Origin of the sequence: Flavimobilis marinus (genome assembly GCF_900113055.1) — a bacterium.
Classification (GTDB): Bacteria; Actinomycetota; Actinomycetes; order Actinomycetales; family Cellulomonadaceae; genus Flavimobilis; species Flavimobilis marinus.
Genome location: NZ_FONZ01000001.1, coordinates 1 through 114,597 on the forward strand (window position 1 = coordinate 1; position 114,597 = coordinate 114,597).

At 72.0% G+C, this 114,597-nt stretch carries 98 protein-coding genes, 3 tRNA genes and 1 riboswitch; of the genes, 71 read left to right on the forward strand and 30 right to left on the reverse strand.

Annotated elements, in window-relative coordinates:
- On the forward strand, positions 1–966 hold a 966-nt coding region (locus tag BMZ30_RS00005), incomplete at its 5' end, for an HNH endonuclease signature motif containing protein (protein WP_177191224.1).
- Positions 967–1,059: 93 nt separating this feature from the next.
- Here BMZ30_RS00005 and BMZ30_RS13445 read toward each other — a convergent pair.
- Together BMZ30_RS13445 and BMZ30_RS00010 are read right to left on the reverse strand one after the other, a co-directional pair.
- Positions 1,060–1,239: a hypothetical protein gene (locus BMZ30_RS13445; protein ID WP_143073081.1), complete on the reverse strand. Its 180-nt coding sequence runs from the start codon at positions 1,237–1,239 to the stop codon at positions 1,060–1,062.
- A 46-nt stretch (positions 1,240–1,285) separates the two neighbouring features.
- On the reverse strand, positions 1,286–5,932 hold the full coding sequence (locus BMZ30_RS00010) for a DUF3418 domain-containing protein (RefSeq protein ID WP_093374085.1): 4,647 nt from the start codon (positions 5,930–5,932) through the stop codon (positions 1,286–1,288).
- 82 nt (positions 5,933–6,014) lie between these two features.
- Here BMZ30_RS00010 and BMZ30_RS00015 point away from each other — a divergent pair, with 82 nt between their 5' ends.
- From BMZ30_RS00015 to BMZ30_RS00025, 3 genes are all read left to right on the forward strand, one after another.
- The gene (locus BMZ30_RS00015; protein ID WP_093374086.1) at positions 6,015–6,647 is read left to right on the forward strand and encodes a 2'-5' RNA ligase family protein; all 633 of its coding nucleotides are present in this window, start codon (positions 6,015–6,017) and stop codon (positions 6,645–6,647) included.
- Positions 6,648–6,755: 108 nt separating this feature from the next.
- On the forward strand, positions 6,756–8,225 hold the full coding sequence (locus BMZ30_RS00020) for an MFS transporter (protein ID WP_229828385.1): 1,470 nt from the start codon (positions 6,756–6,758) through the stop codon (positions 8,223–8,225).
- The gene (locus BMZ30_RS00025; protein ID WP_229828384.1) at positions 8,222–9,238 is read left to right on the forward strand and encodes an alpha/beta hydrolase; all 1,017 of its coding nucleotides are present in this window, start codon (positions 8,222–8,224) and stop codon (positions 9,236–9,238) included. The genes BMZ30_RS00020 and BMZ30_RS00025 overlap by 4 nt, the downstream gene beginning before the upstream one ends.
- Positions 9,239–9,248: 10 nt before the next feature.
- Here BMZ30_RS00025 and BMZ30_RS00030 read toward each other — a convergent pair whose 3' ends face one another.
- Together BMZ30_RS00030 and BMZ30_RS00035 are read right to left on the reverse strand one after the other, a co-directional pair.
- The gene (locus tag BMZ30_RS00030) at positions 9,249–9,923 is read right to left on the reverse strand and encodes a GOLPH3/VPS74 family protein (RefSeq protein ID WP_093374087.1); all 675 of its coding nucleotides are present in this window, start codon (positions 9,921–9,923) and stop codon (positions 9,249–9,251) included.
- Positions 9,914–10,855, reverse strand: a complete 942-nt coding sequence (locus BMZ30_RS00035; protein WP_093374088.1) for a DUF429 domain-containing protein — start codon at positions 10,853–10,855, stop codon at positions 9,914–9,916. Before BMZ30_RS00035 ends, BMZ30_RS00030 begins: the two co-directional genes overlap by 10 nt.
- Before the next feature lie 80 nt (positions 10,856–10,935).
- Here BMZ30_RS00035 and BMZ30_RS00040 point away from each other — a divergent pair, with 80 nt between their 5' ends.
- Both BMZ30_RS00040 and BMZ30_RS00045 read left to right on the forward strand, forming a co-directional pair.
- On the forward strand, positions 10,936–11,121 hold the full coding sequence (locus BMZ30_RS00040; RefSeq protein ID WP_093374089.1) for a hypothetical protein: 186 nt from the start codon (positions 10,936–10,938) through the stop codon (positions 11,119–11,121).
- An 81-nt stretch (positions 11,122–11,202) separates the two neighbouring features.
- Positions 11,203–12,087 (forward strand): HNH endonuclease, encoded by an 885-nt coding sequence (locus BMZ30_RS00045; RefSeq protein WP_093374090.1) that lies wholly within the window; start codon positions 11,203–11,205, stop codon positions 12,085–12,087.
- 13 nt (positions 12,088–12,100) lie between these two features.
- On the opposite strand, the gene BMZ30_RS00050 is transcribed toward BMZ30_RS00045, so the two are convergent.
- A complete protein-coding gene (locus BMZ30_RS00050; protein WP_093374091.1) occupies positions 12,101–12,973 on the reverse strand; it encodes a glycerophosphodiester phosphodiesterase family protein in 873 nt (290 codons plus the stop codon).
- Positions 12,970–13,449, reverse strand: coding sequence for a hypothetical protein (locus BMZ30_RS00055; RefSeq protein WP_093374092.1), 480 nt, complete (start codon positions 13,447–13,449; stop codon positions 12,970–12,972). Before BMZ30_RS00055 ends, BMZ30_RS00050 begins: the two co-directional genes overlap by 4 nt.
- Before the next feature lie 71 nt (positions 13,450–13,520).
- On the opposite strand from BMZ30_RS00055, the gene BMZ30_RS00060 reads away from it, so the two are divergent.
- Positions 13,521–14,258 carry a SanA/YdcF family protein gene (locus BMZ30_RS00060; RefSeq protein WP_093374093.1) on the forward strand — a complete coding sequence of 246 codons (738 nt, stop codon included), beginning with the start codon at positions 13,521–13,523 and terminating at the stop codon, positions 14,256–14,258.
- A gap of 9 nt (positions 14,259–14,267) precedes the next feature.
- On the opposite strand, the gene BMZ30_RS00065 is transcribed toward BMZ30_RS00060, so the two are convergent.
- Together BMZ30_RS00065 and BMZ30_RS00070 are read right to left on the reverse strand one after the other, a co-directional pair.
- On the reverse strand, positions 14,268–14,849 hold the full coding sequence (locus tag BMZ30_RS00065; RefSeq protein WP_093374094.1) for a methylated-DNA--[protein]-cysteine S-methyltransferase: 582 nt from the start codon (positions 14,847–14,849) through the stop codon (positions 14,268–14,270).
- The gene (locus tag BMZ30_RS00070; RefSeq protein ID WP_093374095.1) at positions 14,846–16,453 is read right to left on the reverse strand and encodes an AlkA N-terminal domain-containing protein; all 1,608 of its coding nucleotides are present in this window, start codon (positions 16,451–16,453) and stop codon (positions 14,846–14,848) included. Before BMZ30_RS00070 ends, BMZ30_RS00065 begins: the two co-directional genes overlap by 4 nt.
- Before the next feature lie 116 nt (positions 16,454–16,569).
- Here BMZ30_RS00070 and BMZ30_RS00075 point away from each other — a divergent pair, with 116 nt between their 5' ends.
- Positions 16,570–17,412, forward strand: coding sequence for an SDR family NAD(P)-dependent oxidoreductase (locus BMZ30_RS00075; protein WP_093374096.1), 843 nt, complete (start codon positions 16,570–16,572; stop codon positions 17,410–17,412).
- A gap of 19 nt (positions 17,413–17,431) precedes the next feature.
- Here the strand turns inward: BMZ30_RS00075 and BMZ30_RS00080 are convergent, their stop codons facing one another.
- Entirely contained in the window at positions 17,432–18,532 is a 1,101-nt protein-coding gene (locus tag BMZ30_RS00080; protein ID WP_093374097.1) for a serine hydrolase domain-containing protein, read from the reverse strand.
- Positions 18,533–18,726: 194 nt separating this feature from the next.
- On the opposite strand from BMZ30_RS00080, the gene BMZ30_RS00085 reads away from it, so the two are divergent.
- Positions 18,727–20,310, forward strand: coding sequence for a methyl-accepting chemotaxis protein (locus tag BMZ30_RS00085; RefSeq protein WP_093374098.1), 1,584 nt, complete (start codon positions 18,727–18,729; stop codon positions 20,308–20,310).
- Between the two features lie 617 nt (positions 20,311–20,927).
- Here the strand turns inward: BMZ30_RS00085 and BMZ30_RS00090 are convergent.
- Both BMZ30_RS00090 and BMZ30_RS00095 read right to left on the reverse strand, forming a co-directional pair.
- Entirely contained in the window at positions 20,928–22,994 is a 2,067-nt protein-coding gene (locus BMZ30_RS00090; protein ID WP_093374099.1) for a heavy metal translocating P-type ATPase, read from the reverse strand.
- 80 nt (positions 22,995–23,074) lie between these two features.
- Complete coding sequence (locus BMZ30_RS00095; protein WP_093374100.1) at positions 23,075–23,326, reverse strand: heavy-metal-associated domain-containing protein; 252 nt, start codon at positions 23,324–23,326, stop codon at positions 23,075–23,077.
- A gap of 157 nt (positions 23,327–23,483) precedes the next feature.
- Between BMZ30_RS00095 and BMZ30_RS00100 the strand changes: the two genes are divergently transcribed.
- Positions 23,484–24,254, forward strand: a complete 771-nt coding sequence (locus BMZ30_RS00100) for a Crp/Fnr family transcriptional regulator (protein ID WP_229828382.1) — start codon at positions 23,484–23,486, stop codon at positions 24,252–24,254.
- Positions 24,255–24,368: 114 nt separating this feature from the next.
- The gene (locus BMZ30_RS00105) at positions 24,369–24,935 is read left to right on the forward strand and encodes a type 1 glutamine amidotransferase domain-containing protein (protein WP_093374101.1); all 567 of its coding nucleotides are present in this window, start codon (positions 24,369–24,371) and stop codon (positions 24,933–24,935) included.
- A 139-nt stretch (positions 24,936–25,074) separates the two neighbouring features.
- Here BMZ30_RS00105 and BMZ30_RS00110 read toward each other — a convergent pair whose 3' ends face one another.
- The 3 genes from BMZ30_RS00110 to BMZ30_RS00120 all read right to left on the reverse strand — a co-directional run bounded on the left by BMZ30_RS00110 (position 25,075) and on the right by BMZ30_RS00120 (position 27,591).
- On the reverse strand, positions 25,075–25,527 hold the full coding sequence (locus BMZ30_RS00110) for a pyrimidine dimer DNA glycosylase/endonuclease V (protein ID WP_093374102.1): 453 nt from the start codon (positions 25,525–25,527) through the stop codon (positions 25,075–25,077).
- A complete protein-coding gene (locus tag BMZ30_RS00115) occupies positions 25,527–25,934 on the reverse strand; it encodes a cupin domain-containing protein (protein WP_229828380.1) in 408 nt (135 codons plus the stop codon). The genes BMZ30_RS00110 and BMZ30_RS00115 overlap by 1 nt, the downstream gene beginning before the upstream one ends.
- 61 nt (positions 25,935–25,995) lie before the next feature.
- Positions 25,996–27,591, reverse strand: coding sequence for a DHA2 family efflux MFS transporter permease subunit (locus BMZ30_RS00120; protein WP_308430756.1), 1,596 nt, complete (start codon positions 27,589–27,591; stop codon positions 25,996–25,998).
- 160 nt (positions 27,592–27,751) lie between these two features.
- On the opposite strand from BMZ30_RS00120, the gene BMZ30_RS00125 reads away from it, so the two are divergent.
- From BMZ30_RS00125 to BMZ30_RS00135, 3 genes are all read left to right on the forward strand, one after another.
- Positions 27,752–29,554, forward strand: a complete 1,803-nt coding sequence (locus tag BMZ30_RS00125; protein ID WP_093374103.1) for an ABC-F family ATP-binding cassette domain-containing protein — start codon at positions 27,752–27,754, stop codon at positions 29,552–29,554.
- A 51-nt stretch (positions 29,555–29,605) separates the two neighbouring features.
- The gene (locus tag BMZ30_RS00130; protein WP_093374104.1) at positions 29,606–30,025 is read left to right on the forward strand and encodes an aminoacyl-tRNA deacylase; all 420 of its coding nucleotides are present in this window, start codon (positions 29,606–29,608) and stop codon (positions 30,023–30,025) included.
- An 87-nt stretch (positions 30,026–30,112) separates the two neighbouring features.
- Entirely contained in the window at positions 30,113–31,597 is a 1,485-nt protein-coding gene (locus tag BMZ30_RS00135; RefSeq protein ID WP_093374105.1) for an amino acid permease, read from the forward strand.
- 64 nt (positions 31,598–31,661) lie between these two features.
- Here BMZ30_RS00135 and BMZ30_RS00140 read toward each other — a convergent pair whose 3' ends face one another.
- A complete protein-coding gene (locus tag BMZ30_RS00140) occupies positions 31,662–32,570 on the reverse strand; it encodes an NYN domain-containing protein (RefSeq protein WP_093374106.1) in 909 nt (302 codons plus the stop codon).
- A gap of 162 nt (positions 32,571–32,732) precedes the next feature.
- Here BMZ30_RS00140 and BMZ30_RS00145 point away from each other — a divergent pair, with 162 nt between their 5' ends.
- Positions 32,733–33,941 carry an exonuclease SbcCD subunit D gene (locus tag BMZ30_RS00145; protein ID WP_093374107.1) on the forward strand — a complete coding sequence of 403 codons (1,209 nt, stop codon included), beginning with the start codon at positions 32,733–32,735 and terminating at the stop codon, positions 33,939–33,941.
- Entirely contained in the window at positions 33,941–37,210 is a 3,270-nt protein-coding gene (locus BMZ30_RS00150) for an AAA family ATPase (protein WP_093374108.1), read from the forward strand. Before BMZ30_RS00145 ends, BMZ30_RS00150 begins: the two co-directional genes overlap by 1 nt.
- Positions 37,211–37,219: 9 nt before the next feature.
- Here BMZ30_RS00150 and BMZ30_RS00155 read toward each other — a convergent pair whose 3' ends face one another.
- The gene (locus BMZ30_RS00155; protein ID WP_229828378.1) at positions 37,220–37,900 is read right to left on the reverse strand and encodes an HNH endonuclease family protein; all 681 of its coding nucleotides are present in this window, start codon (positions 37,898–37,900) and stop codon (positions 37,220–37,222) included.
- A gap of 412 nt (positions 37,901–38,312) precedes the next feature.
- Here BMZ30_RS00155 and BMZ30_RS00165 point away from each other — a divergent pair, with 412 nt between their 5' ends.
- From BMZ30_RS00165 to BMZ30_RS00185, 5 genes are all read left to right on the forward strand, one after another.
- Entirely contained in the window at positions 38,313–39,410 is a 1,098-nt protein-coding gene (locus BMZ30_RS00165) for a VIT1/CCC1 transporter family protein (protein WP_093374110.1), read from the forward strand.
- 102 nt (positions 39,411–39,512) lie between these two features.
- Positions 39,513–39,890, forward strand: a complete 378-nt coding sequence (locus BMZ30_RS00170) for a hypothetical protein (protein WP_093374111.1) — start codon at positions 39,513–39,515, stop codon at positions 39,888–39,890.
- 136 nt (positions 39,891–40,026) lie between these two features.
- Positions 40,027–40,650, forward strand: coding sequence for a TetR/AcrR family transcriptional regulator (locus tag BMZ30_RS00175; RefSeq protein WP_093374112.1), 624 nt, complete (start codon positions 40,027–40,029; stop codon positions 40,648–40,650).
- A 103-nt stretch (positions 40,651–40,753) separates the two neighbouring features.
- A complete protein-coding gene (locus BMZ30_RS00180; RefSeq protein WP_425307148.1) occupies positions 40,754–41,728 on the forward strand; it encodes a DUF5692 family protein in 975 nt (324 codons plus the stop codon).
- A gap of 94 nt (positions 41,729–41,822) precedes the next feature.
- On the forward strand, positions 41,823–43,121 hold the full coding sequence (locus BMZ30_RS00185) for an MFS transporter (protein WP_093374113.1): 1,299 nt from the start codon (positions 41,823–41,825) through the stop codon (positions 43,119–43,121).
- A gap of 7 nt (positions 43,122–43,128) precedes the next feature.
- On the opposite strand, the gene BMZ30_RS00190 is transcribed toward BMZ30_RS00185, so the two are convergent.
- Entirely contained in the window at positions 43,129–43,674 is a 546-nt protein-coding gene (locus BMZ30_RS00190) for a MarR family winged helix-turn-helix transcriptional regulator (protein WP_093374114.1), read from the reverse strand.
- Here BMZ30_RS00190 and BMZ30_RS00195 point away from each other — a divergent pair.
- A complete protein-coding gene (locus BMZ30_RS00195) occupies positions 43,673–44,638 on the forward strand; it encodes an EamA family transporter (RefSeq protein ID WP_093374115.1) in 966 nt (321 codons plus the stop codon). The genes BMZ30_RS00190 and BMZ30_RS00195 overlap by 2 nt on opposite strands.
- Positions 44,639–44,699: 61 nt before the next feature.
- Here BMZ30_RS00195 and BMZ30_RS00200 read toward each other — a convergent pair whose 3' ends face one another.
- Together BMZ30_RS00200 and BMZ30_RS00205 are read right to left on the reverse strand one after the other, a co-directional pair.
- Positions 44,700–45,551, reverse strand: a complete 852-nt coding sequence (locus BMZ30_RS00200; protein WP_177191225.1) for a DivIVA domain-containing protein — start codon at positions 45,549–45,551, stop codon at positions 44,700–44,702.
- Positions 45,552–45,681: 130 nt separating this feature from the next.
- The gene (locus BMZ30_RS00205; RefSeq protein WP_093374117.1) at positions 45,682–46,230 is read right to left on the reverse strand and encodes a DivIVA domain-containing protein; all 549 of its coding nucleotides are present in this window, start codon (positions 46,228–46,230) and stop codon (positions 45,682–45,684) included.
- Between the two features lie 172 nt (positions 46,231–46,402).
- On the opposite strand from BMZ30_RS00205, the gene BMZ30_RS00210 reads away from it, so the two are divergent.
- Positions 46,403–46,882 carry a CBS domain-containing protein gene (locus tag BMZ30_RS00210; protein WP_093374118.1) on the forward strand — a complete coding sequence of 160 codons (480 nt, stop codon included), beginning with the start codon at positions 46,403–46,405 and terminating at the stop codon, positions 46,880–46,882.
- Between the two features lie 30 nt (positions 46,883–46,912).
- Here BMZ30_RS00210 and BMZ30_RS00215 read toward each other — a convergent pair whose 3' ends face one another.
- Positions 46,913–48,181 (reverse strand): MFS transporter, encoded by a 1,269-nt coding sequence (locus tag BMZ30_RS00215; RefSeq protein ID WP_093374119.1) that lies wholly within the window; start codon positions 48,179–48,181, stop codon positions 46,913–46,915.
- Between the two features lie 55 nt (positions 48,182–48,236).
- On the opposite strand from BMZ30_RS00215, the gene BMZ30_RS00220 reads away from it, so the two are divergent.
- From BMZ30_RS00220 to BMZ30_RS00230, 3 genes are all read left to right on the forward strand, one after another.
- Positions 48,237–48,782, forward strand: coding sequence for a DUF2231 domain-containing protein (locus tag BMZ30_RS00220; RefSeq protein WP_143073082.1), 546 nt, complete (start codon positions 48,237–48,239; stop codon positions 48,780–48,782).
- A gap of 62 nt (positions 48,783–48,844) precedes the next feature.
- Positions 48,845–50,263 carry an APC family permease gene (locus BMZ30_RS00225; protein ID WP_093374121.1) on the forward strand — a complete coding sequence of 473 codons (1,419 nt, stop codon included), beginning with the start codon at positions 48,845–48,847 and terminating at the stop codon, positions 50,261–50,263.
- Positions 50,264–50,271: 8 nt separating this feature from the next.
- Positions 50,272–50,562 carry a GNAT family N-acetyltransferase gene (locus BMZ30_RS00230; RefSeq protein ID WP_229828376.1) on the forward strand — a complete coding sequence of 97 codons (291 nt, stop codon included), beginning with the start codon at positions 50,272–50,274 and terminating at the stop codon, positions 50,560–50,562.
- Between the two features lie 126 nt (positions 50,563–50,688).
- Here BMZ30_RS00230 and pgm read toward each other — a convergent pair whose 3' ends face one another.
- Positions 50,689–52,368 (reverse strand): phosphoglucomutase (alpha-D-glucose-1,6-bisphosphate-dependent), encoded by a 1,680-nt coding sequence (gene pgm / locus BMZ30_RS00235; protein WP_093374123.1) that lies wholly within the window; start codon positions 52,366–52,368, stop codon positions 50,689–50,691.
- A gap of 91 nt (positions 52,369–52,459) precedes the next feature.
- On the opposite strand from pgm, the gene BMZ30_RS00240 reads away from it, so the two are divergent.
- Both BMZ30_RS00240 and BMZ30_RS00245 read left to right on the forward strand, forming a co-directional pair.
- Complete coding sequence (locus BMZ30_RS00240; RefSeq protein WP_093374124.1) at positions 52,460–53,287, forward strand: DUF5926 family protein; 828 nt, start codon at positions 52,460–52,462, stop codon at positions 53,285–53,287.
- 155 nt (positions 53,288–53,442) lie between these two features.
- Positions 53,443–54,237, forward strand: a complete 795-nt coding sequence (locus BMZ30_RS00245) for a glycosyltransferase (RefSeq protein ID WP_093374125.1) — start codon at positions 53,443–53,445, stop codon at positions 54,235–54,237.
- Between the two features lie 17 nt (positions 54,238–54,254).
- On the opposite strand, the gene BMZ30_RS00250 is transcribed toward BMZ30_RS00245, so the two are convergent.
- Together BMZ30_RS00250 and BMZ30_RS00255 are read right to left on the reverse strand one after the other, a co-directional pair.
- The gene (locus BMZ30_RS00250; RefSeq protein ID WP_093374126.1) at positions 54,255–56,438 is read right to left on the reverse strand and encodes a hypothetical protein; all 2,184 of its coding nucleotides are present in this window, start codon (positions 56,436–56,438) and stop codon (positions 54,255–54,257) included.
- Positions 56,435–57,601, reverse strand: coding sequence for a diacylglycerol/lipid kinase family protein (locus BMZ30_RS00255; protein ID WP_093374127.1), 1,167 nt, complete (start codon positions 57,599–57,601; stop codon positions 56,435–56,437). The genes BMZ30_RS00250 and BMZ30_RS00255 overlap by 4 nt, the downstream gene beginning before the upstream one ends.
- Before the next feature lie 43 nt (positions 57,602–57,644).
- On the opposite strand from BMZ30_RS00255, the gene serS reads away from it, so the two are divergent.
- From serS to BMZ30_RS00290, 7 genes are all read left to right on the forward strand, one after another.
- A complete protein-coding gene (serS, locus tag BMZ30_RS00260) occupies positions 57,645–58,946 on the forward strand; it encodes a serine--tRNA ligase (RefSeq protein WP_093374128.1) in 1,302 nt (433 codons plus the stop codon).
- The gene (locus BMZ30_RS00265; protein ID WP_229828372.1) at positions 58,943–59,806 is read left to right on the forward strand and encodes an HAD family hydrolase; all 864 of its coding nucleotides are present in this window, start codon (positions 58,943–58,945) and stop codon (positions 59,804–59,806) included. Before serS ends, BMZ30_RS00265 begins: the two co-directional genes overlap by 4 nt.
- 63 nt (positions 59,807–59,869) lie before the next feature.
- Positions 59,870–60,880 carry a LacI family DNA-binding transcriptional regulator gene (locus BMZ30_RS00270; RefSeq protein ID WP_093374130.1) on the forward strand — a complete coding sequence of 337 codons (1,011 nt, stop codon included), beginning with the start codon at positions 59,870–59,872 and terminating at the stop codon, positions 60,878–60,880.
- Between the two features lie 145 nt (positions 60,881–61,025).
- Positions 61,026–62,414 carry an ABC transporter substrate-binding protein gene (locus BMZ30_RS00275; RefSeq protein ID WP_093374131.1) on the forward strand — a complete coding sequence of 463 codons (1,389 nt, stop codon included), beginning with the start codon at positions 61,026–61,028 and terminating at the stop codon, positions 62,412–62,414.
- A gap of 277 nt (positions 62,415–62,691) precedes the next feature.
- On the forward strand, positions 62,692–63,627 hold the full coding sequence (locus BMZ30_RS00280; protein WP_093375576.1) for a carbohydrate ABC transporter permease: 936 nt from the start codon (positions 62,692–62,694) through the stop codon (positions 63,625–63,627).
- Positions 63,624–64,580 carry a carbohydrate ABC transporter permease gene (locus BMZ30_RS00285; RefSeq protein ID WP_093374132.1) on the forward strand — a complete coding sequence of 319 codons (957 nt, stop codon included), beginning with the start codon at positions 63,624–63,626 and terminating at the stop codon, positions 64,578–64,580. The genes BMZ30_RS00280 and BMZ30_RS00285 overlap by 4 nt, the downstream gene beginning before the upstream one ends.
- A 23-nt stretch (positions 64,581–64,603) precedes the next feature.
- Positions 64,604–65,494 carry an EamA family transporter gene (locus BMZ30_RS00290; protein WP_229828370.1) on the forward strand — a complete coding sequence of 297 codons (891 nt, stop codon included), beginning with the start codon at positions 64,604–64,606 and terminating at the stop codon, positions 65,492–65,494.
- Between the two features lie 13 nt (positions 65,495–65,507).
- Here the strand turns inward: BMZ30_RS00290 and BMZ30_RS00295 are convergent, their stop codons facing one another.
- Complete coding sequence (locus BMZ30_RS00295) at positions 65,508–66,545, reverse strand: zinc-binding dehydrogenase (RefSeq protein WP_093374133.1); 1,038 nt, start codon at positions 66,543–66,545, stop codon at positions 65,508–65,510.
- A gap of 191 nt (positions 66,546–66,736) precedes the next feature.
- Here BMZ30_RS00295 and BMZ30_RS00300 point away from each other — a divergent pair, with 191 nt between their 5' ends.
- The 10 genes from BMZ30_RS00300 to BMZ30_RS00345 all read left to right on the forward strand — a co-directional run bounded on the left by BMZ30_RS00300 (position 66,737) and on the right by BMZ30_RS00345 (position 75,902).
- The gene (locus BMZ30_RS00300) at positions 66,737–71,119 is read left to right on the forward strand and encodes an ATP-binding protein (RefSeq protein WP_177191226.1); all 4,383 of its coding nucleotides are present in this window, start codon (positions 66,737–66,739) and stop codon (positions 71,117–71,119) included.
- Positions 71,120–71,136: 17 nt separating this feature from the next.
- Positions 71,137–71,586 (forward strand): roadblock/LC7 domain-containing protein, encoded by a 450-nt coding sequence (locus BMZ30_RS00305; protein WP_093375580.1) that lies wholly within the window; start codon positions 71,137–71,139, stop codon positions 71,584–71,586.
- Between the two features lie 11 nt (positions 71,587–71,597).
- Positions 71,598–72,002 (forward strand): DUF742 domain-containing protein, encoded by a 405-nt coding sequence (locus BMZ30_RS00310; protein WP_093374135.1) that lies wholly within the window; start codon positions 71,598–71,600, stop codon positions 72,000–72,002.
- The gene (locus tag BMZ30_RS00315; RefSeq protein WP_093374136.1) at positions 71,983–72,582 is read left to right on the forward strand and encodes a GTP-binding protein; all 600 of its coding nucleotides are present in this window, start codon (positions 71,983–71,985) and stop codon (positions 72,580–72,582) included. The genes BMZ30_RS00310 and BMZ30_RS00315 overlap by 20 nt, the downstream gene beginning before the upstream one ends.
- Positions 72,583–72,744: 162 nt before the next feature.
- Positions 72,745–73,143 carry a hypothetical protein gene (locus tag BMZ30_RS00320; RefSeq protein ID WP_143073083.1) on the forward strand — a complete coding sequence of 133 codons (399 nt, stop codon included), beginning with the start codon at positions 72,745–72,747 and terminating at the stop codon, positions 73,141–73,143.
- A gap of 57 nt (positions 73,144–73,200) precedes the next feature.
- A tRNA-Ser gene (locus tag BMZ30_RS00325) sits at positions 73,201–73,288 on the forward strand.
- 94 nt (positions 73,289–73,382) lie between these two features.
- Positions 73,383–74,651: a threonine/serine exporter family protein gene (locus tag BMZ30_RS00330; RefSeq protein WP_093374138.1), complete on the forward strand. Its 1,269-nt coding sequence runs from the start codon at positions 73,383–73,385 to the stop codon at positions 74,649–74,651.
- A 55-nt stretch (positions 74,652–74,706) separates the two neighbouring features.
- Positions 74,707–74,795: transfer RNA gene (locus BMZ30_RS00335), tRNA-Ser, on the forward strand.
- 136 nt (positions 74,796–74,931) lie between these two features.
- Positions 74,932–75,004: transfer RNA gene (locus BMZ30_RS00340), tRNA-Arg, on the forward strand.
- A 271-nt stretch (positions 75,005–75,275) separates the two neighbouring features.
- A complete protein-coding gene (locus BMZ30_RS00345) occupies positions 75,276–75,902 on the forward strand; it encodes a CDP-alcohol phosphatidyltransferase family protein (protein ID WP_093374139.1) in 627 nt (208 codons plus the stop codon).
- On the opposite strand, the gene BMZ30_RS00350 is transcribed toward BMZ30_RS00345, so the two are convergent.
- Positions 75,881–76,639 carry a glutamine amidotransferase gene (locus BMZ30_RS00350; RefSeq protein WP_229828367.1) on the reverse strand — a complete coding sequence of 253 codons (759 nt, stop codon included), beginning with the start codon at positions 76,637–76,639 and terminating at the stop codon, positions 75,881–75,883. The two genes, BMZ30_RS00345 and BMZ30_RS00350, sit on opposite strands and share 22 nt — an antisense overlap.
- 89 nt (positions 76,640–76,728) lie before the next feature.
- On the opposite strand from BMZ30_RS00350, the gene BMZ30_RS00355 reads away from it, so the two are divergent.
- On the forward strand, positions 76,729–77,964 hold the full coding sequence (locus BMZ30_RS00355; RefSeq protein ID WP_219810158.1) for a YihY/virulence factor BrkB family protein: 1,236 nt from the start codon (positions 76,729–76,731) through the stop codon (positions 77,962–77,964).
- Between the two features lie 57 nt (positions 77,965–78,021).
- Here BMZ30_RS00355 and BMZ30_RS00360 read toward each other — a convergent pair whose 3' ends face one another.
- Both BMZ30_RS00360 and BMZ30_RS00365 read right to left on the reverse strand, forming a co-directional pair.
- On the reverse strand, positions 78,022–83,574 hold the full coding sequence (locus tag BMZ30_RS00360) for a carboxypeptidase regulatory-like domain-containing protein (protein WP_093374140.1): 5,553 nt from the start codon (positions 83,572–83,574) through the stop codon (positions 78,022–78,024).
- Between the two features lie 163 nt (positions 83,575–83,737).
- A complete protein-coding gene (locus tag BMZ30_RS00365) occupies positions 83,738–85,648 on the reverse strand; it encodes an Ig-like domain-containing protein (protein WP_177191227.1) in 1,911 nt (636 codons plus the stop codon).
- Positions 85,649–86,057: 409 nt separating this feature from the next.
- Here BMZ30_RS00365 and BMZ30_RS00370 point away from each other — a divergent pair, with 409 nt between their 5' ends.
- From BMZ30_RS00370 to BMZ30_RS00385, 5 genes are all read left to right on the forward strand, one after another.
- Positions 86,058–86,261 (forward strand): cold-shock protein, encoded by a 204-nt coding sequence (locus BMZ30_RS00370; RefSeq protein ID WP_093374142.1) that lies wholly within the window; start codon positions 86,058–86,060, stop codon positions 86,259–86,261.
- A gap of 116 nt (positions 86,262–86,377) precedes the next feature.
- The gene (locus BMZ30_RS13625; protein WP_177191228.1) at positions 86,378–86,530 is read left to right on the forward strand and encodes a hypothetical protein; all 153 of its coding nucleotides are present in this window, start codon (positions 86,378–86,380) and stop codon (positions 86,528–86,530) included.
- A 3-nt stretch (positions 86,531–86,533) separates the two neighbouring features.
- Positions 86,534–87,766, forward strand: coding sequence for a zinc-dependent alcohol dehydrogenase (locus BMZ30_RS00375; RefSeq protein WP_093374143.1), 1,233 nt, complete (start codon positions 86,534–86,536; stop codon positions 87,764–87,766).
- Positions 87,763–88,803, forward strand: coding sequence for an NAD-dependent epimerase/dehydratase family protein (locus tag BMZ30_RS00380; RefSeq protein ID WP_093374144.1), 1,041 nt, complete (start codon positions 87,763–87,765; stop codon positions 88,801–88,803). Before BMZ30_RS00375 ends, BMZ30_RS00380 begins: the two co-directional genes overlap by 4 nt.
- A 147-nt stretch (positions 88,804–88,950) precedes the next feature.
- Positions 88,951–89,391: an Hsp20/alpha crystallin family protein gene (locus BMZ30_RS00385; RefSeq protein ID WP_093374145.1), complete on the forward strand. Its 441-nt coding sequence runs from the start codon at positions 88,951–88,953 to the stop codon at positions 89,389–89,391.
- 71 nt (positions 89,392–89,462) lie between these two features.
- Here the strand turns inward: BMZ30_RS00385 and BMZ30_RS00390 are convergent, their stop codons facing one another.
- Positions 89,463–90,452: a hypothetical protein gene (locus BMZ30_RS00390; RefSeq protein ID WP_093374146.1), complete on the reverse strand. Its 990-nt coding sequence runs from the start codon at positions 90,450–90,452 to the stop codon at positions 89,463–89,465.
- Between the two features lie 180 nt (positions 90,453–90,632).
- Between BMZ30_RS00390 and BMZ30_RS00395 the strand changes: the two genes are divergently transcribed.
- Positions 90,633–91,553 carry a VOC family protein gene (locus BMZ30_RS00395; RefSeq protein ID WP_229828365.1) on the forward strand — a complete coding sequence of 307 codons (921 nt, stop codon included), beginning with the start codon at positions 90,633–90,635 and terminating at the stop codon, positions 91,551–91,553.
- Positions 91,554–91,603: 50 nt separating this feature from the next.
- On the opposite strand, the gene BMZ30_RS00400 is transcribed toward BMZ30_RS00395, so the two are convergent.
- Positions 91,604–91,885 (reverse strand): DUF4235 domain-containing protein, encoded by a 282-nt coding sequence (locus tag BMZ30_RS00400; RefSeq protein WP_093374147.1) that lies wholly within the window; start codon positions 91,883–91,885, stop codon positions 91,604–91,606.
- 80 nt (positions 91,886–91,965) lie between these two features.
- A riboswitch (TPP riboswitch) is annotated at positions 91,966–92,076 on the forward strand.
- Between the two features lie 49 nt (positions 92,077–92,125).
- Between BMZ30_RS00400 and BMZ30_RS00405 the strand changes: the two genes are divergently transcribed.
- From BMZ30_RS00405 to BMZ30_RS13630, 5 genes are all read left to right on the forward strand, one after another.
- Entirely contained in the window at positions 92,126–93,190 is a 1,065-nt protein-coding gene (locus BMZ30_RS00405; RefSeq protein WP_093374148.1) for a thiamine ABC transporter substrate-binding protein, read from the forward strand.
- Between the two features lie 4 nt (positions 93,191–93,194).
- On the forward strand, positions 93,195–94,889 hold the full coding sequence (locus tag BMZ30_RS00410; protein WP_229828364.1) for an ABC transporter permease: 1,695 nt from the start codon (positions 93,195–93,197) through the stop codon (positions 94,887–94,889).
- Positions 94,876–95,919: an ABC transporter ATP-binding protein gene (locus BMZ30_RS00415; protein WP_093374150.1), complete on the forward strand. Its 1,044-nt coding sequence runs from the start codon at positions 94,876–94,878 to the stop codon at positions 95,917–95,919. Before BMZ30_RS00410 ends, BMZ30_RS00415 begins: the two co-directional genes overlap by 14 nt.
- Positions 95,920–96,071: 152 nt before the next feature.
- On the forward strand, positions 96,072–97,373 hold the full coding sequence (locus BMZ30_RS00420; RefSeq protein ID WP_093374151.1) for a right-handed parallel beta-helix repeat-containing protein: 1,302 nt from the start codon (positions 96,072–96,074) through the stop codon (positions 97,371–97,373).
- A 143-nt stretch (positions 97,374–97,516) separates the two neighbouring features.
- The gene (locus BMZ30_RS13630) at positions 97,517–99,046 is read left to right on the forward strand and encodes a right-handed parallel beta-helix repeat-containing protein (RefSeq protein ID WP_177191229.1); all 1,530 of its coding nucleotides are present in this window, start codon (positions 97,517–97,519) and stop codon (positions 99,044–99,046) included.
- Between the two features lie 3 nt (positions 99,047–99,049).
- On the opposite strand, the gene BMZ30_RS00430 is transcribed toward BMZ30_RS13630, so the two are convergent.
- Complete coding sequence (locus BMZ30_RS00430) at positions 99,050–100,192, reverse strand: hypothetical protein (protein WP_093374152.1); 1,143 nt, start codon at positions 100,190–100,192, stop codon at positions 99,050–99,052.
- 262 nt (positions 100,193–100,454) lie between these two features.
- Between BMZ30_RS00430 and BMZ30_RS00435 the strand changes: the two genes are divergently transcribed.
- The 14 genes from BMZ30_RS00435 to BMZ30_RS13455 all read left to right on the forward strand — a co-directional run bounded on the left by BMZ30_RS00435 (position 100,455) and on the right by BMZ30_RS13455 (position 114,414).
- Positions 100,455–101,252 (forward strand): FHA domain-containing protein, encoded by a 798-nt coding sequence (locus BMZ30_RS00435; RefSeq protein ID WP_177191230.1) that lies wholly within the window; start codon positions 100,455–100,457, stop codon positions 101,250–101,252.
- Positions 101,249–102,319 (forward strand): DUF6177 family protein, encoded by a 1,071-nt coding sequence (locus BMZ30_RS00440; RefSeq protein ID WP_093374154.1) that lies wholly within the window; start codon positions 101,249–101,251, stop codon positions 102,317–102,319. Before BMZ30_RS00435 ends, BMZ30_RS00440 begins: the two co-directional genes overlap by 4 nt.
- Complete coding sequence (locus BMZ30_RS13635) at positions 102,303–102,602, forward strand: hypothetical protein (RefSeq protein WP_093374155.1); 300 nt, start codon at positions 102,303–102,305, stop codon at positions 102,600–102,602. Before BMZ30_RS00440 ends, BMZ30_RS13635 begins: the two co-directional genes overlap by 17 nt.
- Complete coding sequence (locus BMZ30_RS00450; protein WP_093374156.1) at positions 102,599–103,930, forward strand: EsaB/YukD family protein; 1,332 nt, start codon at positions 102,599–102,601, stop codon at positions 103,928–103,930. Before BMZ30_RS13635 ends, BMZ30_RS00450 begins: the two co-directional genes overlap by 4 nt.
- A complete protein-coding gene (locus BMZ30_RS00455; protein ID WP_093374157.1) occupies positions 103,927–104,754 on the forward strand; it encodes a hypothetical protein in 828 nt (275 codons plus the stop codon). Before BMZ30_RS00450 ends, BMZ30_RS00455 begins: the two co-directional genes overlap by 4 nt.
- A complete protein-coding gene (gene eccCa, locus BMZ30_RS00460) occupies positions 104,751–108,746 on the forward strand; it encodes a type VII secretion protein EccCa (protein WP_093374158.1) in 3,996 nt (1,331 codons plus the stop codon). The genes BMZ30_RS00455 and eccCa overlap by 4 nt, the downstream gene beginning before the upstream one ends.
- Complete coding sequence (locus tag BMZ30_RS00465; RefSeq protein ID WP_093374159.1) at positions 108,736–109,095, forward strand: hypothetical protein; 360 nt, start codon at positions 108,736–108,738, stop codon at positions 109,093–109,095. The genes eccCa and BMZ30_RS00465 overlap by 11 nt, the downstream gene beginning before the upstream one ends.
- Positions 109,096–109,102: 7 nt before the next feature.
- Positions 109,103–109,705 (forward strand): hypothetical protein, encoded by a 603-nt coding sequence (locus tag BMZ30_RS00470; protein WP_093374160.1) that lies wholly within the window; start codon positions 109,103–109,105, stop codon positions 109,703–109,705.
- An 87-nt stretch (positions 109,706–109,792) separates the two neighbouring features.
- Positions 109,793–110,131 carry a hypothetical protein gene (locus BMZ30_RS00475; protein ID WP_093374161.1) on the forward strand — a complete coding sequence of 113 codons (339 nt, stop codon included), beginning with the start codon at positions 109,793–109,795 and terminating at the stop codon, positions 110,129–110,131.
- 13 nt (positions 110,132–110,144) lie between these two features.
- Positions 110,145–110,459 (forward strand): pore-forming ESAT-6 family protein, encoded by a 315-nt coding sequence (locus BMZ30_RS00480; protein WP_093374162.1) that lies wholly within the window; start codon positions 110,145–110,147, stop codon positions 110,457–110,459.
- Between the two features lie 4 nt (positions 110,460–110,463).
- A complete protein-coding gene (locus BMZ30_RS00485) occupies positions 110,464–110,820 on the forward strand; it encodes a DUF6507 family protein (RefSeq protein WP_143073087.1) in 357 nt (118 codons plus the stop codon).
- Entirely contained in the window at positions 110,821–113,493 is a 2,673-nt protein-coding gene (locus BMZ30_RS00490) for a hypothetical protein (RefSeq protein WP_093374164.1), read from the forward strand.
- Positions 113,494–113,558: 65 nt separating this feature from the next.
- Positions 113,559–113,876, forward strand: coding sequence for a hypothetical protein (locus BMZ30_RS13450; RefSeq protein WP_143073088.1), 318 nt, complete (start codon positions 113,559–113,561; stop codon positions 113,874–113,876).
- 223 nt (positions 113,877–114,099) lie between these two features.
- Complete coding sequence (locus BMZ30_RS13455; protein ID WP_177191231.1) at positions 114,100–114,414, forward strand: hypothetical protein; 315 nt, start codon at positions 114,100–114,102, stop codon at positions 114,412–114,414.
- Positions 114,415–114,597: the final 183 nt, after the last annotated feature.

Genomic DNA, 114,597 nt, shown 5'->3' on the forward strand with positions numbered 1-114,597 from the left:
TTGCGTGACTTCACGCGGATCGCGCGCCGGTTCGCGGTGGTGGCTGACCCTGAGTCGGACGAGCGGGGCTACCGGCTCGCGTCCGAGCGTGAGCATCTGGACCTGTCGCCGACGATCGGCGGGTACCACGTGCAGGGTTTCTTGGCCGAGGAGCACGGTCAGCTGGTGCGCACCGCGCTCGGGGCCGTGATGGGCACGGCCGAGCCGGGCTGCACGCAGAGCCCGGCCAAGCGGCGCGCGGTCGCCCTGGCAGGGCTGGCCCGCCAAGCGCTGGACGAGGGGCGGTTCAGGTCCACCAATGAGCAGGGCCCGGCGGGCGATCGCCTCGCCGAAGGTGCCCGTGCCGTGGGCGAGGACTCGTGGGGTGCGCGGGATGGTTCTGCTCGCGATGGTTCCCCGGCCGTCAGGCCGCATCTGACCGTGACGGTGTCCTGGACCGAGCTCACGCACCTCCTGGGCGCGAATACCGCCGCGAGGGCTGACGCCATCCCCGCCACCAGCGCCACCGAAGACCTTCACGCCATGAACGCACAAGAATGGCAGCACCTGCTCGAATCTCCACCAGCGACCTGGAGCGACGGCCGCGGACCAGTACCACCCGAAGTCCTCAAAAGAATAGCCGCCGATTGCGCCCTGACCCGCGTGATATTCGGACCCGAGTCACAAATACTCGACGTCGGCCGCGCCCAACGCACATTCACCGGACCGCGGCGGAAAGCGATCATCGCCCGGGACCAGCATTGCGTGTGGCCCGGCTGCCACGAACCACCCGAGCATGCCCAGATCCACCACGCCCGCGTGCACTGGGCCGACGGCGGGCGCACCTCCACCGACAACGCAGCCCTGCTGTGCTGGTACCACCACGACCACGTCGACACCCGACGCATCGCCATGACCTTCACCAACGGACGCTGGCACTTCGACACCCCTGGCAGCTACGGCGAGCGTGCGCGCCAAGCCTCCTAGGACATGGGGACTTCGGAGGAGATGGTCCCTACGCACCAGTGCTCCCCGTGCCACCATGCGTGGATCTGGGAGCCGTTCACATGTCGCCGCTGTTCAGCGCAGCCACACGTAGGCGGCAAGCAAGGTCATGATGACGAGCGCTCCGCCCATGACGGTGTAGGCGATGGTCGCTCGTGGACGACGAGTCGACGGCGTCGTCCGTGCGGGCTTCTGAGTTCGCCAGTCCTTGGCGTACTCGGAGGTCGGTTTCTGCCAATCGCGGGGTGCTCCCATGGTGCCGCTATCGACGCCCGACATCGATCGCTTGAGGGCTCGCGGGCTACCAGCCCCCGAGCACCTTCCGGATCCGCTTCTCGCTCACGGGACCGTTCGTCCCCAGCTGCTGCGCGAACAGCGACACCCGGAACTCCTCGAGCATCCACCGCACCTCCGCCAGCTCGGCCAGGCGATCCGGGTTCGGCTTGCCCGCCGCATAGGCCGCACGCGCCCGCTCGTACCCGGCCTCGACGTCATGCACGCGCCACGCCAGCTCGGCGTCGCGGTTCGGGTTCGACTGCGCCTTGTCCAACCGGTACGACGCCGCACGCAGGTACCTCGTCAGGTGCGGCAGCCGCTCCGGACCCATCACGCTGATGAACCCGTCGAACACCAGCGCCGCCGCGTGGTCACGCAGGTCCGTCAACGTGTTCAGGAGCGCGAGGCTCGTGGTCGCCCGGATCTCGCCCTCGAGCGTGCGGTACGCCGTCAGGGCCGCGACGACATGACCGATGATCCGGTACACCTCCTCCTCGAGCCGCTCCCGCACCACCGACCGCGCCGCAGCGTAGGTCGCGGCGTCGCGGATCGCCGCGGCCGCCGGGATCCCGCGCTCAGCACCGCTCGTCAGCGCCGTCACCGCGGCGGCCTGCGCATCGGTCACGAGGTCGTCGGTCGTCCGGTACGGGCTGGCCGCCAGCGTCAGCGCCTGCTGCCCTGTCCACCGCGTCGTCACCCGCGCCACGGGAAGCGCGACCTCGGAGAGCAGCAACCGCCCCACCCCCCGGGCGTGCTCCGCGTCCTGCCGGTCGGCGTCCGCGAGCACACGCAATGCGACCGTCTCAGCGCCCCGCGCCTTGCCGCGCGGCGGCCCCGGCTCGACGACGAGCGCCGGGTACCCCCGCACCGTCACCGATCCCGCGCCCGTCCCGACGACCGTGGACACCGCCCGCGGAATCTCCCCGCCGGCGACGGAGGCCCCGGTGAGGTCGACGACGTCGGGCCACGTGGTCAGCCCGGACTGCTCCGCGATCGCGCCATGGTCCGTGCTGGACGCTGCTGCTGCTTCGCCCGAACGGGGAGTGTCGGTCGCTGAGGAAGTCGCTGAGGAACCTGGCGACTCGGGCAGCGCATGCTCCGGGGCCACAACCTGCGGACCCGACGCTCGTCCGCGACCAGACCCGGCCTCTCGCTCCTGCGCCTCGCGCATGGCGGTCCCCACCGCGCTCCGCACAGCCGAGCTCACCGCCGTCTGCGCCCGCCCCGCGTGCTTCCGCTGCAGCGCCACGAGATCCGCGCCCTCGTCGATCACGACCCCGCGCTCGTCGGACACCCGGAACGTCATCCGCAGGTGCGACGGCAGCTTCGACGCGTCGAACGCCTCGGCCGGGATCACCACGTCCCGCAGCGCCCGCGCCGCCCGCGCGAACACCTCCGGGAACGACGGCGCCATGTCACCGGCCAGCGTCACGTCAGCCCACGCGGGCTCGTGCGCGACGATCCACCCGGCGATCTCCCGTGCGACGTCGGGCGCCGGCACGAGCTGCACGCGCACGGGCTTGGGCAGCGCGCGGATCCACGCCGTCGTCAGCTCGGCGAGCATCCCCGGGACCATCCAGTCGAACCCGTCGGGCTGCAGACGCGACAGCACCGTGATCGGTACGTGCACCGTCACGCCGTCGGCGTCCGAGCCGGGCGTCAGCTGATACGTGAGCGGCAGGGCGAGGTCCCCCTGGTGCCACGTGTCCGGATAGCCGGCCTCGTCGACGTCGGCGCCGGTCGGCATGAGGACGTCGTCGGTCAGGGTGAGCAGCTCGGGTGTGGTGCGCCGCGCCGTCTTCCACCAGGTGTCGAAGTGCCGCGCGGACACGACCTCGGCCGGAACCCGCGCGTCGTAGAACGCGAAGATCGCCTCGTCGTCGGCGAGCAGACCGCGCTGGCGGGTGCGCGCCTCCAAGGCCTCGACGTCGGCGATCTTCTGCTGGTTCGCCCGGAAGAACTCGTGGTGCGTGGTCCACTCGCCCTGAACGAGGGCGTGCCGGATGAACAGCTCGCGCGCGCCCTCGGGGTCGACCTTGCCGAACAGCACCTTGCGCTGCGCGACGATTGGCAGCCCGTACAGCAGCACCTTCTCGTACGCCTGCGCGGCGCCCTGCTTGGTCGACCAGTGCGGCTCCGAGTACACGTGCCGCGTCAGGTGCGCGCCCAGCTCCTCAGCCCACTCCGGCTGCACGCGCGCGACGTCCCGTGCCCACAGCCGCGACGTCTCGACGAGCTCGGCGGCCATGATCCACGCCGGCGGCTTCTTCACGACGCCGGAGCCCGGGAAGATCGCGAACCTCGCCCCTCGGGCGCCCAGGTAGTCGTTGCGCGCCATCTTCGCGGCGCGTCGGTCGTTGGCGGTGGGCTTGCCGGGCGCGATGCGGATCTCGGTGACCTGCTGCATCCCCAGGTGCGAGAGCATCCCGGCGAGCAGCGCGCGGTGGATCGAGTCTCCGTCCCAGGCCAGGCGACGGTGGGTCGTCTCCGGGTCCACGCCGCCGGCGCGTGCGTCGCGAGTGTCCGACGCCGCCGACGGGTCACGCATCTCCCCGACGAGGGCCTTGTTGGTCGCGGGCTTGATCTCGAGGCCGAGCGACGTCGCCATGTCCTTGAGCTGGCCGACCAGGTCCTGCCACTCGCGCACCCGCAGGAAGTTGATGTGCTCCGCCTTGCACAGGCGCCGGAACGCGCTCGACGACAACTCGCGCCGCGCGGCCTTCAGGTACTCCCACAGGTTCAGGTAGGTGAGGAAGTCCGACGACGGGTCCGCGAACCGCGCGTGCAGCTGGTCGGCGCGCGCGCGCTGCTCGAGGGGCCGCTCGCGCACGTCCTGGATGGTCAGCGCCGCGGTCACGATGACGACCTCGCGCCCGACGCCGGAGCGCGCGCCCTCGACGATCATCCGGGCCAGGCGCGGGTCCATGGGCAGCTGGGCGAGCATGCGCCCGACGTCGGTCAGCGGCCCGGCGGGCGCGGCGTCGTCGGCCCGCTCCGTACCGTCGGCGGGCGCGGTGGGGGTGGGCGCGGTGCGCAGCGCCCCAAGCTCCGTCAGGAGCTGCACGCCGTCGCGGATCGAGCGCACGTCGGGGGCCTCGACGAAGGGGAACTTGGCGACGTCGTCGGGGCCGGTGGCGACGCCCGCGGAGACCATCTGCAGGATGACGCTCGCGAGCGAGGTGCGCAGGATCTCCGGCTCGGTGAACTCGGGCCGCGACTCGAAGTCGGCCTCGGAGTACAGCCGGATCGCGACGCCGTCGGCCACACGCCCGCAGCGGCCCGAGCGCTGGTTCGCGCTCGCCTGCGAGATCGCCTCGATGGGCAGCCGCTGCACCTTGGTCGCCTTGGAGAACCGCGAGATGCGGGCCGTTCCGGGGTCGACGACGTAGCGGATGCCCGGCACGGTCAGCGACGTCTCCGCGACGTTGGTCGCGAGCACCACGCGCCGGCCTCCGTGGGACTGGAACACGCGGTGCTGCTCGGCCGCGCTCAGGCGGGAGTACAGGGGCACGACCTCGACCGACGTCGGCGTGCCGCGCCCGTCCACGCGCTCACCCAGGTGGCCGCGCAGGGCGTCCTCGGCGTCGCGAATCTCGCGCTCACCCGACAGGAACACGAGCACGTCCCCGGGCCCGACCGCGAACAGCTCGTCCACGGCCTCGCAGATCGCGGACATCAGGTCGCGCTCGGGCTCGGCCTTGGGCGGCTTGGGCCCCTTGGCGCCCTTGCCCTTCGGCTTGCCGGCACTGCCCGACGACGGACCGCCCGACGACGGGCCCGCTCCAGCACCGTCGTCGTCGTCCCCGATCCCCATCGCGTCCGGCACGAGGGGGCGGTAACGGATCTCGACCGGGAAGGTCCGGCCCGTCACCTCGATGACCGGCGCCGGCGTGCGCTCGCCGGTCCGGGCGTCCACGCTCGCGAAGTGGTCGGCGAACCGCGCGGAGTCGATCGTCGCCGACGTGATGACGACCTTCAGGTCCGGGCGCTGCGGCAGGAGCTGCGTGAGGTAGCCGAGCAGGAAGTCGATGTTGAGCGAGCGCTCGTGGGCCTCGTCGATGATGAGCGTGTCGTAGCCACGCAGCAGCGGATCGCGCTGGATCTGCGCGAGCAGGATGCCGTCCGTCATAACCTTCACCAGCGTCGACGCGGACGACTCGTCCGTGAACCGCACCTGGTAGCCGACGATCCCGCCGAGCTTGCCGCGCTGCACGGTCCCGTCGGGCAGGGTGTGCTCGGCGTCGAGCTCCTCCGCGATGCGCTCCGCGACCGTGCGAGCCGCGATCCGGCGGGGCTGCGTGTGACCGATCTGGCCCTCGCGCCCGCGCCCGAGCTCGAGCGCGATCTTCGGGATCTGGGTGGTCTTCCCCGAGCCGGTCGCGCCCGCGACGATCACGACCTGGTGGTCGCGGATCGCCGCGGCGATCTCCTCGCGGCTCCCGGACACGGGCAGCGCGGGGGGGTAGTGGATCGGGGGGACGACGACGGCGCGGCGGGCCTCGGCGCTGCGGCGCGCCCGGGCGAGGGCTCGGGCGTCGAGCGCCGCGCGGTCCGGGGCGCCGCGGTCCGTCCGGCTGCGTCCGGGGGCGCCCGCCTGCGGGCGCGGCTTGCGGGGACCCCGACGGCGACGGCCGCGGCCAGCCTGCGCACGGGACTCCTCGGAAGCGCTCACAACGAGCCATTCTCGCAAACGCTGCCCGATCGCTCGACCGTATATCTGCGCAGCCGTACCCGGGCCGACCTACGCTCGACGCATGCGGCTGTTCGCAGCGATCTACCCGCCCGCCGACGTCCTCGACCACCTCGAGTCCGCGCTCGAGATGCTGGGCCCACCGCCGGCCCCGGTCCCCCGCACCGACCGGCGGCAGGGTGGGCGAGCGCGACGCGCAGCCCTGCGCCCTGCCTGGACCCCGCGCTCGGCGTGGCACCTCACGGTCGCGTTCTTCGGGCAGGTCCCCGCAGGCGCGCTCCCCGACCTCGAGGCGGCTCTCGAGGACGCCGCCTCGGAGCTCGAGCCGCTCACCCTGCACCTGACCGGCGCAGGCAGCTTCCGCGGCACGGTGCCGTGGGTCGGCGTCGGCGGGGACACCGACGGGCTCTCCCGGACCATGCGCCGCATCGCCGAGGTGCGCGACGACGTCCTGCCCACTGCGCGGCCCGATGAGAGGGTCCGCAACCGCGCGCACCTGACGATCTCCCGGGGCGGCGTCGACCCGGCGCGCGTGGCGCACGCGCTCGCGGTCTACCGGGGCCCGGAGTGGACCGCCGACGCGATCGACCTCGTCGAGTCCGAGCTCGGCCAGGGAGAGGCGGGGCGTCCCCGGCACGCGACGCTGCGGCGCCTGCCGTTCCACAGGACCGACGGCCCATGTGCGAACGAACTGTGACGGATCGGGCACCCCGCGTGCCGCCCATGACGTGCGCCACAGAAGTTTCGCCCGCATGCCATGGGTGGTTCGACCTAGACGGGACGTTGCCTCACCTAGGATCGCGACATGATGGCCATGCACGCCGCTGACCCGGCGAACACGCGCAGCCGCCGCCGCGCCGAGCTGCTCCGCACCGATGCACGACGCACCGGACCCGGGGCGGTTGCCGCCTGGGCCCTGTGGGACTGGGGGTCGGCGGCGTTCAACGCCGTGATCACGACCTTCGTCTTCACCCGGTGGCTGACGTCGGAGTCGTTCGTCGACCCGCTGCTCGTCGCGACCGCCGAGGCCGAGATCCCCGAGGGCGCCGCTACGGCACTGCTCGACGGCGTCATCGCCGACCACTCCGCGTGGCTCGGCTGGGGCCTGGCCGCCGCCGGGTTGCTGATCGCCGTGCTGGCACCGGTCACCGGGGCCCGGTCCGACGACCACGGCCGCCGTCGTCGTTGGCTCGCCATCCACACGTTCATCACCGTCGCGATCTGCGCGGCCATGTTCTTCGTGACGCCGGACCCCGACAACCTGACGCAGAACCTGCTGCTCGGCATCTTCCTGCTGGCGGTCGGCAACGTCTTCTTCGAGCTCGCGAGCGTCAACTACAACGCGACGCTCGCCCAGGTGTCGACGCCCGCGACCGTCGGGCGCATCAGCGGCATCGGCTGGGGTGCCGGCTACATCGGCGGGATCGTCCTCCTGCTGATCCTCTCCGTCGGGTTCATCAACCCCGACGTCGGCTGGTTCGGGGTGACGGGCGAGAACGGCATGGACATCCGCATCGCGGTCCTCCTGTCGGCGGTCTGGATGGGCGTCTTCTCCATCCCCGTCCTCATCGCCGTCCCCGAGGTGCCCTCGAGCTCGACCCGCGCCCGCCTCGGCTTCCTCGCCTCCTACCGCCAGCTCTTCCGCGACGTGGCGCTGCTGTGGCGCGAGCGCCGCCAGGTGGTGCTTTTCCTGCTCGCGAGCGCCGTGTTCCGCGACGGTCTCGCGGGGGTGTTCACCTTCGGTGCCATCATCGCCTCGGGCACGTTCGGCTTCTCCGCGAGCGAGGTCGTCATGTTCGCGATCGCTGCGAACGTGATCGCAGGGATTGCGACGTTCCTCGGCGGCTGGCTCGACGACGTCGTCGGTCCGCGAGCGATCATCGTGACGTCCCTCGTGGGGCTCCTCGTGTCCGGGCTCATCGTGTTCTTCCAGCACGACAAGGGACAGCTCACTTTCTGGATCTTCGGCCTCGCGCTGTGCGTGTTCGTCGGCCCGGCGCAGTCGGCCAGCCGGTCGCTCCTCGCGCGGCTCATCCCGCCGGGACGTGAGAGCGAGATCTTCGGGCTGTACGCGACGACCGGTCGGGCGGCGAGCTTCCTCGCGCCTGCAGCGTTCTCGACGTTCGTCGCGATCTCCGGCTCGCAGCACTGGGGTGTCCTGGGCATCATGCTCGTCGTGCTCGCGGGGCTGCTGCTGCTCCTGCCCATCAAGGGCATGGGCAGGGACCAGCTGCACGCGACTGCGGCCGCCGCCGAGGTGGCACCCGCGCAGTGATCCGCTGGGAGCCCGACATCCTCGAAGGGTTCGAGCAGACGACGATCGAGCTCGGGCCCGACGACGCCGCGCCCGCAGGAGCCGGCCCGGACGCTGCCGACGCCGCCCCGCTCGTCGCGACGCTCGTGCGGTACGTGCCCGACGACGTCGTGCAGGCGAGCGACGGCGTCGGGAAGCGCGAGCGGCGCCCGGCCGTGCTGTACGTGCACGGCTACAACGACTACTTCTTCCACCGGCACGTCGCCCGCGAGTGGCACGCCCGCGGCTACGACTTCTTCGCGCTCGACCTGCGGCGGTGCGGGCGGTCCTGGCGCCACGGGCAGACGCCGCACTTCGTCGGCGACCTGCGCGACTACCGGGCGGAGCTCACGATCGCGACGCGGATCATCCGCGCCGACCACGACGGCCTCGTCGTCACGGGGCACTCCACCGGTGGCCTGACGGTGAGCCTGTGGTTGCACAGCGTCGAGCGCGGCGTCGTCGACGCCCTGGTGCTGAACAGCCCGTGGTTCGACTTCCACTCGAGCTGGTTCGAGCGCACGCTCGGCACGCGGATCGTCGACGTGCTCGGCTCGCTCAACCCGCTGCGCGTGCTGCGCGACGGGCCGTCGCGGTACGCCGAGGCGCTGCACGTCGAGGCCGGCGGCGAGTGGGACTACGACCGCGAGCTCAAGACCGGCCGGGGCGTGCCGGTGCGTGCGGGCTGGTTCCGGGCGGTGCGGCGCGGTCAGGCGAGGCTGACCCGTGGGCTCACGCTGCCGATGCCCGTGCTCGTGTGCACCTCAGCGGTGAGCGGACCCGACGGCGACGACGTGCTCGACGTCGAGCAGATCGTCGCGCGGGCGCCCGGCCTCGGTCGCGACGTGACGATCGCGCGGATCGAGGGCGGGCTGCACGACCTCGCCCTGTCCCCCGAGCCGGCGCGCGCAGAGTATTTCCGGGTCGTGTTCGACTGGCTGGAGCGCCAGGTGGCCAGCGGGCCCGGCGGGCGCGGCGGGCGCGACGCGGGCTAGCTGCCACCCGCTAGCTAGCACCCGCCGCCGCGGCCGCGGCGATCGACGCGACCATCGCTGCGTTCACGGCCTCCACGGCCTTGTGCACCGCGGTGTTGCCGAGGTGACCGGTGGCGATGGTCTTCGCCCGACGGCGCAGCTCGCGCGCCGGCACCCCGACCTCGCCGAGCGTCTTGGGCACCCGGTCGATGCCCTGCAGCAGCGACACCAGGCTCGCCTCCGTGAGCGTCGGCGCCCTGCCGTCCACGAGCACCTCGCGCAGGGCAGCGCGGACCATCGCCTCGTGCTGCGAGTCGACCGCCGGCCACGACCGCGTCGGGAACAGCCCGAGGATCTTGCCCTCCTCCTCGCGCACGATCCCCCGGGAGGCGAGCTGCCCGTAGACCGCACGGCGCAGGTCCTTGCGCAGCACCGGCAGCAGCGCCTCCGGCTTGCGCGGCTTGCCGGTGGCGATCCGACGCAGGCCCTCGTCGAGGATCCCGTCACCGGTGGGTGACCCATCGACGACGACGACACGCCCCGCCTTCACCGGTCCGCCGGGCTGCGCGATCGCGACGCGCTCGCGCGTGACCAGCTCGACGAGCACCGCGCCCGCCAGCGCAAGATCGACGCGCGTGACGTCGAGCGACGCCTTGCCGGACTGGTCGTCGGTGAGGAGCAGCAGGAGGTCCTCGGCTAGGAGCATGAGGTCACGGTAGCGGGGGGCGGTGGGGCCAGGTGGGCGCGGGCAGCGTCGAGGACGGCGTGCCGCAGGTGGGTGGGGACCGTTGCCATGACGTGCGCGGCAAGCGCCTCTGCGTGCTCGGCGACGCTTGCGTCCGGAGCGACCCTTGGGCCGGGTGCGGACGTCAGGCGTGGGGCCGGATGCCGGCGGGCAGGCGTCGTCGTCGGTGGTCCCGGGACGACGATGTAGCCCCGCTCGATGTCCCCGAGCGTCTCCATGCGCGGATCCTGCTGGCCCCACAGCCACGCGAGGTAGGCGCAGAAGATGGCGTCGACCTCGTCCTCGATCGCGCCGAGCTGCGACTTCCTCGTCGCGGCGTGGGCGACGGCACGGATCTCGTGCCAACGCTCCAGCTCGGTGAGGCGGAGGGTCGCGCCTGCGACGCGCTCGAGATGGTCGAGGAGGGTGACGAAGGCCCCGCGCAGCTGGACGACGTCGCGGCCGGGCTTCGCCTTGTACGGGATCACTGTCCCGAGCTCGAAGAGCGTGATCATCGCGGGGTGCGGGTAGACCTCGATGGCGACGGACCGCCCCCGGCCGGGGAGGATCGAAGGGTCGATGTCCCACCCGAGAGCCCTCGAGAGCTCGGCACCTCTCGGCGGGTTGAAGTACGGCTTGGACCGGTTGGTGGGATGGGCCCCCGCGTGGAAGGCGCCGAAGACCCGACCGAGCTCCGCCTCGCAGTCCCGCCGTCCCGTCTCGTTCGGCACCACCAGCGGCGCGTCGATCGCGACGACCACCTCACCAGGGACGTGCTCTGTGACGAAGGCGGTGATCTCGTCGTCCGTCACGACCGTCGAGGACGCGATGATCCGTCCGGACGCGTCCAGCACGGCCAGTCCGGTGCGGGCGCGCTGCGCCCACGCGAGGTCGATACCCAGGTAGGACGTCATCCGCCGATCCTGGCAGGGATCGGTTCCGCGAGGTACCGCGGCACGTTGCGGGACGCGGCGGAGCGGGTCAGGGTGGCTCCATGGCCTCGGACCGACGCACCACCATCGCCATCGTCGTCAGCACACTCGTCGCTCTGGCGACGAATATCGCGCTCGATCTGACGACGTCGCTCCCGATGCTCGGCCGGTGGGCGATCGCCGTGGCCGCCGGGGTCGCGGTGACGGCGGTTCTCGTGCGCCCGCGCACGCCTGATCGGTCGGAGTAGGCGAGTCCGGCTCACCGGGCGGAGCGACAGACAACGCCGGCGGTCCTTGCCAGCCGGCCGGCGACCTGGTGAGCTCAGCGCATGGACTCAGCCGTCGAGCGCACCCTCCGCGAGTCCGTCATGGCGTGGGTGCGCCAGCGCGCCGACGAGAACGGCGGCTTCCTGCACCGCCAAGAGCTGCTCGAGTATCGGCACCTGGGGCAGAGCCTGCCGCTCATCGACTACTCGCGGGGCATCCGCAACCCTGCCGCGCTGACGTCGACGCTCTCGATCGTGGCCTCGGCGGACGGCCCGTACGACGACGTCGAGTCCGACGACGGCATGCTGCACTACGCCTACCGCAAGGGCGACCCGTTCAGCGGCGACAACCGCAAGCTCCGTGCCGCCTACGAGACGGGCATCCCGCTGATCCTGTTCCGCAAGGAGACACCGAACTACTACACGCCCGTCATGCCCGTGTACGTCGTCGACGACGCCCCTGACGAGAACGCCTTCATCATCGCGCTCGACGAGGCCTTCCGGTACATGGGCGACGTCCGCCACCTCGCCCCGCCGCAGCGCGAGTACGCGCGCCGCCTCGCCAAGCAGCGGCTGCACCAACCCGCCTTCCGCACTCGCGTGCTCATCGCCTACGAGACGCGCTGCGCCGTCTGCTCGCTGCGGCATGGTTCCCTGCTCGACGCGGCGCACATCGTGCCGGACTCCGAGGAGCACGGGCTGCCGGTCACGACCAACGGCCTGGCCCTGTGCAAGATCCATCACGGTGCGTACGACCATCACATGATCGGCATCCGGCCCGACTACAAGATCGCCGTCAACGCCGACGTCCTCCAGGAGATCGACGGCCCGATGCTCAAGCACGGCATTCAGGAGATGCACGGTCGCTCGATCGAGCTGCCCGCTCACCGCAAGGACCACCCGGACCGCGATGCCCTCGCGTGGCGATGGGAGCGGTTCGCCAGCTAGGCCGCCGCCCGCGTCAGGCCCCCAGCGCCGCCCGCAGCTCCCCCGGCACGTTCGTCGTCAGCTCGTGCGCGCCTGCGGCGAGGCACACCCGGGCGTCGTCGGGCTCGTCCACGGTCCACACCCGGACCAGGCGGCCCGCGTCGGCCCACGCGCGCACCTGCTCGGGGTGCTCCTTGACGTACTGGAGCGACGGCCCGACGCCGCCCATGACGCCGTCGGCCACCATCTGCAGACCCTGGGCGACCAGCGCCCGGAGCATGTCGGTGAAGTCGAAGCCGCCGTCCGCGACCGGCTCGGTGCCCTCGGACAGCTTCGCCTCGTCGAGAACGTCGACCAGGAACATCAGGCGCTCCGCCGGGACGGTCTTCGCCAGGTGCTGCTGCGAGGCGGGGAAGAAGCTCATGAACCACACGGGAGCCCCGGCGACCGTGCCGTCCTCGGGCGTCCAGCCGCGCGCGGTGAGCACCTCGAGGACGCGGTCCTCGAGCTCCATGCCGAACGGGCTCGGGTGCTTGATCTCGATCACCAGGTCGAGCGGTCGGCCGGCGTCGGCGACGAGGTCGATCAGCTCGTCGAGCGTCAGCACCTGGTCGGCCGCCGTGCCGTGGGTGGCCGGCAGGTCCGCGTTGCGCCAGGAGAACACGTCGAGCCCGCGCAGCTGCGCGAGGGTCACGTCGTGCAGGTCGCCGGTGCCGTCGCTCGTGCGCTCGAGGGTTGCGTCGTGCCAGAGCACCACCTGCCCGTCTGCGGTCAGCTGCACGTCGCACTCGAGGCCGTCGGCGCCCTCCGCGATCGCCTGCACGTACGCGGCGCGCGTGTGCTCGGCGTACTGGCGGCTCGCGCCCCGGTGCGCCATGAACCGGACGCCGCCCGTGGGACCGCTCATCCCTTCGTGGTGAGGTCGTTGCCGAGCTCGCCCAGCAGGTCGCGCAGCTTCTCGAGCTCGGCGCGCGCCTTCTCTGCGTCGACGCCGGTCGCACCCTCGACCTCCTTGAGGCCCTGCTCGACCTGAGCCTTGGCCTCGGCGACCTTCGCGCCGGCGTCGTCCAGGGCGCCCGCGGCGCCGTCCTGGGCCGCCGCGGCCTCCTCGAGGGCGCCGCGCGCCTGGCCGGTCGCCTCCTTCGTCTGGGCGATCGCGTCCTCGATCTTGGTGCGCGCGTCGGCCGGGAGCCCACCGAGGGTGCTGGCGAGGTCGCCGATCTCAGCGCCGATCTCGTCAGCCCGGCTACGAGCGTCGTCGACGTACCCCTGCAGCTCCTCACCGGTGGGCAGGGAGAAGCCGTCCTCGGAGCATGCCGCGAGCGGCAGGACGAGGGCGGCGGCGAGGGCGAGCGCGGACGCGCGGCGGGTCAGAGCGTGCAAGTCTCCTCCAGGAGAGTCGTCGATGTCCTCAGGCTAACCGGCGTCGGCCCGGGTGCCGCTAGGGTTCCGCCATGAGCGAGCACGACGTCGTCCCCGCGCCCGAGCCCACCGCGGCGCCGGCGCCCGACGGCACGCCCGCCGGTCGGCGCCGTTGGGGCTGGCGGCGCCGCGTGCTCGCGACCACGAGCCTCGTGGCCCTCGTCGTCGTCGGCGGTGTCGGCTGGGTGCAAGCCTCCGGGCAGGCGCGCACCAGGAGCGCCGACGACGTCGAGCCCACTCCCGTCGTCCTCGTCCTGGGCGCCGGGCTGCGCCCGGACGGGACACCCTCGACGTTCCTCGCGCGGCGCCTCGACATGGCGCGTGAGCTGTTCGAGGCGGGCAAGGTCGAGGTGGTCCTCGTCAGCGGTGACGCGTCGCGCAAGGACTACGACGAGCCGACGGCGATGCGCGACTGGCTCATCGAGCACGGCGTCCCCGCCCGGCGCGTGGTGCGTGACTTCGCGGGTCTCGACACCCACGACTCGTGCTTCCGGGCGCGGAACGTCTTCGGCGTCGACCAGGCAATCGTCGTCACGCAGGACTACCACCTGCGCCGCGCCCTGTTCTCGTGCGCCGCGGCGGGCCTGGACGCCGTCGGCGTCGGTGTGTCCGCCGCGAGCGTCGAGCCCGCCAAGGCCGCCTGGTACCGCGTGCGGGAGATGCCGGCCTCCGCGAAGGCCGCGTGGGACGGTCTGACCCGCCGCGACCCGAAGTTCCTGGGCGACCAGGAGACCGGAGTCCAGGACGCGCTCGCGAGCCCGCGACAGTAGGGCGGCGCCTCAGAACAGCGTCGTCCCCGGCGCCGGTGGCGTCTCGCGGTCGAGCAGGGACCGCTTGATCGCCGTGCCGTAGCGGAACCCGCGCAGCCCGCCGTCGGCACCCAGCACCCGGTGGCACGGGACGAACAGGGCGGCGGCGTTCATCGCGCACGCCGCGGCGGCGGCGCGCACCGCAGCCGGGCGGCCGGCGCGGGCCGCGTACTCGGTGTAGGTCACGCGCTCGCCGGGGCCGACCTCGCGCAGCACGTCCCAGGCGTGCACCCGGAACTCGCCCGACGTCTGGCGCACCGGCACCCGCGCGGGCGCGGCGAGGTCGCCCGCGTAGTAGGCGGTGACGGCTTCGACGGCCGAGCCCAGGACGCCGGCCTCGCCGACTCGCGCCGCAGCAACCTCCGCGGGACGCAGCAGCGGGTGCACCAGCGCGAGCAGCCCGGCGACGTCGCCGGTCCAGCCCGAGGCGAGGACAGCGTCGGCGCCCGCGAGCACCGTGAACGGGCCGTCGGGCGTGGGCAGGGTGGCGAACCGGGCCGTGGTCGGGCCGGCGGCCGTGCTCGGGGTGGTCGTCGTGGGTCCAGCGCTCATCGCGCACCTCCTGAGGTCGAGTCTGCGGCCTGCCACAGGTGCATGGCGGCATAGGAACGCCACGGCGCCCAGGCCTCGGCGCGCGAGGTGAGCCGGGCGTGGGCGGCGGGCTTGGGATCGTCGACGGGCACGGCGCCGACGGCGCGCGCCCCCGCGAGCAGCGCGACGTCGCCCGGCAGCCACGCGTCCGGGTCGCCCAGCACGCGCATCGCGACATAGGCCGCCGTCCACGGCCCGATCCGCGGCCGTGCCTCGAGGGCGGCGCGCAGCCCGTCCGGGTCCGCCCCGACGTCGACGACGAGCTCCCCAGAGGCCAGTGCCCGGGCGGCGTCGAGCACCGCGGCTGTCGCGCGGCGGGGGAGCCGCAGCACGCGGTCGGGGTCCAGCGGCTCGTCCGCCGACTCCTCCGGCACGGCCGCGATCTGCGCGGCTGTCGGGAAGACCCGGCGCAGCCCGTCGATCCCGGAGCCGTACGGCGAACCCAGCCGATCGGCCAGGCGTGTCAGGTGCGCCCGGGCGGCGGCCACGGAGATCTGCTGACCGACGATCGCCCGGACGACGAGCTCGTGCCCGTCCGCCGTGCCCGGCACGCGGATGCCCGGCGTGCGCGCCACGAGCGGCGCGAGGGCGGGGTCTGCCGCGAGCGCTGCATCCACGGCGCCGGGGTCCGCGTCGAGATCGAACAGCCGGCGCACGCGCGCGACGGCGGGCGCGACGTCGGCCAGGCCCGTGAGCTCGAGGCGGGCGTGCAGCCGCCAGCCGCCGGTCCGCGGGCGGGTTGCCGTCACCTCGACGGCGCCGGGGCCCGAGGGGAGCGTGAGCGTGCGGGCGTAGCGCAGCCGGTCGGGCGCGAGGTCGGCGGCCTCGACGCCCGGTACCGCGCGCGCCGCCAGGAAGGCGAAGGCGCCCGGGGCGTCGAACGGCTCCCGGACGGGGAGGTCCACGTCGAGCCCGACCTGGTCGAGGTGCACGCCGTCGCCCACCGGCGCAGCACCTGAGTGTGGCCGGACCCGGGCGCGCAGCTCCTGGGGCGCCGTCGCGAAGACCTGGGACACCGTGTCGTTGAACTGGCGCACCGAGCCGAATCCCGCCGCGAACGCCACCTGCGCCATCGGCAGGTCGGTCCCGACGAGCAACGTGCGGGCCGACTGGGCGCGGCGCGCACGGGCCAGCGCCAACGGTCCCGCGCCGAGCTCGGCCACCAGGACGCGGTGCACGTGCCGCACGCTGTAGCCGAGCCGCGCGGCCAGCCCGGCGATCCCCTCCCGGTCCACCACGCCGTCGGCGATCAGCCGCATCGCCCGGCCGGCGACGTCGCGGCGCAGGTCCCACGCGGGCGTGCCCGGCGTGGCCTCCGGCAGGCAGCGCTTGCACGCCCGGAAGCCTGCCTCGTGGGCCGCGGCGGACGTGAGGTAGAAGGTCACGTGCTCCGGCTTGGGCGTCCGGGCGGGGCACGACGGCCGGCAGTAGATGCCGGTCGAGGACACGGCGGTGAAGAACTGACCGTCGAACCGCGTGTCCCGGGCGTCGATCGCGCGGTATCGCTGCGGGAAGCCGGGGTCGCCGAGGGCGTACCGGGCGGCGTCGGCTGCGGTCGTGGTCATGTCCCTAGTAGACCCCCTCCACGCGGGCGCGTCTGGCGGGAATCGGACACCACCGTGCGCATACTGCTCGCAGCACGGGTCGCCGCCCGCGCACCGAGCCCAGCAGGAGTGCGCCCATGTCCCCCAAGACCATCGTCCTGACCGGCGCGAGCGACGGGATCGGCGCAGCCGCCGCCCGCCGACTGGTGGCGGACGGCCACACCGTCGCTGTCGTCGGACGCTCGCCCCAGAAGACGGCGGCGCTCGCGCGCGAGCTCGGGGCCGAGTGCTTCGTCGCCGACTTCGCCAGGCTCACGGACGTGCGAAGCCTCGCGGACGCTCTCCAGAGCGCCTACCCCCGGATCGACGTGCTCGTGAACAACGCGGGTGGCATCTTCGGGGACCAGACCCGCACGGTCGACGGGTTCGAGAAGACGCTGCAGGTGAACCACCTGGCGCCGTTCCTGCTCACCCACCTGCTGCTCGACGTCCTGATCGCCAGCCGCGCGTCGATCGTCAACACCGCCAGCGTCGCGGCGCGCCTCTTCGGGAACATCGACCTCGCGGACCTCAACAACGAGACGAAGTACTCCGCCAACAAGGCCTACGGCGACGCCAAGCTGGCGAACATCCTGTTCGCGAAGGAGCTCGACCGGCGCTTCGGCGACCGTGGGATCACTGCGGTGGCGTTCCACCCCGGTGTCGTGCGCACGAGCTTCGCCTCCGACACCACCAGCCTCATGCGGTTCCTCTACCGCACGCCCCTGGCCCGCCTGGCGGGCTTCCTCACCCCGGAGCAGGGCGCCGAGCCGCTCGTCTGGCTCGCCGAGGGCACGCCGGGGCGCGACTGGGTGTCGGGCGAGTACTACGAGAAGAAGAAGGTCGCCGCGACGAATCCTCAGGCCGCAGACGCCCAGCTCGCCGCCGACCTGTGGGTCAGGAGCGCGGAGATGGTCGGCCTCCCGGGTGCCGGCCGGTAGTGCCGCGGCCGTCGCGTGCTCACGCCAGCAGCGCCTCGGCGTACGCGTCGACGGCCTCGATCGGCGCCCAAGCGCCGTCCTCGGAGTTGGCCACCACCGCGATCGTGAGGTCCGCGGCAGGGTAGTGCCGCACGATCGCGCTGCACCCGGCGTTGATGCCGTCCTTGGAGATCGATCGCACGACGGTCTCGCCCTCGGCGAAGGCGCTCTCGATCTCGAGGCCGAACGCGTAGTCGAGCCGTCCGTCCTCGCCGGCGTGGTGCAGCACCTGGGGGGAGAAGAACGCCTCCGTGAGTGCCGGGGAGAGCAGCGTTCTTGAGCGCACCGCCGTGAGGAACCGCACCAGGTCGCGCGAGGTCGCGTGCGCGCCGCCGTCGGGCGAGCCGATCGGCGGGTAGCTGAAGATGTTCAGCCGCCAGCGCGCGTCGTCTCCCTCGCCCACGAGGTCCCAGCCCTCAGCGACGTCGGACTCGGCGTGCCGCATGTCGAAGAAGCCAGCGGTCAGGCCCAGGGGCGCGAACACGTGCTCGACGACGTAGTCGCGGAAGGTCTGGCCGGTGACCTTCTCCAGGACCAGCCCGGCGAGGATGTAGCCGACGTTGCAGTAGCGGCAGTCCTCACCCGGCGCGACGCGCGGCGGCTTGTGCGCGAACTGCGGCAGGAAGTCCGTCGTCGTCGTCACCGAGTAGCTCGGGCGGTCCTCCCACAGGGCCTCGTAGGACTCGCCGGCCTCCTCGTCGGCGTCGTCGGCGATCCCCGAGGTGTGGGTCAGCAGGTGGCGCACGGTGATGTCCGGGGACAGCGTGGTGCCCGCGAGGTCCAGCAGGTCGCCGATCCGGGAGTCCAACGTCAGCAGCCCCGCGTCCACCTGCTGCAGCACGGCGACCGACGTGAAGAGCTTCGTCACCGACGCGACGTCGACGCGGGTGGTCGTCGTCATGGGCGTCATCCACCGGCGGGACGCGAACCCGTAGGCCTCGTCGAGCACGACGTCATCGCCGCGCTGGAGGAAGACGTTGCCGGAGAACGCGTCGGGTGCGTCGTCGGTGCCCGTGGCGGCGAGGTCGGCGAGGGTCGCGCGCAAGGCGGCGACGGGGTCGGGCGTGGGAGCGTCAGGCATGCCCGGGACGCTACCCAGCAGGCGCCGTCGGCCGCCTCCGCTTTTTGCCGGACTCAGCCCAGGAGCGGGTGAGATCGCGACCGACGTGGCACGACTCACTCATGCTCGACCGCACCCGGTCGATGAGTAGGACCTAGGTCCCTCCGGCGCTGCGGGTTCCCGTGGCGTCGACACCAACCCCGAGCGAGCCACCCATGACTTCCCGCCTGAACTCCACCTCGATCATGCAGCGCCTCGTCGCAATCGTCGTCCTGTCCGCGCTCGGCATGGGTGTCCTCGCTCTCGTCGCCTCCGTGCTCGTGCGCGACCGCATCATGACCGAGCGCCAGGACGCGACCCGCAACGTTGTCGAGTCGGCGAGCGGGATCGTCGCGTACTTCGGCGCGCAGGAGACGGCGGGGGCCCTGAGCCAGGAAGAGGCGCAGGCCGCCGCGATCGCCGCCGTCCGCGACCTGCGGTACTCCGGCGAGGAGTACTTCTGGATCAACGACATGGCCCCGACCATGGTCATGCACCCCATCAAGCCGGAGATGGACGGCACCGACCTGTCCGCCAACGCTGACCCCGACGGCAAGCTGCTCTTCGTCGAGATGGTCGACGTCGTGCGGGCCGACGGCGCGGGCTTCGTCGAGTACCAGTGGCCCAAGCCGGGCTTCGACGCCCCGCAGCCCAAGGTCTCCTACGTCACGGGCTACGAGCCCTGGGGCTGGGTCATCGGCTCGGGCGTGTACGTCGACGACGTCCAGGGCACCGCGCTCGCGGACGCCGGCAAGCTGCTCCTGACCGCCGCCGGGCTGCTCGTCGTCACGAGCGCCGTGTGCGTGCTGATCGCCCGCTCGATCGTCCGGCCCATCCGCCGCGCCGCCGACGTGCTCGCGACCGGCGACCTGTCCGTCCGCCTCGAGGAGGGCGCCGGGCGCACCGAGCTCGAGCACCTCGCCGTCGCGCTCAACGCGATGCTCGACCGGTCCTCGTCGGTTGCCCAGGAGGTGAGCCGCGTGGCCGCGCAGCTGGACGGTGCGGCGCAGCGCCTCATCGCGACAGGCGACGACATCGCCGAGACGAGTGCGCTCGCGACAGGCCGCACGGTCGACGTTGCGGGATCGGCCGCCGAGGTCAGCTCCGGGATCGACACCGTCGCGGCGGGCGCGCACCAGATGGGGGCGTCCATCGCGGAGATCGCGCAGAACGCCAACGCCGCCGCGCGCATCGCCTCGCAGGCTGTCGCCGCCGCTGACGCGACCAACCGGACCGTCATGGCGCTCGGGGAGTCCTCTGCGGAGATCAGCAGCGTCGTCAAGGTCATCACGTCGATCGCCGAGCAGACCAACCTGCTCGCCCTCAATGCCACGATCGAGGCCGCGCGCGCCGGGGACGCCGGCAAGGGCTTCGCCGTCGTCGCGTCCGAGGTCAAGGACCTCGCGCAGGAGACCGCGACCGCGACGGGCGGTATCTCCGACCGCGTCGCGGCGATCCAGGCGGCCGTCGAGCAGGCCGCGGCGGAGATCGCGCAGATCTCCTCGGTCATCGGGCAGATCAACGACTTCCAGCTGACGATCGCCGGGGCCGTTGAGGAGCAGACAGCGACGACCAACGCGATGGCGCAGACGATGGTGCAGGTCGCCGATGGCGGACGCACGATCGCGACCACCCTGCGCGACGTCGAGGACGCGTCTCGCGCGACGGGCACGGAGATCGACACGGTCCGCGCGGCGGCACGAGAGCTGGCGGAGACGTCCCGCTCCCTCCAGACGGTGGTCGCAGCCTTCACCAGCTGACCAAACCGACCCCACCCCCACCCCCACCCCCACACACGGCGCTGAGTGCATACTTTTGGCGGTGCTTTTCGCCAAGAACACCGCTAAAAGTACGCACTCACCCGATGGGTGGCAGGGTGGGAAGCATGAGTGGACTGGGTGTGCTCGGACGGTATGTCGCCCTGCCCGCGGGGGTGGCGCTCGGCGGCGTGACCGCCGCGATGGCCCTCGCGCGCCGGTCCCGGCCGCTGCACCCGCGTGGCGTCGTCGTCCCCGTACGCGTCGTGGTGCCCGACGACGTCCCTGAGCTCGGCAGCGTCGGCCGCGCGGGGACGCGGGAGGCGGTGGCCCGGGTCTCGCGCGCCGTCGGGCTCCCGGACCGGCTCCCCGACATCCAGGGCCTCGCCGTGCGCTGGTACGACGACGACGGCGTCCCCGCCGACCTGCTGCTGTCCTCCACGGGGACGAGCCTGCCCACGCGGTTCTGCTTGACGTGGCGGCGCCGCCCGCTCGCCGGACCGATGACCACCCTGCTGCCGTACACCGGCCGGACGGGACCGGTGCTGCTCGGCGCGTGGCCGTCGTCGGCGCCGCGGCCCGGGGGGACCGCGACGCTCGACCTCGCGTGGGCCCGTCCGCTAGGACCGTGGCAGGTCTTCGGAAGGCTCGACGTGCTGCGCCCGCTCGAGGCCTCCGGCGAGTCGCCCATCCGCTTCGAGCCCGCCGGGAACGCCCCGAGGGGACTGCCCCTCGAACCGTGGGTCGCGTCCCTGCGGCACTACGCCTACCGCTGGGCGCGGGCGGCGTACCGCACCTGACCGGTCTGGCCGTCCGCGCGGCCGCGACGGGCGAGCGCCGCGCAGCAGGCGCATCGCGTTGGCGATGACGACCAGCACGGACGCCTCGTGCACCAGCATGCCGAGGCTCATGGTCACGCCCCCGAGCAGCACACCCGCCAGCAGCGCACCCACCGTGACCAGGGCGATCGCGATGTTCTGGCGCATGACGCGGACCGTGCGGCGGGCGAGGTCCAGGGCCGCGGGCAGGGCGAGGAGGTCGTCGCGCATCAGGGCGATGTCGGCGGTCTCGACGGCGACCGCGGTGCCGGCCGCGCCCATCGCCACGCCGATGTCCGCGACCGCCAACGCGGGGGCGTCGTTCACGCCGTCGCCGACCATCGCGACGACGTGCCCCTGTGCCTGCAGGCGCTGCACCGCGGCGAGCTTGTCCTCGGGCAGCAGGTGCGCCTCGACCTGGTCGACGCCCGTCGCGTCCGCGACCGTCCGGGCGACACGCTCCGCGTCACCGGTGAGCATCACGACCGTGCGGATCCCCGACGCGTGCAGCCGGGTGACCATCTCCGCGGCGTCCGGGCGGATCGTGTCCGCCAGCCCGAGCACCCCGAGCACGACGCCGTCGAGCGCGACCACCACGGTGGTCCGGCCCGCGGCGGAGACCTCGGCCTCGTCCGCGAGCGCCGCGCCACCGTCGATGCCTTCGGCCACGAGCAGCGCCGCGTTCCCGACGACGACCCGCCGTCCCTGCACCGTGGCGACGATCCCGTGCCCGGGGACGGGAGCGACGTCGTCGGCCACCCCGTGCGGGGCGACCCCGGCGTCCGTGGCCGCAGCGATGACCGCCGCCGCGAGGGGGTGCTCCGAGCCGGACTCGGCGGCCGAAGCCCAGCGCAGCAGCTCGGCGTCGGTCACCCCGGCGGCCGGGCGCACGTCCGTGACGGCCGGCGTCCCGTGCGTGAGCGTGCCGGTCTTGTCGAGCGCGACCGCGGTGACGCGCGCCGTCGTCTCGAGGAACTCGCCGCCCTTGATGAGCATGCCCTCGCGCGCGCCACGTCCGATCCCGGCGACGATCGCCACGGGGATCGAGATCACCAGGGCGCCGGGGCAGCCGATCACGAGCAGCGTGAGCGCCAGCTCGACGTCGCCGCTGGCGATTCCCGCGACGACCGCGCCGACCATGATGGCCGGGGTGTAGCGCGCCGAGAACCGCTCCATGAACGTCTGCGTGCGACCGCGGGCGTCCTGCGCGTCCTCGACGCGGCGGATGATCCGCGCGAGCGTCGTGTCGCGTCCGACGGCGTCGGCCCGGACCTGCAGGAAGCCGCCCCGTGACACCGTGCCGGCGAACACGCGGTCGCCCGGAACCTTCTCGACGGGCATGGATTCCCCGGTGATCGACGCCTCGTCGAGCGCGCCCGAGCCGACGAGGACCTCGCCGTCGACCGGTACCTGGGCGCCGTTCTTCACCAGCACCGTCTCGCCGGGCGCGACCTCGCGGACGGGCACGGTCACCTGCGCGCCGTCCCGCAGCACGACGGCGGTCTGCGGCGCGACGGCGACGAGCTCGGCGAGCGCCGACCGTGTGCGGTTCATCGTCGCGGCCTCGAGGGCGTGCCCGACGGCGAAGAGGAACGTCACCGCCGCGGCCTCCCACAGGTCGCCGATCAGCACCGCTCCGACCGCCGCGACCGAGACGAGCAGGTCGATGCCGATCACCCGGTACCGGAGGCCGACGACGGCCTTGCGAAGGACCGGGGCGCCCGCGACGACCGCAGCCGCGAGCATGGCGGCGTCGGCGACGTTGGTGGCATCGGTGATGCGGGCGGTCGCGAGCGAGACGACGATCAGGGTCCCGGCCGCAGCGGGGACAGCCCACGGGCGCAGGCGCCGGGGCAGGGAGCTGGACATGGTGGGGTTCTCCTCAAAAGACGGGTGCCCGACGACGTTGCTGGGCGCGCGCCGTCGGGCTCGGGTGGGTGGGGGTCGCGTCAGGCGACGACGGCGGGGTAGCCGGCCGCGGTCACGGCGTCGGCGAGAGCGTCGGCGGTCACGACGGACGGGTCGTGGGTGACCTCGACGCGAGCGGACGCGAAGTGCACGGTCGCCGCCTCGACGCCCGGGAGGGCGTGCAGCCGCTTCTCGATCTTCGCGACGCACGACGGGCAGCTGAAGCCCTCGGCGCGCAGCGTGGTCTGGACGGTGGTGGCGGTGATGCTGGAGGCGGTGTCGGTGGTGCGCATGGGAGTGGTCCTTCCGGTTCGGCGGGGCGGTGGTGCCCCGGTGCTCATGACGTTACGAACGCGGCGGGAGCCCGACCATGACGGGCGTCAATCAACGGCAGGCCCGGTTCGTCGGGCGAGCGTGCGAGGATCGAGGGAAACGACCAGGAGGTGGGCGGTGACCGCGGAACAGGCGCCTGCGCCGGGCGCGCGACGTCGGGTCCCGCTCCGCGCGACCTGCGCGCAGCCGCACGAGTGCTCGCCCGAGGTGCGCTTCCGCGTGCTGCGGCAGGTGCCGTTCTTCGCCGACCTCGACGACGCCGAGCTCGCGCGCGTCGACCAGCGCACCTCGTCCCTGTCGTGGGGCGAGGGTGACCCCGTCTACGCGGCCGGTGAGCCGGCGTCGGCGCTCTACGTGCTCGCGGCCGGACGGGTTGCGCTCGTGCACGGCGCGCCTGACGGCGGGGAGGTCATCACGGACGTGCTGGTGCCGGGCGACCTGTTCGGGTCGGTGGGGGCGCTGGGCGACGTCGAGCACACCGAGACCGCGCGGGCGATGCAGACGGTGTGCGCGCTGCGCATCGACGCCGGCGTATTTCGGGGGATCCTCGTCGAGTTTCCAGCAGTCACGCTGCGGGTGCTCGACGTCGTCGCCGAGCGGCTCGCGCGCACGCGCGGGCAGGCGGCAGCGCGGTCGGGGTCGGTCGAGTCACGGGTGGCGGCAGCGCTGCTGCGCCTCGACGCGCAGCTGGGTCAGGAGCGTGCCCGCGGCGGCTCGCTGCTGCAGCTGCCGCTGAGCCGCGCGGACCTCGCGCGCCTGGCAGGGTCGACACCGGAGTCGGTGTCACGGGTGATGAGCAGGCTGAAGCGGGAGGGCGTCGTCGACACCGGTCGCCGGTGGACGGCGATCCTCGACCACGACCGCCTCCAGGCACTCACGAACGCCTGACGCCGCGACCGATCCGCGGGTTCCGGATGCGCTCGGCGCCGAGGGGGCGTGTCATGGAGTCAGGCGGCTGCGCACACCCTCGCGCGGTCGCGTCCCTGCGACAAGGAGGCACCCATGACTGAGAACATCTCCGGCAAGACGATCGCGTTCCTCGCCACGGACGGCGTCGAGCAGGCCGAGCTGACCCAGCCCTGGCAGGCCGTGAAGGACGCGGGCGGCACCCCGGTGCTGGTCTCGCCGAAGGACGACAAGATCACCGCGATGCAGAGCGACTGGGACCACGGGGACTCGTTCCCGGTGGACGTCCCGCTGTCGTCGGCCAAGGCGGAGGACTACGACGGGCTCGTCCTCCCGGGCGGCACGGTTAACGCCGACACCATGCGCATCAACACGGAGGCGCAGGCGTTCGCGCGCGCGTTCTTCGAGGCGCACAAGCCCGTCGCGGCGATCTGCCACGCGCCGTGGCTCCTGATCGAGGCCGGCGTGGTCGAGGGGCGCGAGATGACGTCCTACACGTCCCTCAGAACGGACCTCGTCAACGCCGGCGCGCGCTGGCAGGACGCCGAGGTCATCGTCGACAACGGTCTCACCACGAGCCGGAACCCGGGCGACCTCGACGCGTTCTGCGCCAAGATGATCGAGGAGATCGCCGAGGGCAAGCACGAGAACCAGACGGCCTGAGCGCCGTCTCCCTCGCCCCGCTCACCCTCCCCCCTCCGCTGAGTGCGTGATTTTGGCGGTCAAAACTGTCCGGAACACCGCCAAAATCATGCACTCACGGGGCTGGGGTGGGTTGGAGGTGGGGTGGGGGAAGGGTGGGTCAGGGGCGTTCCCAGGACTCGATCTCGCCCGGGACCTCGGTGAAGAGCGGGTGCAGGGCGACGTCGTCGGGCGTGGGATAGGCGCGCAGGAGCATCGCGTGCTGGTCGGGGGACCTGAGCGCGAGCTTCGTCATGAGGTGCGTCCACTCGTAGCGGACCTGGCCCTGCGTCACGGGGATCCGCGGCACCACGACGCCCGGCTCGGGACGCTGGATCACCTTGGTCGCGTCGAACTTGTAGCCGCGCTCGGTCGCCTGCTCCGCGACGGCGTCGAGGTAGACGCCGACGGCGAGCAACGGGTCCGGGTGCGCGCGGAACCGCACGAGCTGGCTGTGGTTGAGATACCCCTTGGTGCGGCCGGCCAGCACGGCCTGCGCGAGGAGCGTCTCGCGCCAGCACGCCGTGAGGCCCTGGCGGTCGAGATAGCGGGGGTGGAGGGACCAGACGCGCACTAGGCGGTGGCTTCCCGGCCAGCCTCGGGCTCGGCGCTGCCCTGCGGCGCCACCCCGGCGTCCTCGCGCCCGCCCGCGACCAGGGAGTCGGGCAGGCTCGTCACCGTCGTCAGCAGGAACACGGAGTCCTGGTCCGCAGCGACCGCGTGCCGGTGATGGGTCAGGACGGCGAGCTCGCCGGCGCCCACCTCGCTCTGCTCGTTGCCCGTGATGCGGACGTGGCCGACGAGCACCTGGATGCTCGCGGCGTCGGGGGAGTTGTGCTCCCCGAGGCTCGATCCCGCGGTGATCGCGATGATCGACTGCCTCAGGACCCCGTCGTGCAGGAGGAGCTCGGCGCTGCGCCCGTGGGGGGACGCGTGGGCGGCGTCGAGGTGATAGCGGGCGAGGTCGGTCAGGTGCGACATGTCTGCTCCTTTGCTCCGGTCGTGCGGCGCGACGCTGCGTGCGCGGCGGGTGGTCTTGACGCTACCGCGCCGCGTCAGGCTCGGGGACGCCGTGCTCGGGTGCCCCGTGCTCCACGTGGGTCGCCCGCATGGAGATGGCCGCGACGAGGCCGAGGAGCAGCACGCCGACGGCGACGAGCAGCGTCTCGGTGACGGCGCTCGCGAACCCGCCAGCCATCGCGGCCAGCTGGTCCGCGGGGATCTCCCCGCCCGCCCCGACGCCGGCCGCGGCCTCGCCGCCCAGGTGATGGCCGAGCCTCGAGGTGAGCACCGCGACGATCACAGCGGAGCCGATCACGCCGCCCATCTGCCGGGTCGTGTTGAACGCGCCCGCCCCGGCGCCCGCGGTGCGCTGGTCGAGGCCCGACGTCGCGAGGTTGGCCAGCGGGGAGAACACGAACCCGGTCCCGACGCCGAACAGCAGCACGGCCGGCAGGAACGTCCAGCGCGTGGCCTCGGGGTCGATCGCGAACGCCATCCAGGCGATCGAGGTCGACAGCGTCGCGAACCCGATGGTCGCGACCCACTTGCCGGGGATGCGGTCCGACAAGCGTCCGGCGAACGGCGCGAGGATGCCCGAGAGCAGCGACCCGGGCAGGTTCACCAGGGCGGCCTCGAGCGCGCTCATGCCGAGCACGGTCTGCAGGAAGATTGTGAACGGGAAGAAGATGCCGATCATCGCGAAGGACACGCTCGCGCCGGCGATGTTCGCGAGCGAGAAGTTGCGGAACGTGAACAGCGACAGCGGCAGCAGCGCGTTCGGCCCGAGCCTGCGCTGCCACACGAGGAACGCCGCGAGCAGCGCGATGCCGAGGCCGATCATGAGTGGGACGCTGATCGGTCCGGCGATCGTGCCCCAGTCGAACGTCGGCCCCTCCTGCACCCCGAAGACGAACGCGCCCAGGCCGAGGATCGACAGGACGACGCCGACGATGTCCAGGCGCCGCGACGTCGTCGGTAGCGACGGCAGGTGCCGGAGCGCCAGGTAGAGGGCGACGATGCCGACGGGGATGTTGACCCAGAAGATCCACTTCCAACCGGCCGAGGAGACGAGCACGCCACCCAGCACCGGCCCGGTGATCGTGGCGATGCCGGCGACCGAGCCCCACACCCCGAGTGCGGTCCCGCGCTGCCGGGCGGGGAAGACGCGCGTGATGATCGCCATCGTCTGCGGCGTCATGAGCGCCGCACCCACACCCTGGGCGGCGCGCGCGGCGACGAGCGACGGGATCGAGTCGGCCAGCCCGCACCACAGGGACGTCAGCGTGAAGACGACCAGACCGACGATGAACACGGCTCGGGCGCCGTAGCGGTCACCGAGTCGCCCGGTCAGCAGCAGCAACGACGCGTACGTCAGCAGGTAGGCGCTGTTCACCCAGCCCACGGCGACGTAGTCGGCCTGCAGCTCCTCGGCGAGCGTCGGCACCGCGATGTTCACGATCGTGGTGTCGACCATGATCATGAAGAAGCCGAGCGCGAGGGCAGGCATGACCACCCAGGGGCTCTTGCCGCCCAGGTCGACCAGGCCCCGTCCGGGAGGGCCGGCAGGGGTGCCAGCGGCAGGACCCGGGGCAGAACCGGCGGCGGGGGGACCGGCAGGCGGTCGTCGGGTGCTCACGAGGCATTCGACCACGCGCCGCCGACGCCCGCGCGGCGTCCGGCACGTGCCGTCCGTCACGTAAATGACGCGTCGTCACCACCCGCGGCCGCGTACCGTGGAGCCCATGTGGACCTGACGCGCCCCAGCCCCCTCCCCCTCGCGAACCGGCAGGTGACCCATGTCCGCACTCCTCAGCGCCACCGACGTCTCGAAGTCCTACGGCGACCGCACCGTCCTGACCGGACTCTCGCTCGCCGTCTCGCCCGGGCACCGGATCGGCGTCGTCGGCGAGAACGGCGTCGGCAAGTCCACATTCCTGCGTCTCCTCGCGGGGATCGAGGACGCCGACGCCGGCACGCTCGTGCGCCCGGACGACCTTGGCTACCTGCACCAGGAGCCGCCGTTCGCGCCCGAGGCGACCGTGGGCGACGCCCTCGAGGACGCGCTCGCGGGCGTCCGGGCGCTCGCGGCCGAGCTCGAGGCGGCCGCGGCGGGCCTCGGGGGTCCCGGCGACGCTCAGGATCCGGGGACAGCGCCCGACGACGCCGCGAGCCGCTATGCCCGGGCCCTCGCCCGGGCGGAGCTCGCCGAGGTGTGGCAGGCCGACGCCCGCGCCGCTCAGACGCTCGCAGGGCTCGGCCTGGCCGACGTCGCGCGGTCCCGCCTCGTCGCCGAGCTCTCGGGAGGCGAGCGGACACGCCTGGGCCTCGCGGCCCTGCTGATCCGCCAGCCGGGCGCGCTTGTCCTCGACGAGCCGACCAACCACCTCGACGACGACGCCGCCGACTTCCTCGCCGCCGCCCTGCAGCGGATCCCCGGGGCGGTCGTCCTCGCGAGCCACGACCGCGTGTTCCTCGAGCAGGTGGCCACGGCGATCTTCGACCTCGACCCGACGCCCGTGCACCTCGCCGCCGAGGTGGCCAGCGGCCCCGACGGCGCAGCGGCCGACGTAGCAGCACCGGGTTCGCGTGCCGCCCTCGCCCAGGAGGCCGAGGGCACGGGCCCGACGACGACCAGCGCCGCCGGCGGGACCCTCTACGGCGGGCGCTACTCCGACTATCTGAAGGCCAAGGCCAAGGAGCGTGCGCGCTGGCAGACCCAGTACGAGGCTGAGCAGGACGAGCTCGAGCAGCTGCGCGACGCCGTCGGCGGCACCGCCCGGAACATCAATCACGCCCGGGACCGCCGCGACAACAACAAGATGGGCTACGACAAGCGGGGCGACCGCGTCGAGCAGCAGGTCTCGCGCCGGGTGCGGAACGCGCGGCTGCGGCTCGAGCAGCTCGCGGCTCGCCAGGTCCCGGCCCCGCCCACGCCGCTCAGGTTTGCGCCGCCCGCGTCGGCCCGGGCTGCGGACGGTCGCGAGGGGCGCCTGGGTGAGCGCAAGCCCGACCGCAAGCGGGTGGTGCTGGCCGCCCGCGACGTCGTCGTCCCCGGGCGGCTCGACCTCGCGGCCGCGGGCGTGCGGGAGCTGCGGGTCACGGCTCGTGCGCGGCTCCTGATCACGGGGGCGAACGGCGCGGGCAAGTCGACGCTGCTGGGCGTGCTCGCGGGGGACCTCGAGCCGGCGTCGGGCACGGTGACGCGAGCGCCCGGGACCGACCTGGCGCTCCTCGAGCAGGACGTCTACCTGCCCGGGGAGCGGCGCACGCCGCGCCAGCTGCTCGCACTGATGGCGGGTCTGGACGCCGACTCCGACGCGGTCGACCCCGCGGGGCTCGTGCACGCGCGCGACCTCGACCGGCCCGTGGGGGAGCTGAGCGTCGGGCAGCGCCGGCGCGTCATCCTCGCGATGCTCGTGACGCACACCCCGGACGTGCTGCTGCTCGACGAGCCGACCAACCACATCTCGCTCACGCTCGCCGAGGAGCTCATGGCTGCGCTGCGGGACTGGCCGGGCGCCGTCGTCGTCGCGTCCCACGACCGGTGGCTGCGCAAGACCTGGACCGGGCAGACGGTGCACCTGGGGGAGCGGTCGTAGGCTGACCGGCAGACTGCTGAGCGCGCGCGAGCGGCCCTCGAGGCCTCCGGGATCGCCTTCACGATCACCGCCCACGGGCCGGTGCGCTCGCTCGAGGAGGCCGCCGCTGCCCGGGGCGTGACGCCGTCGGCGATCGTCAAGACCCTCGTGGTGCGCCGCGGTGACGACGACTACCTGCTCGTCCTGGTCCCCGGCGACCGGCAGATCTCCTGGCCCAAGCTGCGGGCGCTGCTCGGCGTCGCGCGCCTGTCGATGCCCGACGCCGCCGGGGCGCAGGCCGCGACCGGGTACGAGCGCGGCACGATCACGCCGTTCGGGTCGACGACGGCCTGGCCGGTGATCGCCGACGAGCGCGTCGCGGGCGTCGTCTCGATCGGCGCGGGCGCGCACGGCGTCGCCGCCACTCTGGACGCGGCTGACCTCGTCCGCGTGCTCGATGCGCGGGTCGCGGACGTCACCGAGGACCGCTGAGCCGACCCGCGTCTCACCCCAGCGCGCTGCGGTCGCACGGTCGCCGACGCGCGTGCATAGTCGTCGCATCCGGAGCGAGGAGCGGTGATGTCGAAGAACCCCCGCAGCATCATGCGGCGCAAGAGCGTCGAGCAGGCGCTGGCGACGAGCGAGGAGCAGGGCCGCAACCTGCGTCGCGAGCTGACGGCGTGGGACCTCGCGGTCCTCGGCGTCGCGGTGGCGATCGGCGCGGGCATCTTCTCCGTGGGGGCGACGGCCGCCGCGAACCACGCGGGACCCGGCGTGATCGTCTCGTTCCTCATCGCCTCGCTCGTGTGCGGCCTCGCCATCATGTGCTACGCCGAGTTCGCCTCGACGCTGCCGATCGCGGGCTCCGCCTACACCTTCTCTTACGCGACGATGGGCGAGTTCGTCGCGTGGATCATCGGCTGGGACCTCATCCTCGAGATGCTCCTCGCGGCCGCGGTGATCGCCAAGTTCTGGGGCGTGTACCTGTCCGACGCGTTCGGGCTGTTCGGCGTGGAGCTGCCGACGACGATCGCGCTCGGGCCGGTCGACCTCGACTGGGGTCCCGTGCTGATCGTCGCGGTCTTCACGGTCCTGCTGGTGCTGGGCACCAAGCTGAGCACCCGCGTGAACTCGGTTTTCACGCTCATCAAGGTCGGCATCACGCTGTTCGTGATCGTCGCCGGGTTCTTCTACGTCAAGGCCGAGAACTACAGCCCGTTCATCCCGCCCGCCGAGCCCGCGGAGAGCGCGTCCGGCCTGCACCAGCCGCTGTTCGCGTTCCTCACCGGCATGGAGCCGACCATGTACGGCGTCGTCGGGGTGCTCTCCGGCGCCGCCCTGGTGTTCTTTGCGTTCATCGGCTTCGACGTCGTGGCGACGACGGCCGAGGAGACGCGCGACCCGCAGCGCGCCATCCCCCGCGGGGTGCTGGGCGGCCTCGCGCTCGTGACCGTCCTGTACGTCCTGGTGACCGTGGTGGTGACGGGCATGGTGTCCTACACCGCGCTCGCCGCGTCCGACAGCCCGTCGCTGACCACCGCGTTCGTGCTGGTCGGGGCGGACTGGGCGGGGAAGGTCATCTCGCTCGGCATCCTGCTCGGCCTGACCAGCGTCATCATGGTCCTGCTGCTGGGGCTCACCCGGATCGTGTTCGCGATGGCCCGCGACGGCCTGCTGCCGCGCGCGCTGTCGAAGACCTCCCCGAAGTACGGCACGCCCGTGCGCCTGCAGATCGGTGCCGGCGTCGTCGTGGCGCTCATCGCCGGGTTCTCCAAGGTGGAGCTGCTCGAGGAGATGATCAACATCGGGACGCTGTCGGCGTTCGTGCTGGTCAGCTTCGGAATCCCGCTGCTGCGGCGCTCGCGCCCGGACCTCAAGCGCGGGTTCCGCGTGCCGTGGTCGCCGGCGCTGCCGATCATCTCGGGCGTCGCCTGCCTGTGGCTGATGACGAACCTCACCACGCTCACGTGGCTGCGGTTCGCCGCGTGGCTGGCGGCGGGCACCGTGATCTACGCCGTGTACTCCTACCGGCACAGCCGGTTGTCGCCGGGGGCGCGCTCCTAGCCCGATCGGGACGCGGCCGGAGGTCGGCGGTCCGAGGTCCGCTCAGCGTCGGCTCAGCGTCGGCTCAGCGGAAGACGCGCTTCTGGGTCTTCTCTGGTGCCGGCGGCGCGACGGGCTCGACGTTGCGGACGTCGATGTGCCTGCCACCCGCCCCTCCCTCGTTCACGAACTCGTCGACCTCGAAGTGCTTGGGGTGGGCCTTGATGAGGTCGCTGAGCTTCTTGAACCCGTAGAGCCGCGCGTCGAAGTCGGGGCGGAGCTTGGTGATGTTCTGGCCCACGGCACCCAGGCCGGTCCAGCCGTCGTCGTCGCCGATGTCGTCGATGATCTTCGCGATGAACTCGAGCGGGACCTCGGGACGCTGCGGGGGAGCAGGTGGCGCGGCCGCCTTGGCGGGCTTCTTGGCGGCGGCCGGGGCGCTCGTGCCGGGCGCGACGTCGTCGGAGGTCTCGATCGGTGCGGCCTCGACGACCGCGGCGGCTTTGGGCTCGCGGTGGGCGTCGTTGCGCAGGATCTCGGTGTAGATGAACTTGTCGCACGCGGAGACGAACGGCTTGGGCGTCTTGTGCTCGCCGAACCCGTAGACCGTCAGGCCCTCCTCGCGCAGGCGGACGGCGAGGCGCGTGAAGTCGCTGTCGCTCGACACGAGGCAGAACCCGTCGAAGCGACCCGTGTACAGCAGGTCCATCGCGTCGATGATCAGCGAGCTGTCCGTGGCGTTCTTGCCCTTGGTGTACGCGAACTGCTGCATCGGCTGGATCGAGTGGTCCAGCAGGACCTTCTTCCAGCCGCCGAGGTTGGACTGCGTCCAGTCGCCGTAGATGCGCTTGACGCTCGCGACGCCGTAGCGCGCGATCTCCTCGAACAGGCCCTCGACGATCGCCGCGGGCGCGTTGTCGGCGTCGATCAGCACCGCGAGCGTGGTCTGCTGCGTGCTGGACTGCGTGGACGGGCTGGGGCGCTTCGCTGCCATGGGTGGTGCCTCCGGTCGGGTCATGGCGACCCTATCGCTCACGTCCGACGACGACGCGCCGGTGTGCACAGATCGTCGCCCTGGCCAGGGAGGACGGCCGACGGCGTCGCCCTCCGGGCGGGGGTGCGCCGGAGTGTCAGTGCCGCGGGATAGCGTCGCGCCATGCGCATCCTGCACACCTCGGACTGGCACCTGGGCCGCACTCTGCACCAGGTGGACCTGATCGAGCACCAGGCTGCCTTCCTGGACCACCTGGTGGAGGTCGTGCGCGAGGAGCAGGTCGGCGCCGTTGTGGTCGCGGGCGACGTGTATGACCGCGCGATCCCGCCCGTCGAGGCCGTCCGGCTGCTCGGGGACGCGCTCGCGCGGCTGAGCGAGCTGACGCAGGTGGTGCTGACGCCCGGCAACCACGACTCCGCGACGCGCCTCGGCTTCGGCGCCGAGCTCATGCGGGACACGCTGCATGTGCGGGCGCGGGTGGCCGACGTCGGGCGGCCGGTCGAGCTGCACGGCGAGGACGGCGCGCTGCTCGTGTACGCGCTGCCCTACCTGGACCCCGATGACGCACGGCACCACCTCGCGGAGGACCCGGCGGAGCCGCTCGCCCGGTCGCACGAGGCCGTGCTGTCGGCGGCGATGCGGAGGATCTCGGCGGACCTCGCCCAGCGGCGTGCGGGCGGAGGGCCGCGGGTGCCCGCGGTCGTCGCCGCCCACGCGTTCGTCACGGGCGGGGAGGTCAGCGAGTCCGAGCGAGACATCCGCGTCGGCGGCGTCGACTCCGTGCCCTCCGGGGTGTTCCGTGGCGTCGACTACGTCGCGCTCGGGCACCTGCACGGGGCGCAGTCGGTGCCGATCGCCACGCTCGACGGAGCCGAGGGCTCGGGCGTGGGCCGAACCGTCGCCCGCTACTCGGGCTCCCCGCTCGCCTACTCGTTCTCGGAGATGAACCACACCAAGTCGACGGTGCTGCTCGACGTCGGGCCCGACGGCGTGCGCGGGGAGCCGCAGCTGATCCCGGCCCCGGTGCCGCGGCGCATGGGCGACGTCACGGGCACGCTCGAGGAGATCCTCGGTGCCGCAGGCGAGAAGCACGTGGACCGGTGGGTGCGGGTCACTGTCACGGATCCCGTGCGGCCCGCCGATCTGCACGCCCGGGTGCGCGCGCGGCTGCCGCACGCCCTGTCCATCACCTACGCTCCGCCGGCCCGCGAGGGCAGCGAGCGAGCAGGAGTCGTGACCGCGGCAGCGGACCCGCTCGAGGTGTGCGCGAGCTTCGTGGACCACGTGCGTGGCTCGGCGCCCTCGGCGGCGGAGCAGCGGGTGCTGCGCGACGTGCTCGAGCACGTCAACGCGGCGGAGCGGAGCGCCTGATGCAGCTGCACCACCTGACCCTCCACGGCATCGGGCCGTTCGCCGAGCAGTTCGACGTCGACTTCGGCGCGCTCGCCTCCGGCGGGCTGTTCCTGCTCGAGGGACCGACGGGCGCGGGCAAGTCCACCATCATCGACGCGATCGTGTTCGCCCTGTACGGCAAGGTCGCCTCCGCGGAGACCAGCGAGGACCGGCTCCGCTCCACGCACGTGGGTCCGGAGGTCGACTCGTTCGTCGACCTGGTGCTCGAGACCACGCACGGGGTGTTCCGGGTGCGGCGCTCGCCGGCGTACGACCGGCCCAAGCAGCGCGGCGCGGGCACCACGCGCCAGCAGACCAAGGTGCAGCTGTGGCGGCTCGCGTCGCCCCACGCCGTGAGCACCGGAGAGCTCATGTCGACCCGTGCGGACGAGGTCGGCGCCGAGATCACGCGCCTCGTCGGCCTGTCCCGCGAGCAGTTCGTGCAGACGATCGTGCTGCCCCAGGGCGAGTTCGCGAGCTTCCTGCGCGCTAAGCCCGAGGACCGCCGCGGGCTGCTGCAGAAGGTGTTCGGCACCGAGATCTACCAGCAGATCGAGACCGAGCTCGCGGCCCGGCGCGCCGAGGCGCGGCGCGCGGTCGAGGCCGCCCAGACCGCGATCGCGAGCGCGGTCGCAGGGTTCATCGGGGCCGCTGGGGTCGGGGAGGACGAGGACGGGCCGGACGATGCAGCGCCGGGCGAGGTCGAACCGGACGAGGCGGAGTCTGACGAGTCCGCCGTCGACGACGCCGACGAGGCGCCCGACGCGCCTGCGGACGCAGAGCCGCGCGTGGACGAGGCCGAGCGCCTCCGTGCCCTCGTCTCAGGCGACAGCTCCGAGCTGCTTGCGGCGGTCGACGCTCGGGTCGCCCAGCTCGAGCGGACCGTCGAGCTCGCACGCGCCGACGCCGACGCCGCGGCGGCCGCCCGCGCCGCGGCTCGCACCGCCTGCGAGGCTGCGCAGACCCTGCGGCAGTGCCTTGAGCGCCGTGATGCGCTGCGGGAGCGCGAGGCCAGCCTCGCCTCGGCATCCGAGGTGCACGCCGAGGCCGTGCGACGCCTCGATGCGGCACGCCGAGCCGCCGCGGTCACTCCCCGGCTCGTCGCGCTCGACCGCGCCGTGGAGAGCGCCGCGGATGCGGAGGAAGAGCTCCTCGATGCCGTCGGTGCACTGCGCGAGCGGGACGCCGAGCTGTCGGAGCTCGTGCTCGGCGGCGGCGCCGCACCCGACGATGCCGCTGCGACCGGCACGGAGGCGGCCAGCGACGAGGCACTCGCCGTGGCTCCGACTGCCGTCGCTACCGCCTCCCTCGCCGTCGACGTCCGCGTGCTCGCCCAGCACACGGCCACCCGCCGTGACTCGGCAGCCGATCTCCGTGCCCTCGCGGCCGTCGAGGCGACGCTCGGTCCACGCCATCAAGCGATCACCACGGCAGAGCAGACGATCACCGCGCGTGACACCGAGCGCGCTTCCCGCGCGGCCGCCCTCGCCGAGCGCCCCGCCGCACGCGCGGCGCTCGAGGCCCAGCACCGCGCGGCAGCCGACCTCGGGGCGACCGTCGAGAGCTGCGCCGAGAAGGTCACCACCGCCACCGCGGTCCTGACCGCCGCGCGCGAGGTCGCCGGAGCGCAGGAAGCACTCGTGGGTGCCGCGCGCAGCCGGGACCAGGCGCGCGCCGCCGCCAAGGCCGCCGTCGACCGCGAGCAGCGGCTGCGGCAGGCGCGCATCGACGGCATCGCCGGCGAGCTCGCCGCTCAGCTCACCGACGGCGCACCCTGCCCGGTGTGCGGAGGTACCGAGCACCCCGCCCCCGCAGCGGTCGACGAGGACCACACCAGCCCGGAGGCCGTGCAGCAGGCCGAGGCCGCGCGCGAGGCCGCCGAGCGGGCGCTCGAGGTCGCCGTCGGCGCTCATCACCGCGCGGAGACCGCCCTCGAGAAGGCGCGTCAGGCCTCCGGCGGCCTCTCGGTCGACGAAGCCCAGGACGTGCTCGCCGCAGCCGAGGCCGGCCACGCGGCGGCGACCGCCGCCCGCGCCGAGGCTCAGCAGCTCCTCGCCGCCCTTGCCGACCACGACCGCGCCACCGCAGCCCTCAGCGAGCAGGTCGCCGCCGACGACGCCTGGCTCGCCGCCGAGCGCGCGCGCCTCGCCGAGCAGCGCGAGACCCTCGATGCCGACGCAGCCCGCGTCCACGCCGGCCGCGGCGACCACCCGTCCGTGGCCGACATGCTCCGCGAGCTCGAAGGTGACCTGACCGCGCTCGAGGCCCTCGACGCCGCATGGCACGAGCACCGCCGCGCGGCCGTGGCGGTCGCGACCGCCACGGCCGACGTCCAGGAAGCCCTCACCGCCGAGGGCTTCCACACCGCCGACGACGCCAGCGCCGCCGCGCTGCCCAAGCAGACGCTCACCCAGCTCGACCGCCTGATCCTCGACCACGAGAGCGAGCGCGCCGCCGTGCGCGCCGGGCTCGCCGACCCCCGCGTCGCGCAGCTCGACGAGACGCTCACCCTCGCCGCCGCCAGCGACGGCTGCGACGAGGCGCGTCGCGCCCAGAGCGACGCCGACGCCCGCGCCGACGTCGCCCACGGCCGCTCCGCCGGAGCAGCAGACCGACTCGCAGCCGCGCAGCGTGCCGCCGCCCAGGTGCACACAGCGGTCCAGGCGTCCGCGCGCCGCCGTGACGAGCTGCTCCCCGTCATCCGGATGGCCGACCTCGCGACCGCCACCCAGGACAACTCGCTCGCGCTCACGCTCGGCACCTACGTCCTCACTCGGCGCTTCGAAGAGGTCGTCGCGGCCGCGAACGACCGGCTGCAGACCATGTCGATGGGCCGCTACGAGCTCGTCCGCAGCACCGAGAAGGAAGGCAAGGGCGGCCGCAAGCTCGGGCTCGCCCTGCGCGTCCTCGACCACCGCGTCGGCACCGAGCGCGACCCCAAGACCCTGTCCGGCGGCGAGACCTTCTACGCGTCGCTGTGCCTCGCGCTGGGCCTCGCCGACGTCGTCACCGCCGAGGCCGGCGGCGTCGACCTGGGGACCCTCTTCGTCGACGAGGGCTTCGGCTCGCTCGACCCGGAGACGCTCGAGCTCGTCCTCGCCGAGCTCAGCAAGCTCCGCGCCGGCGGTCGCACCGTCGGCGTCGTCTCCCACGTCGAGAGCATGAAGTCGGCCATCAGCGACCGCATCTCCGTGCGCCGCAAGGCCGACGGCACCAGCACGCTCACCGTTCTCGCCGGCGTTGGCTGAGTCGGGACCTCACCCGACCCGGCACCCGTCGAGCTCCCGCTCGAGCGCCCGGCGCTCCTCGCCAGTGACGGACAGCCCGTACTCCGCCTTCACCGTCACCTGGATCACGGCGTACTGGCAGCGGAACTCCCGCGCCGGCGGCAGCCACTCGGCCGCGGTGGCCGCGCCCTTGTCCTGGTTCGCCGCCCCGTCCACCGCTAGCAGGTTGCGCGCGTCGTTCGCGAACTCCTGCCGGCGCGTCAGGTCCCACGCATGCGCGCCCGAGCGCCACGCGTCCGCCAGCGCGACCACGTGATCCACCTGCACGCGGCCGCTGGTGTCCGCACCCCGCACGAACTCGATCGTCTCCCCCGTGTACCGGTCCACGAGCACCCCCGACAGCACGACGCAGTCCCGCGTCCCCGGCTTGAACGCGACCGCCGTCAGGTCCAGGGCGAGCACGTCGTTCCGGGTGTCGCACCCGTTCCGGTCCACGTCGGCCCAGGCCTGCCCGAACTCGTCGCGGTCGTAGTCCGGCACCGCCGGCTCGTCCACGACGGCTAGGGAAGCGACAGCGTCCCGTGCCTCCGCGAGGACCTCGGCCGTCACCGGATACGTGCGCCCGGACCCGCGCCAGGGCTCGCTCGCCCACCAGGCGAACACCAGGAGCATGACGGCGCCCACCAGCACCGCCACCCGTCGCCACCGCACCGCACCACCATGCCCCCTCCAGCGGACGCCGCCTGCACCATCCACAACCCGCCCCCTCCACACCCCGCCCCCTCCCGTGAGTGCACGCTCTTGGCGGTGTTCCGGACTCAAAACACCGCCAAAACTCCGCACTCAGCGAGGGGGGTGGGGGAGGGGGTGAGGGGCTACGCCGAGTCGCGCCAGACCAGGGGGGTGTCGAGGAGGATGCCGTCCCGGGCGCACCCCGGGCACCGGCAGGGCCCGGCGCAGCGCCGTGCGGTGCAGCGGTCGACGTGACCACCCCACCGCCGCCGGGTTCAGCGTGCCGTCCGGACGGCACAGGTCCACGGGCTCGGTGAGCTCTCGCTCGGTGGGGCGGGACGCCGTCGTCATGGGTGCTCCTGCGTCACTGCGCCGAGGTCGGGCGGGGATAATGGCCAGCATGCCCGACGCTCTGCCCTCGTCCTTGCCCACGCGCCGTCAGCGCCGACGCTGGCGGCGCTACCTCGCCGACGAGCACGCCGAGGCTGCCGTCTACCGCGACCTGGCCACGCGCCGCACGGGGGAGGAGCGGGAGATCCTGCTCGCCCTCGCCGACGCCGAGGGCCGTCACGCCGCCCACTGGGAGACCCTGCTGGGTCCGGACGCGCGCCCTGCCCGCCGCGACCCGCGCACGAGCGTCCTGGGCTGGTTCGCCCGCAGGTTCGGCTCGGTGTTCACGCTCGCGCTGATCCAGCGCGCCGAGTCCCGCAGCGACTACGAGGCCGACGCCGACGCCACGCGGGCCATGGCCGCCGACGAGCGCATCCACGAGGAGGTCGTCCGCTCCTTGGCCTCCCGCGGGCGGCAGCAGATCTCGGGGAACTTCCGGGCCGCCGTCTTCGGGGCCAACGACGGGCTCGTGTCCAACCTCGCGCTCATCCTCGGCGTCGGCGCGACCGGGGTGTCGTCTGCGGTCGTGCTCGTCACCGGGATCGCCGGCCTGCTGGCTGGGGCGCTGTCGATGGGCGCGGGCGAGTACGTCTCGGTGCGGTCCCAGCGCGAGCTCGCCGACGCCTCGACGCCGTCGCCGCACGCCCGCGCCGCCCTGCCGCACCTCGACGTCGACGCCAACGAGCTGTCGCTGGTCTACCGGGCCCGCGGCATGGACCCGGAGGCCGCGCAGGCCAAGGCGCGGGCCGCGCTCGCGGACGTCGCCGACGGCGAGCACGCGCACCTCACGGAGGCACCGGCCGGGGACGGCCACGACCTCCTGGGCACCGCGTGGGGCGCGGCGGGCGCCAGCTTCTGCTTCTTCGCCACGGGCGCGTTCATCCCGATCCTGCCGTACCTGCTCGGCCTGTCGAGCGGCGTGGCGTTCGTGCTCGCCGTGGCGCTCGTGGGGATCGCGCTGCTCGCGACCGGCGCGACCGTGGGCATCCTGTCCGGGGCCTCGCCGCTGCGCCGGGCGCTGCGCCAGGTCGCGATCGGGTACGGCGCCGCGGGCGTCACCTACCTCGTGGGGCTGCTGTTCGGCACGAGCGTCGCGTGACCTGACCCGACCGCCCCCGGACGGTCTCGCGGCACCTCGTCCTGCGCCGTCGTCGTCCCCGCCCTACGCTGGGGCAAAACCCCCATCTTCGAGGAGACGGCCATGAAGACCAAGGCAGCATTCCTGATCGGCGCGGGTGTCGGCTACGTGTTCGGGACGGCCGCAGGCCGCCAGAAGTTCGAGCAGATCAAGGGCCAGGCGAACACGCTGTGGCACAACGAGTCGGTGCAGCACACGGTGAGCGACCTCCAGGAGAAGGCGACGGACCTCGCCAAGAACCAGGGCGGCGCGCTCGCGGAGAAGGTGACGAGCACCGTCAAGAGCAAGCTCAAGCACGACGACGACGCGAGCGGCGGCGACTCCGCGACCGCCAACGCGTTCGGGACCGGCTCTTCGACGAGCGCCGGCGTCGCGGACGGCCCCACCACGGGCTCGACCGCGCCCAGCCCTGACGTGTCGGACTGGAAGAACCCGAGCTGACGCAGCGTCTGCAGCGCCCCGCACGCACGGCCCTGTCTCCTCCGGGAGGCGGGGCCGTCTGCTGTCCCTGGGACCTATGTCCTGACTTCCGGCCAAGTCATTGACGGTGTGTCAATAGCGCCTCTACGGTGAGCCCATGGGCACCACGACGAAGCCGACCGCCCGCCGCACGGTCAAGGACCCGACCGAGCGGCGCGACGAGATCGTCACCGCCGCGCGCACGCTGTTCCGCGAGCGCGGCATCAGCGCGACGTCGTTCACGGACGTCGCCCGCCACGTCGGCGTCGCCCGCGGCCTGATCTACCACTACTTCCCGGACAAGGACGCCCTGGTCGACGTCGTGCTCGAGCAGTACGTCGCGGAGTTCGTGGCTTCCGTCAGCGCGTGGGACGCGGCGCGCGAGCCCGGCAACATCGACCGGGCCCTGATCGACTGCATCGCCGTCTTCCGCCACCACCTGCGCACCACGAGCGACCCGCTGCGCGAGGACCTGCAGCGCATCGAGAACGCGGGGATCTACAACCGCTTCCTCGACCGGGCCGTGCGCGCCGTCGTCGACTGCTTCCAGGCCACCACCGTCCAGGCCTACGCCCGCCTGCACGAGATCGAGCTCGTGCACGTCTACGAGACGTTCTACGTGCTGGTCTACGGGCTCGTCGGGCTCGTGCGGAACAACCCGCAGACCTCCGACGACGTCCTGGTGACGATCGTCCGGCAGGCCCTGTACCTGCCGCCCAGGAGCACACCTCCGGGCGCCTGAGCAAGCGACGGGTTCCTCCGGTGCCGGGACCCGCACGTCGCGAGGGGAGGCACGCTCTCACCGGTCCTGCGCACGACGCGCCGGACCACGGACATCCAAGGAGATGGACGTCGTGTTCCTGTTCGATTCGATTCCCTGGTACGCGGCCCTCATGTGGGTCGTCGTGCTCGCCGCGCTGATCGGCTTCAACGAGCTCACCCGCCGCTACCGCTGGGCGGGCATCGCGATCTTCATCGCGCTGCCCATCATCCTGACCATCTTCGTGTGGCCGACGACGGCCGGCGAGGGATCGAGCACCGGGTCCTGGTTCCACTGGGTCAAGGTCTACTCGGCGCTGGCCGGTGCCCTCGGGTTCATGGCGCTGCGCTACTACCCCAAGCTGGCGCGCAACAAGTTCGCCCTGTGGTTCCCGCCCGCGATCCTCGGCCTGAACATCCTCGAAGCCGTCATCCGCGACTTCGAGGTCTACGGCCTCGAGGGCATGGTCGACGGCGTGTTCATGAACGGCGGCCCGTGGAACATCATGAACGGCGTCGCGGGCATCTTGAACCTCGTCACGATCTGCGGCTGGGCCGGCATCTACATCAGCCGGGACAAGACCAAGGACATGATCTGGCCGGACATGCTGTGGTTCTGGATCATCGCGTACGACCTGTGGAACTTTGCCTACGTGTACAACGCCGTCGGTGACCACGCCTTCTACGCCGGCGCTGCGCTGCTGATCTCGTGCACCATCCCGGCGTTCTTCATCAAGCGCGGGGCCTGGCTGCAGCACCGTGCCAGCACCCTCGCCCTGTGGATGATGTTCACGATGGCGTTCCCCGCGTTCGCCTCGACGTCGATGTTCGCGGTCGAGACGAGCCGCTCCGAGACCGCGCTGTTCACGGTCTCCCTGGTGTCGCTGCTCGCCAACATCGCCGTGGTCGTCTACCAGGTGCACGTGATCGTCACGCGGCGGCGCAACCCGCTCAAGGACGAGCTGTTCACGCACCTCGAGGCGTACAAGAAGGTCGCCGCCGGGCGCGACCTGCCGATGCCCGACGCCGGCACGTCCCGCCGGGAGCCGGCGCTCGTCTGACCCACGGCGCGCTCCACGCTCCGGCCCCCGTCCTCGCCGTCCGCGGTGAGGGCGGGGGCCGTCGCCGTCCGCACGCCCGGCGTAGCATCCCTGGGTGCGTCGCTTCCTCGCTGACACGACCCCGCTGCGGGAGTCGCCCGCCTTCGCCCGCCTGTGGTGGGGCCTGGGTGTGTCCAACCTCGGCGCGCAGCTGACCGTCGTCGCCGTCGGCCTCGAGGTGTACGCGATGACGTCCTCGACCTTCGCCGTCGGGATCCTGGGCCTGTGCGCGCTCGTGCCCCTGGTGATCCTGGGCCTCTACGGCGGCGCGCTCGTGGACGCCTACGACCGGCGCAAGGTCGCGATCGTCGCCTCGAGCGCGCTGTGGCTCGTCACCGTCGCGCTCGTCGTCCAGGCGAGGGCGGGGGTCGACGAGGTGTGGGTGCTCTACCTCCTGGTCGCCCTCCAGTCCGCCGCCTTCGCGATCAACAACCCCGCGCGGTCGGCGATCATCCCGCGCCTCGTGCCGATCGCCCAGCTGCCCGCCGCCAACGCGCTGATGGGCCTGCTCGGCAACACGGCGATGACGCTCGGGCCGCTGCTGGGCGCGTTGCTCGTCGCGCGCTGGGGCTATGCGACCGCCTACGCGGTCGACGCCGTGCTCTTCACGGCCGCCCTGTGGGCGCTCGTGCGCCTGCCGGACCTTCCGCCCACCGAGGGCTCCGAGCGCGTCGACGCCGCCCGACGTCGTCGCGTCGGACTCGGGTCGGTGCTCGAGGGTCTGCGGTACCTGGCGACGCAGCCGAACGTGCGCATGACGTTCCTCGTCGACCTCGCCGCGATGATCTTCGCGATGCCGCGCGTGCTGTTCCCCGCGATCGGCGTGGTGATCATCGGCGGCGGCGAGGGCACCACCGGCATCCTCACGGCGGGGCTCGCGATCGGCGGCGTGCTGGCCGGGCTGTTCTCCGGCGGGCTCACCCGGATCCACCGGCAGGGCCTGGTCATCGTGTGGTCGATCGTCGGCTGGGGCCTGTCGGTCACGGCGTTCGGCCTCGTGCTGGTCGCAGCCGGCCGCACGGAGCCGACGACGGTGCTCACCTGGGCCCTCGTCCTCGGCTTCGCGGCGCTCGTGCTGTGCGGCATCACCGACGGGGTCAGCGCGGTGTTCCGCACGACCATCCTGCAGGCCGCCGCGCCGGACGAGATGCGGGGCCGGCTGCAGGGGGTGTTCATCGTGGTCGTCGCTGGTGGCCCGCGGCTCGCGGACGTCCTCGTGGGGGCGGAGGCGACCTGGTGGGGCGAGGGCATGGCGGCCGTCGTCGGGGGGCTGACGTGCATCGTGGTACTCGGGCTGCTGGTGTGGCGCCAGCCGCGGTTCCTCGCGTACGACGCGCGCCACCCCGAGCCGTGAGGCGCTGCTAGGCGGGGTCCTCGAACGCTCGGAGCCAGGTGCCGAGCAGCGTCTCGAGCGCCGCGGCCTCGCGCGGGGCGAGGGACGCGATCAGCCGGTGCTCGTTCTCGATGTGCTCGGTGAAGGCCGCGTCGATCACCTCGCGTCCGCGGGCCGTGAGGGCGACGACCCTGCCGCGGCCGTCCGCGTCGTCAGGGCGGCGCTGCACGAGGCCGGCCTCCTCGAGCCGGTCGAGGCGCTTGGTGATCGCGCCGGTCGTCACCATGGTGTGACGGGCGAGGTCCTTGGGTGCGCGCTCGAACGGCGCCCCCGCCCGGCGCAGGGCGGCGAGGACGTCGAAGTCGCCCTCGCCGAGGCCGTGGCGGCGGTACACGACGAGGAGCTCCTCGGTCAGGAAGGCGGCGAGGCGGTGCAGGCGGCCGATCACGTTGGCGGGGGAGACGTCGAGGTCCGGCCGCTCCCGGGCCCACTCGCGCTGGATCTGGGCGACGCGGTCGAGACTGTCGTTCACGGGGTTGACAATATCTTCCGCGGAAGCGAAAGTTGCTTCCATGGAAGCAAACGCGCGCTGGGCGTTGATCGCTGCGGTCGCGCCTGTGACGTGGGGCAGCACCTACCTGGTCACCGCCGAGTACCTGCCCGCCGACTCGCCACTCTACGGCGCCGCGCTGCGCGCGCTGCCTGCGGGGCTGCTCCTGCTCGCGCTGCGGCGTCGGCTCCCGCAGGGCGCCTGGTGGTGGCGGTCGCTCGTGCTCGGCACCCTCAACATGGGTGCCTTCTTCGCCCTCGTGTACGTCGCGGCGCAGCTGCTGCCGGCCAGCATCGCCTCGACCATCATGGCGACCTCGCCCGTGGCCATGATGCTCATCGCCTGGTCGGTGATCGCGGAGCGGCCCAGGGCGCTCGGGATGCTCGGGGCCGTGCTCGGCGTCGGCGGGGTGGCCGTGATGCTGCTCGGCGGGTCCGTCGAGGTTCGATGGGCGGGCGTCGCCGCGTCGGTCACCGCGATGGCGATGTCGTCGTTCGGGTACATCCTCGCCAAGAAGTGGGGGGACCTCGGCGGCGCCGACGTCCTGTCGCAGACGGCGTGGCAGCTGGTGGCGGGCGGCGCGATGCTGGTTCCCGTCGCGGTGCTCGTCGAGGGCGCGCCACCCGCCCTGGACGCGCCCGCGCTCGTCGGGTTCGCATACCTGTCGTTCGTGGGCACCGCGCTCGCGTACGTCTGCTGGTTCGGAGCGCTGCGCCGCCTGGGTGCGGGGACGGTCGGCCTGGTCGGCCTGCTGAACCCCGTCACCGGCGTGCTGCTCGGCACGCTCGTCGCGGGCGAGACCCTCACGCTGCGTCAGGGCGGCGGGCTGGTGCTCGTGCTCGCGGGGATCCTGCTGGGGCAGCCGATGGTCGCCGCCCGACTGCAGGCGATCGGACAGCGCGCCCGCACGGGCCGCGACACCGTTGGTGTGGATGCCGCCGAGCCACCCCCCGCAGGCGCGCCCCCCTCGCTCGGCACCGGCGTCTAGAAGCGGGGAGCACTCGTGCACGGATCTCCCGTGCAGAAGTGCTCCCAAGAGGAGGGGCTGGTCAGGCGAAGGTGAGGATGACTCCCGCGTCCGTGCGGGTCACCGAGGTCGCGACCCACCGCGTGCCGTCGGGGCCCTCGACCATGAGGACGTCGTCGTTCTCACCGAAGGACGTGGCCGGGGGGAGGCTCAGCTCACGAGCCACCGCCGAGCGGGCCATCGCCGTCGGCGCCTCGACGGGGACCGGCGCCTCGGGCGCCTCGGACGAGGCGAACGCCTCGGGTGCGTACGGCGCCTCTGCCTCCGGCGTCTCTTGCCCCGGCGCCTCTGCGTTCGGCGCCTCTGCGAACGGGGCGTCGAGCGCGCCCGCGGTCTCCTCGACCTGCGCTTCAGGGGCGGAGGTGGGCTCCGTGAGTGCGACCTGGCGTGCGTACGCCAGCTCGGTGAACGACTCCTCGGGTGCGTACGGCGCTTCAACGTAAGGCGCTTCGCCGTACCCCGTCTCCGCGTACGGCGCCTCGTACGAGGCGGTGACCGCGGAGAGCAGCGCGCCGTCGTCGAGAGGCGCCGCGCTGGCGCTCGCCGTGGCCGCAGCCGTGGCCGCCGCCCACGCTGCCGCCTCGACCGACGCGGCCGTCGTCGCGACCTCCTCGTGCTGGCGCAGCGCCTCCAGACCAAGGTCGAGCAGGTCGTCGACCTCGACGACGTCGTATCCCCCGCCCTGGCGAGTCGTGAACTGGGCCGCCTCGAGCTCGGTGACCGTGACGGTCGCGCGCTCGGGCTCGCGCTGCTCGTGGGCCGTGAGCGTGGACGCGAGGCGCTCGAGGAGCTCGTCGACCTCGCCGATGTCGTATCCCTCGTGGAATCGCGTCACGTGGAATCTCGTGGCGCGCAGGGCGGTGGCCGTGATCATGGCGTCTCCTCGGCGTCGGGTCCACGGGCGGGACCGGCTCGCGAGCCGAGCGTAGCGATCCGGGAGGCGTCCGTGGGCCGTCTCGCTGGTTTTCGAGCGGGCGAAATCTGCCGGCGTGCTGCCGGACCGGTCAGCCCACCGTGAGGACGATCCCCGCATCGGTGCGACTCACGGAGGACGCGGTCCATCGGGTGCCGTCAGGGCCCACGACCATGAGGACGTCGCGGTTCTCGCCGTAGGAGGTGGCCTGGGCCAGGCTGAGCTCGCGCGCGACCGCGGAGCACGCCATCGCGGCCGGGGCCCCAGGCGCGGACGGTGCCGCCGGAGCGGCGCCGGCGCTCGAGGTGACAGCCGCAGGCGCTGGCGCCCACACAACTGCCTCCACAGACTCCGCCTCGGTCGCGACGCCCGCGTGCTGGCGCAACGCCTCCAGGCCCATGTCGAGGAGGTCGTCCACCTCGACGACGTCGTACCCCGCGCTCATGCGCGCCGAGGCGAACCGGACATGAAGAAGCTCGTCCGTGGTGACCGGTGCCCGCTCAGATCTGCCGGTCTCGAGCGCATCGAGGGTGGCCGCCAGGCGTCCGAGGAACGCGTCGACCTCGCTGATGTCGTAACCCTCGCGGAACCGGGTCACGTGGAACCTCGTGGCGCGCAGGGCGGCGGACGTGATGATCATGAGTCTCCTCGGCCTCGGGCGCTTCCGTACGGGCTCGCGAGCCGAGCGTAGCGATCGGCGGAGCGTACGGGGACTGTCCGACCGGTTTCCTGTGGACAAAGACTCGGCGAACACCTGGCTACGTGCCCTGAACGCCCGATTCGTCGACGTGCGGGGTCGGCAGACTCACGCTGTGCTGAACTCCCTGAACCCCGAGCTCGGACGGCGCCGCCGCGAGCACCCCGCCCCTCCCGTGTCCGACGTCCGCGTCCCGGTGGGCCAGATGGCTGAACCGATCGAGGTCGTCGGCGCCGAGATGGCGTGCAGCGCCCTCGACGCGCTGTTCCGCCCCGAGGCCGTGAGCAGCGTGGCCGTGTGCGACCTCAGCGACCCCCGCCGGATGGGCCTCATCACCCGTGACCGCCACCTCGCGGTCAGCGCCGGGTCCCTCGGGTACGGCCGGGCGCTGCTCACCCGACGGGAGGTCGGCGAGGTTGCTGACTGGTCCCCGCTGGTCGTCGACCCCCGCGACGCGCTCCTCGACGTGGTCGCGCGGGCGATGCGTCGCCCGGCGCGGCAGCGGTTCGACGACGTCCTGGTCAACGACGTCGTGTGGAGCGTGGTCAGCACCTCGCAGATGGTCCGGGGGCTTGTGGACGTCCTCACCCGCTGACCCGCCCCCTGACCGGTGGCGGCGGCCGACCTACGCGCTGAGGCCCGGGAACGGTGCCGCGTCAGGTCCCGACGGCTCGGCCGGTGCTCCCGTGCCGAGCGGGGTGGCGCTCGAGCGGCGCAGGGTGCGGATGCTCGCGAGCCCGAGCAGCGCCGACACCCCGGCGGCCGCGACGACGACGACGAACCCTGCGTGCGCGCCCGAGCGGTCGATCAGCACCCCGGCCACCGACGCCCCGAACGACACCCCGACGCCCATCGCCGCGCCGACGTACGTGAGCCCTTCGGTCAGCTGCTGCGGCGTGACGACGCGCTGCACGAGGCCGTTGCCGCCGATGATCGTCGGCGCGATCATGAACCCGGTCAGGAACATGACGACCGCCAGGGCGTGCAGCGACGTCACGACGATGAAGAGACTGACGCCGACGGTCAGCCCGAGGAGCGTGACGACGAACCGCAGCCAGAGCGCGGAGACCCAGGTACGCGCCCCGTAGCCGAGGCCCGCGATGAGCGAACCCATGGCGAAAGCGGCCAGCACGAGCCCGGCCGCCCCCTTGTTGCCCTGCTCCTCCGCGAACGCGATGGTGGCGACGTCGCTCGCACCGAAGACGACTCCTACGGCGACGAAGATCAGGACGAGCGCCACCATGGAGCCCGATCGCAGCACGCTCGGCAGGCGCTCGCCCTTGACCCGGGGGGTCGGCACAGGCTCGGTGGAACGCTGCGAGAGGAACCAGTAGCCGCCGACCAGCATCGCGACGACGGGGAACACGAGCCCGGCGGCGGGCGCGACGCTCGTCGCGAGGAACGTCGCGAGGACGGGGCCGATCACGAACACGACCTCGTCCAGTGCGCCCTCGAGCGAGTACGCCGTGTGCAGGTCGTGCGGGGAGTCGAGCACGGTGGCCCAGCGGGCGCGCACGAGCGTGCCCATCGAGCCGATCGTCGAACCGGCGAGGCCGGCGACGACGTAGAGCACCCAGGCGTCGGCGTGCAGCACCGCGGCGGTCATGAGACCCGTGAGGTTCACGGCAGAGATCGCCAGGAGCGGGCGCATGACGCGCGCCTGCCCGAGCCGGTCGATGAGGCGCGCGATCTGCGGTCCGAAGATCGCCTGCGCGATCACGTAGACGGCGGACACCTGCCCCGCCAGGGCGTACTCGCCGTACAGCTCCTGGATCATCAGGACGATGCCGATGCCCACCATGGCCATCGGGAACCGCGAGAGCAGCCCGGCGATGGAGAACGCCTTCGCGCCGGGGCGCGCGAGGACCGCCCCGTAGGGCCCGAGAAGTGCCATGTCTCGATTCTCGCACCGGTGGCGGGGTCGTTGGAGCGCTGCCACAGTGGCGAGCATGACCACCTCACACTCAGTCCCCGCTCCGCTCCGCGCGACGCGTGCGCTCGAGCAGGAGGCCTCGCTCGACGTCGGCGTGGACGCGCTGCAGCCCGTCGCCGACGCGATCGCCGCAAGCCCGTTCGCGCCCTGGCTGCGTGGCGAGCGGATGGGCCACGCCGTGCACCCGGTGATGACGGACCTGCCGATCGGCTTCTTCGTGTCCAGCACCGCGCTCGACCTCCTCGGCGGGAAGGCGACGCGCACCGGAGCGGACCGCCTCCTCGGCCTCGGGCTGCTCTCGACCATCCCCACCGTCGTCACCGGGCTCGCGGACTGGGCGACGGCGTCGCGCGAGACCAAGCGCGTCGGCGTCGTGCACGCGCTGGCCAACGAGGTCGCCGCGACCGCGTACGGCATCTCGTGGGTCGCGCGCCGCAGCGGCAGGCGCGGCCTCGGCGTCGCACTGAGCCTCGTGGGCGGCGCTGCGCTCGGCGTCGGCGGATACCTCGGGGGGGCACCTGGCCCTCGAGCGCAAGCACGCCCCGAGCCCGGACGGGGCTGAGGAGCCGACGACGGCGCCCGGGTCGCCCGACCGCGCACGTCACCTGGCGGAGGGCGACAGCGATGAGTGAGGCCCCTGCAGGCGCCGCTCGCGGCGCGAGGTCGGCCGGCGCGGGGACGACCGGCGCGCCGAAGCCCCTCAGGCGCGCCGTCAGCGGGCGCCTGCTCTACGTCTTCATCCTCGGCGACGTCTTGGGCGCGGGCGTGTACGCGCTCGTCGGTGAGATGGCGGGGGAGGTGGGCGGCGCCGTCTGGCTGCCGCTGCTGGTCGCCCTCGGTCTGGCGCTCCTGACGGCCGGCTCCTACGCGGAGCTCGTCACCAAGTACCCGCGGGCCGGAGGTGCGGCCGTGTTCGCGGAGCGCGCGTTCCAGCGTCCTGTGGTGTCGTTCCTCGTGGGATTCAGCATGCTGGCGGCGGGCGTGACGAGCGCGGCCGGGCTCTCGCTCGCCTTTGCGGGCGACTACTTCACGACGTTCATCGACCTGCCGACGACGCTCGTCGCGATCGTCTTCCTCGCGCTCGTCGCGGCGCTCAACGCGCGCGGCATCCGCGAGTCGCTGCGCGCCAACGTGATCATGACGGTGGTCGAGGTGTCCGGGCTGGTGCTGATCGTGGTGCTGGCCGGCATCATCCTCGGCCGCGGCGACGGTGACCTGGGGCGCACGGTGGAGTTCGCCGGAGACAACCCCGCGATCGCCGTCCTGGCAGCGTCGCTGCTCGCCTTCTACTCGTTCGTGGGTTTCGAGACCTCGGCCAACCTGGCCGAGCACGTCAAGGACGTGCGCCGCACCTACCCGCGGGCGCTGTTCGCGTCGCTCGTCACCGCGGGTGTCGTCTACGTCGCCGTCGGGCTCGCGTCGACCGCCGCGGTGGACCCGGGCCGGCTCGCCGACTCGACCGGGCCGCTGCTCGAGGTCGTCAACGAGGCCGACGTCGTACCCGAGCGCGTGTTCGCCGTCATCGCCCTGATCGCGGTCGCCAACGGTGCGCTCCTGACGATGATCATGGCGTCGCGCCTCACCTACGGGATGGCCAAGCAGCGGCTGCTGCCCCCGGTGCTCGCGCGGGTCCTGCCCGGGCGCCAGACGCCGTGGGTGGCGATCATCGTCACGACCCTGGTCGCGATGGGTCTGATCTTCACCGGGGACCTGGGCGACCTCGCCGAGACCGTGGTGCTCCTGCTCCTCGTCGTGTTCATCTCGACCAACCTCGCGGTGCTCGTGCTGCGGCGCGACGACGTCGAGGCGCCGCACTTCCGGGTCGCGACCGTGGTCCCCGTCCTCGGCGTGCTCAGCTGCGTCCTCCTGCTCACCCAGCAGGAGGCCAGCACGTGGCTCCGCGCGGGCATCCTGCTCGGCGCAGGCGCCGTGCTGCACCTGGTCACCCGTCGCTCCAGCCAGGCCGGCCCGGAGCTGGCCGACGTGGTCGAGGACGGCGAGGGCGGCGACTCCCCGCGCGTGCCGGGGATGATCGACCGATGATGGACGGCATGGACATCAGCGTGCAGGACAACAAGGACCGGTTCGAGGCCCGACGGGGCGACGGGGATGGTGACGGCGAGCTGGTCGGCTACGTCGAGTACCGCCGCGACGGCGACGTGTGGGACCTCCACCACACGCAGGTGCTCCCGGAGTTTGAGGGGCAGGGCGTCGCGGGGACCCTCGTCGCCGAGGCCCTCGACCAGATCCGTGCCGCCGGCGGCACGGTGATCGCGTCGTGCTCCTACGTCGACGCCTTCCTCGAGCGCAGGCAGGAGTACGCCGACCTCCGCGCGCGCTGAGACAGCGACCGAGCGACCTGAACGAGCGCCGCCCGCCGATTCTGCGGACATCGACACGTGAGCTGTCGATATCCGCAGAACCGGCGGGCGTTTGCGCGGCAGCGTCCGTGCGCCTCCGCGGCCCGGTCAGCCGAGCGCGCTCGCCACGACCTGCTTCGCCTCTTCCTGGACGCGCGCGAGGTGCTCGGCGGAGACGAACGACTCGGCGTAGATCTTGTAGACGTCCTCGGTGCCGGACGGGCGCGCGGCGAACCACGCGTTCTCGGTCGTGACCTTGAGGCCGCCGATCGCCGCCCCGTTCCCGGGTGCGGTCGTGAGCTTGTCGGTGATCGCCTCGCCCGCGAGCTCGGTCGACTGCACCTGCGCGGGGTCGAGCGCGCCGAGCGTGGCCTTCTCCTCGCGGGTCGCCGCAGCGTCCACCCGGGCGTACCAGGACTGGCCGTGCTCCTCGACGAGCTTCGCGTGCCGCTGCGACGGGGACTCGCCGGTCGTCGCCTGGATCTCCGACGCGAGCAGTGCCAGGAGCAGCCCGTCCTTGTCGGTGGTCCACACGCCGCCGGTGCGCCGCAGGAACGAGGCGCCAGCGGACTCCTCGCCCCCGAAGCCCACGGAGCCGTCGAGCAGCCCCGGCACGAACCACTTGAAGCCCACCGGGACCTCGACGAGGCGCCGGCCCAGGCCGCCCGCGACCCGGTCGATCAGCGCGGAGGACACGAGGGTCTTGCCGATCGCGGCGTCTGCCGGCCACTCGGGACGGGCGCCCGAGAACAGGTAGTCGATCGCGACCGCGAGGAAGTGGTTCGGGTTCATCAGCCCGGCGTCGGGCGTGACGATCCCGTGGCGGTCCGCGTCCGCATCGTTGCCCGTCGCGATGTCGTACGGCGCCGCGCCGGACTCCGAGCGCATCGCCTGGACGAGCGAGGCCATCGCGTGCGGCGACGAGCAGTCCATGCGGATCTTGCCGTCCCAGTCCAGCGTCATGAAGGACCAGCGTGGGTCGACGTCGGGGTTCACCACGGTCAGGTCGAGGCTGTAGCGCTCACCGATGGCGCCCCAGTACTCGACGGCCGCGCCGCCGAGAGGGTCGGCGCCGATCCGCACGCCCGCGTCGCGGATGGCGTCGAAGTCGATGACCGACGCGAGGTCGTCGGTGTACGCCGACAGGTAGTCGTGGCGTCCGGTCGTGGGCGCGGCGAGCGCCTGCTCGAGGCCCACGCGCCGCACCTGCCCGACGCCGGAGCGCAGGATCTCGTTCGCGCGGTCCGCGATCCAGCCGGTCGCGTCGGAGCCCGCAGGACCGCCGTGCGGGGGGTTGTACTTGAAGCCGCCGTCCCGCGGCGGGTTGTGCGAGGGCGTCACGACGATGCCGTCGGCCAGGCCAGGACCGTGCGTGCGCACGCCCGCCGTGCTCGCGGCGCCGTTGTGGATGAGGATCGCGTGCGACACCGCGGGGGTCGGCGTGAAGGAGTCGCGCGCGTCGATCCGCACCTCGACGTCGTTTGCTGCCAGGACCTCGAGCGCCGTCTGCCACGCCGGCAGGGAGAGCGCATGGGTGTCCCGACCGATGAAGAGGGGACCGTCGGTGCCCTGGCTGCGGCGGTACTCGACGATCGCCTGCGTGGTCGCGACGATGTGCGCCTCGTTGAACGCCCCGTCGAGGCTCGAGCCGCGGTGGCCCGAGGTGCCGAACACGACCCGCTGACCAGGGTCGTCCAGATCGGGCGTGCGGTCGTAGTACGCGCCGAGGAGCGCGTCGGTGTCGATGAGGTCTTCCGGGAGGGCCTGGGTGCCTGCGCGTTCGTGCATGCCCTGATCCTGCCACCGGACGGCCCGCTTGGGGACCCGGGAGGTCCCAGATGCTGCTCCGGCGCGCGCGATCGTCGGTACGCTCGTCCCCATGGCTTCCCACACTGCCCCGGAGTTCGTGCTGCGCCCGTTCGAAGGTCTGCCCGGTGAGGCGGACTGGGTCGCGCTGCGCGAGGTCGTGCCCGCCGCGACCGCGACGGCGCGCACCACCGCCGAGCACGGCGCCCGCGACGTCCTGATCACGACCAACCTGCCCGGCGGTTGGCCGGCGCTGCACCGCGGGGACGGCGTCGTCCTCCTCGCGCTGCAGAACCAGGCCTCGACCGGCGACGCGAGCCGCGAGCTCGCGGCAAACCTGCTCGCTGCCTTCGAGCTCGAGCCCGGCACGTCGCTGACGACGGTCGGCCTGCCGGGCTCCGGCCCGCGGCTGCAGGACATCCTCGATCTCACCGTGCCGTTCGAGGTCACCGTGCACGAGGGCTTCGACTACTGGCTCGAGGCCGACCAGGAGGTGAGCGACGAGCTGCGCGCTTCGCTCGACGACGCCGCCGCCGGAGTCATCCCGACGGTCAAGCTCGCGTCCGTCGACGCCGCGTACCTCGCCACGTTCGGCTCGCGGCGTTACGTCCGCTGGTCCTGGGCGGTCGACGAGGAGAAGCTGATCGACGCGATCGCGCGCCTGCACGCCCGCCGCGAGGCGCGCCTGGGTGACGCGCGATTCCTCGGGGCGTTCCGCTCGTCGGGCATCGTCGTGCCCGTCTGGGACATCGAGTCCAAGACGACCGTCGAGGAGATCGAGACGGCCGCGGTCGCGCTCGAGAAGCTGCTCACGGCCGCGCTCGCCGAGGACGCCCCGCTCGACGCCAACGAGCGGCGCGCGCGCGCCGGCATCGTGGCGCGGCAGCTCACCCTGCGCTGACTCCGGGTCGCCCGGGCCGGGACTGCCCGGCTCGGGCGATTTTGCGTTTTCTTGGGGTTGCGATAGCGATTCTGCAGATGCTCGTGGCCTCCACTAGGCTGAGACTCGTGACGGCGCAGCAAGACCCTGACCCGCCCGCGGGCAACGGCGAACCCATGTCAGAGGCTGACGCCGCCCTGCCCGTCGCCAAGACGCCCCGGCCCACCGGCACCGGTTCCGGCCGCACCCGCCAGCGCGTCGCGGTGGTGATCCCGGCCAAGGACGAGTCCCGCAGGATCGCTGCGACGGTTCGCGCCGCCCGCGCGATCCCGTACGTCGACATGGTCCTCGTGGTCGATGACGGCAGCGTCGACGACACCCAGCACGTCGCCCGCGAGGCAGGCGCCGTCGTCGTGCGGCACGCGCACAACCGGGGCAAGGCCTCGGCCATGGAGACGGGCGCGTCCGTGGTGGCGATGCGCGACTCCGCGGACCGGCCGCCGCGCCTGTTGCTGTTCATCGACGGAGACCTGGGCGAGACCGCGGTGAACACCGCCCCGCTCGTCCCACCGGTGCTCGAGGGGCTCGCCGACATGTCGATCGCCCTGCTGCCGCCGCAGCCGGGGGCGGGTGGGCGCGGCGTCGTCGTGAAGGCCGCCCGCCGGGCGATCGCCAAGCTCACCGGGTGGACCCCCACCCAGCCCCTGTCGGGTCAGCGCTGCCTGACGCGCCAGGCCTTCGAGGCGGCGACCCCGCTCGCCCGGGGCTGGGGCGTCGAGGTGGGGCTCACCATCGACCTCGTGCAGCAGGGCTACGTCGCGATCGAGGTTCCGTGCGAGCTGCGCCACCGCGTCTCCACGGGTGACCTGCGCGGCCAGATGCACCGGGCCGCCCAGTACCGCGATGTCCTGATGGCCGTCAACGCCCGGCGCATGCGCGGCCTGGCGTCCGGGTTCGCGCGCCGAGACTGAGCAGGTGCCTGCGGGCGTCAGGCAGCGGCGGACTCGGCCGTCGGCAGATCTCGCAGCCAGCCCGCGTACGTCGCGAGCAGGAGCGGGACGGCGACGGCGATGCCGATCGCCGGGATGACGATGCCCGAGTCGTTGAGCAGGAAGGCGATGCCGTGCGCGACGGCGAGCGCGATCAGTCCTGGGCGGAGCATCGGCACGGCGTGCACGATCGCCCCGAGGGGCGTGCCCGCGGACAGCCACCGGAGCGAGCCCCCGTCCGCGGATCGGGCCGCGTGGCGCAGCGGGCGCCCGAGGGCGACGAAGACGGCGGCCAGGCCGGCGACCGCGAGCACCGTGAACCAGGACCCGACGAGGTTGGCGAGGTTCTGCTCGGCCTTGCGGGCGATCACGGGCAGGACCTCACCGTCGAGGACGGTCTGCACGAACGCTCCCAGGTGGGTGCGCGCGGCGGGCGGGCGGGTCCAGTCCACGACCGCGAAGCCGCCGACGACGACGACGGCGGCCGCTCCGACGGCCAGCAGGCGTCGCCACGTGAGCCGGATCCCCGCGGTCATCAGGGCCAGGACGGCGAAGGCGGGAACCAGCGCGGGCGGCCCGCCGAAGTCCGCGCCGATCGACGGCAGGCCGTCGAGCGCGACGGCCACCACGCCGACGAGTGCCACGAGCATGGCGGCGAGCCGCCGGCGCCCGCGCGCGACCAGGGGGCTGGCCACCGCGACCGCGAGCAGGATCGTCACGGTGGCGAACAGCGCGAACGCGGTGTTGTTGAAGCCGTAGAACCGGCCCGCGACGAGCGGCTGGGTCCCCATGAGCGAGGCCAGTTGCAGCCGCGCACCGGTGGCCACGTCGACCGCGAGGAGCAGCGCGGTGGCGCCGGCCACGACGCCGAGGGGCGCGAGCAGGCCCCAGCGCCGGGCAGCGAGCAGGCTCGCGCCGGTGACCGCAGCGGTGAGCGCGGCGACAAGCAGCGCGACGACGACGCCGGGCGCCGACGCCCGCCACCACGGGACGAGGTTCACCAGGTAGGACGCTGCCGGCAGGGCGGATACCGCGACCGCCGCGGTCCGCACGGCGGTGAGGGCGGGGCGCGCCTCGCGCCCCTGCCAGCGGGTGAGCCCGAAGCTCACGACGCCGTACAGCACCAGGTTCACGAGCATGAACACGACGTAGTAGACGGGCACGAGGTCGCGCACGACGTCGGACTTGCGCGCGTCGTCCTGGAGCGCGGCGAACCGCTCGGCGGGCGTGGCCGAGGCGTCCTCCGCAACCCGGAGCGGCGAGCCGGTGACGGCCTCGTCGACGCCCGTGGCCGCGAGGACCGTCGCCGTCACGTCGTACGCGAGCACGTAGCCGGGCTGCCGGGTGGACGCCGACTCGAGCAGCGCGCCCGGCGCGTACCCGGGGCCGAGCAGGGCCGCGACCTGCAGGTGCGGGCGCGCCCCGGCGTCGGCGAGGGAGACGACGACGACGTCGGCCGTCGGCGCCCCTGCGAGCGCCGCGGCCAGGCGGGCGTCGATCTCCTGGACCTGGGTCGCGCGGTCGGTCTCGCCGTCGGTCCGGACCGACCCGAGGTCCACCGCGACGACGTCGGACTCGTCGGCTGCGGTGGCGACCTGGCTGGTGATGTCCGGCCCGAGCGCGGCGTAGCCGCCCGCGACGGTGCCGTCCGGGAGGGCGAGCGCGACGGCGGCTCCCGGGCCGATCGCGCGGGACGTCACGCCAGCGGCGGCCAGGGCGTCCCCGAGCTTGCCCGGCTGCGCACCGAAGTTCGCGGCGTCGGCGGCCTGGACGAGATCGCCCCAGAACGGGACGGTGCCGTCGTCGGCTGCTGTGAGCGGGCGGCAGTCTGTGCCGGCCCACGCGGTGTCGGCCGCGCGGGTCCCGGCGGAGACGGCGAGCCAGCCGTCGACGGGGCACGCGGCCGGGCGCAGGCTGCGCACCACGGCGGAGCCGACCGCGCCGCGCTCAGCGAGGGAAGCGAGCGCGGGCGTGGTGGCCGGGTCGACGTCGGTCCAGCGGACGCCGGTCATGCCGAGCACGACCACGGGCCGGTCCGGCGCGGGGGACAGGGCGGGGACGGCAGCGAGCGCGGGCGTCACCTGGCTCGCGCCCAGGCCGAGCAGCAGGGCCAGGGCGGTGACCGCATGCCGCCAGCGGACCGCGCGCGGAGTCCGGCCGCTCCCAGGAGCGGGTACCGTCATTGCTCCGCGGGCGCGAGATTGAGGGAGATCTTCGCCGACGCGCGCACGATCAGCGCGGATGGCTCGATCCACGCCTCGACCTTCTTGGCGCGCCCGATGACCTCGCCGTCGACCTGCGCCTGCTCGCCGTCGGGGATGTCCACCACCGCGCGCTTGCACTGGGTGTGCTCGATCTTGCCGATCTTGCCCGCGAGGTCGTTGCGCAGTCCCCAGCCCTGCATGACGACCTCTCCGAACAGCTGCGCCCAGCCGGCCACCCCGCCGCGGGTGTCGATCGCCGCGACGTCCATGACGCCGTCGTCGATGACGGCGTCCGGGAGCAGCGTGATGCCGCCGGGCAGGCGACCGCAGTTGCCGAACAGGATGGTGCGGACCTTCGCGCTGAGGGCGCTGCCGTCGTCGAGCCGCACGGTCATGTCGAGTCGCTTGCCGTGCAGGTGCCGCAGCGCGGCGACGAAGTAGGCGATCCACCCCACGCGGGCCTTGAGGTGGGAGTCGGTGTCGGCGACCATCGCGGCGTCGAACCCGACGCCGGCGATCACGAGGAACAGGTGCTGGGATCCCGACGGCGCGGGCTCGATCTGGCCGACGACGGTGTCGACCTTCTCGGGGTGGTCGTCGGCCTCGAGGACCTTGAGCCAGCCGATGTCGATCTTGCGGTCGCGGCCCTCGAGGGCGATGAGCAGCGCCTCGTCGAGGTCAGTGACGGGGATGTCCAGGTTCCGAGCGAGCAGGTTGCCCGTGCCGGACGGGAGCAGCCCCATGGGCTTGCCCGTGTTGAGCATGCCCTCGGCGACGGCGCGCACGGTGCCGTCGCCCCCAATCGCGACGACGACGTCGGCGCCCTGGGCGAGCGCCTCGCGCGCCTGACCCGTGCCCGGGTCCTCCTTGGTGGTCTCGAGCCACAGCGGGGCCTCGAGGCCGAGGCGCTGGCAGGCATGCTCGATGGCCGGACGCAGGGCGACGACGTCGGGCTTAGAGGGGTTGGCGACGAACGCGACCTTCTGCGCCGCGGGGACCTGCACCGCCTGCGCGCCACCACCGGGCATCCGGGTCGCGACCCCCGCAGCGGGGCGGGCGCGCCACGCGGAGATCGAGAAGCCGAGTGCGGCCAGCGCCATCACGAGGGCGGCCAGGACGGCGTAGATCTCCCAGTCGTTCATAAAGGCGAGCGTAGAGCAGGGGCGCAAAAGATAGGCTGGGCCCGTGATCGATCTCAAGCTCCTGCGCGACCAGCCCGACGTCGTCCGCGCCAGCCAGGCGGCACGCGGGGCCGACCCCACCCTGGTGGACGCCGCGATCGACGCCGACGCGCGCCGCCGCGCCGCCCTCGGCGACTTCGAGTCGCTGCGCGCCGAACAGAAGGCGCAGGGCAAGCTCGTCGCGCAGGCGTCCTCGCCCGAGGAGCGGACAGCCGCGCTCGCGCGCACCAAGGAGCTGTCGGAGCAGGTCAAGGCCCTGCAGGCCGACGCCGACGCCGCCGCGACCGCGCTCGACGACCTGCTCTTCCAGATCCCGAACGTCGTCCTCGACGGTGTGCCCCCGGGTGGCGAGGCCGACTACGTCGTCCTGCGCACCGAGGGTGCCCAGCGCGACCTCACGGCCGAGTACGGCCCTGACTTCCGGGTCCGGGACCACCTCGAGCTCGGGGAGATGCTGCGCGCGATCGACACCGAGCGCGGCGCCAAGGTCTCGGGTGCGCGCTTCTACTACCTCACCGGGATCGGCGCGCGCCTCGAGCTCGCGCTGCTGAACATGGCCGTCGACACCGCGCTCGCCGCCGGCTTCACGCCCGTGATCACCCCGACGCTCGTCAAGCCCGAGGTCATGGCCGGAACGGGCTTCCTCGGCGCGCACGCGGACGAGATCTACCGGCTCGAGGCCGACGACCTCTACCTGGTCGGCACGAGCGAGGTGGCGCTCGCGGGCTACCACTCCGGCGAGATCCTCGACCTGAGCGACGGCCCGCGGCGCTACGCCGGCTGGAGCGCCTGCTACCGCCGCGAGGCGGGCTCGTACGGCAAGGACACCCGCGGGATCATCCGCGTGCACCAGTTCCACAAGGTCGAGATGTTCTCGTACGTCCGCGTCGAGGACGCCGAGGCCGAGCACCAGGCGCTGCTGGCCCTCGAGGAGGACATGCTGCGCAAGGTGGAGCTGCCGTATCGAGTGATCGACACGGCCGCCGGCGACCTGGGCTCGAGCGCCGCCCGGAAGTTCGACTGCGAGGCGTGGTTGCCCACCCAGCAGAGGTACCTTGAGCTCACGTCGACGTCGAACTGCACGACGTTCCAGGCCCGTCGGCTCGGCGTGCGTGAGCGCGTCGAGGTCGGGGAGGGCAAGACGGAGACCCGCGCGGTCGCCACGCTCAACGGCACCCTCGCCACGACCCGCTGGATCGTCGCGATCCTCGAGAACCACCAGCAGGCCGACGGCTCGGTCCGCGTGCCGGAGGCGCTGCGCCCGTACCTGGGTGGCCTCGAGGTCCTGACCCCGGTGACCGCTTGAGCGCCGTCCCCGAAGGGGCGCGCACGGTCGACGAGCTCGCGCCTGCGCCCGGGTCCCGGATGATCGCGCTCGACGTCGACGGCACGCTCATGACGCCGGACGGCTTCATCTCGTCGGAGACCCGTGCGCTGGTGGCGGCGCTGCGCGACGCCGGGACACGGGTCGTGCTCGCGACCGGGCGGCCGCTGGTCGCTGCACTGCCCGTCGCCTACGACCTCGGGCTCGAGGGCGGCTGGGTGGTCGCCTCGAACGGCTCCGTCACCGCGCGCGCCGAGGGCCCCGAGGGCTTCACGCTCGACGAGACGATCACCTTCCGCGCGGGTGGCGCGCTCGAGGTGATCCTGCGGCACATGCCGGACATCACCGTGGCGATCGAGGAGGTGGGCGTCGGGTACTGGGTGAACGCACAGTTCCCCGACCGCACGATCATGGGACGCCAGACGGTGCACGACCTCGAGCTCCTCTCCGACCTCGACACGACGCGTCTCGTCGCCGTGGACACGGCGCGCCCCGCGCCCGAGTTCACGGCCGACGTCGCGAGCCTGGGCCTGGCCCTGACGCACTTCTCGATCGAGGAGACCAGCTGGATGGACGTCGCCCCGCGCGGCGTCAGCAAGGCGTCGGCGCTCGACCGGCTGCGCGAGAGGTTCGGCGTGGCGCCGGAGGCCACCACGGCGGTCGGTGACGGCGGCAACGACCTCGAGATGCTGCGCTGGGCCGGCCGGGGCGTGGCGATGGGGCACGCGAGCGCGGAGGTCGTGGCCGCGGCGGACGACATCACCGGATCGATCCTCGACGACGGCGTCGCGACGGTCCTGCGTGACCTCCTCGACGAGGTCACGGCCGCCGGACCGGCCTGACTCGCTCGCGTGGTGCGGCGGGGTGACTCGCACATCTCGGCTGGTGGGAGGACAATCAGCGGCGTGCATGGCATCGACGACGTTGCCCGAGCCGCAGGGGTCTCCACTGCGACGGTCTCGCGCGCCCTGCGAGGGCTGCCGAACGTCTCGAGCGCGACGCGCGAGCGGGTGCGGCGCGCGGCCGAGGAGCTCGGCTACGTCCCCTCGCCGTCGGCCGCTGCGCTCGCGTCGGGCCGGACGCGCACGATCGGCCTGATGACGCCGTGGGTGAACCGCTGGTTCTTCTCCAACGTGATCGAGGGCGCCGAGCGCGCGCTGCGCAAGGTCGGGTTCGACGCGCTGCTGTACTCGTTCGCGATCTCTGAGCACGGCCGCGAGCCCGAGGTCGACCCCGACGTGCTGCGCCGGCGGGTGGACGGGATCCTCGTCGTCGGGCTGCCGCTCGACGAGCGTGAGGTGGCCGCGCTCGAGGAGCTGCGCAAGCCCATCGTCTTCGTCGGGGCGGGCGCCCCCGGGCACGCGCTCGTCGGGGTCGACGACGAGGCCCTCGCGCGGGAGGCGACCGAGCACCTAGTGGAGCTCGGCCACACCCGGATCGGTCACATCACCGGCACGCCCGACGACCTGCGGCCGTGGACCCCGCCGGTCGCCCGCCGTCGGGGCTGGTACGAGGCGCTGAGCGCCGCGGGTGTCGTGCCGCAGAACACCTGGGAGGAGTTCGGCTACTTCGACCGCGCCGGCGCGCGTGTCTCGACGCACCGGCTGCTCGACCGCTGCCCGGACCTCACAGCGCTGTTCGTGGCGTCGGACGAGATGGCCATGGGCGTGCTCACCGCCGCACGCGAGCGTGGGCTGCGCGTACCCGAGGACCTGTCGGTCATCGGCGTGGACGGGCACGAGCTCGGCGACGTGATCGGCCTGACGACGATGGCGCAGCCGGTCGTGGAGCAGGGCGCGCTCGCCGCGGCGATGGTGCTCGAGCTGATCGCGGACAACGCGGTCGCGCGGAGCGTCACCTTCCCCGCGCGACTGGTCATCCGCACGACGACGGGGCCTCCGGGTGGCAGACCATGACGAGGGCGAGCCGTGACGCAATTGTTACGCGGGTCACTTGCATGAACGGGATGTAAACGCTTGCATGGGGTCTGACGGGGACGGGACGGACTCGCTCCAGCCCCCGAAAGTGCACCATCACACAACGTCGTGGAGGAACTCGAAGATGAGTATCAAGAAGAGCCGCGCTGCTGCGGCATCGGTCGCCGCGGTGAGCCTCGCGCTCACCCTCGGGGCCTGCATGCCGAGCGATGACGACGACACGCCCACCACCGGCGCCACCGGCACGGCGACCGGTGAGGTCAAGGAGGGCTGCGAGGACTACGCCTCCTACGGCGACCTCTCGGGCAAGGAGGTCTCGGTCTACACCTCGATCGTCGAGGTCGAGCAGGTGGACCAGGAGGAGTCGTACGACAAGTTCGAGGAGTGCACGGGCGCGACCATCAACTACGAGGGCTCGCGCGAGTTCGAGGCGCAGCTCCTGGTCCGCGTGCAGTCGGGCAACGCCCCTGACATCGCGTACCTGCCGCAGCCCGGCCTGCTGAAGACGATCGTCGAGCAGTACCCCGACAACATCGTCCCCGCGTCTCCCGAGACCGAGGCCAACGTCGACGAGTTCTTCGCTGAGTCCTGGAAGGAGTACGGCACGGTCGGAGACACCTTCTACGCCGCTCCGCTGGGTGCCAACATGAAGTCCTTCGTCTGGTACTCGCCCTCGAAGTTCACCGAGGCCGGCTACGAGGTCCCCGAGACCTGGGCCGACATGATCGAGATCTCCGACCAGATCGTCGCCGACGGCGGCACGCCGTGGTGCGCGGGCATCGAGTCCGGCGACGCGACCGGCTGGCCGGCCACCGACTGGATCGAGGACGTCGTCCTGCGCTCCGCCGGCCCGGACGTCTACGACCAGTGGGTCAGCCACGAGATCCCCTTCAACGACCCGGCGATCGTCGAGGCGCTCGGTGTCGCGGGTGACATCCTGAAGAACCCGGACTACGTCAACGGTGGCATCGGCGACGTGAAGTCGATCGCGTCGACGGCGTGGACCGACGCTGGCCTGCCGATCCTCGACGGCGAGTGCTGGATGCACCGCGCGGCGAACTTCTACCAGAACAACTGGCCCGAGGGCACGACGGTCGCCGAGGACGGCGACGTGTTCGCGTTCTACCTCCCGGCCATCGAGGGCGACGAGAAGCCCGTCCTCGGCGGTGGCGAGTTCGTGGCCGCGTTCGACGACCGTCCCGAGGTCGCCGCGTTCCAGGCGTTCCTCGCCAGCGACACCTGGGCCAACGAGAAGGCTCGCGTCACCGAGGGTGGTGGCTGGGTGACGGCCAACAACGGCGTCGACATCGAGAACCTGGCGACCGAGTTCGACCAGCTCGCCAGCTCCGTGCTCGGCGACCCGGCGTCGGTCATCCGGTTCGACGCCTCCGACCTCATGCCTGGCGAGGTCGGCACGGGCACCTTCTGGTCCGAGATGGTCAACTGGATCGCGCTCGACAAGAGCGACAAGGAAGTTCTCGACGCGATCGAGGCGTCCTGGCCTGCCAGCTGACGCACGACTGATGTAGACCGGTGAGGGTCCGTCGCCACCGAGCGGCGGACCCTCACCGTGGTCCCGCACCGAGCGGGAGGCGCCCAGCGCCCGGCCGTCCCGGCCGCCGGTTCAGAACCGATCGAGCAGCAGCGCACCGGCGCCGCCACGGAGGGTCGAAGTGGACTACATCTCGAAGTACTTCAGCTGGTTGTTCGGGGAGTACTTCCCCTGGCTGTGGGGGGAGGTGCGCAACTTCCTCCTGAACCCGGACGGCCCCGCGGACAAGTTCGTGATCATGATCATCGCGATCCTGTTCTTCATCGTGGTCATGGGCCTGATCCTGTTCCTCGTCGACCGGCCCAAGAACGCACCCCGGTGGCTCGTCGTGCTCGGGTTCGTCGGGCCGGCGGTCCTCGCGATCGGCTTCGGCCTGGTGTACCCGGCCCTGGCCACCATGTGGTCCTCGCTGTTCAACAAGAACGGCGCAGAGTTCATCGGTCTGGACAACTACGTGACGGCGGTGACCGAGCCAGCGTTCCAGACCGTCCTGCGCAACACGATCCTCTGGGTCGTCCTCGTCCCGCTGCTGTCGACGTTCCTCGGCCTCGTGTACGCGGTCCTCGTGGACCGCACGCGCATCGAGCGCTGGGCGAAGACGCTGATGTTCCTGCCCATGGCGATCTCGATGGTCGGAGCGTCGATCATCTGGAAGTTCGTGTACGCGGTCCGGGGCGCGGACTACGACCAGATCGGCCTCCTCAACCAGCTGCTCGTCTGGCTCGGGCAGGAACCCAGGTCGTTCCTCATCGACTCGCCCTGGAACAACCTCTTCCTCATCGCCGTCATGGTGTGGATCCAGACCGGTTTCGCCATGACGATCCTCAGCGCCGCGATCAAGGCGATCCCCGACGACATCGTCGAGGCAGCCCGTCTTGACGGCCTCGCCGGCCTGCAGATGTTCCGGTACATCACGGTGCCGAGCATCCGCCCCGCCCTCGTCGTCGTGCTCACGACGATCGCGATGGCGACGCTCAAGGTCTTCGACATCGTCCGCACCATGACCAACGGCAACTACGCCACCTCGGTCATCGCGAACGAGTTCTACGACCAGAGCTTCCGCAAGGCGAATGCCGGGCTCGGCGCCGCGCTCGCGGTGATCCTGTTCATCTTCGTCATCCCCCTCGTCATCTACAACGTCCGGCAGATGCGACTCTCGGAGGAGATCCGATGACTACCACCCCGGTTCCCCCCCAGGGCGTCAGCCTCGCGCAGGACGGCGAAGCCGGAGACGACATCGTCGCGGCGCCGCCGGAAGGCCCGATCAAGCGTCGGTCACGTATCGCGGCGAACAGGCTCCGGTCACCATGGGCGTCCTTCGCCGCGATCATCATCGCGTTTCTGTGGACCACGCCGACCGTCGGCCTGCTGATCACCTCGTTCCGACCCGTCGGGGAGATCAACGAGACCGGCTGGTGGAACATCTTCATCGACCCGTCGTTCACGCTCGACAACTACAGCGACGCCATGTTCGGCAACCAGACGAATCTCGGCGGGTTCTTCGTCAACTCGATCGTCATCACGCTCCCCGCGGTGATCATCCCGATCAGTATCGCGCTGCTCGCCGCGTACGCGTTCGCGTGGATCGAGTTCAAGGGCCGCTCGATCCTCTTCGTCGCCGTGTTCGCGCTCCAGGTCGTGCCCATCCAGATCACCCTGATCCCGCTGCTGCGCAAGTACGTGGACTGGGAGATCAACGGCTCCTTCTGGACGGTGTGGCTCTCGCACTCGATGTTCGCGCTGCCGCTGGCGATCTTCCTGCTGCACAACTTCATGAAGGACATCCCCGCGTCCCTCATCGAGGCTGCGCGCGTGGACGGCGCGGGGCACGTGAAGATCTTCTTCAAGGTGCTCCTGCCGCTGCTCACCCCGGCGATTGCCTCGTTCGCGATCTTCCAGTTCCTCTGGGTCTGGAACGACCTGCTCGTCGCGCTCACGTTCGCCGGCGGCCAGCCCGACGTCGCGCCGCTGACGGTCGCGATCGCGGAGCTCGCGGGCAGCCGCGGCTCGGACTGGCACCTGTTGTCCGCCGGCGCCTTCATCTCGATGATCGTCCCGGTCGTCGTGTTCCTGTCGCTGCAGCGCTACTTCGTCCGCGGCCTGCTCGCGGGCTCCGTCAAGGGGTAGCGCAGGAGGCTTAGCCTGAGCGGGTGACGAACCCGCCCGACGGGCACCCGACCGGACTCGGTCGGGTGCCCGTCCCGTTCCTGTTCCTGACGTCGGGCGCGGCCCAGTACTACGGGGCGGCGCTGGCCGTCGGGCTGTTCGCCGTCGTCGGGGCGCCCGAGGTCGCCTGGCTGCGGATCGCGGCGTCGGCCGTGCTGCTCCTCGCGTGGCGCCGACCGTTCGGCCGCGCCCGCCGGGGCATGTGGACGCGTCGCTCGCTGGGGGCCGCAGCGCTGTTCGGCATCGTGCTGGCTGGGATGAACATCTCCTTCTACGTCGCGCTCGACCACCTGGCGCTCGGCACGGCGGTCGCCATCGAGTTCCTCGGTCCGGTCGCGGTCGCGGCCGTGACCGGGCGCACCGTGCGCGAGCGCGCCGCGATCGCGGTCGCGGGGCTCGGCGTCGTGCTGCTCGCCGGTGCGACTCTCGGGGGCACCGTGGACGGGGGAGAACCCGTCGTCGGGCTGGTAGCGATCGGCGTAGCCGCCGCGTGCTGGGCGGGGTACATCCTGCTCGGCCGACGCCTCGCCGTCCGGGGTGACGGCGTCACCATGCTCGCGGTCGCCATGAGCGCCGGCGCCCTCGCCTTCGCGCCGGTGCTCGGCCCGCGGGCGATCACCGCGGTGCCCGACCTCTCTCTGGCGGCCGTCGTCGTCGGGATCGCCGTGCTGTCCTCGGTCGTCCCGTACGCGCTCGAGCAGGTGATCCTGCCGCGCCTGTCCGCGGCGGCGTTCGCCACGATGCTCGCGCTGCTGCCCGCGACCGCCGCGCTCGTCGGCGCGCTGGCGCTCGCCCAGCTGCCGAGCGCGGTCGAGGTCGTCGGCCTGGTCTGCGTGTGCGGGGCGATCATCATGACCGCACCTCGTCGCCGCTGAGACCAGTCCCGGCTCAGTCTCGCGAGCCGCCGGCGACGTCGAGCACGATCTTGCCGAAGACTCCGCCGTCGCCGAGCATGGCGTGCGCGCGGCCGGCTTCACCGAGCGGAACCGTCGCGTGCACCACCGCGCGCACCACGCCGTCGTCGACGAGCGGCCACGCGTGGGCGCGCACGGCGGCGACGATCGCCGCCTTCTCTACTGCCGGCCGCGACCGCAAGGTCGTGCCGTGCACCGAGGCGCGCTTGGTGAGCAGCGCTCCCAGGTCCACCTCTGCACGGCGTCCCTTCTGCAGCCCGATCACCACGAGGCGCCCGCCGGTCGCGAGCGCGTCGACGTTGCGGTCCAGGTAGGCCGCGCCGACGACGTCCAGCACCACGTCGGCTCCGGCTCCTCCCGTCGCGTCGCGGACGCGCGCCACGAAGTCCTCGCTGCGGTGGTCGACGACGACGAGGTCCCCGGAGGCGGCCGCGTCCGGTGCGAGGGCGGCGACCTGGGCGCAGCGGTCCGCGCCGCCCGCGGTCGTCACCACGCGAGCGCCAAGCGCCAGCGCGAGCTGGAGCGCGACGTGTCCCACGCCCCCGGACCCGCCGTGGACGAGCACGGTCTGTCCGGGAGCCAGCCGGCCGACGTCCACCAGGTTCGACCACGCGGTGCACAGGGCCTCGGGCAGTGCGGCGGCAGCGAGCAGCTCGACCCCCCGAGGCGCGGGGAGCAGCTGTCCGGCCGGCACGACGACCTGCTCGGCGTAGCCGCCGCCCGCGAGGAGGGCCACGACCGGGTCCCCGGGCGCCCAGCCGTCGACGCCTGCTCCGACGGCCCGCACGCGGCCGGAGACCTCGAGGCCGGGCCACGCCGGCGCCCCCGGAGGCGGCGGGTACAGACCCCGGACCTGAAGCAGGTCCGCCGGGTTCACGCCCGCGCCGACGACGTCGACCAGAACTTCACCCTCGGCCGCCGAAGGCCGCGGTTCCGTGGCCCAGCCCAGGACCGGCGCGTTCACGGGACCGGCCGAGCCGTCCACAACGGGTGAAGCAGACACGATGCGCATGTCTTATAGCCTACGATCGGCCCGGGAGCGCGGCGTGGCGACTGGACACGCGTCAGAACAAATCACTCCTGCACCTAATGCTCGGCGCATCAGCGGCCGATGACGTAACTACGACGCGATGTGGCTCAGTCACGGAGCGCCGGCAGCCTGGGATGTCCGGGCTCGTCGGGTCACGACCGAAAGAGGTACCGATGCTCCGCCGACTCGGAGTTCGCCGGAAGATCCTGGCGACGCTGGCCGTGCCAGTCCTCGTGCTGCTCCTCGGCGCCACCTTCCTCTCGCTCGACGCCCTCGAGCGCAGCCGGGTCTCCGGCCTGCAGCGTGACTTCTCCCTCGCGACCCGCGCCCAGGACGCGACGGTCGAGGCGCTCCAGACGGAACGCGAGCTCTCCCTCCGGATGGTGCACGGCGACGACGACCTCAGCGCAGAGCTCGCATCGGCGCGGGCCCGCACGGACACGACCATCGCCGGCCTCAACCAGGCCTTCAAGGACGTCGACCCCGAGAACGTCGAGCCCGCCGTCGTCGCCTCGATCCAGGACGCCGGCCGCTTCCGCAGCGCCGAGAACATGCGCGCGCTGCGCGGCATCGTCGACCGCGACAACGCCGACCTCGAGGCCTCGGTCCAGACGGGCTTCAACGACGTCATCAACGGACAGCTGAACGTCGCGACCTCGCTCGCCGCGTACGCCGACGACCGCAACCTCGCGCGGTACGTCGACAACTACGCGCGGGCGTCCATCGCCCTCGACCAGCTGCGGCTCGAGGCCGTCGTGGGCGAGCTCCTCATCCAGGACTACCTCGTCAGCGCGCACTCGCAGAACCAGCTGCGCGCCGCGGCCGTCCTCTTCGCCGAGGGTGACTCGGTCACGCGACGCACGAAGGACGCGATCACGCGCCTCGGGCTCGTCGAGTACCCGACCGTCACGGCGCGCTACACCAGCGTCCGCGAGTCAATCCTCGTGTCCAACCCGCGCGAGGCCAACCTCGAGGCGCGCCTCGCGTGGGCCGAGATGGTCGGCGTCGAGGTCGCGGAGCTCGCCGAGACCCGGGACGCCGTCCGTGAGGCGACGATCACCGAGGCCAGCCGCATCGACAGCGCCGTCACGCGCCAGACGATCCTGACGATCCTCGCCGCCATCGCCGCCGTCGTGCTCTCCATCGCCGTCGCGCTGCTCATCGCGCGCCAGATCACCGACCCGCTGAAGCGTCTGACTGAGGCGGCCAAGAAGGTCCGTGCGGACCTTCCGGCGCTCGTCGAGCAGGTGGCGGTCCCCGGCCAGGGCCCCGAGATGGTCTTCGAGTCGATCGCCGTCGAGACCGACGACGAGATCGGTGAGCTCGCGAACGCGTTCAACGAGGTCAACACGACCACCCTCGAGGTCGCCCGGCAACAGGCGCTGCTGCGTGGGTCGATCGCCGAGATGTTCATCAACGTGGCTCGTCGCGACCAGGTGCTGCTCAACCGCCAGCTGTCGTTCCTGGATGACCTGGAGCGGGCCGAGGAAGACCCCACGACGCTCGCCAACCTCTTCCGGCTCGACCACCTCGCCACGCGGATGCGACGCAACGCCGAGTCGCTCCTCGTGCTCGCCGGCATCGAGTCCGGTCGGCGCGTGCGCCAGCCGATGCCGCTGTCCGACGTCGTCCGTACGGCAGCCTCCGAGATCGACCAGTACGACCGCATCGACCTCGAGATCACCACCGACCCGCTGATGCTCGGTCACAACGCTCTCGCGGCCGCGCACATGCTGGCCGAGCTGCTCGAGAACGCCACGGTGTTCTCCGAGCCCGGCACCCCGGTGACTGTCCAGACCGCCGAGGACGCGCGCTGGGTCACCATCACCGTGATCGACGAAGGCCTCGGCATGAACGAGGACGAGCTCGACGAGGCCAACGAGAAGGCCGCCACCTACGCGGCTGGCGAGATCGTCGGCGCCTCGCGCCTCGGCCTCTACGTCGTCGGCCGACTCGCCCACAAGCTCGGCGCCTCGGTGCGCCTCTCGAAGGTCGAGGACGGCGCTGGCACCATGGCACGCGTCATGCTGCCGCGCGCACTGTTCGCGGAGGCGGCGCCCCTCGAGGCCCCGACCGACCCGCTCGCGCCAGAGACCCGCGCGGCCACCGAAGCCTGGGTGGCTCCCGAGATCGAGCCGGCCGAGACGCCGCTGCCGTCGCGCCTCAGCGAGCCTGAGCCGCCCGTCGGTGTGCCCGTCGACCTCGACGCGCTGACCAACGGCGCGACGGGGACCGGCATGCCCCGCCGTCGCACCCGCGCTGCCGACCCGGCGGCGCAGGCGCCGAGCGCCGCGCTGTCGCAGCAGGACGAGCGTGACATCGTGCTGCCGCCGCTGCAGGCTGCCGAGCTCCCGCAGGAGTTCGCCGCCAGCGCGGAGGAGTGGCGCCCGATCGCCTCGCCGACCATGGGTCCTGTCGGCCTCCCCAGCCGTGCACCGCGTGCCGAGGTCGCCCCCGTGGCCGAGGTCCCGGCCCCGGCGGTCGACACCCCGGCGCCGCAGCGCGCCGGGATGTTCTCGAACTTCCGCGCACGCAAGGAGTTCGAGATGCTCGAGGAGGCCCGGCGTACCAAGGCCGCCGGGGCCACCGTCCCCGCGGACGCACCGGTCGCTGACCCGAGCGCGCCCGAGGACGTCGACCGCGAGGGTCCGGCGATCACGCTGGCTGCGTCACGAGTCGCAGGCTGGGTCGGGACCGAGCAGCAGGGTGAGCCGCTGGCACGCCGACGCGACGGCGACGCCCACGCGGCCGACGGCCACGAGGTTGCTCCTGAGCCGGAGCCGGTCGAGGACGCCCCCGCTGACGAGATGGTCATCCCTGACCTCGTGCCCGACGACGACGAGCCCGAGCTGAGCGAGCCTGTCTGGACGCCTGTCATGGCGTCCGTGACCGAGGCCCCGCTCGCGACGCGCGAGACGCCGGTCGTCGACGTCGACGCCGACGACGCGCCCTTCGTGCCGCAGTTCGAGCTCGGGGCGCCTCTCAGCCAGGCATCGGCGCCGCAGAACCGACACGCCGAGGCCGACCAGAGCGTGGCGCCCGTCCAGGCCGCCGAGCCTGCTGCTTCGGGGCACGAGGACCCGTTCGGCCTGAGCGCCATGGCGGACGAGTCCGAGGCATGGTCGCCTGAGGTGGCCGCCGGCGGGTTGCAGAACCTCGAGAGCGCCGGGTGGGAGCCGCAGGCGGTCACCGAAGAGCCGAAGCCCTTCGGTGCGCACGTGGGATCCGTCGCCTCCGCCGAGGAGATCGAGGACGGCGCACTCACGACGCGCCGCGCCCGCCGTGCCCGCCACGCGGACACCAGCGGACTCACCGCGCCGTCCGTGCCGACGCCGAGCGGGGTGGGTTTCGACTTCCTGCCGCAGGCCGAGGATGGCTCCGTCATCCAGCCGTCCGGGTACTCGGCTCCGAGCGCCGGCTCCGGGTACAGCGCGCCGACGGCGTACTCGGCTCACGAGGCCGTCAGCTACCCGCCGTCGCCCGCTGCGGCGCCGGTGGCCGACGCCGCGCCCGGCTACAGCTTCGAGGCAGCGCCCGTCGAGCACGCCCCTGTCGCCCAGGGACCTTCTGCGCCGGTCGCGCCGTCCGCTGAGCCCGCACCGTGGGACGTCCCGGCGGCGGTCTCCGTGCCTGCCCCTGCGCCGCTCTCGTTCGACGAGGCGATCTCGAGTCGTTCGGAGCGCCACGAGCGCAAGCCCAAGCGTGGCCTGTTCAAGCGCAAGCCGAAGACCCCGGCCGAGGCGCCCCAGTCAGCAGCCCCGACGGCACCCTCCGTCCCGAGCGCGCTCGCGTCGTCGGCCGTGTTCGAGCCGCTGTCGCAGCCCGCTCCGGCGCCCGTCGAGGTCGCCCAGGTGGCGGAGCAGTGGGCAGCGCCCGCGCGGCTCGAGGCCCCGCAGGGGTACGAGGCGAGCCCGGTGGAGGCGTACGCGCCGCCGCGGTACGTCCCGCCGACGAGCGCGCCGAGCCAGGCGTCGGCCCCGAGCGCGTTCGAGCCCGAGCCCGCCGCGTACCAGCCGGTCGTCGCGTTCGAGCCCTTGCGCCCGGTCGCCGACGCCGCCCCCGACCTCGGCGGCGACGGATTCTCGTACAGCCCGAGCGGCTGGACTCCGCCCGCCGAGCCTGCGCCGATGGCCATGCGCTCGCCGTCCTCACCCGTCGCAGAGCCCGCTCCCGTCGCCGCACCAGCCGCTCCTGCGGCCGGGGCCTCGTGGACGAGCGGGCGCTCGATCGATGCCGAGCTGTCCGCGCGACTCGCGCTGCAGGCCGGCATTCAGGAGCAGGCTCTCGCCGAGCTCAGCCAGCTGTCGTCCTACCGCCCGAACCAGCAGGTGGCGGACACCACGAGCGCGCTCACCAAGCGGGTGCGTTCCGAGGTTCCGTCCACCACGGTGGAGGACGACGTGTCCAAGAAGATCAGCCGCGACGCGGCTGAGCTTCGTACGCGCCTCTCGGCGTTCATGAGCGCGACCAGCCGTGCCCGCGACGGGTCCCCCACGGGGTCCGACGCCGGAGACGGCACCGCGTTCACCCCCGACCCCGCCCCACAGTCGCGTTGACTCTGGAAGAAGGAGAGATAGTGTCCATCAGTACTGAGGCAACCAACTTCGGGTGGTTGCTCGACAACTTCGTTCGCACAGTTGCCGGCACCCGTCACACGCTCGTCGTCTCTGCCGATGGCCTGCTCATGGCGATGTCGGAGAACCTCGACCGGACGTCCGGCGACCAGCTCGCCGCGATCGTGTCCGGCATGTCGAGCCTGACGCGAGGAGTCTCGCGCCAGCTCAACGCGGGCAGCGTGCGCCAGTCCATCATCGAGATGGACGACGCGTTCCTGTTCCTCATGAACGTCTCGAACGGATCGGTGCTCGGCGTCGTCGCGGAAGCGACGTGCGACGTCGGCCTGATCGGATACGAGATGGCACTGCTGGTCTCCCGCACCGAGGCTACGCTGACCCCCCAGCTGATTTCCGAGATGCGCGGGAACCTTCCCGTTGATGGTGCAACGCGTCCGGCGAACGGATGAGGTGAATACAGATGTCCAAATCCACTGACGGCGTCGAGTTCGAGAGCTCGACCGTCCGTCCCTACACCGTGACTCGCGGCCGTGTGCGCTCCGCGACCTCGGACCTCCCCCTGGAGGCCTTGGTCGAGGTGATGCCTGGTGCGGTCTCAGGTACGGGGCTGACGCCGGAGAAGCGTTCGATCATCAAGCACGCCGCGCACAACTACGTGTCGGTGGCCGAGCTCTCCGCCCTGCTTCGCATGCCCATCGGGGTTGTTCGCATCGTGATCGCTGACCTCGCAGACGAGGGCTTCATCAAGGTGCACGCGACGGTCCCCGTCAACGTCCATACCGGACACGGCCAGCCGGGCTTCCAGAACCCTGCCCTGTCCCTGAGCGTGTTGGAGAGTGTTCTCAATGGCATTTCCTCCCTCTGAGTCCGCGCAGGCCCCGGCCCACGCGCCGGCGCCGACGGTCGTCAAGATCGTCGTCGCTGGAGGGTTCGCCGTCGGCAAGACGACCTTCATCGGCTCGATCTCTGACATCGAGCCGCTGAACACCGAGGCCGCGATGACCGAGCACTCGGTCGGCGTCGACGACGCCGGCGGCGTGACGGACCGCAAGACCACCACCACGGTGGCCATGGACTTCGGTCGTATCGAGCTCTCCAAGTCGCTGTGGCTCTACCTGTTCGGTACCCCCGGCCAGGACCGCTTCCTGTTCATGTGGGACGACCTGGTTCGCGGAGCGATCGGCGCGGTCGTCCTCGTGGACACCGACCGCCTCGAGCAGTGCTTCCCCGCGGTGGACTATTTCGAGTCGCGCAACATCCCGTTCGTCGTGGGCGTGAACTGCTTCGACGGGATCGCGAAGCACCGCCTCGAGGACGTGCGCGAGGCGCTGCAGATCCCGGCCCACGTGCCGATGCTCTACACGGACGCACGCTCGCGCGCGGCCACGAAGCAGGCGCTGATCGCGCTCGTGCAGCTCGCGATGGCGCAGCTGCGCGCAGCCTGAGCGGCACTGCGGGACGTACTCCCCGAAGGGCCCGGACGACGAAGCCGTCGTCCGGGCCCTTCGCGCGTCCGTGCGCGGTAGGTTGTCGCTGACGAACGACCCGCCGGGAGGGCCAGAGTGATCTACGGGGACGGCTCAGCGCTGCGCCTGACCGTGATGGACGTGAGCCACCCGTATCTCACGCAGGAGGACGGGGCCGTGGGTCCGGAGTCGATCGCGTGGCGTGCCTGGATGCGTGAGCACGAGCGTGACCTGGCCGTCACGGAGATCAGCCTCACCACCCTCCGGCGAGCCGCGGACCCGTTGGGCGCCGCCGCCCGGGAGTCGGTGCGTCAGATCGCCGCCCGGCTCACGGTCTTGCGTGTGCCGGACCGTGCGCTGGACACCGCGACGCTGGCCCAGGCGGCGCTGCCGCCCCTCGCCGCGATCGAGCTGGGCGTGGCGGTGGCGCACCCCGACGTCGCGACGGTGGCCACGTATGACCGTCGCATGGCCCGGGTGGCCCGGCTGCACGGCCTCCAGGTGGTCACGCCCGGCCGGTCGGACCGCTGGTGGGAGTGAGGGGACGGGCGGCGGCGATGTGCCAGAATGGTCCCGCGGCGGCCTCGGTGGTCGCGCGGAGGGCTGACCGAGCGGCCTAAGGTGACAGTCTTGAAAACTGTTGTGGGGCAACCCACCGGGGGTTCGAATCCCTCGCCCTCCACCACGTGCGGGCCCCGGTCGTCATGATCGGGGTCCGCTTCCGTTCCCGGGCGCAATGTCCCGGCTCAAGGCCCTTCCGAGCAGGCATGATGGGGCCCATGAAGAACAACGGGGCCGAGGATGCGCTGGAGCCGGTCGACCTGATCCGGCGCTCCGGGACCATCCTGCGGATCGGCAAGCTGAGCCTGTCCGCCGGGACGGGCAGCTACCGCGTCAAGGCGACCATGGCGCGCGTCGCCCATGCGCTAGGCCTTGACCGGCACGCAGCGCACGTCACGCTCACGGAGATCACCGCGACCTCGCACCGGGGACCGATCTTCCGCACGGAGGTCACCGAGGTCCGATCGGTGGGCATCAACGCGGACCGGCTCATGGAGATCGAGCGGACCGTGTCGCGGCTGACGCCGGGCGCCACGGTGACGGCTGTCGAGGCCGAGCTGGACCGCATCGAGACGAAGCCCTTGCTCTACGGCCCTGCCCTGAATGCGCTGTGGGCGGCGATCGCGTGCGCGGCGTTCGCGTTCCTGAACAACGGGGGGGTCATCGAGTGCCTCGGCGTGCTCGTGGCGGCGGGCGCTGGTCAGTGGCTGCGGCGCAACCTCATGCACCGCCGCCTCAACCAGTTCGGCGTGACGATGCTGGCGGCGACCACGGCCTGCATGGTCTACCTCGGTCTGATGCTCGGCCTCGACGCCATCGCGAGCACGGGGCAGGGGCACGAGGCCGGCTACGTCTCGGCGGTGCTGTTCCTGGTTCCCGGTTTCGCCCTGGTGACGGGGGCCCTGGACCTGGCGAAGCTGGACTACTCCGCGGGCGTCGCCCGGCTCACCTACGCGGTGATGATCCTGATGTCGGCGGCGTTGGCCGTCTGGGGCGTCTCCGCCCTCGTGGGGGTCACGCCGGACGCCGCGGCCCCCCTGGACCTCGATCCGGTTCTCGTGCTGTTCCTGCGCGCTCTGGCGTCCTTCCTGGGCGTCCTGGGCTTCGCGCTGATGTTCAACAGTCCGGGTCGGATGGCCCTCGGCGCCGCGACCATCGGGATGGTGGCGAACGTCGTGCGGATCGAGCTCGTGGAGCGAGGGATGGTCGTGCAGGCGGCGGCTGCCATCGCCGCGGTGATCGTGGGACTCGCGACGGCCTACGTCGCGCCGCGCCTCGATGTCCCGCGTATCACGATCTCGGTGCCGGCCGTCGTCATCATGGTGCCCGGCGTCGTCGCCTACCGGGCGGTCTACTTCCTCAACAGCGGCGACACGACCCAGGCGATGGCGCAGGCCGTCCAAGCCGGGCTTGTGGTGATCGCGCTGGCGATCGGGTTGGCGATCTCACGGATGCTCACGGACGAGGTCTGGATGTACGAGCGGTGACGCTCTCGGACGGTTTTGCAGGTGGGGTCCCGGGCCAGGTACCCTGACACGGCTTGGAGACGTCGCATAGCCAGGTCTAGTGCGCCACCCTGCTAAGGTGGTAACGGAGCAATCCGTTCGAGGGTTCGAATCCCTCCGTCTCCGCTCCGCAAGGGCTCCCGATCCGTTCGGGGGTCTTTCGCATGTATGACCCGGTCATGACCCTGAGAATCCGCAGGATCTCGCCGGTTTGGGGAACTGGCCTCGTGCGAGGTAGAGTTTCCGACGGCCCTCGGGCCACGCGCCCGTAGCTCAACGGATAGAGCATCTGACTACGGATCAGAAGGTTGGGGGTTCGAATCCCTCCGGGCGCACCGCAGAGCAACGGCACCCCCCGGGGTGCCGTTGCTGTTTCCGGGCTATGCCACACCGGCATCCCTCGCCCGCGTGACCGCGGCAATGGCCTCGGTGTGAACCAACGGTGCCACCTGGGGCTCGAGACGCAGGCTCGGCCCTCCCCCGCGCTACGACGGCCCTGGCCGGCCCGCGCGGCGACGCTGGACACCGCTCCGGCGCCTGGGGGCGGCCCGGTAACATCGCTGGTGCGCGGGGCTTGCCTGCGCGCTGCGAGGGGGAGAGGCGCGGATGGCGAGGGAGAGACGGCTGACGCTGCCGAACGTCATCACGCTCGTCCGGCTCATCGTCCTGATCCCGCTCTTCGTGCTCCTCTCGGTGACGGAGCGCACGACCGGCGCGATCGTCGTCCTGTTCCTCATCGGGATCTCCGACTGGGCAGACGGCTGGATCGCCCGCCGCTTCGACCTCTCGAGCGACCTCGGACGCACGCTCGACCCGCTCGCTGACCGCCTCGCGATGGCGGCCGTCGTGATCACCCTGGTCGTGCAGGGATACGCGGACCTGTGGATGGTGGCTCTCATCGTGCTGCCCGACGCCATCCTCGGCGGCGCGGCGATCGTGCTCAGCGCCCAGCGCCGCTTCCCCGCGCCCCAGCTGGAGGTCACGCTCCTGGGCAAGGCGCGCACGGCCCTGCTCATGACCGGCCTCCCCCTGCTGCTCCTGGCCTCCTACACGACCGGCAAGGGCACGGTGCTGTGGGGCATCGCCTACGCGATCACGGCGGCCGGATGCCTCGGTCACGCGCTGGCGGCCGTGCACTACGGCGTGCTGGGCCGGCGAGCGTTGCGGGCCCTGGAGGCACAGGAGGACGCCGACGCCGCGGCGCGCCTCGGTCAGTCCGGCCGACCGGCGTAGCGCCGCACGAAGTTCGCCAGGATCGTCGGCGGGTGCGGCGTCGTCGTCCCGCGGACCGCGGCGATGACCTCGGGCGCGGTGCCCGGCGGGAAGTACCCGTTGTCCCGGTACAGCTCGATGCGCTGCACCAAGCCGGCCTGGTCGAGCTCGGGGTGGAACTGCGTGGCGTACAGGTTCTGCTTGACCCGGAACATCTGGACGGGGCACGACGGCGCAGTCGCGAGCAGGACGGCGTGCTCAGGCAGGCGGCTGCAGGCCTCCTTGTGACCGACGTACGCGGCGAACGAGTCCGGGACGCCGGAGAGCACCGGGTCGTCGCGTCCGGCGGCGGTCAGCGTGACCGTCACGGCGCCGACGGCCTCGCCGTACTGGCTGTCCACGACGGCACCCTGGTGCACGCCGAGCGTCCCGACGCCGTAGCAGGCACCCAGGTAGGGGAAGTCCCGCGCGACGACCTCGTCGAGGAGTTCGCTGAGCTCCTGCTCGACCCGGTGCTGGACGTCAGACTTGGTCTCCGGGGCGTCCGACGACGTGAACGGGCTCCCGCCGACGATGACCCCGGCGTAGTGGTCGAGGTTGATCGCCGGGAGGGCGCGCTGCTCGAGGCGCACCCGGTGCAGCTGGTCCGGTGCGAGGCCGCCGAAACGCAGGAAGGCGGCGTACTCGGCGTCGGCGGCCTCGTCCTCGGCGCGGGTGGCGAGGAGGAGGAACGGCCGGGTCGCAGGCACAGAGGTCACGGCTGAATCCTGCCCCTCTCGCGCCCGGTGCGCTCCTCGGCGTCGCCCTTCGAGATGCCGACGCCGGATCGCGGTCGGATGATCGGAGGATGAAGCACAACCGAGACGACTCCCAGCCCGAGGTCCACGATGTCGGTGAGGCGTCTGCGCACGATCCCGGTGCGCGGGGCAGCACCGCACGCGAGCGCGCGGCGCACGAGCGCGCCGCGGGCGAAGGGCAGGGGCCTGGCGAGAGCGAGACTGCGGCGGCCGGACACGGCATCGACGGCTCGGCGCGGGCGGCCGGGGAGCGCGAGACGCGCGGAGACCAGGCTCCGCACCCGGACGACGACGGGAAGCCGGACAGCCCGACGGATCTGCGCGGCGGCACGCTGAAGTACGGGCTGATCCGCGCGGTGCGGGAGTTCGTGCGGGACCAGTGCACCGACCTGGCCGCTGCGCTGACCTATCGCGGCGTCCTGGCGATCGCCCCCGCCATCCTGGCGCTCGTCTCGATCCTCGGTGTCGTCGGCAACGGTCCCCAGATCGTTGAGAACCTGCTCGGCGTCGTGGAGGACGTGGCGTCCGAGGACGCGGTCGAGGGAGTGAAGCCGATCCTCGAGCAGGTCACCGAGTCGCAGTCTGCGGGGCTCGCGCTCATCGTCGGTGTGCTCATCGCGCTGTGGTCGGCCTCCGGGTACGTCACGGCGTTCAGCCGCGCGATGAACCGGATCTACGAGATCGAGGAGGGCCGGCCGATCTGGAAGCTCCGCCCGATCATGTACGCGCTGACGGTCTTCCTGCTGATCCTGCTCGCTCTGGCCGCCGTGATGCTGGTGGCCTCGGGCGAGGTCGCCCGGAGCATCGGCTCGGCCATCGGCCTGAGCGACACGGCCGTGACGGTGTGGAACATCGCCAAGTGGCCGGTGGTGCTGCTCGTCGTGATCGTCGCCGTCGCGGTGCTCTACCACCTCACGCCGAACATCAAGCAGCCGAAGTTCCGCTGGGTCAGCCCCGGCGCCGCCCTCGCGATCATCGTGTGGATCCTCGCGTCCGTCGGGTTCGGCTTCTACGTCTCGAACTTCGGCAACTACGGCGCGACGTACGGCACCCTCGCGGGCGTGATCGTGTTCCTGCTGTGGATGTGGATCTCGAACCTTGCGCTGCTGCTCGGTGCTGAGATCGACGCCGAGCTTGAGCGCAGCCGCCAGCTTCAAGCCGGGCTGCCCGCTGAGGAGGAGATCCAGCTGCCCCCCCGCGACACCCGCGGGATCGACAAGCGCGCCAAGGTGGAGCGCAAGGAGATCGCGCAGGGACGCGAGATCCGGGAGCGTTCGGCCGAGTGACGACATGACGCTGGCCGGGCCCCGCAGGGAGCCCGGCCAGCGTCATCGCCTCAGCGGTCAGCGTGCCTTGACGGTTGTGACCTTGGACGTCGACCCGGTGATGGTGCTGGTCGACTGGTAGGCGGCCTTGACCTTGATGGTGGTGCGGTAGCGCTTGGGCAGGGTGAGGGTGATCTTGCCCTTGTGCTTGGTGGTGAGCTTGATGGTCTTGATGACCTTCTTGCCGACGTAGATCTTGACCTTGCCGGTGGCGTAGGTGCCGTTGGTGAGCTTGCCGAGGGTGAGGGTGATCTTGGGCTTGGCGTTCTTCTTGAACGTCTTGCCGGTGACCTTGGCCTTCTTGGCGAGCTTGGTCTTGGCGACCGTGAAGGTCTTGGCCTTCGGGGAGGTCGCTGCCGTCGTCGTGCTCGTGCCGCTGTAGGTGGCGGTGACAGCCTTGTAGCTGCCGGGCTTGACGCCCTTGCTCAGCTTGAGGCTTGCCTTGCCGCCGGCGATCTTGGCCGTGCCCAGGGTGGTCGAACCGTTGCGGAAGGTGACCGTGCCGGTGCTGGCTCCCTTGACGGTGGTCGTGAGGGTGGCGACCAGCTTGTGCCCGTAGACCTGGGTGGTCTTGGAGAAGGTCGGGGTCGAGAGCGTGACCTTCACCTTCGCCGGGGGAGTCACGACCGGCGGGGTGACGACCGGCGGGGTCACGACCGGGGGAGTCACGACCGGCGGGGTGACCACGGGGGGTGTGACCTCCTTGGCCTTGACCGTCAAGGTGACCCCGGGCGAGGTGGACCCCGTGTGGTTCACGTCGCCGGTGTAGCTGGCCTTGACGGTGTGAGTGCCGGCCGTCGCGGGGGTGAAGGTGGCTGTCGCCTTGCCGTTGATGATGGGGCCGGTGCCCACCTTCGTGGTGCCGTCGAAGAAGTCGACGGAGCCGGGTGCGCCCGGTGTCACGGTCGCGGTCGCAGTGACCTTGTCACCGAGCGTGACCGAGTCCGGGGACAGCGCGAGCGTCGTGGACGTCGCGCGCTGCGCGACGCTCACCGCCACGCTGTTGTCCCACCAGTCGTTGTTGGCGACCTCGCCGATGAACGAAGCCTCGATGCGGTGCGTCCCCGGAGCCAGGTCGGTGACAGTCGTCACCGCGCCGCCGTCCACCACCTCGACGACGCTATGGGTCACGCCGTCGACGTAGAACTCGATCGAGCCCGGGTATGGCTTGTGCAGGGCGGCGGTGACCTTGACGGCGTCACCCGCCACGATCGAGCTTGCTCCTAGTGTGAGGTCGACCCGCGCGAGCTCCGGGAAGACCGTGACCTCGGCGTTCTGGGACTGAGAGGGTGCGAAGCCCTCTGCTCCGTTGAACGCCGCCGTGATCTGCAGGTCGCCGTCGTTGGACGTGTCCACGTCCAACGTGGCGATTCCGTTCGAGAGCGGCACCGTTGCAGCCGCGCGGCCGTTCACCCAGAAGGTGACCGTCCCCGTGGGTGCTTCGCTGACCGTCCCCGCGGGGGCTCCGCTGACTGTGGCGGTGGCGCGGACCGGGTCCCCGGCAGCGACGCGGTAGGCCGAGACGGAGAGCTCGGTCGTGGTGACGACGTCGGGCTTCGCGACCACGAGGCCGCTCACCCCGAGCTCGAAGGTCGTGGCGTCGGGTGCTGCGTCCACCGCCACGTAGTAGGTCTGGCCGGCTGACAGGGACGCGGACAGCGCGACAGCCTCGTACTCGGACCGCGAAGCGATGCGCGTCAGCCCGTCGACCCGGTCGCCGGTGTACAGAGCCAGGTTGACCCGGTTCCAACCATGGATGTCCTCCAGGTCGATGCGGACCGTGGACGTGACCTCGGGGGTGATCGTGTACCAGAGGGTGCGATGAGCCCCGGCGCGCTCCCCAGGCTCGACGGTTGCGCCACCGTTGCTCAGCTGGATCGTGCCGTTGCGCAGCGGGAGAGCATCCGCGAAGTCGTCGTTCGCAGGCGCGGGGGCGCGGCCCAGAGGGACGGTTCCGAGGTCGGCACGGGGCCGGTCGACGCTCAGCGTCGCGGTCGTGCGCACCTCCGCGAAGTCCAGATCTCCCGAGATGACGACGCCGACCGTTCCCAGCTCGATACCCGTCACGGAAAAGCGCCCGTCCTGGTCGGTCGTGTCTTCCTCCCAACCGGCCGAGACCTGGACGCCCTCGACGGGGCTTCCCACGCCGTCGACGACCGTCCCGACCACGGATCCCGCGGCCGTGAGTGCGACGTGGTGCGTGGTCTCGTCGTCGACGGTGAGGGTGGTCGTCGTCGGCGTATATCGCTGCTGGCGGTCGGTCAGGACCACCGAGTGCGTGCCGCGTGGGAGCCGAAGCATGACGAGCCCATCAGCACCCGTCGTGCCCGACGCGACGGTCATGCCGAGGTCGTTCGTCACGACGACGCGGATGCCAGCGACGCTGTCGTCACCTGACTGAGCGCGGATGACAGACGGGACTCCGGGGTCGACCTGCCAGTTCGTGACCTCTATCGAGTCGTGCGCTGCGAGGTCGAAGATGTGCTTCGTGCCACCGGTCGAGAGGAACTGGCCGGGGTGGTCCACGGTCGGCTCGGCCCACAGGAGGTAGGCGCCGGCGTCCAGCTGGCTGAAGGTGAACGGGTTGGGGCCGTAGTGCTCCTCGAGGGGATAGCCGTCAGCCCGGAGTGAATACAACGCGACATCGCCGGTCGCCCCGATGGCCGTGCCGGAGATCTTGGCGCCGGTCTCGAGCGTGACCGAGACGTTGCTCGACTCGCCTGCGGCAAGCGTGACGGTCGGAGATGTGGGATCACCCGCACGGATGGAGCGCAGATCGCCGACGGAGTCCGAGACGTCGAACGAGTACGTGCCGGCCGGCACGTTCTTGAACGAGAAGTCACCCGCGGCGTCCGTCTGGATCTCGTCGATCCACTCCCACCAGTCCTCGTCGTCGGACCACTGCCGAAGGACGACCGAGGCGTCCTCCACGGCAGAACCCGACGCATCAGAGACGCGGCCCGAGATGGAGCCGGCACCATGAGATGTCAGGACCACGTTGGTCTGTGCGTCGCTGGGGACGATCGCCGCGTCGTGACGCTCGTAACCGGGCGCCGTGACCGTGAGGTCGGAATCGACAGGGGGCAGATTTGCGAGTGAGTACCCGCCGCCAGCGAGAGTCTCGGTCCTTGCGGACCAGTACGTGGCGTCGTCGCCGCTGCGTACGCTCAGCTCAGCCCCTTCGACGGGGGTGCCATCGGTCGAGGTGACGGTGCCTGCGAGCGTGACGCCGGCTGCGGGTCGCCAGGTCACGGAGTGCGTCTGGCCTGCCTCCAGCGTCAGGACCTGAGCCGACTCGGGTGTCCACGCAGCGGCGCTCGCCGAGTAGTACTGCGGGGCGAAGGTGCCGCGGTTGAGGAAGAAGGTGTAGTCACCGGGGGCGACGGTAAAGCGGAGCTGCCCGTCCCATGCCCACTCTTCGGTCGCGGTGTCACCGCGCAGAAGCGTGCCGTAGTCGTCCCAGTCCGCACCGCTCGCCGACAGGTCGATCACGAGCGTGGCGTAGGCGGCGAGCTGCGCGTCGGCGGTCGTCGCCTTGGCCGTCTCGACCGTGACGACCGAGGAGTCCTCGAGGTCGGCAGCCCCGCCGAGGTGGGTCGTGGGGAACCCAGCGTCGGCTCCGTCGAACTCGAGCGCGTACGTGCCGGACAGAAGTCCACCGACCGTGTAGCTGCCGTCCTCCGACGTGACCGCAGAACCAGCCCTAGTCAGACCGGGAACGCGGTACGCCGTGACGACGACTCCCTCAACAGCCTTACCGGTGGCCTTCGCCGTCACGGTCCCGGAGACCCGGCCGGCGGGGACCATGGTCGCGTCAGCGCCGACGGTGTCGGCGTCGCGCGGGACGGCGGTCGCGTTGCGCCCGGACCGCACGTTGCCCAGCAGGACGGTCGCGCGCTCGACGTGCGAGAACTGCACGGTGTAGTCGCCGCTGTCCGGCATCACGCCGGTGATCGCGTAGTGACCGTCGGCGTCGGTGATGGCCGAGAGGTCCGTCGGCTCGACGTCGTAGCCGTCGATGAGGGCCAGGCGCGCCGTAGCGCCCTCGATGGGGGCTCCCTGAGCGTCACGGACGGTGCCGCTCACGGAGTGACCGTCGAACAACGTCCACGAGACGGTCCGGGGCGTGCTGGCGGAGAGTGCGATCGGGGTCGCCGACTGCCGGTCCGCGCGGTTCTCGTAGTACTGCAAGGGGACGGCGCCCGACTCGCTGAAGATGCTGACGACGTAGGAGCCAGCGGCAAGCTTGCTGAACGTCGGCGTGGGGCCAGTGGTCTCAGCCACGTGCTTGCCACGATCGGTGTACAGCGCGTACACCGCGTCGTCGGGAGCGTTCGCCACCTCGAGGCGCAGCGAAGCCCCCGCGGCCATGGTCACGTCGACGTCGAGGGTGTCGGCCTCGATCGCGACGGTCTTCGCCCCTGCCTTGGTCGTCGCGCCGCCCAGGTATGTGGTCAGGTGGTCGGACTGTGCGACCTTGACCGAGTAGGAACCGGGGAAGAGGCCCTCGAAGCGGTAGCGGCCATGGGCGTCGGTCTTGACGCTCTCGCGCTCGGCGAGGTAGCCGTCCGAGTCGCGGAGGAGTCGCACCGAGGCCCCGGCGAGGGGCGTGCCGTCGGGGGACGTGACCGCACCCGCGAGGACGTGTCCGGTCAGCCGCTCCCAGTGGATCCTGGTCGTCTGGTTCGGCACCACGGTGACGGGCGTGGCCTCGTCCTCGGTCTCGCTGTGCAGGTAGTACTCGTTGCCGTAGCGGAGCGTGTAGCTGCCGGCGGGCAGTGCGCGCGTGCTGAACGAGCCGTCTTCGGCGACGTTTGCGTCATCCCAGCCCTGCTGGCCGATTACATCGACCCTGCCCAAACGGCCGAGTGGGCTGATAGTGCCCGTGATGATGCCGCCGGCCCGAAGGGTGACGTCGATGTGCGCGCTGCTCGCGAGGACAGGAACGGCCTTGTTGTAGTCATCGCTGCCGTAGTAGCCAGAGAGCAGCAGGTCTTGGCCCTCGACCGAGACGCGGTGCTGGACTCCTGGGACCAGGCCCGAGATCTTGTAGGTGCCTTCATCCCCTGTGGTTGCGTAGCCACCACTATCAGAAAGGCTGTTGTACGAATGAGCGGAGACCGTCGTACCAACGACTGGCTCGCCCTTCTCGTCGGTGACGCGGCCGCTGATCGTGGCAGCCGTCGCTAGTTCGGCGTCGATGCCGGTGGATCCTGCCGGGACCGGCGTCGCGTCTGCGAGGTTGCGGACGTCGTCGTAGTACTCGTTCACGAGGGTCCCGCTGTAGTCCTGGAACTCGACGGTGTACTCGGTGTCGGGGGTGAGTCCGGCGACGACGTAGTCGCCGCTCGCGTCGGTCGGGGCGCTCCCGACCCACTGTCCGTCGGGGGCGTAGGCGTAGACCCAGCTGCCTGCCACTGGGTCTCCACCTTCGGTCGTGACACGACCGGAGATGGTCGTCCCCTCGGGCTCGGCCGCGGCCGCCGCCGGAACCGTCAGCGCGCCGAATGTGAGCGCTGAGACGATGAGCAGGGCGAAGGCTGCAAAGGACCTTCGGAGTGAGCTGAGCACGAGACCTCCAGGTCCCCCGACCTCCTGCTCGCACGGGGACCTGCGCGCAAGAGCCGGGAGCGGACCATCGTCGCTCGGCCTCTCATCGGCTCGTCCCGCGAAGAACTTGATGGGACTGGAGCCCTCTTCACCCGCTGGGCGTGCGCGGACGCATCGCTCCAGGTCACCGCACCCTGAGCACCTTGATCTTCGACGTGGCCCCGGCCGTGGTCTTGGTGCTCACCAGCGCGGCCTTGACCTTGATGGTGGTGCGGTAGCGCTTGGGCAGGGTGAGGGTGATCTTGCCCTTGTGCTTGGTGGTGAGCTTGATGGTCTTGATGACCTTCTTGCCGACGTAGATCTTGACCTTGCCGGTGGCGTAGGTGCCGTTGGTGAGCTTGCCGAGGGTGAGGGTGATCTTGGGCTTGGCGTTCTTCTTGAACGTCTTGCCGGTGACCTTGGCCTTCTTGGCGAGCTTGGTCTTGGCGACCGTGAAGGTCTTGGCCTTCGGGGAGGTCGCCGCCGTCGTCGTCCTGGTGCCGCTGTACTTGGCGACCACACCCCGGTAGGTGCCCGGCTTGAGCTTCTTCGGGAGCGCGATCGTTGCTCTGCCGCGCGCGATCTTGGCTGTGCCGAGCTTGGTCGACCCGCGATAGAAGACGACCGTGCCGGAAGCGGCGCCCCTGACGGTGGTGGTGACCTTCGCGACCTTCTTGTGGCCATAGATCTGCGTGCTCTTCGAGAACGCGGGCGTGGAGAGGCTGACCTTCGCCTTCGCGGGCGGTGTGACGACTGGAGGGGCCACTACGGGGGGCACCACTACGGGGGGCGCGACGACGGGCGGGGTCTCCACGGGGGGATTCACCACGGGCGGCGTGACCGGAGGCGCGACCACGGGCGGCTCGACGATGAGCGTGACGCCGTCGGACGGCCGCCCCTCGTGGGAGGCGTCGCCGGAATAGGTGGCCGTGATGGTGCGGGCGCCAGGCGCCTTCGGGGTAAAGGTTAGCGCGGCCTTGTCGTCGGTGATGGTGGCGGTGCCGAGGGAGGTGGCGCCGTCGAGGTACTCGACAGTGCCGGTGGCCCCTGCGGTCACCGTCGCGGTCACGGTGACGTCCTGACCGAGCGTGATGGTCGCGGAGGAAAGAGACAGTGCCGGGGTGGTGGGCCTCTTGCCCACGGTGATCATGGTGAGCTCCGACTCCCACTCGTCGTGCATCGCGTCGCCGTCGTAGCGCGCCCGGACCTCGTGGGTGCCCAGAGCCAACCCAGCCAGCGTGAACCGTGTGATCCCGTCGACGACCTGCTCCTCCGGGGTCGGCGCCTCGTCGACGTAGAGCAGGACGGATCCCGACCGCGCGGCCGGCGTCCGGACGATGACCTCGACGTCGTCCCCGAGGGCCGGGCTCGCGGAGCTGACCTCGACCGCCCCTTCGACCACGCGCTTGCGCACCTCGAGATCGACAGCGGTTGACTCCCACGGTTGGAAGAACTCGTCACCGACGCGTTCGGCCGTGACGGTGTACGCGCCTGCTGCGAGACCGGTGAACGCGTGCGTCGCGCGACCGTCGCTCAGCTCGCTCTCGCCGTAGAACTCTCCGTCGAGGTGGAAGACGACCGTCCCGGCGACGTCCCGGTCGAGGCTCACCGTGGCGGTGACGTCCTCTCCTACGGTGAGCACGGGGGGCTCGAGGGTCAGCTCTCCGGCGAGGGCGCGTGCTGGGCCGACGGACAGCGTGACCGTCTCGTCCCAGGGCTCGGACGGCCCGTCGTAGACAGCCATGAGGTCGTAGTCGCCCTCCGGAGGGGCCGCGAAGACCACCGCTGCGTGGCCGGCCGCAAGCTCCGCCGTCTCGATCGCCGACCCGTCGAGCGTGAAGTCGACGGCACCGGTCACGTCGTCGTCGAGCTGAACCGTAGCCGTCACTTGGTCTCCCGGGGACACCAGATCCGGGGCATAGGTGAGACCGATGCCCGGTGCCTCGCCCGGCTGCTCGTCGGCCGCCGAAGCGGGTGCCGCGAGGCCTCCGGCGACGAGTGCCGTCACCAGGGCGGCGACGAGGGCGGACGCGCGGCGCTGATACCGGTGCGACATGAAGACCTCCAGGGCCGGACCGCCACCCTCACGAGAGGCCGTCTGCATGAGCAGGAGCGGGCGTGGATGCGCACGCGTCGCGCCTCACGATCCTTCGCGGTCCCGGCGCGCACAAGACCCACCATGCCGATCTCACCCCGGATGGACCCACGATCACCCCACGTGCGACGAGCGCCTGGTGGGTGGCGCAGGCCTGTCATCGCAGCGCTCGAGAAACTTCCTCGTGCACATCGCTCGCTTTCCGCCGTTCGGTGTGCGTACTATGTGGAGGTAGTTGCAGTGCCTCGCTCGTCTTACCCGCATGGTCCAACAACCTTGCGATTCTTGATCTTCAAGAGTGGACGCCGAACACCGCGACGGGACGGCTCCGATGGTCGGAGCTGTGTCCGAGCACTCTGAGGAGTACAGAATGACTGTTGGTACCGTGAAGTGGTTCAACGCCGAGAAGGGCTTCGGCTTCATCGCCCCCGAGGATGGCAGCGCTGACGTGTTCGCCCACTACTCGGCGATCCAGACGAACGGCTACCGTTCGCTCGACGAGAACCAGAAGGTCGAGTTCGACGTCACGCAGGGCCCGAAGGGCCCGCAGGCGGAGAACATCCGCCCCGTCTGATTTCCAACCTCGTGAGAGGTTGACGATCTCTTCGAACGCCCCGGTCCTCACGGACCGGGGCGTTCGTCGTCTCCGTTCGAGATGCGAGGTTCGCAGGTCGGGAGCACGGTAGAGCCATGACTGAGAACACCACGAACCCGTCCGAGCAGCCCTACGACCCGTCCAAGGACCCTGACTCCGACCCGGAGCAGCTCGCCTCGGCGCCCGACCCGCAGCAGCCCGACCAGGCTGAGGGCGAGGACGACCCGACCGAGACCGGCGGGGCCTGAGCCGTGCGCGCGCTGACCTGGCAGGGTCGCGAGGACGTCCGCGTCGAGACGGTCCCCGACCCGCAGCTCCGCGAGGCCACCGACGCGATCATCAAGGTCACGTCCACCGCGATCTGCGGCTCTGACCTGCACCTGTACACGGTCCTGGGCGCGTTCATCGACCCGGGCGACATCCTCGGTCACGAGCCCATGGGCATCGTCGAGGAGGTCGGCCCGGAGGTCACGCACATCAAGCCGGGCGACCGCGTCGTCGTGCCCTTCAACGTGTCCTGCGGCCGCTGTTGGATGTGCTCCCGCGGGCTCCAGTCCCAGTGCGAGGTCACCCAGGTCCACGAGCACGACAAGGGTGCCTCGCTGCTCGGCTACACGAAGCTCTACGGGCAGGTCGCCGGCGGGCAGGCCGAGTATCTCCGCGTCCCGCAGGCGCACTACGGACCGATCGTCGTGCCCGACGACGGAGCGCCCGACGAGAAGTACCTGTACCTCTCCGACGTCGTCCCCACGGCGTGGCAGGCCGTCCAGTACGCCGACATACCCGCTGATGGCACCGTCGTCGTCCTCGGCCTCGGCCCGATCGGCCAGATGTCCGCCCGGATCGCCCGTCACCAGGGCGCCCGCGTGATCGCCGTCGACCTCGTGCCCGAGCGCCTCGCCATGGCGGCCAGGCACGGCATCGAGACCCTCGACATGAGCGCGACCGACGACCTCGTCGCTGCGGTGCGCGAGATGACCGAGGGGCGGGGCCCCGACTCGGTGATCGACGCCGTCGGCATGGAAGCGCACGGCTCACCTGCGCTCAAGGGCATCCAGATGGGCGCGACCTTCCTCCCCGATGCCATCGCCCGTCCCATGATCAAGAAGATGGGCATCGACCGGCTCGCGGCGCTGCACGCGGCCATCGCGCTCGTCCGCCGCGGTGGGACGATCTCGCTCTCCGGCGTCTACGGTGGCATGGTCGACCCCATGCCGATGATGGAGCTGTTCGACAAGCAGGTCACCATGCGGATGGGGCAGGCCAACGTCCGGCGCTGGGTCGACGACATCATGCCGCTCGTCCAGGACTCCTCCGACCCGCTCGGCGTCCTCGACCTCCGGACCCACCGCGTCGCCCTCGAGGACGCACCCACGTACTACGAGAAGTTCCAGAAGAAGACGGACGGCGCCATCAAGGTGGTGCTCGACCCCGCGATGACCGCAGGCTCCGCACCCCTCCTGGGCAGCGGGGGGCAGGCGTGAGGGTCGCGGTCGTCGGCGGCTCGGGGAACGTCGGCACGGCGCTGATGCGCGCGCTGCTCGTCGCCCCGGAAGTCACGTCCGTGCTCGGCATCTCGCGGCGCGTCCCGACTGGCGAGCCCTACGCGAGCGCCGACTGGGCGTCGTTCGACATCAGTCGACCGGCGGCCAGCGATGCTGACGAGCAGGGTCTGATCGAGGAGCTGGCGCAGCACCTCGAGGGGGTCGACGCCGTCGTCCACCTGGCCTGGCTCATCCAGCCCAACCGTGATCGCGACCTCCTACGACGGACGAACGTGGACGGCACGGACCGCGTCGTGCGGGCGAGCGCGCTCGCGGGTGTGCGCCAGATCGTGGTCGCGAGCTCGGTGGGTGCGTACTCACCGGTGCACGACGACGCCCCGCGCCGCGAGGACCACGCCACCGGCGGCGTGCCGACCTCGCACTACAGCGTCGACAAGGCTGCGCAGGAGCGCGTCCTCGACCTGTTCGAGGCAGAGCACCCGGAGATCCGGGTCGCTCGCATGCGGCCCGGGCTGATCTTCCAGTCGGATGCCGGCGCGGAGATCCACCGCTACTTCCTCGGGCCGCTCGTCCCGAGGGCGCTGCTCAAGCCGGGTCTGCTCCCCGTCATGCCCTGGCCGCGCGGCTTCCGTCTGCAGGCGGTGCACGCCGACGACATGGCGCAGGCCTACCTCCTTGCCGTGCTCAAGCGAGCGTCCGGGGCGTTCAACATCGCCGCCGACGACGTGCTGTGGGGCGAGGACGTCGCGAAGGTCGCTGCTGGCGGAGGGCCGCTGGTGCAGATGCCGCCCGGTCTCGTCCGGACGCTGCTGGCGCTCGCCTACTCCGCTCACCTGGTTCCCGTCGACCCCGGTTGGCTCGACATGGGGGCAGGGGCGCCGCTGATGGACACCTCGCGCGCCAAGGAAGTCCTCGGGTGGCGGCCCACGCACACCGCGGCCGGGTCGATGGCGTCACTGATGGCCGGTATCGCGGGGGGCAAGGGCACCGCGAGCGCGCCCATGCGTCCCGCCTGAGGCGCTTCGCCCAGCCCGGCGGCGCGGGACTGGCACTCGAGAGTCGAGAGTGCTAAAACAGTGCTGTAGCCGCCGTGCTGGGGCCACCCGGCACGGGCTCGGCGCCCGGGAGGGCCGGGCGCCACGTCATGGTGGAGGTGAGGCAGCATGGCTACCGCAGCAACATGGGACCCGTTCCACGAGATGGATCGGCTGGTCGGCTCGATGCTCGGAGCCCAGCGTGAGAGCGCAGGGATGCCGATGGACCTGTTCCGCACGGGCGATCACTACGTCCTCAACGTCGACCTGCCCGGGGTGGACCCCGGCACGATCGACGTCTCCGTCGAGGACCGCACGCTGACGATCCGCGCGGAGCGTTCTGCACGCACGGAGTCGGACGCCCAGTGGCTCCTCCGGGAGCGGCCGAGCGGCACCTACGCCCGTCAGCTGACGGTGGGCCGCGGGCTCGCGCTGGACAAGATCGCCGCGACCTACCGCGACGGCGTGCTCGCGCTCACCATCCCGGTGGCGGAGGAGGCGAAGCCGCGCCGGATCGAGGTCGCGCACGAGGCCGAGTCGCCGCGGATCGAGCAGGCCGCGACGAGCTGAGATGCCACGCGTGCCGAGGGCCCCGTCGCTGCTGCGACGGGGCCCTCGGTCTTAGTGCGTCCAGATGCGGATCAGTAGCGCCAGGCCCACGTGAGGTTCGGCTTCTGGTACTTGGTGCCGTAGGACTTCCACATGCCCTTGGCGTTCTTGAGTCGCTTGCCGGAGCAGCTCTTGGTGTAGACCATCTGGCTCTTGTCCCGGGTCTTCGCGTACGCCATGCAGTCGGCCTGCTGCTCGTGCGGCTCGGCGGCACCCTTGCGGAAGATCTTGTCGGTGCGGGCCTCGGACTTCTCGTAGGTCGTGATCCCCTTGACGATCGGCCGGGCCTGGACGATGTGTGCGCACTCGTGGATCGCGATGTGCTTCAGGGAGGCGCCCGTCAGGCCGCTGCGCAGCTCGATGGTCTGCTTCCAGCTGGCCTTCGAGCCCGTGAACGACCAGCGCGTCCAGGCCATGCCGGCCGCCCACTCGCCAGCGCGGACGTTCGGGGTGTCGACGAAGATCGGGGTGTCGGGGCACCAGCGCTTCATGTGCGCGCGAGCCTTGGCGATGTAGCGCTTGTGCTTGGCGTAGTCCGACTGGAAGACGCGAACCTTCTTGCTCACGATCCGCTTGTTCGCGCTCGACTTCGACATCACCACGCGGTACTTGAAGCTGCCGGCCTTCTTGGGGACGCGGATCTTGACGGTCTTCGCACCCACGGCACGCGGGGCGCGCGTCTTGGTCACCGTGCGCCACTTGCCCTTGGAGTAGCGCTGCAACGAGAGGCGCTGTCCCTTGCCGTTCGTCACGCGGACCTTGACGTAGGTCCTCTTGTGCGTGGAGGCCAGCTTCTCGTAGCTGGTGAGCTTCATCGAGGAACGAGCTCGCGCCGTCGCGAGCGGAGCGGCCTGGACGTCCGACGCCGCGGTCGTGAGGCTCGCCGGGGCCGCCTTGGCGGGAGCGACCAGAGCCCGCGAGGGGACGGTCGGGGCGGCGCTGGCCGGTGCGGCCAGGGGCAGCGCGAGCGCTGCGCAGACGAGCGCGACGAGAGTCGCGCGCCGACGTCGGGTGGTAATCATGATGCTCCTTGCGCCCACTGGCGCGGTCCTGTGATGCGCCCGGCGCGCGTCCCCTGTGCGCGATCCTAGGCGTCACCCACCATTTGTGCACAGGATGCCCAGAACGGATAGTTGACGATTCAACTAGTGGTGCGGCATGCTGGTCGTGGGGCCACGAGGCGCCACGAGAGAAGGAGCACCATGAGTCGGGACATGATCGCTGCCGGAGACGCCCGTACCGGGCAGGCGCCCTCGGCAGCAACCGAGGCGATCGCGCCGCAGACGACGATGGACGCCGTGACGCTCTACGTCCGTGACATCGACGCCATGGTGCGCTTCTACACGCAGGTCATCGCACTCGACGTGCTGAGCAGGGACGCGCAGGACGGTCGCCCGGCGCTCGTCGTGCTCGGCCGTGGTGCGACGCCGCTGGTGGCACTCCGCGAGGCCCGCGACCTGCCGCCTCGGCAGCCGCGCAGCGCAGGGCTCTTCCACACGGCCCTGCTGTTCGAGGACCGCGCCGCACTCGCGCGCGTCGTCGCCCGCGTCGCGGCCTACGCGCCTGAGCTCTACACGGGCTCCGCCGACCACCTCGTGTCCGAGGCCTTCTACCTCGACGACCCCGAGGGCAACGGCATCGAGCTCTACGTCGACCGGCCGCGCGACCAGTGGACGTGGCGCGACGGGCGGGTGCAGATGGACAGCCTCGCCCTCGACCCCAACGCCTTCCTGACCGCCCATCTGGACGATCCCGAGCAGGCGAGCGCCGCACCGGCGACGGTCGGGCACGTCCACCTGCAGGTCGGCGACATCGCGCAGGCCCGGTCCTTCTATGCCGGCACGCTCGGGTTCGACGTCACCGCCGACCTCGGCTCAGCGCTCTTCGTGTCCGCTGGCGGCTACCACCACCACCTCGCCATGAACACGTGGCGTTCGATGGGTGCCGGCCCGCGCCCGGTGCAGCTCGGCCTCGGCGAGGTCTCGATCGTGGTGCCTGCCCGCGACGACGTCGTCGCGCTCACGGATCGCCTCGCCCACCGAGGTGTCCCGACGGCCGACGACGGCGCGACCCTCACCTTCGCGGACCCGTGGCGCAACGAGATCCGGGTCGCCGTCGCGTGACGGCAGCGTGCCGTGCCCTCGCGCGGACGGAGGGCACGGCACCGCGCGGGTCAGGCGCCGGGCGGTGAGAGGTCCGGGGCCTTGCCCACGAACTTCTTGGCCCCGCGCGCGGCGAGGATCCGGCTGAGCGCGGCGGTCGCGCCACCGACCGCTGCGAAAGCGACGACCGCGGCGACCGACGAGTCGTTGTTCACGGGGTCCTTGGGTGCCTCGTGGCCCGTGACCTTCTTCCACAGGGCGGTCAGGATCCGCTGCGCCAGCCACGCGGACGCGGCAGAGGTCACGAGGAGGGCGATCTTCATCGCCTTGGTGTCGTCGTTGTCGTCAGCCATGGTCAGGCGCTCCTTCGTCGGGGTCTGCCGCCCACGCTAGCGGCCGGTCCCGACGGACGCACGTCGCGGTGTAGGCTCCGCGTGAACGACAGGGGAGCGCCGCTGAACGGGGCGCTGAGAGTGCGGACCATCCGCAGACCCTCGAACCTGATCCGGCTCGTACCGGTGTAGGGAGTCGGGCATCTCGCCCACGGTGCGCCCGCGCGCCTGGGAACCCCTCCTGATCCTGAGGAGGACGCAGTGCATGCATGGAACCGGCGGCGCACGCTCGCCGTCACGCTCGGCCTGACCGGAGCGCTCGCGCTCACCGCCTGCGGCGCGGACGGTCCGGCGTCGTCGCCCACCGCGACGGGCTCCGCCCCGGCGGACCCCGTGGTCGTCACGCTCGTCTCGCACGACTCGTTCTCGCTCTCTGAGGCCGACACGGCCGCGCTCGCCGAGCAGGGGATCGAGGTCGAGCACGTCAAGATCGGCGACGGCGGCACGCTCGTCAACCAGCTCGTGCTCACCAAGGACGCGCCGCTCGGGGATGTCGTCTACGGCATCGACAACACGTTTGCCTCGAGGGCCGTCGACGCGGGCGTCTTCGAGCCGTACACCTCGCCGTCCCTGCCCGAGGGCGCCCAGGGCGCCCTGATCGGTGACGCTCTGACACCTGTCGACCAGGGCGACGTGTGCATCAACGTGGACGACGCTTGGTTCGCGGAGCAGGGCCTCGAGGCGCCGACGACGCTCGACCAGCTCGCCGACGAGGACTACCGCGATCTCCTGGTCGTCACGAACCCGGCCACCTCGACCCCCGGCCTCGGCTTCCTGCTCGCGACGATCGGCGCGTACGGCGAGGACGGCTACCTCGCGTACTGGCAGAGCCTCGTGGACAACGGTCTCAAGGTGGTCGACAGCTGGGAGGACGCCTACTACACCGACTTCACGCAGGGCGAGGGCACCCGTCCGCTCGTGCTGTCCTACGGCTCATCCCCGGCCTACACCCTGGCCGACGACGGCTCGTCGACCACGAGCGCCATGCTCGGCACGTGCTTCCGCCAGGTCGAGTACGCCGGCATCCTCCAGGGGCAGGACGCCGGCGAGGCTGCGCAGCTCGTCATCGAGCACCTGCTGAGCGACGAGTTCCAGCGCGCGCTCCCGGAGAACGTCTACATGTACCCGGTGGCCGACGTGCCGCTGCCGGAGCCGTTCGAGCAGCACGCCGCGCTCGCACCGGACCCCATCACGCTCGACCCGGCGACCATCACAGCCAACCGTGACGACTGGATCCAGGCGTGGTCGGACGCGGTCCTCGGCTGAGACTGTGACCTCGCGAGCAGCCCGGTGGGGCACGGTGGCCGCAGCCGCCGTGCCCCTGGGCTTCCTCGCGCTCTTCTTCGTGTGGCCGGTGGCGTCGCTGGTCGTGCGCGGGTTCGTGCCCGACGGCGCCCACGCGTGGAATCCCGCCGCCTGGGACTTCAGCGGGTTCAGCGAGGTTCTCGCCCGGTCGCGCACGTGGCGGATCGTCGGCCTGACGATCGCGCAGGCGACGGTCGGAACGCTGCTGTCCGTGCTGCTGGGACTGCCGGGCGCGTACGTGCTCTACCGGTGTCGCTTCCCGCTGCGCGGACTGGTCCGCGGCCTGGTGACTGTTCCCTTCGTGCTGCCCACGGTCGTCGTCGGGGTCGCCTTCCGGTCGCTGCTCGCGGAGGGTGGGCCGCTCGGCGGCCTCGGCCTCGACGGCACGTTCGCCGCGATCGTCGCGGCGCTCGTGTTCTTCAACTACGCCGTCGTCGTGCGCACGGTCGGGGGCTTCTGGGCGCAGCTCGACCCCCGAGCCGAGGAGGCCGCCGCTGCCCTCGGCGCCTCGCCGTGGCGAGTGCTGCGAACCGTGACCCTGCCAGCACTCGCCCCCGCGATCGCCTCGGCCGCATCGCTCGTGTTCCTCTTCTGCGCGACGGCTTTCGGCACCGTGCTGATCCTCGGCGGCAACCGGTTCGGCACCATCGAGACGGAGATCTACCTGCGCACCACGCAGTTCCTCGACCTGCGCTCCGCCGCCGTGCTGTCCGTGCTGCAGCTGGTCCTCGTGGCCGTGGTCCTGTGGGTGTCCAGCCGCGCCCGCACCTCGCGGGAACGCGCGCTGGCGCTGGCTGCACCGCGACGCGGCGAGCGGACCGTGCGGCTCACCCGGCCGGCGGACCTCGCCGCCACGGTGGTGACAGGGCTCGTGGTCGTCGGGCTCCTGGGATGGCCGATGGCCCATCTCCTGGTGCGGTCCCTGCAGACCGCCGGCGGCGCCTGGACCTGGCAGAACTACGTCAACCTCGGGGCGCCGGGGCCACGGTCCGGCCTCACCGTGACCGTGTGGGAAGCTGCCGCGACGTCGCTGCGCACCGCCCTCGTCGCCGCCGCGCTCGCGGTCCTCGTCGGCGGGATGATCGCGTTCGTCGTCTCCCGTCGGCCGCGCTCGGGCTCTGGCCGACACGCGCTGCGCGTGCTCGACGCCGTGTTCATGCTCCCCCTCGGCGTCTCGGCCGTCACCGTGGGCTTCGGCTTCCTCATCACCATGGACCGCCCGCTGGGGCTCGACCTCGACCTCCGCACCTCGGGGCTGCTCGTCCCCGTGGCCCAGGCGGTGGTCGCGATACCGATCGTCGTCCGCACGGTGCTGCCGGTGCTGCGCGCCGTCGACCCGCGCATGCGTGAGGCCGCAGCCGCGCTGGGCGGCTCCCCGTGGCGGGTGCTCCGCACGGTCGACGGGCCGTTGATGGCCCGCGCGCTGGGTCTGGCCGTCGGGTTCGCGTTCGCCGTGTCGCTCGGGGAGTTCGGCGCGACGTCGTTCCTGGCTCGGCCCGACACCGCGACGCTTCCCGTCGTGGTGTTCCGGCTGATCGGCCGGCCCGGCGCGGAGAACTACGGCACCGCGCTCGCGGCCGCCGTCGTGCTCGCCGTGCTGACCGCGTCGGTCATGCTGATGGCGGAACGACTACGAGGGGATCGACATGGCGACGTCTGAGGAGACGCCCGACGACGCTCGGACGGGTGGGCTCGAGGTGCGCGACCTTGTCGTGCGCTACGAGCCGGCCCGGCGCGGCGACGATGCCGTCGTCGCCGTCGACGGCGTGAGCCTCGAGGTCCGCCCCGGCGAGGTGGTGGCGCTGCTCGGCCCGTCCGGCTGCGGGAAGTCGAGCCTCTTGCGAGCGGTCGCAGGGCTCGAGCCCGTCGCTGCCGGGGACGTGCGCTGGGCGGGCCGGTCGATCGTCCGCCTCCCCGTGCACCGGCGCGGGTTCGGGCTCATGTTCCAGGACGGACAGCTGTTCCCCCACCGTGACGTCGCCCGCAACGTGGCCTACGGCCTCGAGGGGCGCATGCCCCGGGCCGAGCGAGCCGCGCGCGTCACCGAGCTGCTCGACGTCGTCGGGCTCCACGGGTACGCGACGCGTCCGGTGGCGACTCTCAGCGGCGGGGAGCAGCAGCGTGTCGCGCTCGCCCGCGCCCTGGCACCCCGCCCCGCGCTGCTGCTCCTCGACGAGCCGCTCTCCGCGCTCGACCGCGGCCTGCGGGAACGGCTGGCGGTCGACCTGCGCGAGGTCCTCGCCACGACCGGGACGACGGCGCTCTTCGTCACCCATGATCACGACGAGGCCTTCACCGTGGCGGACCGGGTCGGCGTCATGGGTTCGGGTCGGCTGCTGCAGGTCGGTACGCCTGACGACCTGTGGCACCACCCGGCAACGCCGGAGGTGGCCCGGTTCCTCGGCTATGAGGCTTTCCTCGGCGGGCACGGCAGCACGGTCGTGGCGCTGGCGCCGGGCGCGTTCCGGCTTGCTGACCTCCAGCAGGGCGCGGCCGACTCGGACGACCATCGTGCCGCCGTGGTCCGGGGCGCCTCGTTCCGCAAGGGGCACACGGAGGTCAGCCTCGAGGTCGAGGGTGTCGGTGTCGTCACCGCGTTCGTCCCCTGGGACCGCGTCCCGGACCCGGGGACCGCGGTGCGCGTGGCACTCGACCCGCGCCAGACCGCTCAGATCCACGGGCCCAGATAGTGATCTGAGCCACTCTCTTGGTGTATCGGTGCAGCGTACAGACGTTTTCGGTCATTGCGGAGGAAAACGGGCGCCGAATCCCTTGATCGCTTCCGCAGTGACGCCGATAGGACAGTCAGCCCCACTTCCGACTGTTCTGGAGCTTCACTGTGATGTCCCCGCGCCGCGTCCTCGTGGCTGCCCTGACCGTCCTCGGCCTCGTCGCCATTCCCGCGTTGCCCGCCTCGGCCTCACCCGCCGCCGCCTCCGCCTCCCCAGTCGCACAGGCCCCCCTCGCCGCTGCTGGCCCGCTCGCGGCCGCCTCCTCGAGCTGGCCCCGCGTCAAGCAGAAGAAGACCGCCGGCAACGGCGCAGGGTTCGTGCTGAAGGCCAAGAAGACGCGCACCGTCAAGATCAAGCGGCACGCGAGCGTGCCGGCACGCGCCTCCCACCTCCTGGTGAAGATCAAGGTCACCCGGTCCAAGGGGTCGGGCTACGTCAAGGTCTGGGCCAACGGCACGACGAAGGGCGGGCTGAAGAAGGTCCGCTACGGCAAGGGCACCACGGTCAAGACCGTCAAGATCAAGACGAGTGGGACGGGCCGGGTCAAGTTCAAGTCGACCCGTGGCGTTCGTGTGAAGGTCTACACGATCGGGTACGAGCGCACCGCGACGAGGTCGGCGACGCCGTCTCGCGTCGGGGCCGCCTCGATCAACGGCAAGACGACCGGCGTGCCCGCGGGTACCCGGCTCAAGGTGCACAAGGGCGACCTGACGATCACGAAGAACGGCACGGTGATCGACGGTCTGGACATCCGTGGGTTCGTGCGCATCAAGGCGTCTGACGTGACGATCAAGAACTCGGTGATCCGCGGCCGCGCCTACAACAAGGACATGCACCTGGTGCAGGCCTCCACCGGTGGCAAGCGCATCACGATCACCGACACGGAGATGTACTCGGCGAATCCCTCGCCGTACATCAAGGGGATCGTGGGTGCGGACTTCACGCTCAAGCGTGTGAACATCCATGACGTGGTGGACCAGGTCTCGATCATCGGTGACAACGTCACGATCGAGGACTCCTGGCTGCACCGGAACCTCTACTACCTCAAGGACCCGAACTACAACGGGACGCCCACGCACGACGACAACATCCAGATCTCGATCGGCAAGAACCTCCGGTTCGTCAACAACCGGATGGAGTCGACGCACAACGCGGCCGTGATGATCACGCAGGACCGTGGCCACGTGCGTGACGTCACCTTCGCGCGGAACTGGGTCAACGGTGGTGCGTGCTCGGTGAACATCGCCGAGAAGAAGTACGGACCCCTGTCCGGGCTGAAGTTCACCGACAACACGTTCGGCACCAGCACCCGCCTTGCGCGCTGCGCGATCCTCAAGCCGACGTCCACCCCGATGACGCAGTCGGGCAACACGTTCACTGACGGGCACCCGTTCAAGGTCTCTCGCGGCTGAATCTTTCCCCGCACGTCGAGCCGGTCACCCTGTGGTGACCGGCTCGACCTGTCTGTGCCATCTCGTGGTGCTTCCAGCCTCCAGGACCGGCTGGTGACGCCGATAGGACTGGTATGTCCCGCCCCACCGAACGGAGAACGTCCGTGCCCGCCCCCGTACGACTCGTCGCTGCCCTCCTCGGTGCGGTGCTGGCCTTCAGTGCGACCGCCACGTCGGCCGCCTCTGCGTCACCGAGTGCGGGGAGCCCCGCGCTGGTGCGCGCGGCGACCGCAGGCGCGGCGCTTCCTGCCGGCTCGGGGCGCGCTACGTTCGCGTGGGCCCGGGTCGCGGCCGAGCGGTCGTTCGGGGGTCGCGCCGGGACGGTCGTTCCGGCCGGCCGGAACCTGAGCAAGAAGATCGCGCGCCACAGCAAGGTGCCGTCCGCCACGCGCAAGCTGCTCGTCTCCGTGCGGATCACGAAGGCCAAGAAGGCGGGCCGGCTCATCATCTGGAAGAACGGCACGAAGAGCGCCGGCAAGGTGGTCGTGCGCTACGGCAAGGGCACGACGACGGCGACGGTGCGCATCACCGCCAGCAGCAGCCGGCGCGTCAAGATGCGGTCGTCCTCCAAGGTCCGCGTGCGCGTCTCCACCGTCGGCCATCGCCGTGCGGTCCGAGCCACCCCGGCGCCACCGACCCCTGCGCCGGCCCCTGCACCCCAGCCGCCCCAGGTCCCGAGCCCGGCTCCGGTCCCGACGCCTGCTCCGCTCCCGGTGCCGATCCCCACGCCGAGCCCGGCGCCGAGCCCCACGCCGACCTCGACCCCGGCTCCGACCCCGGCGCCGACCCCGACCCCGACGCCGACTCCGACCCCGACGCCGACGCCGACGCCCACCCCGGCGCCTGTTCCTGCTCCGGGGCCGGTGAAGCCGGGTGCGACGACGACGGGTGTGCCTGCGGGCACGAAGCTGCGGGTGCACGAGGGTGACCTGACGATCACGACGCCGGGCACGGTGATCGACGGTCTGGAGATTCGCGGGTTCGTGCGGATCAAGGCCTCGGACGTGACGATCAAGAACTCGGTGATCCGGGGGCGGGTGTTCAACCAGGACATGCACCTGGTGCAGGCTTCGACCGGTGGCAAGCGCATCGTGATCCAGGACACGGAGATGTACTCGGCGAATCCCTCGCCGTACATCAAGGGGATCGTGGGTGCGGACTTCACGCTCAAGCGTGTGAACATCCATGACGTGGTGGACCAGGTCTCGATCATCGGTGACAACGTCACGATCGAGGACTCCTGGCTGCACTCGAACCTGTACTACCTCCAGGACCCGAACTACAACGGGACGCCGACCCACGACGACAACATCCAGATCTCGATCGGCAAGAACCTGCGGTTCGTGAACAACGTCATGGACTCCACGCACAACGCTGCGGTCATGATCACCCAGGACCGTGGGAGCGTGTCGGACCTGACGTTCTCCAAGAACTGGGTTGACGGTGGTGCGTGCTCGGTGAACATCGCCGAGAAGAAGTACGGACCCCTGTCGGGGCTGAAGTTCACCGACAACATCTTCGGCACCAACACCCGCCTCGACCACTGCGCCATCCTGCGGCCGCTCACGACAACCGTGGTGTCGTCCGGGAACGTGTTCACGGACGGTCACCCGTTCCGGCTGTCGCGGGGCTGACGGTCAGTCGCGCAGCTTCTTCTGCCACGCCCCGACGACCCCGGCGGGCCGGAAGCCGAGCGCGACGTTGATGTCGAGCATGTAGGAGTTCTCCTCCGCGTTCCAGGTGTGGATGCGCGCGGTCGCGGGCCGCGCCTCGAGCAGCTGGCGCAGGTTCTCGGTCTTGACGAGCATCCCGAGGCGGTGGCCGCGGTGCTCGCGCATGACGAGGGTGTCCTCCTGGAAGGCGAAACCGTCGCGGTCGCGCGGGTACTGCAGCTGCGTGAAGGCGACGAGCGTCCCGGTGGGGACGTGCTCGGCCGCCGTGAGCACGTAGCCGCGGTTCGCTGCGGCGATCGACTCGTCGACGTAGCGCACGCGGTCGGCGTCCCACGCCGCCTCCTCCATCTCGAGGTCGCCGTGCGGGACGTCCGTGCTCATGCGCTGCTCGAGTGCGGCGAACTGCTCGAGGCGCTCCTCGGGCGTGCGGTCGCGCCACGTCACCAGGCGGTAGTCCGCGCCCGCGCGGTCCTGCGCCGCGGACTGGTGCTCGTCGAGGAGCTCCGTGGCGACCGGCAGCCGCAGCACGCTGTACCGCTCGGCCTGCTCCAGGACATAGGCGCTGGTCCGCAGCGCGGCGACCATCGGGTTGCGGCCGTCGATCCGCCCTGAGCCGGTGGGGGCCTCAAGGGCTGCGGGGTCGCCTGCCGGCAGCTCGCCCGGGGTCTCGCTCCACAGCATCACCGTGGTGCGGCCGCGCTCCCGGGCGACCTGCTCGCCCGCAGCGATGAGCGCCGTGGTCAGAGCGGCGACGTCGCGCGCCGGGTCGACGATCACCTCGAGGTAGGCGAGGTGCGTGTTGTCCTTGAGGGGCAGGACGACGTCGGCGAACGCGACGACGGCTTCGGGCTCGCCCGTGACGCCGTCGGCGACCGCGAGGAACGTCAGCCGGTCGGAGTACTCGCGCCGGTGCATGAGGGCGAGGGCGACCGCGGGTGGCTCGACGAAGTCGTCGTACCCCCACGTGGCCTCCTCGTAGGCGCGCTGGACGCGGAGCATGCCGAGGACGCCCCACATCTGGTCGGTCGCCGCGGTATCCGTGCCCGCGGGCGGCACGACGAGCGGGACGATCGTGGGGGCGACGGACGTCGTCGAGGTCGTGGTCATGCCTCCAGCGTCGTGACCTGAGGAGCGCGGGTCAACGGATTTGTGCGGGGCGTGCGCGCGCGCGGGGCGCATGCCAAGATTGGCCGTCGCCGGACGCTCGCGGAAACAGGCCACGGAGGTACGCGCAACGATGGTGCAACCAGGCACGAGCTGTGCTGCCTGCGCTGCCGCTCTTCCGGCTGGCGCCGACGTCTGCGCGCGATGTGGCTCGCGGGTCGAACCGCACGACCGGGGCGGTCTGCCCGCCGTGCTCGCGGGCTGCGTGCCTGCGGGGCGTTCCGCCCGCGCCGCCGCCGTCGTCACGGATGCCGTGGTGCTGCTCCTGCTGGGCGCCGCCACCTGCGCGGTCGTCCTGCTCGCGGACGTGTCGACCGGGCCCGCGCTGGCGGTGGGTGCCGGCGTCGTCGTGGTCGGTGCGGCGCTCGGGGTCGTCCTCGTCGTCCGTATCGGTCAGACGCCAGGGCTCCGCGCGAGCGGGCTCCGCAGCGTCGGCCTCTTCACCGGGCTCCCCACCAGGGCTCGTGACCGCGTCGTGCTGGACGTTCGCGCAGGCCGCGACCCCGTGCGCGGCCTGGCCCCCGTCACGATGGCGGCCCTCCTGGGGGCACCGGTGGAGGCCGCGCCGGTGGACGCCGCGCCCGCCGCACCGCCCGCCGCACCACTCGCCGCGCCGCCGGCTGCTCCGTCCGCGGCCCCGCCCGCGGTGCAGGCGGCGTCGACGGTCGTGGTCGCGCTCGACGACGGGCAGCGGTTCGAGATCAGCGGCCATGCGCTGATCGGCCGCAGTCCGACACCGGCACGAGACGAGCACGTCGACGTCCTGGTGCCGGTGAACGACCTGTCCCGGTCGGTGTCGAAGACGCACGCCTCGCTGCGGTGGGACGGCCGTCACCTGTGGGTCGCCGACCGCGGCTCGACCAACGGGACGATCGTCCTCACGGCCCAGGGGGAACGGTCCGCGGCGAGCGCCGACGGCGTCGCGGTCGAGCCGGGCAGCCGGCTCGAGCTGGGCGACCGCTGGGTCGCGATCGAGAATCCCGAGCCTGGAGGAGCGGCATGAACGCCAAGCACCCGATGCTCGACCAGAGCGACGGCGTCATCCTCATGACCGAGACGCGCGCGCGGATCGCGTACCTCAGCGAAGCGCGCGCCGACCTCCTGATCGCAGCCGCCGAGGCCGAGCGACCCCTGGTGCTCGTCAGCGACGAGGTCACCCGCCTGACGTACCCCATGCGTGAGGCGCTGCGCGACGTGCACGGCCGGTGGGTCGTGCGGGAGGTCGGCGGCACCCTGCGCGACGGCCTCTCCGGCGCGCGGCTCACGTCGATCGCGGACGCCGTCCGTACCGGTCCGCCGTCCCACCCTGAGGACGTCTCGGTGCGGTTCCTGCGGCCCGTGCCCGCGCAGTCCGTGCAGCTCGTGATCACGCAGTCGGTCCGGCACAAGGCGGCGGCCACGACGATCCTCGGCGGCGCGGCCGAGCTGTTCGCCCGTGAGCTCACGGGTGCCGCGCCTACCGGGTGGGGCGCCCATGAGCCCGCGGTCGTCGCCTGGGACCGGGCCCGGCTGACCGAGCTGTCGCGCACCCGGATGCCCCGGGAGACGACCGTGATGGTGGCGGGGTCTCCCGACCGGCCGATGATCGGCACGATCCGCGCGAGCCGCGTGGACAGCGGCCTCGAAGAGACGACGCAGCTCATGCTCGGCGTCGGCGCGCCCGGGAGCGACGCCGCGCGCGACGCGATCGGCCGGATCCCGGTCGTCATGGCGGACCTCACCACGCACCAGATGCCGCTGTTCGGGCTCGTGCTGGCGCGCACCGGGCAGGCCGACCTCTCCTTCCCCTCGGTGCTCGAGGCCCCGCCCAACCCGATCGGCATGCTGCTCGGCCCCCCGGGCGTGCGGGAGCTCGGGCTCGATGTCAGCCGCATGGCTGCCGAGCTCGACGCCCGTGTCGTCGGTCGGGCTCGGATCCCGGGCCTCTACCTTCCCCTCGGCAGTTTCCACGAGCCCGGATGGGCGAAGTTCGACGCGGTGCTCGACGCCCTCGGTCCGGACCGGGTGCGCCAGGTGCTGGGATCCGCCGGTATGCCGATCGAGGAGGCGCTGCGTGCCCCGCGATCATGACGCGATCCTGCTCGAGTCGACCCGTGTCCACCGCGAGCGTCTGACGGCGGCGTTCCTGCACGGGGAGATGGCGACGCGCCGCACGACCAAGGACAACGTGCGCAGGTTCCTGGGCAGCACGGTGATCGCGGCGGTCATGTGCGCGGGCTGCGCCGGCTTCTCGTTCTTCCAGGCGAACGCGGACTCCCTGCGCGGCGGTGGGGCGCGCGCAGTGCCGTCGACCCCTGTCAGCGCACCAGCTGCGGTCACGCCCGCGCCCGAACCCCAGGAGGGGACGCCTTGAGCCGCTTCACTCGACTGACCCTCGTCGGCTCGGCGCGCCGCGCCGAGGTCGTCGTGCCCTCGGACGAGGCCTTCGCGGCGATGCTCCCGCAGATCCTCGAGCTGCTCGACGAACCCGCCGGGCTGCACCCGGCCGCTGTCGCCCTGGTGCGCGTGACGGGCGACCAGGTGGACCTCGCGCTGGACGCCGCCGGGCAGGGGGTCGACGACGGCGAGGTCGTCCGGGTGGTGCGCGCCTCCGAGGCGCCGCCGCCGCCCGACGTCGCCGACGTGACCGACGCCGCCGCGGCCGAGATCACCGATCACCCGTCCCGTTGGACGACCGACACCCGTCAGGCGATGGCGGTCGTCGTCGTCGGGTTGGGGGTCGCCGCACTGAGCGTGCTCCGCCCGCTCGACGTCGTGGCGGGCGAGTGGACGGCGCCGCTGAGCCTCGCGGCGGGCGCGCTCGGGGCTGCGGGGCTGGCCGCAGCGCTGGGCCGCGGTGGTCTGGGCTACGTCGCGCGCGTTCTGACCGCGGTCGCGGTCGGGCTTGTGCCGGCAGCGGCAGCGAGCCTTGCCGCGGCAGGCGCATGGCCGACGTCGGACGCGTTCTGGGCGGGCGGCCTGCTGCTCGCGACCACGCTCGGTCTTGGGCTGGGGCTCGGCCGACCGGACCGCGGGGTGCTCGCGGGCGCCGGTCTCGGGGCAACCCTCGCGGGGGCTGCCCTCGTGCTCGAGCGCCTGGGCGGTGACTCGGTGCGCGCAGCCGGGGTGGTCGCGACCGTCGCCGTGCTCGCGCTGGGCCTTCTGCCCTGGTACGCGATGGCGTCCTCGGGCCTGACCGGTCTGGACGACCAGGTCCTCGAGGGCGCGACGCCGCAGCGCACCCGGGTGCGCGCCACGCTGCTCGACGCGTACCGGGCGCTGACGGCCTCCGCGGTCGCTGTCAGCGGCGCGCTCGGTGTCGCGCTCGCCGTGCTGGTGAGCCACGACGACGCCGGGGCTCTGGCCCTCGGGCTCGTCGCCGTCACGATCACCGCGCTGCGCACCCGGAGCCTGCCGCTGCGCGGTCAGGTTCTCGCGCTCTGGACGGTCGTGGTCGTGGTCGTCGCGGCGCTCCTCGTCGCGCGCCTGGCCGCGGGGGACTCGTGGACGTCGGTGCTGACGCTCGGCGGGCTCCTGCTGCTGGGCCTCGTGCTCGGCGCGGGTGCACGTCCCTCCCCGCAGATCCGCGCCCGGCTGCGCCGCAGCGGGGACGTGCTCGAGCTGCTGTGCGTGCTCGCGCTGCTGCCGCTCGTGCTGGCGGTGTTCGGCATCTTCGGCGACCTGCTGGAGACGTTCTCGTGACCGTGAGACGCGTGCTCGAGACGCTCGCGCTCGCGGCGGGAACGACCGCGCGGGCGCGGGAGCTGCGTGAGATCGACGCTGCGCTGCGGCACCCGGTCGCGACCAGCCGACGGATCGCCGTCGTGCAGTCGGGTGGTGGGGCCGGGGCCACGACCCTCGTCGCGCGCACCGCCCGTGCGCTCGCGCGACGACGCGGTGGCGGCGTGCTCGCGGTCGACGCCGCCGCGGGGGACGCAGCGCTCGCGCGCGCGCTCGGTGGTGCGGTCGACGCGCGCGGGCTCGAGGAGCTCGTCGCGGCGGCGACCGGCGTCACGCGGTCGCGTCAGGCGCGCGCGCTGCTGCCCGACGCCGGGGCCGGCCTCGTGCTCGCAGGCCGGGGTGGCACCCGGGTCCCGGACGACGAGGTCGTCCAGGCTCTCGGGAACCTTGTCGGCCGGTTCTTCGACGTCGTCGTCACCGACTGGGGCCACCGGACGGCCGACGAGGCGACGCGCATCGCCCGCCGCAGCCACGCGGTGGCCGTCGTGGCGCGCGCGGACCGGGCCGACGCCGAGCGCGGGCTCGTGCTCGCCGCGCGGCTGGCCACCGAGGTTCCGACGACGCTCGTCCTCGCGGACGTGGGTGCCACCGCGGGCCCGACGTCTTCGCTCCTGCGCGAGGCAGCGCGCACGCTCGAGGTCCCGGTGCGGGTGCTCGCGCACGGGCATGAGGGCGCGCTCCGGGACCCGGCTGCGCGGCTGCCCCGCCGCGCGCGGACCGCCTACGCCCGGACCGCCGGGCTGCTGCTCGCCTCGAGCCAGACGCCCGTGCGGGTGGGCGCATGACCGTCCGCCTCGTGCACCGACCCGCGCGCGTGGTCCGGCCGCTCGTGCAGCCGCCGCCGGTCGACGTCGCGCCTCCGCCGCAGCTCGCCGACGCCACCGGCGGCCCCGGCCTGCAGACGATGTTCCCGATCGTCGGCGCCGTCGGCTCGATGACCATGATGATGGTGCTGCGCGGCAACCCGCTGTTCGTGATGATCGGGGCCCTGATCCTCGTGATCGCGATCGTCGGGGGCGTCGGCATGGCCCTCAGTCAGCGCGGCACGGCGGCGCGCGGGCGGCGCACGCAGCGTGAGCGCTACCTCGACTACCTCGAGAGCCTGCGCGCCGACCTGGCGCACGCCGAGGGTGAGGCCCGCACGGCCGCGCGCGTGGTCCACCCGGAGCCGACGGCGCTCGTCGACGTCGTGCGCAGCCCGGCGCGCCGGTGGGAGCGCCGCCGCACGGACGCAGACTTCCTCGACCTGCGCGTCGGGACGGGGGACCGGCCGTGGCTGCGCCTCGTCGTGCCCGCGGACCCCAACCCGACGCAGCCCTTCGACCCGGCGATGCTCGGTGAGGCGAGCGCCGTCGTGCGCCGGCACGAGCACGTCCGGCAGATGCCCCTCACGCTGCCCCTGGACCGCGCGGGTGACGTCTCGGTCATCGGCAGCCGGGAGCAGTGCCTCGCGCTGGCCCGCGCGCTCGTGGCGCAGGCCGCGGCGTTCCACGCCCCGGAGGACCTGGCGCTCGCGGTGGCGTTCCCCGCCGAGCGCGTCGGGGAGTGGGGCTGGCTGGGCGCGCTCCCGCACCTGGTCGACGACGAGCAGTTCGACGGTCCGGCCCCCGCGCGCCGGATCGGCCCGGACCTGCCGAGCCTGATGCGGGTGGTGGGCCCCGAGCTGGCGTCGCGCGCCCAGGCTGCCGCGCGGTCGCAGCGCGGGATGAGCGCCGGGGTCGCGGGCCTCGGTGCGCGGATGCTCGTGCTCGCCGACGAGCACGGCGACGTCGCCCGTGCCCTGCCCGGCCCGGACGCGGCGCTGGGCCTGCCGGAGCTCGGCGTGACCGTCGTGCACCTCCTGGCGGACCGGCTCCACGAGCCCTCGGAGGTCGCCCTGCGCGTGACGTTCGACGACGACGCCGGGCTGCTCGTCGAGGACCTGCGCCGTGAGCACGCAGCGGCCGACGCCGCCGTGCGGGGCGAGCTCGACGACGTCCCCGCGCCGCTCGTCGTCGGGCTCGCGCGGGCGCTCGCGCCGGTGCGGCTGACGGCGGCCTCCGTGGCAGAGTCGGCGCAGACGGCGGCCGTCGGCATCAACGAGCTGCTCGGCGTGCACGACGTGACGACCATCGACGTCGGGCGCACCTGGTCGCCGCGCTCCACCCGCGACTTCCTCCGGGTGCCGATCGGGGTGGACGACGCCGGCAATCCCGTGCTGCTCGACCTCAAGGAGTCGGCGCAGCTCGGCATGGGTCCGCACGGCCTGTGCGTGGGGGCCACCGGCTCCGGCAAGAGCGAGATGCTGCGGACGCTCGTGGCGGCGCTCGCCATCTCGCACCCGCCCGAGGACCTGTCCATGATCCTCGTGGACTACAAGGGCGGCGCGGCCTTCGCGCCGTTCGCCGACCTGCCGCACGTCGCGGGGATCATCGACAACCTCGCGGAGGACGCCGGCCTGACCGAGCGTGCGCGCGCGAGCATCGCCGGTGAGGTGGTGCGACGTCAGCAGGTGCTCCGCGACGCCGGCAGCTCGCCGTCGATCACGCACTACCGCGAGCTGCGCGCCGAGCGCCCCGAGCTGCCGCCGCTGCCGCACCTGCTGCTCGTGATCGACGAGTTCGGCGAGCTGCTGACGGCGGACCCGGACTTCGTCGACCTGCTGCTGACCATCGGGCGGATCGGCCGGTCGATCGGCATGCACCTGCTGCTGTCCAGCCAGCGGATCGAGTCCGGCAAGCTGCGCGGTCTCGAGACGTACCTGTCCTACCGCCTGGGCCTGCGCACGTTCTCCGAGGCGGAGAGCTCGGTCGTCCTCGACACCCCGGACGCCTTCCACCTCCCGGCCGTGCCCGGGTACGGCTACCTCAAGGTCGACACGACCGTGTACCAGCGGTTCCGCGCCGGCTACGTGTCCGGCCCGGTCCAGGCGGCGGCCATGCCCGAGCCGGAGCCCGACGACGCCCTCCGTCGCCCGCTCGTCCTCCCGGTGCACCACGGCGTCGCGGCGGCGAACGGCATCGACCTGGGCACCGGCGCGACGGGCGAGCCCGAGCTCGTCCGCCCGTCGACCGGCCGCTCGATGGTGGACGTGATCGTCGAGCAGCTGGGCGTGGCAGGGGAGCTGACGCGACCGGTGTGGCTCCTCCCGCTGCCCGCACGGCTCCCGCTCGGTGACGTCGTCGGCGGCTGGGAGGAGGTGCCGGGTCGGGGGCTCCAGGCGCACACCGGGGCGCACGGGGACCTGCGCGTCCCGCTCGGGCGGCAGGACGACCCCGGCAGGCAGCACCAGGGGCCGTGGCGGCTCGACCTCACGCGCGCGGGCGGTCACGTCGCGGTGATCGGCGCCCCGCAGTCCGGGCGCACGACCCTCCTGTGGACGATCGCCGCGGGCCTCGCGCTCACGCACACCCCGCGCGAGGTCGCGGTCTACGGCATGGACCTGAGCGGCGGCGGGCTGGCCCGGATCGAGGGCTTCCCGCACGTCGGCGGCGTGGCGACGCGCGCCAGCCGGGACCGGCTGCGTCGTCTGCTCGAGGAGCTGCACGGCATGCTCGCCCACCGCGAGCGCGTCTTCACGACGCACGGCATCGACTCGCTGGCGATGCTCCGCGAACGCCACCGGGAGGGCCTCGTGCCGGAGCTCGCGGCGGCCGACGTCGTGCTCCTGGTCGACGGGGTGGGCGCGGTGCGCTCGGACTTCGAGGAGCTCGACGACCCGTTCGTGGAGCTGCTCCAGCGCGGGGGCGGGTTCGGCATCCACGTCGTCGTGGCGATGACGCGGTGGAACGAGCTGCGGATGAACACCCAGCCGCTCATCGGTACGCGGGTCGAGCTGCGCCTGAACGACCCCTCGGACTCGTCGATCGCTCGCAAGCTGTCGGCCACCCTGCGGGCCGACCAGCCCGGGCGTGTCCTGACGGACGCGAGCCTGTTCGCGCAGGTCGCGCTCCCGCTCCCCGCGGACGGCGCGGAGGTTGCCGTGGGGGCCGGGCTCGAGGAGCTGGCGGCGCGCTCGCGCGAGGCGTGGGCGGGCCCGCAGGCGCCCCCGATCCGGCTGCTGCCGGAGGTGCTCGACCCGGTGGAGCTGCCCGACGCGCTCGACGAGCCCGAGCTGGTGCCGCTGGGCCTGCGCCAGGACACCATGGCGCCGGCGATGCTCGACCTCGCGCGGGACCAGCACCTGCTCGTGCTCGGGGACACGCGGACCGGGAAGACGACCCTGCTGCGCGGGATCATCGACGGTCTCGTCCAGCGTTCTGGGCCCGAGGAGCTCGTCGTGGCGCTCTACGACGTGCGCGGGGGCCTGGCCGAGGCCTGCCCCGAGGACTACCTGGGCGGGCGGGCCACCAACGCGACCCTCGCCGTCGGCCTCTCGACGGCGATCGCCACGGAGCTCGAGAAGAGGTCCGACGCCACGGGGCAGGGGGCGTCCGCCGTGGGGCCGCGCGTGCTAGTCGTCGTCGACGACTACGACATCCTGGCCTCCGGGGGGACGGACCCGCTGCGTCCCCTCCTGCCGTACCTGCCGGCGGCCCGCGACATGCGCCTGCACGTCGTGCTGACCCGGCCCGTCGCGGGCGCCTCCCGCGCGCTGTACGACCCGGTGCTGCAGGCTCTGCGGGACACCGGGGGGTCGGGCTTCCTGATGGCCGGCGAGCGCTCTGAGGGTCAGGTGTTCCCGGGCCTGTACGCCGAGCAGCTGCCGCCCGGCCGCGGCCGGTGGGTCCGCCGCGGCGAGCGTCCCCGCCTCGTCCAGATCGCCAACTTCGTGGAAGGAGTGCCCGATGCCCCGTGAGATCGTGATCCTCTGCTCCGAGCCCCCCACGGGCGCGGCGCTGATCGAGGCGGGTGCCGCGGTCGACCCGGACCTCGGCCTGCGCACGCTGCGCGGCGGGGCGGTGCACGAGATCTGCCGCACGACTCCCGAGGCCGACCTCGCGGTGCTCAGCGTCAACCAGCCCCTCCAGGTCGACGCCGCGAGCGAGGTGGTCCGCCTGCTGCCCGAGGTCGCTGGCGCGGCGACCGCGCGGTGGTGGCTCGAGGCGAGCGCGCCGTGGGGCGCGCTCGGGGAGACCGGCGTGGCGATCGCCTACGAGCTCGCAGCGCGCCTGGGGGGCACGTGCCTCGTCCAGGACGGGCAGTGAGGGCGCGATGAGCGGCCAGCTGGTCGTGGTGGCGCCGGAAGCCGCGCGGTGGCTCGGCGTCGAGGTCCCGGCGAGCGCGACGGTGGTGGTCGGGGGAGTCGCCGGAGGAGTCGGCACCTCCACGGTGGCGCGCCTGCTGGGGGACGTGCTCGTGGGTCTGCGTGGCGCGCTCGTGTCCCCGCAGGTGGTCGACGCCGGGACGGTCGCGCGTGCCTGGGCGGTCGGTGACGAACCCGTCCCTGCGGGCGTCGTGCTGGTGGTGTGCGGCGCGCACCCGGAGGCGGTCGCGGCGGGGTGCGCGGTGGTCCGCGACCTGCGAGCCCGGCCGGATGCGGCCGCGCGAACGGTGCTGCTCGTCCCGGTCGCGACCGCAGGAACGACCGCCGCTCCCTCTGCCCTGCTGGCGGCCGCCGCGGACCTCGGCGTGCCGACCGGGGTGCTGCCGGTGCCGCGCTCGCGCGCCCTGGCAGCCGGGGGCACGCTCGCCGAGCTCGAGCGTCGCCGGGTGTCCGCACTCTGGGATGTCGGCGTCGCGCTCGCGGTCGAGGTCCTGCGCGCGTCGCGGCTGCATGCGGTCGGTGCCGCGGGGGTGAGCGGCATCGGCCGCTGAGCCGAGGCAGCGTTCCGGTTGTCGCCTTCGCGGATCCGGGGCAACATACGCGTGAAAGCCACCGCTCTGTCCTGCGAGGGGGACCGCATGAAGTTCGCCATGGGGTCAGACGTCCTGACGACGCTGACCAAGAAGACATCGACGTCCGGGGAAGACCTGGGGACGCTCGTCAAGGCCCTGGCCGAGGCCGCCGAGCCCCTGCAGGGCAAGTTCAACGGCGCCGGCCGCGCGGCCTTCGACAAGTTCAAGGGCGAGACCGACTCGATCGCGATCGAGCTCAACGCGGCCCTGAACGCCGTCCTGACCGGTATCACCGGGATGGACCGGTCGTTCCAGGAAGGTGACCAGCAGATGGCAGACGAGACGCGCTCGACCGAGGGTGCCACGGCGTTCGACGCTGCGCGCTTCGGTTCGGTCAAGGCCTGAGGGGGGTCGGGGAATGTCGGGGAACAACGTCGAGCGTCGCGACTACAACATCGCGGCGTCGCAGTCGGTGCAGGACAACTTCAACACGGTCGCGTCCCAGCTCGAGACGCTGATCGACCAGCGCGACAGCGACGTCAAGGCCGCCATGGCGGACTACCAGGCCGACGGCGTGAGCGACGACTACGTCGGCAAGGAGCAGCGCTGGAACCGGGTCGCCGGTGAGGTGCGCACGATCATCCGCACGCTGCGGAGCTCGCTCGAGAAGAACGACGGCACCGCGCAGGACACCCTGTCGAAGGCCAAGGCCGCGGTCGACGCGATCGGCTGACCTCATGACGAGCTGGCGAATCTCGCCCGCCGGCGTGGACGACGTCCTCAAGGCGGTGGGCAACGCGGCGGCGGTCCTGTCGGGAGCGGTCGACGGGCTGCCCGCCCACGCGGAAGCGGCGGTGGCGGGCACGGACAACTGCCCGATCATCGCTGACGCCCTGGTCGGGTTCTTCGAGCACCACTCGCCGAGCCTGACGTCGATGGGCAACCGGATCGCGAACTCCGTCGGCGGGGCGGCATCGGCGACGAGCTGGTACCTGACGGGTGACGAGCAGATGGCCGCGGCCCAGCAGGCGGGCGCGGCGGAGATCGCCGGGACGGGCACGTGGGTGCCCGAGCTCCCGGAGGGGATGGGCTGAGTGGACCAGTGCTACGCCGACGGGGGCATCAACCCGAGCGCGATCCCGGGGGCGAACCTCGACCCTGACGCGGTCGTGCAGGCCGCGTCCGACCTGCGGACCGGTGGCGGCTCGGTGCGGGACGAGGGTGCCGCCACGGTCGCGGAGTGGCGCAAGATCGGGCCGTCGTACGAGGCGCCGGAGGCGTCCACGCTGCTGACCGTGATGGACCCGGTCGAGACGACCGCGCGAGACTTCGGTGACGCCGTCGAGCGTGTTGCTGACGCGTTGGACACCTACGCCGAGACCACCCGTGCCATCAAGGCGGCGCTCGACTCGGTGCGGACGGACGCGTACGCGTTCCGGCGCAAGATCGCGGGCGACCCCGAGTGGCAGTACGACCAGGACCTGGTCGACGAGAACACCGCGCTCGTGCGCCGCGTCAACACCCAGCAGACGGCGTTGTGGGAGGCGGAGCGCACCTGCGCTAACGCGATCCGCGCCCTCTACTGCGCGGCACCCTGGGTGGTCGACGACGGCTCCGGCTCGCCCATGGCGTACGGCGCCGCCGAGATCCCGACCGACGCAGAGACCCCCTGGGGAGGGGAGGTCTCGCGCAAGGACCACTGCCCCAAGTCCGCGGCCGTGGGCGTGAAGCGGTTCGTGTGGGACGGCTTCGTCGTGGACGGGCTCTGGGGAACGGTGCAGGGCCTCGGCATGCTCGTCGGCATCGACGGCAACGGGTGGAGCTGGGAGACCATGCGCACCTCGTGGGTGGGCATGGGCTCGCTCATCGGGTACGCCGACGGCGAGTGGTCCTGGGGCAACGCCGGCGAGGCGTGGAAGGGGCTCGGCAAGGGGCTCATCGCGTACGACACCTGGTCGGAGGACCCGGCCCGCGCGGCGGGTGGGGTGGGCTTCAACCTGCTGACCATCGTCGTGCCCGCGGGTGCGGCGGTGTCCGGGACCAAGGGTGCGGCGACGGCGGCCGGCACGTCCGGGCGCGTGGCCAACGCGTTCGCCAAGGGTGCCAAGGTCGCGGACATGGTCGACCCGGTCGCGCTGGGGATCAACGGTGCCCGGGCGGCGCTGCCGAAGCTCGGCGACATGGCCACCGGGCTGCGCCTGAGCGTGGACGGGATGATCGACGAGATCCGCACCCCGGAGATCGCCCGCCCGAGCCTCGAGGTGCCGACCACGGACCTGGACGTCCCGACCACGCGGGTGATCGACGGTGTCGACACCCCGCCGGTGCGCAACCCGGACACGCTGCCGGACAACCTGGGCGTCGGGGGCCGACCGGACTCGGTGACCGTCGAGGTGCCGGTGCGCGAGCCCGAGCTCGTGACGGTGGGCGACGGACCGGGCGCGCCGCAGGGACCCGAGGCGCCCCAGGCGCCTGGCGGGCTGGGACAGGGCGCAGACGACCTGCTGGGGTCACCGCGTGGGCCCGAGACCGCGACGCCGCAGCAGACCACGCCCACCGGTGGCGGCGCGACCGAGGTGCCCGGGGGGCGGGGTGACGGAGGCGACGCGCCGGCCCACAGCGGTGCACCGAGCCCCGGCGACGTTGGTGCGCCGCCGCGCACCGGCCCTGGGGGGTCGGACGGCGCCGGTGATGGGCCGGGCGCAGCGGCGGACGGCGACGCTGCTCCCGGAGCGGACGTCCCCACCGGAGGCTCCGAGCCTGGCGATCAGCCCCCGGGCGGCGCTACCGACCCGCACCAGCCGGGAGAAGAGCCCGGCCGCGTGGTGATCGACGACACCGGCAGCCCGCACGTGATCACTACCCGTGACGACTTGCTGCTCGACGTGTCGTTCGACGATGTCATCGATCGCGTTCTCGACGGCCGCGGCCTCGACCGTGCGCGGTTTGAGGATCTGGTGACGACGCCCCTTGAGCGACTCTCGCGTGACGAGGTCACGACGCTGCTCGAGGTGCGCCGGGCTCTGCCGGCGGTCACTGTCGACACAGTGCTGCAGAAGATCATCACTCCGGGGCAGGCGTTCGAGACCCTTGGCCCTGATGTAGCTGCACGCTTGATGGAGCCCGAGCAGCTGCGGCGAGCAGCGTCGGAGGATGCTGATGTGCTCGAGTCGGTCGGTGGCTTCGTCGCTCGCGCGGCAGACGTCGCCGGCCTCTCGCCGGCGGAGCTCTACAAGAAGTTGGGGCTGAACTACGACACGGTGACCTTCCGACCGGACGGGGAGTCCATGTTCGCCGTGCGGTATCGCAGCGGGGGCGACGTCCCTTTGACAGGAACGTTTGACGAGCCAGTCATTCCACGGCAGACCCATGACGCTCCCCCCGTTCCGGTGGGGCCACTAGAAGCTATGGCAGACATGCCTGACAGCATCTACGCGATCGCCGACGACGGTGCCCGGCGGGTCGCGATCAAGCAGTGGATCGATGGTCATCATCCGGACGCTGCGTTCGCTGGAAGCCGGGCGTTGGATCTCGGGCCGGAGGGACGACCCGCTACTGTCGGTCCGCGGAACCCGTTCCGCGGCAACGGCTTCGGCGGGACCGGTGCTGACTTCGCGCCGGAACTGACCTACGGAATCAAGACGATCGAGATTCCCCAAGGGGCGGAGATGTGGCGTATCCGACCAGACGGTCGCCAGGAGTTGGCGGCGGTGTTCCAGGGTGATCGCTGGCACCCCATACGCGAACAGACGGGCCCCGTGCGGTGAGAGCTGGTAATTACGCGGTTTGGCGGGGACGCGAGTACGGCTGCGTGAGTGTATATAAGCCGTTCGTGCGCCTTCTGTGGCGTGGCGAAGAGCCGGATGAGGGCGGATTTGAGCGCGATCATCGCGGTGTGTGGTCTCGGCTGGTAGATCGCAGCGAGGTGTCGCGGTTGCAGTCGGTCGAGACGTGGGCGGTTTGGCAAGGACGCCGTGTGCAGGTGGTCAAAGTCGCCGGGGGTCGAGCGTCGGTTCAGCAGTGGCAGTGGCCGGTGCCGGATCATCCTGCTGCGCGTGCGATCGAGAATGGGCTCTGGGGTGCGAAGGTGCCGGTTGAGGAGCTGACGGAGGTCGTGGAGACGGTGACCGAGGTGCCGATCGCTCTCTGAGGCAACGTTTGCTGGCGTATGGGCGTCACGGTGTGAGAATCCCGGAGGGAGCGGAGATGTGGCGGATGCGTCCAGACGGTGGGCAGGAGATCGCGGCGGTATTCCGTGATGGTGAGTGGCATGTGGTCGTCGAACCGCCGGGCGGCGTCCGATGAGGGCCGGTGACTATGCCTTCTATCAAGGAGAGTTTTATAGCGCCAGTTTTGCCGGAGATACTTCGGTTGTGCTGCTATACGCCCCTGATGGGACGTCGCCGGAGGGGTTCTTGCCTGACCTTTCTGGTCGATTGCGCAAAAAGGTTCAACGCCAAGAGGTGACGCGGCTGCAGTCGGTCGAGACGTGGGCGGTTTGGCAAGGACGCCGTGTGGAGGTGGTCAAAGTCGCCGGGGGTCGAGCGTCGGTTCAGCAGTGGCAGTGGCCGGTGCCGGATCATCCTGCTGCGCGTGCGATCGAGAATGGGCTCTGGGGTGCGAAGGTACCGATCGAGGAACTGACGGAGGTCGTGGAGACGGTGACCGAGGTGCCGATCGCTCTCTGAGGCAACGTTTGCTGGCGTATGGGCGTCACGGTGTGAGAATCCCGGAGGGAGCGGAGATGTGGCGTATCCGACCAGGCGGTGGGCAGGAGCTTGCGGCGGTATTTCGTGGTCGGAAGTGGCATGTGGTCGTCGAACCGCCGGGCGGCGTCCGATGAGGGCCGGTAAGTATGCCTTCTATCAAGG

Coding starts and splice junctions, on each gene's coding strand:
- BMZ30_RS00145 (WP_093374107.1), top strand. CDS start 32,733: ATGCGCATCCTGCACACCTCGGACTGGCACCTGGGCCGCACTCTGCAC.
- BMZ30_RS00475 (WP_093374161.1), top strand. CDS start 109,793: ATGAAGTTCGCCATGGGGTCAGACGTCCTGACGACGCTGACCAAGAAG.
- BMZ30_RS00245 (WP_093374125.1), top strand. CDS start 53,443: ATGTCAGAGGCTGACGCCGCCCTGCCCGTCGCCAAGACGCCCCGGCCC.
- BMZ30_RS00030 (WP_093374087.1), bottom strand. CDS start 9,923: ATGCTCCTAGCCGAGGACCTCCTGCTGCTCCTCACCGACGACCAGTCC.
- BMZ30_RS00390 (WP_093374146.1), bottom strand. CDS start 90,452: ATGATTACCACCCGACGTCGGCGCGCGACTCTCGTCGCGCTCGTCTGC.
- BMZ30_RS00345 (WP_093374139.1), top strand. CDS start 75,276: ATGGCGAGGGAGAGACGGCTGACGCTGCCGAACGTCATCACGCTCGTC.
- BMZ30_RS00195 (WP_093374115.1), top strand. CDS start 43,673: ATGGAAGCAAACGCGCGCTGGGCGTTGATCGCTGCGGTCGCGCCTGTG.
- BMZ30_RS00355 (WP_219810158.1), top strand. CDS start 76,729: ATGAAGCACAACCGAGACGACTCCCAGCCCGAGGTCCACGATGTCGGT.
- eccCa (WP_093374158.1), top strand. CDS start 104,751: ATGACCGTCCGCCTCGTGCACCGACCCGCGCGCGTGGTCCGGCCGCTC.
- BMZ30_RS00255 (WP_093374127.1), bottom strand. CDS start 57,601: ATGAACGACTGGGAGATCTACGCCGTCCTGGCCGCCCTCGTGATGGCG.
- BMZ30_RS00075 (WP_093374096.1), top strand. CDS start 16,570: ATGTCCCCCAAGACCATCGTCCTGACCGGCGCGAGCGACGGGATCGGC.
- BMZ30_RS00220 (WP_143073082.1), top strand. CDS start 48,237: ATGACCACCTCACACTCAGTCCCCGCTCCGCTCCGCGCGACGCGTGCG.
- BMZ30_RS00470 (WP_093374160.1), top strand. CDS start 109,103: ATGAGCGGCCAGCTGGTCGTGGTGGCGCCGGAAGCCGCGCGGTGGCTC.
- BMZ30_RS00135 (WP_093374105.1), top strand. CDS start 30,113: ATGTCGAAGAACCCCCGCAGCATCATGCGGCGCAAGAGCGTCGAGCAG.
- BMZ30_RS13625 (WP_177191228.1), top strand. CDS start 86,378: ATGACTGAGAACACCACGAACCCGTCCGAGCAGCCCTACGACCCGTCC.
- BMZ30_RS00310 (WP_093374135.1), top strand. CDS start 71,598: ATGTCCAAATCCACTGACGGCGTCGAGTTCGAGAGCTCGACCGTCCGT.
- BMZ30_RS00020 (WP_229828385.1), top strand. CDS start 6,756: ATGATGGCCATGCACGCCGCTGACCCGGCGAACACGCGCAGCCGCCGC.
- BMZ30_RS00065 (WP_093374094.1), bottom strand. CDS start 14,849: ATGAGCGCTGGACCCACGACGACCACCCCGAGCACGGCCGCCGGCCCG.
- BMZ30_RS00370 (WP_093374142.1), top strand. CDS start 86,058: ATGACTGTTGGTACCGTGAAGTGGTTCAACGCCGAGAAGGGCTTCGGC.
- BMZ30_RS00215 (WP_093374119.1), bottom strand. CDS start 48,181: ATGGCACTTCTCGGGCCCTACGGGGCGGTCCTCGCGCGCCCCGGCGCG.
- BMZ30_RS00165 (WP_093374110.1), top strand. CDS start 38,313: ATGGCCAGCATGCCCGACGCTCTGCCCTCGTCCTTGCCCACGCGCCGT.
- BMZ30_RS00465 (WP_093374159.1), top strand. CDS start 108,736: ATGCCCCGTGAGATCGTGATCCTCTGCTCCGAGCCCCCCACGGGCGCG.
- pgm (WP_093374123.1), bottom strand. CDS start 52,368: ATGCACGAACGCGCAGGCACCCAGGCCCTCCCGGAAGACCTCATCGAC.
- BMZ30_RS00230 (WP_229828376.1), top strand. CDS start 50,272: ATGGACATCAGCGTGCAGGACAACAAGGACCGGTTCGAGGCCCGACGG.
- BMZ30_RS00140 (WP_093374106.1), bottom strand. CDS start 32,570: ATGGCAGCGAAGCGCCCCAGCCCGTCCACGCAGTCCAGCACGCAGCAG.
- BMZ30_RS00045 (WP_093374090.1), top strand. CDS start 11,203: ATGGACTCAGCCGTCGAGCGCACCCTCCGCGAGTCCGTCATGGCGTGG.
- BMZ30_RS00400 (WP_093374147.1), bottom strand. CDS start 91,885: ATGGCTGACGACAACGACGACACCAAGGCGATGAAGATCGCCCTCCTC.
- BMZ30_RS00295 (WP_093374133.1), bottom strand. CDS start 66,545: ATGCGCATCGTGTCTGCTTCACCCGTTGTGGACGGCTCGGCCGGTCCC.
- BMZ30_RS00395 (WP_229828365.1), top strand. CDS start 90,633: ATGAGTCGGGACATGATCGCTGCCGGAGACGCCCGTACCGGGCAGGCG.
- BMZ30_RS00125 (WP_093374103.1), top strand. CDS start 27,752: ATGTCCGCACTCCTCAGCGCCACCGACGTCTCGAAGTCCTACGGCGAC.
- BMZ30_RS00330 (WP_093374138.1), top strand. CDS start 73,383: ATGAAGAACAACGGGGCCGAGGATGCGCTGGAGCCGGTCGACCTGATC.
- BMZ30_RS00070 (WP_093374095.1), bottom strand. CDS start 16,453: ATGACCACGACCGCAGCCGACGCCGCCCGGTACGCCCTCGGCGACCCC.
- BMZ30_RS00060 (WP_093374093.1), top strand. CDS start 13,521: ATGAGCGAGCACGACGTCGTCCCCGCGCCCGAGCCCACCGCGGCGCCG.
- BMZ30_RS00440 (WP_093374154.1), top strand. CDS start 101,249: ATGAACGCCAAGCACCCGATGCTCGACCAGAGCGACGGCGTCATCCTC.
- BMZ30_RS13445 (WP_143073081.1), bottom strand. CDS start 1,239: ATGGGAGCACCCCGCGATTGGCAGAAACCGACCTCCGAGTACGCCAAG.
- BMZ30_RS00090 (WP_093374099.1), bottom strand. CDS start 22,994: ATGTCCAGCTCCCTGCCCCGGCGCCTGCGCCCGTGGGCTGTCCCCGCT.
- BMZ30_RS00150 (WP_093374108.1), top strand. CDS start 33,941: ATGCAGCTGCACCACCTGACCCTCCACGGCATCGGGCCGTTCGCCGAG.
- BMZ30_RS00480 (WP_093374162.1), top strand. CDS start 110,145: ATGTCGGGGAACAACGTCGAGCGTCGCGACTACAACATCGCGGCGTCG.
- BMZ30_RS00415 (WP_093374150.1), top strand. CDS start 94,876: ATGGCGACGTCTGAGGAGACGCCCGACGACGCTCGGACGGGTGGGCTC.
- BMZ30_RS00240 (WP_093374124.1), top strand. CDS start 52,460: ATGGCTTCCCACACTGCCCCGGAGTTCGTGCTGCGCCCGTTCGAAGGT.
- BMZ30_RS00190 (WP_093374114.1), bottom strand. CDS start 43,674: ATGGAAGCAACTTTCGCTTCCGCGGAAGATATTGTCAACCCCGTGAAC.
- BMZ30_RS00250 (WP_093374126.1), bottom strand. CDS start 56,438: ATGACGGTACCCGCTCCTGGGAGCGGCCGGACTCCGCGCGCGGTCCGC.
- BMZ30_RS00015 (WP_093374086.1), top strand. CDS start 6,015: ATGCGGCTGTTCGCAGCGATCTACCCGCCCGCCGACGTCCTCGACCAC.
- BMZ30_RS00300 (WP_177191226.1), top strand. CDS start 66,737: ATGCTCCGCCGACTCGGAGTTCGCCGGAAGATCCTGGCGACGCTGGCC.
- BMZ30_RS00175 (WP_093374112.1), top strand. CDS start 40,027: ATGGGCACCACGACGAAGCCGACCGCCCGCCGCACGGTCAAGGACCCG.
- BMZ30_RS00420 (WP_093374151.1), top strand. CDS start 96,072: ATGTCCCCGCGCCGCGTCCTCGTGGCTGCCCTGACCGTCCTCGGCCTC.
- BMZ30_RS00285 (WP_093374132.1), top strand. CDS start 63,624: ATGACTACCACCCCGGTTCCCCCCCAGGGCGTCAGCCTCGCGCAGGAC.
- BMZ30_RS00485 (WP_143073087.1), top strand. CDS start 110,464: ATGACGAGCTGGCGAATCTCGCCCGCCGGCGTGGACGACGTCCTCAAG.
- BMZ30_RS00085 (WP_093374098.1), top strand. CDS start 18,727: ATGACTTCCCGCCTGAACTCCACCTCGATCATGCAGCGCCTCGTCGCA.
- BMZ30_RS00095 (WP_093374100.1), bottom strand. CDS start 23,326: ATGCGCACCACCGACACCGCCTCCAGCATCACCGCCACCACCGTCCAG.
- BMZ30_RS00430 (WP_093374152.1), bottom strand. CDS start 100,192: ATGACCACGACCTCGACGACGTCCGTCGCCCCCACGATCGTCCCGCTC.
- BMZ30_RS00170 (WP_093374111.1), top strand. CDS start 39,513: ATGAAGACCAAGGCAGCATTCCTGATCGGCGCGGGTGTCGGCTACGTG.
- BMZ30_RS00050 (WP_093374091.1), bottom strand. CDS start 12,973: ATGAGCGGTCCCACGGGCGGCGTCCGGTTCATGGCGCACCGGGGCGCG.
- BMZ30_RS00115 (WP_229828380.1), bottom strand. CDS start 25,934: ATGTCGCACCTGACCGACCTCGCCCGCTATCACCTCGACGCCGCCCAC.
- BMZ30_RS00225 (WP_093374121.1), top strand. CDS start 48,845: ATGAGTGAGGCCCCTGCAGGCGCCGCTCGCGGCGCGAGGTCGGCCGGC.
- BMZ30_RS00315 (WP_093374136.1), top strand. CDS start 71,983: ATGGCATTTCCTCCCTCTGAGTCCGCGCAGGCCCCGGCCCACGCGCCG.
- BMZ30_RS00040 (WP_093374089.1), top strand. CDS start 10,936: ATGGCCTCGGACCGACGCACCACCATCGCCATCGTCGTCAGCACACTC.
- BMZ30_RS00275 (WP_093374131.1), top strand. CDS start 61,026: ATGAGTATCAAGAAGAGCCGCGCTGCTGCGGCATCGGTCGCCGCGGTG.
- BMZ30_RS00205 (WP_093374117.1), bottom strand. CDS start 46,230: ATGATCATCACGTCCGCCGCCCTGCGCGCCACGAGGTTCCACGTGACC.
- BMZ30_RS00035 (WP_093374088.1), bottom strand. CDS start 10,855: ATGACGTCCTACCTGGGTATCGACCTCGCGTGGGCGCAGCGCGCCCGC.
- BMZ30_RS00200 (WP_177191225.1), bottom strand. CDS start 45,551: ATGATCACGGCCACCGCCCTGCGCGCCACGAGATTCCACGTGACGCGA.
- BMZ30_RS00105 (WP_093374101.1), top strand. CDS start 24,369: ATGACTGAGAACATCTCCGGCAAGACGATCGCGTTCCTCGCCACGGAC.
- BMZ30_RS00280 (WP_093375576.1), top strand. CDS start 62,692: ATGATCATCGCGATCCTGTTCTTCATCGTGGTCATGGGCCTGATCCTG.
- BMZ30_RS00180 (WP_425307148.1), top strand. CDS start 40,754: ATGGACGTCGTGTTCCTGTTCGATTCGATTCCCTGGTACGCGGCCCTC.
- BMZ30_RS00365 (WP_177191227.1), bottom strand. CDS start 85,648: ATGTCGCACCGGTATCAGCGCCGCGCGTCCGCCCTCGTCGCCGCCCTG.
- BMZ30_RS00385 (WP_093374145.1), top strand. CDS start 88,951: ATGGCTACCGCAGCAACATGGGACCCGTTCCACGAGATGGATCGGCTG.
- BMZ30_RS00080 (WP_093374097.1), bottom strand. CDS start 18,532: ATGCCTGACGCTCCCACGCCCGACCCCGTCGCCGCCTTGCGCGCGACC.